The 114740-nt window shown below is 70.5% G+C and carries 90 protein-coding genes and 1 pseudogene (2 of these 91 only partly in view); 43 read left to right on the forward strand and 48 right to left on the reverse strand.

The window, feature by feature from the left end; all coding sequences use genetic code 11:
- From OV427_RS32375 to OV427_RS32385, 3 genes are all read right to left on the reverse strand, one after another.
- Positions 1-4269, reverse strand: partial view of an RHS repeat-associated core domain-containing protein gene (locus tag OV427_RS32375; protein WP_267860070.1) — the 5' portion only. It extends 2205 nt beyond the left edge of the window; 4269 of the gene's 6474 nt are visible here — the first part of the coding sequence; the start codon lies at positions 4267-4269; its stop codon lies beyond the left edge, outside the window.
- 86 nt (positions 4270-4355) lie between these two features.
- Entirely contained in the window at positions 4356-5429 is a 1074-nt protein-coding gene (locus OV427_RS32380) for a hypothetical protein (RefSeq protein WP_267860071.1), read from the reverse strand.
- A gap of 228 nt (positions 5430-5657) precedes the next feature.
- Positions 5658-7124 carry a pentapeptide repeat-containing protein gene (locus OV427_RS32385; RefSeq protein ID WP_267860072.1) on the reverse strand — a complete coding sequence of 489 codons (1467 nt, stop codon included), beginning with the start codon at positions 7122-7124 and terminating at the stop codon, positions 5658-5660.
- Positions 7125-7168: 44 nt separating this feature from the next.
- On the opposite strand from OV427_RS32385, the gene OV427_RS32390 reads away from it, so the two are divergent.
- Together OV427_RS32390 and OV427_RS32395 are read left to right on the forward strand one after the other, a co-directional pair.
- Positions 7169-8134 carry an RluA family pseudouridine synthase gene (locus OV427_RS32390; protein ID WP_267860073.1) on the forward strand — a complete coding sequence of 322 codons (966 nt, stop codon included), beginning with the start codon at positions 7169-7171 and terminating at the stop codon, positions 8132-8134.
- Between the two features lie 24 nt (positions 8135-8158).
- Positions 8159-10732 carry a penicillin-binding protein 1A gene (locus OV427_RS32395; protein ID WP_267860074.1) on the forward strand — a complete coding sequence of 858 codons (2574 nt, stop codon included), beginning with the start codon at positions 8159-8161 and terminating at the stop codon, positions 10730-10732.
- Between the two features lie 76 nt (positions 10733-10808).
- On the opposite strand, the gene pyrF is transcribed toward OV427_RS32395, so the two are convergent.
- Both pyrF and OV427_RS32405 read right to left on the reverse strand, forming a co-directional pair.
- Entirely contained in the window at positions 10809-11675 is an 867-nt protein-coding gene (gene pyrF, locus OV427_RS32400) for an orotidine-5'-phosphate decarboxylase (protein ID WP_267860075.1), read from the reverse strand.
- Positions 11676-11708: 33 nt separating this feature from the next.
- Complete coding sequence (locus tag OV427_RS32405) at positions 11709-12470, reverse strand: SDR family oxidoreductase (RefSeq protein ID WP_267860076.1); 762 nt, start codon at positions 12468-12470, stop codon at positions 11709-11711.
- Positions 12471-12718: 248 nt separating this feature from the next.
- Between OV427_RS32405 and OV427_RS32410 the strand changes: the two genes are divergently transcribed.
- On the forward strand, positions 12719-13114 hold the full coding sequence (locus OV427_RS32410) for a response regulator (RefSeq protein WP_267860077.1): 396 nt from the start codon (positions 12719-12721) through the stop codon (positions 13112-13114).
- An 18-nt stretch (positions 13115-13132) separates the two neighbouring features.
- Here OV427_RS32410 and OV427_RS32415 read toward each other — a convergent pair whose 3' ends face one another.
- The gene (locus tag OV427_RS32415; protein ID WP_267860078.1) at positions 13133-14158 is read right to left on the reverse strand and encodes a histone deacetylase; all 1026 of its coding nucleotides are present in this window, start codon (positions 14156-14158) and stop codon (positions 13133-13135) included.
- 117 nt (positions 14159-14275) lie between these two features.
- On the opposite strand from OV427_RS32415, the gene OV427_RS32420 reads away from it, so the two are divergent.
- The 5 genes from OV427_RS32420 (at position 14276) to OV427_RS32440 (ending at position 20627) form a co-directional block, all read left to right on the forward strand.
- On the forward strand, positions 14276-16315 hold the full coding sequence (locus OV427_RS32420) for a methyl-accepting chemotaxis protein (protein WP_267860079.1): 2040 nt from the start codon (positions 14276-14278) through the stop codon (positions 16313-16315).
- A 40-nt stretch (positions 16316-16355) separates the two neighbouring features.
- On the forward strand, positions 16356-17636 hold the full coding sequence (locus OV427_RS32425) for an MFS transporter (protein WP_267860080.1): 1281 nt from the start codon (positions 16356-16358) through the stop codon (positions 17634-17636).
- Between the two features lie 134 nt (positions 17637-17770).
- On the forward strand, positions 17771-18268 hold the full coding sequence (locus OV427_RS32430) for a twin-arginine translocase TatA/TatE family subunit (protein WP_267860081.1): 498 nt from the start codon (positions 17771-17773) through the stop codon (positions 18266-18268).
- A 42-nt stretch (positions 18269-18310) separates the two neighbouring features.
- A complete protein-coding gene (gene tatC, locus OV427_RS32435; protein WP_267860082.1) occupies positions 18311-19519 on the forward strand; it encodes a twin-arginine translocase subunit TatC in 1209 nt (402 codons plus the stop codon).
- 19 nt (positions 19520-19538) lie between these two features.
- On the forward strand, positions 19539-20627 hold the full coding sequence (locus tag OV427_RS32440; RefSeq protein ID WP_267860083.1) for a potassium channel family protein: 1089 nt from the start codon (positions 19539-19541) through the stop codon (positions 20625-20627).
- A 44-nt stretch (positions 20628-20671) separates the two neighbouring features.
- Here the strand turns inward: OV427_RS32440 and OV427_RS32445 are convergent, their stop codons facing one another.
- Entirely contained in the window at positions 20672-21958 is a 1287-nt protein-coding gene (locus tag OV427_RS32445) for an alpha/beta fold hydrolase (protein WP_267860084.1), read from the reverse strand.
- Positions 21959-22301: 343 nt separating this feature from the next.
- Between OV427_RS32445 and OV427_RS32450 the strand changes: the two genes are divergently transcribed.
- Positions 22302-23543, forward strand: a complete 1242-nt coding sequence (locus OV427_RS32450; protein ID WP_267860085.1) for an FG-GAP repeat domain-containing protein — start codon at positions 22302-22304, stop codon at positions 23541-23543.
- Positions 23544-23710: 167 nt separating this feature from the next.
- On the opposite strand, the gene OV427_RS32455 is transcribed toward OV427_RS32450, so the two are convergent.
- Complete coding sequence (locus tag OV427_RS32455) at positions 23711-24844, reverse strand: IS30 family transposase (RefSeq protein ID WP_267857086.1); 1134 nt, start codon at positions 24842-24844, stop codon at positions 23711-23713.
- A gap of 212 nt (positions 24845-25056) precedes the next feature.
- On the reverse strand, positions 25057-25698 hold the full coding sequence (locus tag OV427_RS32460) for a glutathione S-transferase family protein (protein WP_267860086.1): 642 nt from the start codon (positions 25696-25698) through the stop codon (positions 25057-25059).
- Between the two features lie 162 nt (positions 25699-25860).
- Between OV427_RS32460 and OV427_RS32465 the strand changes: the two genes are divergently transcribed.
- On the forward strand, positions 25861-26736 hold the full coding sequence (locus tag OV427_RS32465; protein ID WP_267860087.1) for a bifunctional transcriptional activator/DNA repair enzyme AdaA: 876 nt from the start codon (positions 25861-25863) through the stop codon (positions 26734-26736).
- Between the two features lie 7 nt (positions 26737-26743).
- Here OV427_RS32465 and OV427_RS32470 read toward each other — a convergent pair whose 3' ends face one another.
- From OV427_RS32470 to OV427_RS32495, 6 genes are all read right to left on the reverse strand, one after another.
- A complete protein-coding gene (locus OV427_RS32470) occupies positions 26744-28033 on the reverse strand; it encodes an Nramp family divalent metal transporter (RefSeq protein WP_267860088.1) in 1290 nt (429 codons plus the stop codon).
- A 65-nt stretch (positions 28034-28098) separates the two neighbouring features.
- Positions 28099-28845 (reverse strand): SDR family oxidoreductase, encoded by a 747-nt coding sequence (locus tag OV427_RS32475; RefSeq protein WP_267860089.1) that lies wholly within the window; start codon positions 28843-28845, stop codon positions 28099-28101.
- Positions 28846-28858: 13 nt separating this feature from the next.
- Positions 28859-29551: a histidine phosphatase family protein gene (locus OV427_RS32480; RefSeq protein WP_267860090.1), complete on the reverse strand. Its 693-nt coding sequence runs from the start codon at positions 29549-29551 to the stop codon at positions 28859-28861.
- A complete protein-coding gene (locus tag OV427_RS32485) occupies positions 29551-30627 on the reverse strand; it encodes a phosphotransferase family protein (protein WP_267860091.1) in 1077 nt (358 codons plus the stop codon). The genes OV427_RS32480 and OV427_RS32485 overlap by 1 nt, the downstream gene beginning before the upstream one ends.
- 15 nt (positions 30628-30642) lie before the next feature.
- Complete coding sequence (locus OV427_RS32490; RefSeq protein WP_267860092.1) at positions 30643-31461, reverse strand: SDR family oxidoreductase; 819 nt, start codon at positions 31459-31461, stop codon at positions 30643-30645.
- 5 nt (positions 31462-31466) lie between these two features.
- Positions 31467-32702: an acyl-CoA dehydrogenase family protein gene (locus OV427_RS32495; RefSeq protein WP_267860093.1), complete on the reverse strand. Its 1236-nt coding sequence runs from the start codon at positions 32700-32702 to the stop codon at positions 31467-31469.
- 82 nt (positions 32703-32784) lie between these two features.
- Here OV427_RS32495 and OV427_RS32500 point away from each other — a divergent pair, with 82 nt between their 5' ends.
- The 3 genes and pseudogenes from OV427_RS32500 to OV427_RS50850 form a co-directional block, all read left to right on the forward strand.
- The gene (locus OV427_RS32500; RefSeq protein WP_267860094.1) at positions 32785-33711 is read left to right on the forward strand and encodes a LysR family transcriptional regulator; all 927 of its coding nucleotides are present in this window, start codon (positions 32785-32787) and stop codon (positions 33709-33711) included.
- A gap of 110 nt (positions 33712-33821) precedes the next feature.
- A complete protein-coding gene (locus OV427_RS32505; protein ID WP_267860095.1) occupies positions 33822-35018 on the forward strand; it encodes a cytochrome P450 in 1197 nt (398 codons plus the stop codon).
- A 220-nt stretch (positions 35019-35238) separates the two neighbouring features.
- Positions 35239-35310: pseudogene (locus OV427_RS50850) on the forward strand (hypothetical protein); the annotation flags it as partial.
- 32 nt (positions 35311-35342) lie between these two features.
- On the opposite strand, the gene OV427_RS32510 reads toward OV427_RS50850, so the two are convergent.
- The 4 genes from OV427_RS32510 to pruA form a co-directional block, all read right to left on the reverse strand.
- Positions 35343-35531: a hypothetical protein gene (locus OV427_RS32510; RefSeq protein WP_267860096.1), complete on the reverse strand. Its 189-nt coding sequence runs from the start codon at positions 35529-35531 to the stop codon at positions 35343-35345.
- 406 nt (positions 35532-35937) lie between these two features.
- The gene (locus OV427_RS32515) at positions 35938-37125 is read right to left on the reverse strand and encodes a polymer-forming cytoskeletal protein (protein WP_267860097.1); all 1188 of its coding nucleotides are present in this window, start codon (positions 37123-37125) and stop codon (positions 35938-35940) included.
- Positions 37126-37256: 131 nt separating this feature from the next.
- Complete coding sequence (locus tag OV427_RS32520) at positions 37257-38108, reverse strand: aldose epimerase (protein WP_267860098.1); 852 nt, start codon at positions 38106-38108, stop codon at positions 37257-37259.
- 7 nt (positions 38109-38115) lie between these two features.
- Positions 38116-39771, reverse strand: a complete 1656-nt coding sequence (pruA, locus tag OV427_RS32525; protein WP_267860099.1) for an L-glutamate gamma-semialdehyde dehydrogenase — start codon at positions 39769-39771, stop codon at positions 38116-38118.
- A gap of 171 nt (positions 39772-39942) precedes the next feature.
- Between pruA and OV427_RS32530 the strand changes: the two genes are divergently transcribed.
- The 5 genes from OV427_RS32530 to uraH are packed head-to-tail and all read left to right on the forward strand — an operon-like array spanning position 39943 to position 44656.
- Positions 39943-41388, forward strand: coding sequence for an FAD/NAD(P)-binding protein (locus tag OV427_RS32530; RefSeq protein WP_267860100.1), 1446 nt, complete (start codon positions 39943-39945; stop codon positions 41386-41388).
- Positions 41385-42755: an allantoinase AllB gene (allB, locus tag OV427_RS32535; protein ID WP_267860101.1), complete on the forward strand. Its 1371-nt coding sequence runs from the start codon at positions 41385-41387 to the stop codon at positions 42753-42755. Before OV427_RS32530 ends, allB begins: the two co-directional genes overlap by 4 nt.
- 31 nt (positions 42756-42786) lie before the next feature.
- Positions 42787-43809 (forward strand): allantoicase, encoded by a 1023-nt coding sequence (gene alc, locus OV427_RS32540; protein WP_267860102.1) that lies wholly within the window; start codon positions 42787-42789, stop codon positions 43807-43809.
- Positions 43806-44315, forward strand: a complete 510-nt coding sequence (gene uraD, locus OV427_RS32545; protein ID WP_267860103.1) for a 2-oxo-4-hydroxy-4-carboxy-5-ureidoimidazoline decarboxylase — start codon at positions 43806-43808, stop codon at positions 44313-44315. The genes alc and uraD overlap by 4 nt, the downstream gene beginning before the upstream one ends.
- Positions 44312-44656: a hydroxyisourate hydrolase gene (gene uraH, locus OV427_RS32550; RefSeq protein ID WP_267860104.1), complete on the forward strand. Its 345-nt coding sequence runs from the start codon at positions 44312-44314 to the stop codon at positions 44654-44656. The genes uraD and uraH overlap by 4 nt, the downstream gene beginning before the upstream one ends.
- 1 nt (position 44657) lies before the next feature.
- Here the strand turns inward: uraH and OV427_RS32555 are convergent, their stop codons facing one another.
- The 3 genes from OV427_RS32555 to OV427_RS32565 all read right to left on the reverse strand — a co-directional run bounded on the left by OV427_RS32555 (position 44658) and on the right by OV427_RS32565 (position 46286).
- Positions 44658-45065 (reverse strand): response regulator transcription factor, encoded by a 408-nt coding sequence (locus tag OV427_RS32555; protein ID WP_267860105.1) that lies wholly within the window; start codon positions 45063-45065, stop codon positions 44658-44660.
- Positions 45066-45248: 183 nt separating this feature from the next.
- On the reverse strand, positions 45249-45518 hold the full coding sequence (locus tag OV427_RS32560) for a hypothetical protein (RefSeq protein WP_267860106.1): 270 nt from the start codon (positions 45516-45518) through the stop codon (positions 45249-45251).
- 96 nt (positions 45519-45614) lie between these two features.
- Complete coding sequence (locus tag OV427_RS32565) at positions 45615-46286, reverse strand: S1 family peptidase (protein WP_267860107.1); 672 nt, start codon at positions 46284-46286, stop codon at positions 45615-45617.
- Positions 46287-46675: 389 nt separating this feature from the next.
- On the opposite strand from OV427_RS32565, the gene OV427_RS32570 reads away from it, so the two are divergent.
- The 8 genes from OV427_RS32570 (at position 46676) to OV427_RS32605 (ending at position 54450) form a co-directional block, all read left to right on the forward strand.
- Positions 46676-50254 carry a protein kinase domain-containing protein gene (locus OV427_RS32570; protein WP_267863516.1) on the forward strand — a complete coding sequence of 1193 codons (3579 nt, stop codon included), beginning with the start codon at positions 46676-46678 and terminating at the stop codon, positions 50252-50254.
- Between the two features lie 53 nt (positions 50255-50307).
- Positions 50308-50964, forward strand: a complete 657-nt coding sequence (locus OV427_RS32575; RefSeq protein WP_267860108.1) for a 2-hydroxychromene-2-carboxylate isomerase — start codon at positions 50308-50310, stop codon at positions 50962-50964.
- Positions 50965-51037: 73 nt separating this feature from the next.
- Positions 51038-51685 carry a hypothetical protein gene (locus OV427_RS32580; RefSeq protein WP_267860109.1) on the forward strand — a complete coding sequence of 216 codons (648 nt, stop codon included), beginning with the start codon at positions 51038-51040 and terminating at the stop codon, positions 51683-51685.
- 75 nt (positions 51686-51760) lie between these two features.
- Complete coding sequence (locus OV427_RS32585; protein ID WP_267860110.1) at positions 51761-52957, forward strand: acetyl-CoA C-acetyltransferase; 1197 nt, start codon at positions 51761-51763, stop codon at positions 52955-52957.
- Between the two features lie 26 nt (positions 52958-52983).
- Positions 52984-53199, forward strand: a complete 216-nt coding sequence (locus OV427_RS32590) for a hypothetical protein (protein WP_267863517.1) — start codon at positions 52984-52986, stop codon at positions 53197-53199.
- A gap of 172 nt (positions 53200-53371) precedes the next feature.
- Positions 53372-53569, forward strand: a complete 198-nt coding sequence (locus OV427_RS32595) for a hypothetical protein (RefSeq protein WP_163995518.1) — start codon at positions 53372-53374, stop codon at positions 53567-53569.
- A gap of 150 nt (positions 53570-53719) precedes the next feature.
- Positions 53720-54337, forward strand: a complete 618-nt coding sequence (locus tag OV427_RS32600; protein ID WP_267860111.1) for a DUF1751 domain-containing protein — start codon at positions 53720-53722, stop codon at positions 54335-54337.
- Positions 54295-54450 carry a hypothetical protein gene (locus OV427_RS32605; RefSeq protein ID WP_267860112.1) on the forward strand — a complete coding sequence of 52 codons (156 nt, stop codon included), beginning with the start codon at positions 54295-54297 and terminating at the stop codon, positions 54448-54450. Before OV427_RS32600 ends, OV427_RS32605 begins: the two co-directional genes overlap by 43 nt.
- 28 nt (positions 54451-54478) lie before the next feature.
- Here OV427_RS32605 and OV427_RS32610 read toward each other — a convergent pair whose 3' ends face one another.
- On the reverse strand, positions 54479-56116 hold the full coding sequence (locus OV427_RS32610; protein WP_267860113.1) for a sigma-54-dependent Fis family transcriptional regulator: 1638 nt from the start codon (positions 56114-56116) through the stop codon (positions 54479-54481).
- A 143-nt stretch (positions 56117-56259) separates the two neighbouring features.
- Here OV427_RS32610 and OV427_RS32615 point away from each other — a divergent pair, with 143 nt between their 5' ends.
- Positions 56260-57129 carry a DODA-type extradiol aromatic ring-opening family dioxygenase gene (locus tag OV427_RS32615; RefSeq protein WP_267860114.1) on the forward strand — a complete coding sequence of 290 codons (870 nt, stop codon included), beginning with the start codon at positions 56260-56262 and terminating at the stop codon, positions 57127-57129.
- Between the two features lie 30 nt (positions 57130-57159).
- Positions 57160-57807: a YceI family protein gene (locus tag OV427_RS32620; RefSeq protein ID WP_267860115.1), complete on the forward strand. Its 648-nt coding sequence runs from the start codon at positions 57160-57162 to the stop codon at positions 57805-57807.
- A gap of 130 nt (positions 57808-57937) precedes the next feature.
- On the opposite strand, the gene OV427_RS32625 is transcribed toward OV427_RS32620, so the two are convergent.
- The 4 genes from OV427_RS32625 to OV427_RS32640 form a co-directional block, all read right to left on the reverse strand.
- Positions 57938-63775 (reverse strand): DUF6982 domain-containing protein, encoded by a 5838-nt coding sequence (locus OV427_RS32625; protein WP_420718299.1) that lies wholly within the window; start codon positions 63773-63775, stop codon positions 57938-57940.
- A 125-nt stretch (positions 63776-63900) separates the two neighbouring features.
- Positions 63901-65295 (reverse strand): peptidase MA family metallohydrolase, encoded by a 1395-nt coding sequence (locus OV427_RS32630; RefSeq protein WP_267860117.1) that lies wholly within the window; start codon positions 65293-65295, stop codon positions 63901-63903.
- Positions 65296-65354: 59 nt separating this feature from the next.
- Complete coding sequence (gene ilvA, locus OV427_RS32635; protein ID WP_267860118.1) at positions 65355-66572, reverse strand: threonine ammonia-lyase; 1218 nt, start codon at positions 66570-66572, stop codon at positions 65355-65357.
- Between the two features lie 129 nt (positions 66573-66701).
- Positions 66702-67931, reverse strand: a complete 1230-nt coding sequence (locus OV427_RS32640; protein ID WP_267860119.1) for a Glu/Leu/Phe/Val family dehydrogenase — start codon at positions 67929-67931, stop codon at positions 66702-66704.
- Between the two features lie 61 nt (positions 67932-67992).
- On the opposite strand from OV427_RS32640, the gene OV427_RS32645 reads away from it, so the two are divergent.
- Positions 67993-68496, forward strand: coding sequence for a helix-turn-helix domain-containing protein (locus OV427_RS32645; protein WP_267860120.1), 504 nt, complete (start codon positions 67993-67995; stop codon positions 68494-68496).
- A gap of 11 nt (positions 68497-68507) precedes the next feature.
- Here the strand turns inward: OV427_RS32645 and OV427_RS32650 are convergent, their stop codons facing one another.
- On the reverse strand, positions 68508-70967 hold the full coding sequence (locus OV427_RS32650) for a DEAD/DEAH box helicase (RefSeq protein ID WP_267860121.1): 2460 nt from the start codon (positions 70965-70967) through the stop codon (positions 68508-68510).
- A 68-nt stretch (positions 70968-71035) separates the two neighbouring features.
- On the opposite strand from OV427_RS32650, the gene OV427_RS32655 reads away from it, so the two are divergent.
- The gene (locus tag OV427_RS32655) at positions 71036-72142 is read left to right on the forward strand and encodes an RNA polymerase factor sigma-32 (RefSeq protein ID WP_267860122.1); all 1107 of its coding nucleotides are present in this window, start codon (positions 71036-71038) and stop codon (positions 72140-72142) included.
- A 137-nt stretch (positions 72143-72279) separates the two neighbouring features.
- The gene (locus tag OV427_RS32660; RefSeq protein ID WP_267860123.1) at positions 72280-72828 is read left to right on the forward strand and encodes a hypothetical protein; all 549 of its coding nucleotides are present in this window, start codon (positions 72280-72282) and stop codon (positions 72826-72828) included.
- 4 nt (positions 72829-72832) lie between these two features.
- Here OV427_RS32660 and OV427_RS32665 read toward each other — a convergent pair whose 3' ends face one another.
- The 4 genes from OV427_RS32665 to OV427_RS32680 all read right to left on the reverse strand — a co-directional run bounded on the left by OV427_RS32665 (position 72833) and on the right by OV427_RS32680 (position 76990).
- Positions 72833-74398 (reverse strand): beta-ketoacyl synthase N-terminal-like domain-containing protein, encoded by a 1566-nt coding sequence (locus tag OV427_RS32665; RefSeq protein WP_267860124.1) that lies wholly within the window; start codon positions 74396-74398, stop codon positions 72833-72835.
- Between the two features lie 18 nt (positions 74399-74416).
- The gene (locus OV427_RS32670) at positions 74417-75865 is read right to left on the reverse strand and encodes a hypothetical protein (protein ID WP_324290016.1); all 1449 of its coding nucleotides are present in this window, start codon (positions 75863-75865) and stop codon (positions 74417-74419) included.
- An 85-nt stretch (positions 75866-75950) separates the two neighbouring features.
- Complete coding sequence (locus OV427_RS32675) at positions 75951-76658, reverse strand: hypothetical protein (RefSeq protein WP_267860126.1); 708 nt, start codon at positions 76656-76658, stop codon at positions 75951-75953.
- Positions 76659-76726: 68 nt separating this feature from the next.
- The gene (locus OV427_RS32680; RefSeq protein ID WP_267860127.1) at positions 76727-76990 is read right to left on the reverse strand and encodes a molecular chaperone DnaJ; all 264 of its coding nucleotides are present in this window, start codon (positions 76988-76990) and stop codon (positions 76727-76729) included.
- A 57-nt stretch (positions 76991-77047) separates the two neighbouring features.
- Between OV427_RS32680 and OV427_RS32685 the strand changes: the two genes are divergently transcribed.
- From OV427_RS32685 to OV427_RS32705, 5 genes are all read left to right on the forward strand, one after another.
- Entirely contained in the window at positions 77048-77806 is a 759-nt protein-coding gene (locus tag OV427_RS32685) for a DUF4159 domain-containing protein (RefSeq protein WP_267860128.1), read from the forward strand.
- A gap of 27 nt (positions 77807-77833) precedes the next feature.
- Entirely contained in the window at positions 77834-80113 is a 2280-nt protein-coding gene (locus tag OV427_RS32690; protein ID WP_267860129.1) for a glutamine amidotransferase, read from the forward strand.
- A gap of 68 nt (positions 80114-80181) precedes the next feature.
- Positions 80182-81777: a serine hydrolase gene (locus tag OV427_RS32695; protein WP_267860130.1), complete on the forward strand. Its 1596-nt coding sequence runs from the start codon at positions 80182-80184 to the stop codon at positions 81775-81777.
- Between the two features lie 78 nt (positions 81778-81855).
- Entirely contained in the window at positions 81856-82938 is a 1083-nt protein-coding gene (locus OV427_RS32700) for a DUF6193 family natural product biosynthesis protein (RefSeq protein WP_267860131.1), read from the forward strand.
- A gap of 209 nt (positions 82939-83147) precedes the next feature.
- Positions 83148-84281 (forward strand): IS30 family transposase, encoded by a 1134-nt coding sequence (locus OV427_RS32705; RefSeq protein WP_267857086.1) that lies wholly within the window; start codon positions 83148-83150, stop codon positions 84279-84281.
- Positions 84282-84375: 94 nt separating this feature from the next.
- On the opposite strand, the gene OV427_RS32710 is transcribed toward OV427_RS32705, so the two are convergent.
- The gene (locus tag OV427_RS32710; protein WP_267860132.1) at positions 84376-84999 is read right to left on the reverse strand and encodes a superoxide dismutase family protein; all 624 of its coding nucleotides are present in this window, start codon (positions 84997-84999) and stop codon (positions 84376-84378) included.
- A 113-nt stretch (positions 85000-85112) separates the two neighbouring features.
- Positions 85113-86690 carry an N-6 DNA methylase gene (locus OV427_RS32715; protein WP_267860133.1) on the reverse strand — a complete coding sequence of 526 codons (1578 nt, stop codon included), beginning with the start codon at positions 86688-86690 and terminating at the stop codon, positions 85113-85115.
- Positions 86691-86933: 243 nt separating this feature from the next.
- Between OV427_RS32715 and OV427_RS32720 the strand changes: the two genes are divergently transcribed.
- Positions 86934-89243: a polysaccharide deacetylase family protein gene (locus OV427_RS32720; RefSeq protein WP_267860134.1), complete on the forward strand. Its 2310-nt coding sequence runs from the start codon at positions 86934-86936 to the stop codon at positions 89241-89243.
- A gap of 3 nt (positions 89244-89246) precedes the next feature.
- Here the strand turns inward: OV427_RS32720 and OV427_RS32725 are convergent, their stop codons facing one another.
- The 3 genes from OV427_RS32725 to OV427_RS32735 all read right to left on the reverse strand — a co-directional run bounded on the left by OV427_RS32725 (position 89247) and on the right by OV427_RS32735 (position 91054).
- Positions 89247-89753, reverse strand: a complete 507-nt coding sequence (locus OV427_RS32725; protein ID WP_267860135.1) for a DUF6691 family protein — start codon at positions 89751-89753, stop codon at positions 89247-89249.
- Positions 89753-90175, reverse strand: coding sequence for a YeeE/YedE family protein (locus tag OV427_RS32730; protein WP_267860136.1), 423 nt, complete (start codon positions 90173-90175; stop codon positions 89753-89755). Before OV427_RS32730 ends, OV427_RS32725 begins: the two co-directional genes overlap by 1 nt.
- A gap of 174 nt (positions 90176-90349) precedes the next feature.
- Positions 90350-91054: an MBL fold metallo-hydrolase gene (locus tag OV427_RS32735; RefSeq protein WP_267860137.1), complete on the reverse strand. Its 705-nt coding sequence runs from the start codon at positions 91052-91054 to the stop codon at positions 90350-90352.
- A gap of 124 nt (positions 91055-91178) precedes the next feature.
- Here OV427_RS32735 and OV427_RS32740 point away from each other — a divergent pair, with 124 nt between their 5' ends.
- Complete coding sequence (locus OV427_RS32740; RefSeq protein ID WP_267860138.1) at positions 91179-91994, forward strand: sigma-70 family RNA polymerase sigma factor; 816 nt, start codon at positions 91179-91181, stop codon at positions 91992-91994.
- 94 nt (positions 91995-92088) lie between these two features.
- On the opposite strand, the gene OV427_RS32745 is transcribed toward OV427_RS32740, so the two are convergent.
- The 5 genes from OV427_RS32745 to OV427_RS32765 form a co-directional block, all read right to left on the reverse strand.
- Positions 92089-93717 carry a sodium:solute symporter family transporter gene (locus OV427_RS32745; protein WP_267860139.1) on the reverse strand — a complete coding sequence of 543 codons (1629 nt, stop codon included), beginning with the start codon at positions 93715-93717 and terminating at the stop codon, positions 92089-92091.
- A gap of 7 nt (positions 93718-93724) precedes the next feature.
- Positions 93725-94009, reverse strand: coding sequence for a DUF485 domain-containing protein (locus OV427_RS32750; protein ID WP_267860140.1), 285 nt, complete (start codon positions 94007-94009; stop codon positions 93725-93727).
- Positions 94010-94023: 14 nt separating this feature from the next.
- Positions 94024-95988, reverse strand: a complete 1965-nt coding sequence (gene acs, locus OV427_RS32755; protein ID WP_267860141.1) for an acetate--CoA ligase — start codon at positions 95986-95988, stop codon at positions 94024-94026.
- A gap of 25 nt (positions 95989-96013) precedes the next feature.
- Positions 96014-97117 carry a porin gene (locus OV427_RS32760; RefSeq protein ID WP_267860142.1) on the reverse strand — a complete coding sequence of 368 codons (1104 nt, stop codon included), beginning with the start codon at positions 97115-97117 and terminating at the stop codon, positions 96014-96016.
- Between the two features lie 171 nt (positions 97118-97288).
- A complete protein-coding gene (locus tag OV427_RS32765) occupies positions 97289-98677 on the reverse strand; it encodes an ArnT family glycosyltransferase (protein WP_267860143.1) in 1389 nt (462 codons plus the stop codon).
- Positions 98678-98783: 106 nt separating this feature from the next.
- Here OV427_RS32765 and OV427_RS32770 point away from each other — a divergent pair, with 106 nt between their 5' ends.
- Positions 98784-100424, forward strand: coding sequence for a hypothetical protein (locus OV427_RS32770; RefSeq protein ID WP_267860144.1), 1641 nt, complete (start codon positions 98784-98786; stop codon positions 100422-100424).
- A gap of 19 nt (positions 100425-100443) precedes the next feature.
- Here OV427_RS32770 and OV427_RS32775 read toward each other — a convergent pair whose 3' ends face one another.
- From OV427_RS32775 to OV427_RS32795, 5 genes are all read right to left on the reverse strand, one after another.
- A complete protein-coding gene (locus OV427_RS32775) occupies positions 100444-101283 on the reverse strand; it encodes a hypothetical protein (RefSeq protein ID WP_267860145.1) in 840 nt (279 codons plus the stop codon).
- 111 nt (positions 101284-101394) lie between these two features.
- The gene (locus OV427_RS32780) at positions 101395-102102 is read right to left on the reverse strand and encodes an immunity 52 family protein (protein ID WP_267860146.1); all 708 of its coding nucleotides are present in this window, start codon (positions 102100-102102) and stop codon (positions 101395-101397) included.
- Positions 102103-102159: 57 nt separating this feature from the next.
- Positions 102160-103524, reverse strand: coding sequence for a sigma-54-dependent transcriptional regulator (locus OV427_RS32785; RefSeq protein ID WP_267860147.1), 1365 nt, complete (start codon positions 103522-103524; stop codon positions 102160-102162).
- Complete coding sequence (locus tag OV427_RS32790; RefSeq protein ID WP_267860148.1) at positions 103521-106493, reverse strand: ATP-binding protein; 2973 nt, start codon at positions 106491-106493, stop codon at positions 103521-103523. The genes OV427_RS32785 and OV427_RS32790 overlap by 4 nt, the downstream gene beginning before the upstream one ends.
- Complete coding sequence (locus OV427_RS32795) at positions 106483-106758, reverse strand: hypothetical protein (RefSeq protein ID WP_267860149.1); 276 nt, start codon at positions 106756-106758, stop codon at positions 106483-106485. Before OV427_RS32795 ends, OV427_RS32790 begins: the two co-directional genes overlap by 11 nt.
- Here OV427_RS32795 and OV427_RS32800 point away from each other — a divergent pair.
- From OV427_RS32800 to OV427_RS32815, 4 genes are read left to right on the forward strand one after another with little or no spacing between them, the layout of a single operon-like run.
- The gene (locus tag OV427_RS32800) at positions 106757-108289 is read left to right on the forward strand and encodes a GspE/PulE family protein (protein ID WP_267860150.1); all 1533 of its coding nucleotides are present in this window, start codon (positions 106757-106759) and stop codon (positions 108287-108289) included. The genes OV427_RS32795 and OV427_RS32800 overlap by 2 nt on opposite strands.
- Positions 108290-108325: 36 nt before the next feature.
- Entirely contained in the window at positions 108326-108856 is a 531-nt protein-coding gene (locus tag OV427_RS32805; protein WP_267860151.1) for an FHA domain-containing protein, read from the forward strand.
- Positions 108857-108913: 57 nt separating this feature from the next.
- Positions 108914-109345, forward strand: coding sequence for a cereblon family protein (locus tag OV427_RS32810; protein ID WP_267860152.1), 432 nt, complete (start codon positions 108914-108916; stop codon positions 109343-109345).
- 44 nt (positions 109346-109389) lie between these two features.
- Positions 109390-110577 (forward strand): GNAT family N-acetyltransferase, encoded by a 1188-nt coding sequence (locus OV427_RS32815; protein ID WP_267860153.1) that lies wholly within the window; start codon positions 109390-109392, stop codon positions 110575-110577.
- Positions 110578-110632: 55 nt separating this feature from the next.
- Here the strand turns inward: OV427_RS32815 and OV427_RS32820 are convergent, their stop codons facing one another.
- Positions 110633-114740: the 3' portion of an IPT/TIG domain-containing protein gene (locus tag OV427_RS32820; protein WP_267860154.1), read on the reverse strand. Its footprint extends 5 nt past the window's final position; only the last 4108 of its 4113 coding nucleotides appear in the window; the start codon falls outside the window, past its right edge; it ends in the stop codon at positions 110633-110635.

Genomic DNA, 114740 nt, shown 5'->3' on the forward strand with positions numbered 1-114740 from the left:
GTCGTAGCTCTGCTCGAAGACATGGACCTGCGGCGCCGTGCCGCCCGGGCCGCCCACGCTCCAGGTCTCCGTGGAGGGCCGTCCCAGGGCGTCGAAGGTGTGGACCACGCTGATGTCGTCCAGCGTGGTGGTCGGGTCTCCCTTGCGCGTGCTGCCGGTCAGCCGCCCCAGCGAGTGGGCTCCCTGGTCCCACTGGAAGACGGACTCGCCATCCGGGCCGGTGAGGTGCACCACCCGGCCGAGCACGTCGGGCTCGTACACGGTGACATCGCCGTTGCCGTCCCGCGTCTCCACGACGTCGCCGAAGGCGTTGTAGCGCGTGATGTCCTCGCCCGAGTCGGGGTCCACCTGCCGCGTGCTGCGGCCCCACCGGTCGTACTCCATCACCACCGCGTTGCCGTCCTCGTCGAGGCTCCGGCGAAGCAGGCCGAAGGGCCCGTACTCATAGGTCGTCGCCACCACGACCCCCGGCTGCTTCTCGTCCTCGCTGCGCACCGTGCGGCCGTTCGCGTCCACCAGCAGCCGGCGGACGTTGCCCTTCTCGTCGACGGTGCGGGTCCAGATGCCCTCGGGCCTGCCCTCGTAGCTCGTGATGAGGGTGTTGCCGTCGGGCTTCGTCACCCGGACGGTGCGGCCCAGCAGGTCATACTGGTACGCCGTCGTCACCGGCCGCGTCCCGCCGCGCGGGTTGGGCGTGCGGACCTCCGCGAGCTGGCCCAGCCCGTTGTAGACCTGAGAGATGTCCACGAAGGCGTTCGTGTCGAAGCCGCGGCTGCGACTCGACACGGCCCGTCCCAGCCGGTCATACCCCGTCCACGTCTCCTGCCCGCCCGCCATCCTCGCGTGCACCTGGAAGACCTGCCCCGGAACGTCGTCGTGCGTGTAGCTCACCGTGGTGTCCGCGTCCGTGGGGCCGTCCTCTTTGCGCAGCCGGCCCCAGCCGTCGTACTTCCACTCCGTCCGCACGCCGTTCTCGTCCACGCTGGCGGCCAGCACGCCCAGGCCTGCGTGGTAGGCGTACTCCACGGTGTGGCCCGCGGCGTTCGTCATCCAGGCCGGGGTCGTCCGGTCCACCGGGTCATGTCCGTAGGTGGTGATGCGCGCCGGCAACCCGGGAGCCTCGCGCTTCACCTGGGACACCACCCCGTCCGCGTCCCGCACGAAGGTGGTGGTCAGCTCCGTCTGAGCCTCACCCGTCTCGATGATTTCCCTGTCGAGCAGCCCGGTGCCGGGGGCGTACTCGAGGCGCCGTGCGCGCGTGGTGGACACTCCGCCCACCGTGCTCTCTTCCTGGACGCGGGTGGGCAGGCCCACGAGCCACGTCGACGGGGTGTTGGAGTACGTGGCGCTCCAGCTCCCCTCGTCGCCGCCCAGGGTTTGCTGGGTCTTCGACAGCAGGTTCCCGTAGAGGTCGTCGTACTGCCAGGTCGTGTCCGTGGTGCGCGAGAAGCCGGAGGTGGTGGGGGCTCCCTGCGCATGGACGAGCTCCGTCTCCCGCGCAGTCGAGGGAAGGAGCGTCACCACCTTCGAGACTCCGTCCGTGCCCGGGCGCGTGGTGCTGCGGTACACCAGCGAGCGCTCGCGCACGGTGCGCCAGCCGTTGTCCACCAGTTCCATCGTCTCGTGGACCGGCTTCATGGCCCGGGGATAGTGGGTGCCCACCTTCGTCTGGTGGTCGTACTCGGTGCGCATGACAGCCCCCGTCTGCACGTCGGTGGTCACCACCGTCGCGAAGCCCAGCCACCCCCTGCCGGCGAGGTCCACCCGGCCGTCCTGGTAGAAGAACTGCTTCGCGCGCGCGGGCTGTCCCTCGCCCGCGTCCACCCGGTGCTCGGACACCACCCAGCGGCCCTTGCGGACGCACGCCCGCGACAGGCCGCACCCCGTGCCGGGCTGGTACACCGTGGCGTCGCTGAGCGTCTTGTAGAGGAACGTGGTGACGGCCCCCAGGCCGTCCTCGGCCCGCACCAGCAGCCCCGGCATGGGGCCCGTGCGCTTGTAGATGCGCAGCGTGCCGTTCACCACCTGGGCCATGTCCGTCATGCCGTCCCCATTCACGTCGAGCACCTGGGACAGGACGTAGCCCGCGGGGGTGGTCCTTCCCACCGGCATGGGGGGCACGTAGGGGCTCAAGCCGGTGTCCCGGGCGAGCAGCACCACGGGGCTCTGCAGCCCCGGCCGCGCGTCCATCAGCATCAGGTCCTCGCGTCCATCCAGGTCGTAGTCCAGGACGCGCACGCCATTGTCCTTCGACCAGTCGCTCGGCTTCGCGAAGTCCGGCAGGTTCTGCGCCACCGGCGCGGCGAAGCCGTTACCGGTGTTGAGCAGGATTTCGATGTCGCCACCGGCCAGGGGGGAGCGGAGGGCATCCGGCAGCCCGTCGCCGTTGACGTCCGCGAACACGTATACCTTCTCGTTGACGTCGGTGCGGACGAGCGTGGTCTCCTGCTTCGTGAAGACGCCGTTGCGCTTCTCCACGGCCCAGTAGCGCTGGCCCACCGGGGAGACGACCCCCGTCTTGTCGGTGATGAGCAGGCTCATCCGCCCGCTGGCATTCAGGTCCAGCGTGAAGCCGATGTTGTCGCTCCAGAGCGAGGCATTCACGGGCAGGAAGGACTGCAGGACTCCCCCCGCGTTGGGACGGTAGGAGAGTTGCGGCAGCCCCGTGGGCTGGTACAGCACCTGGAGGACCTCCACGGCTCCGTCTCCCTCCAGGTCCGCGAACCTCACGTCACCGGCTTCGCCTGTGCCCTGCTGCGCGAAGCCGCCGCTGCCGCCCAGGTAGTTGTTGAGCTGACGCGGAGGCGGTGGGCCGCAGCCGAACTTCTGCACGATGCTGACGTCGGTGCGGCCGTCCGCGTTGAGGTCGAACCAGCGGCCGTTCTCCCCCTCCATGGGGGAGGCGCACGTCACCGGAAGCGCCAGGTCCATGGGCGCGCCAACGCCCGTGCCCGACGGCAGGGTCTGCCGCACCACCCACTTGAAGAAGGCGGCGCCATTGGACGCGTCGTACGTGCCGGTCGCCTTGCGGTAGACTAGGTCGTCCCGCCCGTCGCCATCCACGTCCGCGGGTTGGAGAATCCAGATGTCGCGGTCGCTCGAGACGCCAGCATGGTCCGTCAGGTCGGTCGCACCGGTGTCGATTTCAGACAGGGTGAGGCCGGGCTGGGAATAGAGGAAGGCCAGAGGCCGCTTGCAGACCCCGCTCCCATCGCACTCGCTGACGGTCCTCAGCTCGCTGCTGCCATGGAAGGTGGCCTGGAAGTAGGTGAACACGTAGCTGCGCAGGAGGCCCGGTGCATCCGGCCGGGGCCCGTGCATCCTCAGCGCCTTGAGGCGCTTGCGGGTCCGGAGCTTGAAGCCGGAGACGAACTGCGTGCTCGCGTCCGGCCGGGCCTCGTACTCGAAGGAGACGAAGCGCTTCGGGGGCGCCCCGGCTCCCATCGACGAGCCCGTGTACTCCATACGCGTCAGCAGGTGCTCGTAGCCGGAATGGGCCGCGTCGTCCTCCACGGTGTAGTGCAGCGAGAGGAAGTTGCCGCTGCGGTCCTCCATCCGCGCGAGCGCCCACGCATAGCGGTGGGCCAGCCCGTCACGCGTCGTGCTGAAGTCCGTGTCGCCCGCGGGCGCGACGCGGATGCGCTCACCCGTGAAGGTGGAGCCGTTGAGCTGGCCGTAGGTGAGGACCTTGCCGTCCTTGAGGTAGACGCGGAAGAAGGCGGGTCCCATCGCGTCCGTGTCCAGGGAGACCACCTTGGCGAAGCTGTCCATCTCGGTGCGGTACTCGGTGCCGGCGGCGCCGTAGGCGCCCTGCACCGCCACCAGCCGCTGGCCGTCGAGGCAGAAGGCATCCGCCGCCGTGAAGGTGACGGGCTCCGCGGCGCCGTCCTGGACCACCGTCCTCCTGCACCGGGTGATGCGGGACGTGCCGGACAGGCTCCAGCCCATTCCCAGCGGTCCGTTGCCCCCATTGCCGACGTAGCGCAGTGACAGGTCCGGCTGGATGCTGGCGCGGCCCGCGGGCACCCACAGGGGAATCGTGTAGGTGGCCTGCCCGTCCGGACTCACGCCCGAGACGCTGTCGACGTTGCCCGCGGCGTATCCGCCCTCCGCGACCTCCGTCGGCAGGAGGACCTCCGCCGGGAGGGTGAGGGGCTGGCGCTGGACCCCGGGCGCCTGCTCCCGGGCCTTCTCCGGCGTGCCATCGCCCGGTCCACAGGCGCCGAAGACCCAGGCGGACACCACCGTCGCTACGAGCAGCTGCTTCATCGAACTTCCTCCAGATTTCCAAAAGGGCGCCCCGCGCCTTCGCGCGCGCCGGTGGGCACGAGTTCCAGCGAGACGGACGCGGCGCTTCAGTCCGCGGGGATGACGCAGGCAGGGCTGCTCTCGAGACGGCAGACGTCGCCCTCGTCGATGCCGTCGTCGCAGTCGTCGTCCTCGCCGTTGCAGGTCTCCGGCGGTCCCACACAGATGCCCCACCGGTTGTCGAGCCAGGCCCCTCCATTGCTGGCCCGCAGCTCACACACCTGGTGCACGCCAGGGCACGCTCCCACCGAGTTGCTGCAGGGCCGCGTCACACTGCCGAAGGCCCCGCCAGGGGCGTTGTCGACGATGCCATCCAGGTCGTCATCGCAGGAGTTGCAGACCTCCGGACCCGCCGTGGCGGGCTGGCAGGGACCGGAGCTGCCATCCGCGCGGCACTCCGCCGTCGAGCCGGGACAGTTGCTCGCCAGCTCCATGCAGGAGCGGCGCGTGCCCGCCTGGAACCGGCACACATATTGGCCACTGGCACAGGTCTCGATGCCGCCGCATCCCGCCTGACTGGTGCAGGCGTTGCGCGTCAGGCTCTCATCCACCAGCCCATCTCCGTCGTCATCGCAGTTGTTGCACGTCTCCGCGCCCACGTTGCACAGCGGCGCGGCGGAGCAGTTCGAGGCGCAGGCCCGGGTGCCGGACTTGTTGCCACAGCCCAGGCAGGCCGCGGTGCCCCCGCAGCCCGAGCAGGCCGTCCAGGCGCCGGAGATGCAGGTCCTCGTCCCCGCCTGGCTGCATGCGTTCGGGTTGCAGGACTCCGACAGGGGGACGATGTTGGAGCCGCTCCAGCTGTTGTCGATGGCGCCGTCCCCATTGTCGTCGCAGTTGTTGCAGAGCTCGGGGCCGACGTTGCAGCCGGTGACTTCACAGGACGCGGTGCAGGCCCCGACGCCCGCCCGGCCTCCGCACCCGGTGCAGGTCCCGGTGCCGGTGGCGTCGCAGCCTTCCGATTGATACCCGCCGCCGACGCAGACCTTCCTGGAGGTGCAGCCGTTGGCCATCGTGGTGGTGACGACTTCACCGTCCGTGCACCGGGCGGCCGCCTCGCGTGGCAGCAGCCCGAGGGCCAGGATGGAAAGGAGGACGACGGTCAGCGTCTGCGCTCGAGACATGGACGGGGCGCCTTCGTGAATGAGGCCATGGGCCGGATGGACGCCATCCGGAACCCGATGCGACTACCCGTACCAAGGCGGAGTGATGGGAGCGTGACGGCGCTCGACGCGTCCTTCCGCGGAGCCCTCGGCGTACCGGAGGCCGCCCTCCAGAAACACCACGGGGCCGCCAGGCCCGGGAAGCTCCCGAGCACAGCGGCCCCGCGGGGCACGTCCTTCACCGGTCCGTCAGACGTCCGGCGACTGGACGATGAGCTTCTCCTTGCCACACACGTCACAGCGCACGTGGACGAAGAGGTCGTCGTCGCTGTCCTCGGGCACCTCGCCCTCGGGCACGCCGAGCTCCGCCTTCGCCAGCGCCGGCACCTTCGCGGGGATGTCCTGGGCCTTCAGCGCCTGGACGAACGTCATCTCCCGGTCATGGCACTCGCGCGTCTCCGGGCCGTTCATCCAGGCCGGCTCCATGCCCTCCGGCAGCCGGCTCACCAGCTCCAGGTTGGACACGGACTCGGCCAGGTACGCCAGCCGCCGCAGTCGCGCCTCTTCCGGCAGCGCGGCGAAGACCTGGAAGCCCTCGAAGAGGGCGTTGCGGTCCTCGCCCGTGGCCGCCTGCGCCAGCTCCATCGCCGCGTCGCTCGACTCCAGCGCCTCGTCCCAGTTGTTCTCCGGGTTGAAGCCCGCCTCGAGCAGCGACGTGTAGAGCTGCGTGGCCGCCAGCCGGCGCCGCGCCTCCTGCAGGTGCTCCACCACCTCGTGCGTCAGCCGGAGCTCCAGGAGCGCGCCCGTGGTGCGCGGGTCGATGGAGCCGGTCAGGTCATCCACCTGGACCTCCTCCAGCAGCCCGCCCTTCAGCACCTGCGCCGCGGAGAAGCGGGCCAGCGGCACCACGCCCACCTCGCGCAGGTACATGGCCGCGACGGCCGCGTCCTTGGCGCCCATCCGCAGCGCCTTCTGCGCGCGCTCCACCACGCCCGGGTCCGCGGCGGGCTTCTTGTTCTCCAGCCGCGTCTTCACCGCCTCGCGGTAGAGCGTCTCCAGCGAGCTGCCCGGCGGCAGCCGCTGCGGCAGCAGCGGGCGCAGGCCCGGCACGTCCAGCACCCACAGCGGGGGCATGGCCATGCGCTTGAGCGCGCGGAAGAAGAGCGAGCCCGGCGGGTCCTGCGGGCGGAAGGGCGGCAGCTCGTCGCCGCTCGGCTCGCCCTGCATCATCGCGGCGGCCTGCTGGCCCAGCGCCTTCTCGCGCTGCTCGCGGGTGAACGCGGTGATGCCCTGGGCCGGGGGCGGCGGGGGAGGCGGGGCCTCCTCGCCGTCCAGACCGACGACGCGGTCCATGTCCACGTCGTCCATCTCCACGTCGTCCAGGCCTCGGGCGCCCGTGAAGTCGCAGCGCAGGAGCTTCAACTTCTCGAAGGTGGCCCCCTCCAGGTTGGCCCCCCGGAAGTCGCAGTCCTGGAGCCGCCCGCCGTGGAAGTAGGCATTGGACAGGTCCGCGTCCCGGAAGTTGACCTTGGAGAGGTCACACCGCTCCCATTCGGAGCCGATGAGGCCCAGGCCGGACAGGTCCGTGTTGGCGGAGAACAGTTGGGTAAAGGTTGCGCCGGTATGGTCGGTTGAGACTTGGCCGGACTTGCGCATCCGGTTCCATTCCGCCGAACCACTCTGAAGAAGCTTCTCGATACTCGGGGCTTTCGCCATGGACCCGGGATTATTCGTATGGTCTGGTCGCGGCGCCAGCACAAATGATCGAGTACCGAATCGAAGCCGACACCGCCGGGATGCGGCTGGACAAGCTCCTGCGCAAGCGGCTCCCCAATGTTCCGGTGAGCCACCTCTTCAAGATGATTCGCACCAAAAAGGTGCGGGTGAATGGAAAGCGCGCCCAGCCTGAGCAGTTGCTAGCCGAGGGAGACGTGCTCACCATCCGCGGCGACGAGCAGCAGCTCACGGCCGACGACCGTCCGAAATCGGACCGTCCAAAGCCCCCGCCCCCGCCGGTGGACCCCAGCCGGCTGGTCATCTTGAAGGAGGACGACTGGCTCATGGCCGTGGACAAGCCCAGTGGCATGGCCGTCCATACCGGCAGCGGCATCACCGGCGGAACGCTGGTGGACTACGTGCGCGCCTACCTGGGCCCCAAGGCCGTCCGCAACGACTTCACCGCCTCTCCGGCCCACCGGTTGGACCGGGAGACCTCCGGCGTCATCCTGGTGGCCAAGCGCCGCCCGGCGATGGTGCACTTCACCGAGGTCTTCACCCACGGCCTGTCCAAGAAGCGCTACCTCACCCTGGTGAAGGGAAAGATGCCCAAGGACTCGGGCGTCATCGACCTGCCCCTGTCGGAGCACCAGCAGACGGCCGAGTCCAAGGCCCGTCGTGGGGTGAACATGCAGGAGGCCCTCACCCGGTGGAAGGTCGTCAAGCAGTCGGGCGACGCAGCGCTCCTGTCCTGCTCCATCGAGACGGGGCGCACCCATCAGATAAGAAGGCATCTGGCCGCCATCGGACATCCGGTGGCGGGTGACAAGAAGTACGGAGACTTCGCCTTCAACCGCGACGTGCGGGCGCGCTGGGGGCTGAAACGTCTGTTCCTGCACGCCGAGCGCATTGAATTTCCGCACCCCGAAGGCGGTGTGAAGGTGGCCGTGGAGGCCCCCCTCCCACCGGAATTGAGGGACGTGCTCAAGCGGGCCGCACTGGTGCCCTGAAGCCCGCAAGGTTCCGAAACGCGTATGGCCGACCCCAAGACGACTGACCGCAGCCGCTCGAAGCTGGTGCTCGACGGCGTTCCCCCCGGGCGCTGGTGGAAGTTCCTCCTCAAGGCCGCCGGGTGGCTGGCACTGACGGGGGCCACCGCCGCCGTGTTGGCCGTGACGGCGGTGTACTACGTGTACTCGGACGGGCTGCCCGCCATCCCCAAGGTGGACGAGTACTGGCCGCCCATCGTCACCGAGGTCTACACCGACGACGCGGTGCTGGCCGGCGAGTTCTACAACGAGCGCCGCAAGGTGGTTCCGTACGAGCGCATTCCGAAGCGGCTCGTCCAGGCCTTCATCGCCAGCGAGGACTCCAGCTTCTTCGACCACTTCGGCGTGGACGTGCTGGGCACCGCGCGCGCCGGCTTCAAGACGGTGACCGCCAAGCTGGGGCTGCGCGCCGGCGGCGTGCAGGGCGGCTCCACCCTCACGCAGCAGACGGCGAAGGCCGTCCTCATCTCCGCGGAGGGCTACAAGTCCGCCACCGCGAAGACGCTCACCCGCAAGGTGCGCGAGGCCATCCTCGCCCTGCGGTTGGAGCAGTCGCTGACGAAGGAGGAGATTCTCTACCTCTACCTCAACAACGTCTTCCTCGGGCACCACAGCTACGGCGTGCAGAGCGCGGCGGAGAACTACTACCGCAAGGACGTGCGGGATTTGACGCTGGGGGAGATGACCCTCATCGCCGGCCTGCCGCAGGCGCCCAGCCGCTACTCGCCGTTCCTGCGTCCCGAGTCCGCCCGCAAGCGTCGCTCCTACGTGCTGCGCCGCATGCTGGACGAGGGCATGATTTCGCAGGCCGAGCACGACACGGCCAACGCCGAGCCGGTGAAGGTGTTCCCGGTGGAGGACGTCTTCCACGAGTTCGCGCCGTACTTCGTGGAGCAGGTCCGCAAGGACGTGGTGGACCGGTACGGCAACCCCGTGCTGCTCAAGGACGGCCTCAAGATCTTCACCACCATGGACAGCGAGCGCCAGCGCGCCGCGCAGGACGCGGTGCTGGACGGCCTGCTCTCCGTGGACAAGCGCCAGGGCTGGCGCGGGCCGGTGCAGCAGCTCGCGTCTCCCGCGGCCATCACCTCCTTCCTGGAGGGCGCGAAGAAGTCCATGGGCAAGCAGGAGCTGGTGGACAACCGGCTCTATGTCGCCGTCGTCACCTCGGTGGACGGGGACGGCAAGGGCGCGGACGTGCAGGTGGGCCCGCACACCGGCCGGCTGCCGCTGCTGGGCATGCGCTGGGCGCGCAAGGTGAACCCCGAGGGCTACTACCCGGCGATGATGATTACGTCGGTGAAGAAGGCCATCACCGTGGGCGACGTCATCGTGGTGCGCCACGTGACGAAGAAGGACCTCACCGACGACAAGGAGCAGTGGGACAAGAAGCTGGCCGAGGAGATTCCGGAGGAGGGCGTGAAGCTCTTCCGCCTGGAGCAGACGCCCGAGGCGCAGAGCGCGCTCGTCTCCATCGACCCCCACCGCCAGTACCTCACCGCCATGGTGGGCGGGTACGACTTCGACGACAACGAGTTCAACCGCGCGTTCCAGGCCTGCCGCCAGCCGGGCAGCTCCTTCAAGCCCTTCGTCTACTCGGCGGCGCTGGAGCAGCTCAACTGGACGGAAGCCACCGTCATCGTCGACTCGCCGATTGTGGAGCACGACCCGGACAACAAGGTGTCGTGGAAGCCGGAGAACTACAGCGAGGAATTCGTCGGTGACGTGCTGTTGCGCACCGCGCTCGTCAACTCGATGAACATCCCCGCGGTGAAGACGTTCGCCGCGGTGGGCGTGAAGAACATGGCCGCGTGGAGCCAGAAGCTCGGCCTCACCACGCCCATGAACATGGACTTCTCCGCCGCGCTCGGCTCGTCGTGCGTGTACCCGTTCGACCTGGCCAACGCGTACGCCACCTTCAACCGCTACGGCCGCAAGAAGCCCACGTACTTCATCCGCAAGGTGGAGGACCGCTGGGGCCGCACGCTGGAGGACCACACCGCCTTCGACGACCCGTGGGCGCCCTTGCAGGACCGCGTGGCCGCCGGCTACGCGCGCCTCTTCGAGCCCGGCGAGCAGGTGATGGCCCCCGAGACGGGCTTCATCCTCACGCACCTGTTGCGCGGCGTGGTGCTCCAGGGCACCGGCGGTCCGGCCACCCGGCTGGGCAAGCCCGCCGCGGGCAAGACGGGCACCACCAACGACTCCTTCGACGCGTGGTTCGCCGCCTATACGAGAGACCTCGTGACGGTGGCGTGGGTGGGCTACGACCTGAACCCGCACCCGCTGGGCCGCTACGAGACGGGCGGCCGCGCGGCGCTGCCCATCTGGCTCAACTACATGAAGCGCGCGCTGGAGGGCCGGCCCCAGTCCGAGTTCTTCCCGTGGCAGTCCATGGACCTGGTGCGGCTCTACATCGACAAGAAGACCGGCAAGATTGCCTCGCCGGGCGCCAAGGGCTCGGAGTTGATGTTCTTCAAGAAGGGCACCGAGCCCAAGGACGCCGTGCCCGACAAGAACCAGGTCGACGTGGACCAGTTCATGATGGGCGCGCAGTAACGCCGACTCGAAGCTGAATCACAGAGGCCCCGCGGCCCCTCACCTGGAGGGCGCGGGGCCTTCGTGTTTCACCGGCTCAGCGCTTCGCGCCGTCGCGGAAGCGGCGCGCGGGCTCCAGGTGGCGCTCCAGCGCGTCGCGCAGCGAAGCGGCGTCCGGGCCCGCCTCCAGCACGGAGCGCGTGGCGGTGGGCACCACCTGCAGCTCGCGCCCGGTGAACAGGCGCTTCAAGTCGTCGAAGCCCGCGCCCTGCGCGCCGATGCCGGGCGTGAGCATCAGCGTCCCGCCGAGCCGCTCCACGACGCCCCTGTCGCTGTCGGGGAGGGTGGCGCCCATGACGGCGCCCACCACCGGCGGCGCGCCCGGGCCGGGCTGCTCGTTCACCTCGCGGATGCCGTCGGCCAGGGCCTCCGCCACGGTGCGGCCGTCGGCGCCGGTGGCCGTCTGGAGCGACGTGCCCTCCGGGTTGGACGAGCGCACCACGATGAAGGCGAAGGCGCTGGCCGCGCGTGCCAGCTCAAGCGTCTTCACCAGGGCGCCGAAGCCCAGGTACGCGGAGAACGTGGCGGCGTCCGCCTGATACGCGCTGTTCGGGCCGAAGAGGCTCTGCGCATATGCGTCCATGGTGGAGCCGATGTCCCCGCGCTTCACGTCCAGCAACGTGAGCGCGCCCTGCTGCTTGAAGCGCTTCATCACGTGCTGGAGCACCTTCAGGCCGTCCGGGCCGTGCCGCTCGAAGAAGGCGCTCTGCGGCTTCACCAGCGCCACCCTGTCACCGGCGGCGTCGGCCAGGCGGTCGCAGAAGTCGCGCAGGCCCTGGGCGGTGTCGGGCAGCCCCCAGCGGGTGAGCAAGTCCTTCGACGGGTCGATGCCGAGGCAGAACGGCGAGCGCTGGTCGGCGAGGGCGTGGAAGTTGTGGGAGAAGGACGGGGGGAGCGTGGTCACCGGTCTGCCTCCGGGAAAGCGGGTGGGGGACGTTCAGCGCAGCCGGCGCGCGGCGGCGTCGAAGAGGGGGTTGGGCAGCACCTTCACGAGGCGCGTGGGCAGCGCGAGCTGCCAGGGGAAGGTCAGCTCCGTGTCGCCGCGGAGGATGCCCTTGCCCATCAGCTCCACGGCGGCGTCCGTCTCCATGAGGAAGGGCATGGGGAAGTCGTTCTTCGCCGTCATCTCGCTCTTCACGAAGCCGGGGTAGACGCAGGTGACGCGCACGCCGGTGCCGCCCAGGTCCACGCGCAGGCTCTCCATGAAGGTGGCGAGGTACGCCTTGGACGCGGAGTAGGCCGCATGGCCCGCGAGCCCCCGGTACGCCGCGAGGCTGGAGATGCCCACCACGTGCCCGCGCCGCCGCTCCACCATCTGTGGCAGCACGGCCGTCAGCGTGGCGGTGGCGCCGGTGACGTTGGTGTCGATGATGGCGCGGACCTTCTCCCACTGCAGGCGCTTGCCGTGGGTGACGCCGCCCACGCCCGCGTTGGCCACCACCAGGTCCAGCCCGCCGCACTCGCCGTCGAGCTCGCGGATGCGCTCCAGCGTCGCGTCCGCCTGGGTGACGTCCAGCTCCAGGGGCTCCACGGTGGCGCCGGCCGCCTGGGCCTCGGCGGACAGGGCCTTCAGCTGGGCCATCCTCCGTCCGGCGGCGAACACGCGCAGGCCCCGCTTGGCCAGCCACAGCGCCAGCCCGCGTCCCAGGCCGCTCGAGGCGCCCGTCACCAGCGCCGTCCGGTAGCTCATCTCCGCCATGCTGTGCTCCTCCGTGCGTCTGGCTTCTCGCACGGTTGGACGCGGGGTGGGACACAAATCCGTGTCAGGGCTGGCGCCCCGTCGTCCCCTCGGTGGGGAGTGCCTCCCCGGGGGGGCAGGGTGTGTGGACTGGCGTGCGCGCGTCAGGCCCGGCAGGGCCCTCGGACGTGGCCGGGGGCTGCGCCGCCAGGTCGATGGCATGCGGACTGCCCGTGCCGCACCTTATGGGCTCCGGGGAGGGCATGAGCATGGCGCCATGGAACTGCGTGATGGCGGTCGATGACGATGCCGACATCCTGCTCGCCTTCAAGGACGTGCTGGAGATGGAGGGCTATTGCGTGCTGCTCGCGCGCAGTGGCCGCGAGGCGCTGGACCTCCTGCGGCGGGGCGCGCGGCCGGCCGTCATTCTGCTGGATTTGATGATGCCGGACATCAGCGGCTGGGAGTTCCGCGAGCTGCAGCTCGCCGATGCCGCGCTCGCCTCCCTGCCCGTCGTCGTCGTCTCCGGGCAGGGCGTGAGCGCGCGTGACGTGGGCGCGCTCGGCGTGGCGGGCTACCTCAAGAAGCCGGTGGACCTGGACCAGTTGCTGGGCACCGTGGCGCGCTATGTGCGCCGCCCGCAGGCCCAGCCGCAGCATGCGTGAGGAGGCGGTCCGCCCGACCTACAGCATGGGCCAGTAGGGCCGCAGCGCCTCGCGGCTGGCGCTCAACGCCTGCTTCGCATCCGCGTGCGTGGGCCCGGTGGGGAAGGTGTCCTTGCGGCCGGCGAGCACCTCCACGCAGGCGTGCACGGACTGGGACAGCCCCTCCAGCGAGTAGCCCCCCTCCAGCAGCAGCACGAGCCGGCCGTCGCAGACCCGCTCGGCCAGCGACTTCACCGCCGAGCACATGGCCGCGAAGCCGCGCTCGGTGAGGTCCATGCCGCCAATCGGGTCGTGCTGGTGCGGGTCGAAGCCGGCGGATACCAGCACCAGCTGCGGCCGGTACGCCTCCGCCACCGGGAGGAACAGCTCCTCGAAGAGCATGCCGTAGTCGGCGTCCGAGTTGCCGCCGGGCAGGCCGATGTTGACGGTGTAGCCCTCGCCTTCACCCACGCCCACCTCGGGGGCCGCGCCGGTGCCAGGGTAGTAGGGGTACTGGTGCACGGACTGGTACAGCACGTCGCGCCGGCCCCAGAAGGCCGCCTGGGTGCCGTTGCCGTGGTGGACGTCCCAGTCGAGGACGAGGACGCGCTCGGCGCCCAGCCTGCGCCCGGCCTCCGCCGCGACGGCCACGTTGTTGAAGAGGCAGAAGCCCATGGCCCGGTCCGGCTCGGCGTGGTGCCCCGGCGGCCGCACCAGCGCGAAGGCGTTGCGCGCGCGGCCCTTCATCACCTCCTCCACCGCCTGCACCGACGCTCCCGCCGCCAAGCGCGCCGCGTCCACGCTGTCCGGCGACACCCGCGTGTCCGGGTCGATTTGCGCCTCGTGCCCGCTCAGGCGCTCCAGCCGGGCGAGCAGCTCCGGGGTGTGCACCGAGGCCAGCTCCGCGTCCGTGGCCGAGCGGGGCGACGCCATCACCGTGCCAGGCACCGGCGCGCTGGCCAGCACGCCCAGGATTCGCTGGAGCCGCGCGGGAGACTCCGGGTGGCCGTGGCCCGGTTCGTGCCTCTGGAAGAGCGGGTCGGTCAGCAGCAGGGTAGCGGTCATCACGTAGAACCTTACGCATCCAGGCGCGGGGAAGTCAGGTCCCCGGCGAGCGGAGGAGCGACGGCGGGGGCCCCGGTTCTTGCCCTGCCGGTGATTCAGTCCCTACAGTGCCCGGGCTTGACTGCCCGCTTCAAGAAACCCGGCCTGCGAAGCCTGTTGCTCGGCTCCTTCGCCCTGGTGCTCGCCCTCATCCTCGGGACGCTCTTCTTCGTCGTCCCGTCGCAGGTGGAGGTCTACCTCGAGGGCCGCCTGGTGAAGCACGGCGAGGACAAGGCGGAGCAGATTGCCAGCGTGCTGGGCACCCAGCCCGACACGAGCCTGGAGCGCCTGCACGGCGGGGATGACGACTTCGCGGTCCTCGGCATCGTCGCCGCGGATGGACGGGTGGTGACCACCCATCCCGTGAGCCCCCCGCACTGGTTCGAGCAGGAGCTGCGGGAACGCCCGGAGGGTGCGTCGCTCAACGGCTTCCGCTTCTCCAACGGCAACCGGGTGGTGACGCGCCCGGTGTCGCTGCGCGAGAGCGGCATGGGGCAGGTGTTGGTGGTGGTGGACTTCTCCGGGCTGGACGCGGTCGTCACCTCGCTGCGCCACGTCGTCCTGCTCGCGTTCGGCATCGGCCTGGCGCTGTTCCTGGTGGTGGCCTTCTTCATCTCCCGGGCGTTCATCCTCGTGCCGCTGGACGCGATGATGACCATGGCGCGCAGGCTCGCGGAGGCGGACCTCACCGGCCGCGTGGACGTGGGCACCGAGGACGAGCTGGGGAAGCTCGCCGAGGCGCTCAACCGCATTGCCCAGAGCTGGCGCGACACGCTGGGCCGCGTGCGCGGCGTGTCGGACGTGGTGGCTGGCGTCATCGAGCAGATCCACCGCACCGGCACCACCGTGTCGTCCGGCGCGGGCACCGTGCAGGCGCGCGTGGAGGAGACGTCCTCCTCCATGGTGGAGATGATGGCCTCGCTGCGCGGCATCGCCGAGAACGTGGAGGTCCTCTACCAGAGCGCCGAGGAGAGCAGCTCCTCCATCATGGAGATGGCCGCCACCAACGACGAGGTGGCGGAGAACGTCCAGGCCATGGCCGCCAGCGTGGAGGAGACCACCAGCGCCATCGAAGAGATGACGTTCTCCATCAAGGAGGTGGCCAAGAACATCCAGGAGCTGTCCGCCTCCACGGAGGAGACGTCCTCGGCCATCAGCCAGATGGATGCCGCGATTGGCCAGGTGGAGGCCAACGCCAAGGAGACGGCCCGCCTGTCCGAGCAGGTCTTCGAGGACGCGCAGACGGGCGTGGAGTCCTTGCGCAAGACGCTCACCGGCATCGACCGCATCAAGGAGACCAGCCGCAGCGCGGCCGGCGTCATCGACAGCCTGGGACGGCGCATCTCCGAGATTGGCAACATCCTCAACGTCATCGACGACGTGGCGGAGCAGACCAACCTCCTGGCGCTCAACGCCGCCATCATCGCCGCGCAGGCCGGTGAGCATGGCAAGGGCTTCGCCGTCGTCGCGGAGGAAATCAAGGACCTGGCCGAGCGCACCGGCGCGTCCACGAAGGAAATCGCCGAGCTCATCCGCAGCATCCAGGAGGAGAGCCGCAACGCCGTCGTGGTGATGAACCAGGGCGTGCGCAACGTGGAGGAGGGCGTGCAGCTGGGCCGCGAGGCGGAAGGGGCGCTGCGCAAAATCAACGACAGCACCCAGAAGTCCACGCAGATGGTGAAGGCCATTGCCCGCGCCACCGTGGAGCAGGCGAGAGGCAGCAAGCAGGTGACGGCCTCCATCCACCGCATCAGCGAGACGGTGTCCCAGATTTCCAAGGCCTCCAACGAGCAGGCCAAGGGCGGCGAGCAGATCATGAAGAGCGCGGAGAAGATGAAGGCGCTCACCGCCCACGTGCAGCGCAGCAGCCAGGAGCAGGCGCACGGCAGCAAGCAGATTACGCGCTCCATCGAGAGCATCAACGAGATGGTGACGCACCTCAACCGCGCCCAGAAGGAGCAGACCAAGGGCAGCGAGCAGGTGCTCAAGGCGGTGGAGACCATCAAGGGCGTGTCCGAGCACCAGACACGCTCGGTGCGTCAATTGGAGGAGGCCATCGACAACCTCCAGCGGCAGGCGGAAATCCTCCGTGCCGAGGTGCGTCGTTTCCGTGTGTAGGCGTGCGCAGCGGGTGGGAATGGCTTAGGAAGGGGGCCGCATGGCCACACAACGGCAGGTCTCCGAGCGCGCGGTGGTGTTCCTCATCGGCGCGGTCCAGTTCGTCAACATCCTGGACTTCGTGATGGTGATGCCGCTGGGCCCGGACTTCGCGAAGGGGCTGGGAATCGCCGCCTCGCACATCGGCACCATTGGCGGCGCGTACACGGCGGCGGCGAGCGTGGCGGGGCTGGTGGGCGGCTACTTCCTGGACCGGTTCGACCGGCGCAAGGCGCTGGCGGTGTCCATGATGGGGCTGGTGCTGGCCACCGCGGCGGGCGGGCTCGCCACGGGGCTCACCACGCTGCTGCTGGCGCGCGTGGCGGCCGGCATCTTCGGCGGGCCAGCCACGTCGCTGTCCCTGTCCATCATCGCGGACCTGGTGCCGGTGGAGCGGCGCGGGCGGGCGCTCGGCGCGGTGATGGGGGCCTTCTCCATCGCCTCCATCGCCGGGGTGCCGCTGGCGCTGTGGCTGGCGGAGTGGGGCAACTGGCGCACGCCCTTCCTCGTGGTCGCGGGGCTGGGACTGCTCGTGGCCGCGGGCGCCATCTTCTACCTGCCCCCGGTGCGTGGACACCTGGACTCGGGGAGGCCGGTGAACACGGTGGGCGTGTGGGAACTGCTCTCGCGCGGGGACGTGCAGCTGTCCTACCTCATGACGGCGGTGGTGATGATGGCCAGCTTCGTCATGGTCCCCAACATCTCCTCCTTCGTGCAGCAGAACCTGGGCTACCCGCGAGAGAGCCTGGGCTTCGCGTACTTCGTGGGCGGCCTGGTGAGCTTCGTCACCCTGCGCGTGGCGGGCCCGCTGGTGGACAAGCACGGCGCCTTCGTCGTGGGCTCGGTGGGCTCGGTGCTGGCGGTGGTGTCCACGTACGTGGGCTTCGTGAACTACCCGCGGTGGCTGCCGGTGCCGGTGCTCTTCATGGCCTTCATGCTGTCCATGGGCATGCGCAACGTGGCCTACAACACCCTCACCTCGCGGGTGCCCGAGAATCCGGTGCGCGCGCGCTTCATGTCCCTGCAGTCCGCCATCCAGCACATGGCGGCGGCCGTGGGCGCCTTCGTCAGCGTGCAGATGTTGACGGACCTGCCGGACGGCACCCTGGGAGGCATGTCGCAGGTGGCCGGGCTGTCCATCGTGATGACGCTGGCGGTACCGCCCATCCTGCGGGTGGTGGAGCGTCGGGTCCGCGCCCGGGAGCAGGCCCGGGCCCTGGCCGTCCCTCCGTCCAGGGGCGGCGCCGTCCCCCTGTCCCCCGAGGCCTCCCCGCACTCGTGATGGGGCGTTTTGCCCCGCCTGCCCGCCTGCCGCCCACCCGCGGTGACGGGCGGACGCATGGATGTGACGAGCGGTTGCGCCAGCCCGTCCGGGGCGCGATAACCCGGGCTGCTTTCCCGGGAGTGCCTCAGGACATGTTCAACATCGGCGCAGGCGAGATGGTGCTCATCGCGGTGGCCGCGCTGCTCATTCTCGGGCCGAAGCGGCTGCCCGAGCTGGCGCGCGGTCTCGGCAAGTTCATGCGGGAGTTCCGGCGCCAGACGGACGAGGTCCGCAACGTCGTGGAGCGTGAGTTCTACTCCATGGACCAGGACATCGCCGCGCCCACGCCGCCCGTGCGCCCCGGGACGCCCTTCGCCAACACGCCCCCTCCTTCGGTGGCCCTTCCCGAGGCGCCCGTCTTCCCGCCGGATGCCGCCCTCGCGGGCACGGAGTCCCCGGCCCCGGAGGCCGCCATCCCCGTTCCTTCCACCGGGACGCAGGTGCTGGAGATGGATGCCACCGGGCCCCGGCCGCTGGAGCCCTCGTTGCTGCATGAGCCCACGGTCCCCGCCGAGCCGGTGGCGCTCACCCCTGATACGCCGGTCCCCGTCCCCGGCACGGTGGCGCGCAACGCGCCGAAACGGAGCTGAGTCCTGAGTCCCCCGCCCGTCGCCCCCGAGCCCGACCTGCGCATGAGCCTGATGGAGCACCTCGCGGAGCTCCGCTCGCGCCTGTTCAAGTGCACCATCGCGGTGCTCGTGCTGGGCACCGTCTCGCTGGTGTTCGCCCGGCCCATCTTCGGCCTGCTGATGCGGCCGGTGCTGGACGCGCTGCCCGAGGGCAACCGCGCCCTCATCTACACGTCCGGCATCGAGGAGATAAACGTCCTCATGAAGGTGGGCGTGTACTGCGGCATCTTCCTCACCACGCCCGTCATCCTGCTTCAAATCTGGGGCTTCGTGTCGCCGGGGCTGTACCCGGAGGAGCGCCGCTTCGCCGCGCCCTTCGTGGCGTTCGGCTCCATGGCCTTCATCCTGGGCGCGTGCTTCTGCTACTTCGCGGTGCTGCCCTCCATGTTCAAGTTCCTCCTCAACGAGGAGGAGACGCTGGCGCTGGAGCAGCGGCTGGACCTGGCCCGGCTGCGCGCGGATGACGCCCTGCGCTTCCTGCGCGTGGGCGACGTCGAGCGGGCGGGCTCGCTCGCCAAGGAGACGAGCGACATGTTGCGCGCCGACGGTGAGGGCCAGGTGCCCGAGCCGGAGCAGGCGCCCGCGGTCAGCGTGGAGCTGAAGTCGCGCATGGAGGCGCTGGGCGTGCTGGTGGACGCGGCGGCGGATGGCCTCGACACCCAGCAGGCGCGGGGCGTGCTGCGGCAGGTGGTGGAGAAGCGGGTGGAGGCGGTGACGGCGTACGGCCGCCAGGACTATGCGACGACGGCGAGCGCCCTGGACGGCGCGGCCGGTCTGCTGGCGGGTGTGGCGTCCACGCGCTCGCAGGAGTTGGCGGACCTGTGGAAGCTGGAGAAGGAGCTGTCCACCGGGTACGCGCGCCACGAGGCCGCGCGGTGGACGCGGCCCATGCTGTCCATGCACGAGCAGCTCTCCCTGGTGCTGCTGCTCATCCTCGCCTTCGGCATCATCTTCGAGCTGCCGCTGGTGATGGCGCTGCTGGGCGTGGTGGGCGTCGTCCAGTCGAAGTGGCTCTTCAAGTACCAGCGCCATGCCTTCGTGGTGTGCCTCATCGCCGCGGCGGTGATTACCCCCACCGGTGACGTGGTGAATCTGTCGCTGATGGCGGGCCCCATGCTGGCCTGCTACGAGCTGGGCGTGCTGCTCGTGTGGCTGGTGGAGCGGCGCCGGGCGCGCAACGCGGCGGAAACCAGCATCACCCCGGCGTCCTAGTCCCGCCGAGGAGGCGTCGATGGTGTCCCGCCGGCAGCTCCAGGCCAACCTGCGCTACCTGCGGGCACTCTCGCGGCGCTTCCGCACCACGCTGGTGCTGTCGGCGGCCCTGTTCCTCCTGGTGCCGCTGCTGTTCTGCTGGCGCTACGTGCCGACGGACGGTACGCCCCTGACTTTTGGCGAGGCGCTCCACCACGTCTATTTCCTGCTCTACGGCCAGCCCTCGCTGCCGTACGTGCACGACTGGCTCATCGAGCTGGTCAACCTGGTGATTCCGCCAGTGGGCATTGCCCTGGTGGTGGATGGCGTGGTGCGCTTCGCCTACCTCTTCTTCGCCCGGCACAAGAACGACAAGGAGTGGATTGAAGTGGTCACCGAGACGATGAAGGGCCACGTCGTGGTGTGCGGGGCGGGACGCGTGGGCTACCGCGTCGTCGCGCAATTGAAGGAGATGGGCCGCGACGTCGTGGTGGTGGAGAAGCGCGAGGACGCCGCCTTCGTCTCCGCGCTGCGCGACGAGCAGGTGCCGTTGCTCATCGACGACACGCGCAGCCCGCTGTGCCTGCCGCGCACCAACGTGAAGCACGCCTCCGCCATCGTCTGCGCCACGGACGACGACCTGGCCAACCTCAACATCGCGCTCGACGCGCGCCGGCTCAACCCGGACATCCGCGTGGTCATCCGCCTGTTCGACGATGACTTGAGCGGCAAGGTGCGCGACACCTTCAAGGCGGAGGCGCTCTCCAGCTCGTCGCTGGCCGCGCCCGCCATGGCGCTGGCGGCCATGGACCCGCGCATCATCCACTCGTTCCACCTGGGCAAGCACCTGATGGTGGTGTCCCAGTTCGCCGCGCGCGAGGGACTGCCCGGGCTGAACATCGCCAGCGTGCGCGACAGGTTCGGCGCGCTGACGTTGTCGCTGGTGCGAGGAGAGCATGAGCGGCTCAACCCGAGCGGTGACGAGGTCGTCCAGGCCGGGGACGTGCTGACGCTCCAGGCGTCGTACCCGGACTACCGCCGGCTGCGCGCCTTCACCTGCGAGGCCGAGCCGCCGACGTGGTCCAACCACGCGCCGCCAGAGGTGCCGGGGCAGCGCAGGGTGGGGTGAGCGGGCCCGGCAGCCTGTCCACGACGCAGGCCACCGACGCGGTGCTACGCCACCTGGGCACGCGCCGCTGAGCCCTGGCCCGCGGGGAGCGCGAGCGCGCGGGTGAGGAGCGCGGCCATGGGCTCCCACTCCACGAGGAAGCCGTCGTGCCCGTACGGGCTGGACAGCTCGGCGTACTCGGCATGGCGGCCGTGCTCGCGCAGGCGGCGGGCCAGCGCCTCCATGTGGTGCGGGAGGAAGAGCTGGTCCTGGTTGATTCCCACGCACAGCGCGCTCGCCCGGATGCGCGGCAGCCCCCGGTCGATGCAGCGCGAGAGGTCGTGGTGGTCCATGGCCCCGAGTTGCGCCAGGTATGCACGCGCGTCGAAGCGCGCCTCCAGCTTGCGGCCCTGGTGCTCCAGGTAGCTCTGCACCGGGTACAGCGCGCGCGAGGACCACGCCGCGGGCCGGGCCTGGCCCCGCTCCAGTCCTGGCTCCGCGCGGTAGGTGAGCATGGCGAGCTGCCGCGCCAGCTCCAGCCCCCGGTGCGGCGCCTCCGGGAAGCCCGGGTCCAATAGCAGCGCCTGCCGCGCCACGTGGTTGAAGCCCACCACCCAGGACGTGGCGGACTCGGCGGTGGCGATGGGGGCGATGCGCGCGAAGCGCTCCGGTGCGAGCGCCGCGAGGCAGAGGACAATCATCCCTCCCAGCGAGCCGCCGGTGACGAGCGCCACCTCGTCCACGTCCAGCGCGTCCAGCGCCAGGAGGATGCTGCGCGCCTGGTCCCACGGCGTAATCGTCGCGGGCAGCCTTGCCTCGTCCTGGCGCAGGTCTCCCTTGGCGACGGGCGGTGGCGGGCCGAAGCGCACGTCGTCGAGCCGCCCCGGGAAGCCCTCGTCGGCGGGGCCGGTGGTGCCGTAGCAGGAGCCCAGGTTGTTGAAGCACAGCAGCCGCGCGCGCGACGGGTCCAGCGCGCGGCCCGGTCCGATGAGGGGCTCCCACCAGCCGTCCTCTCCACCCGCGCGCATGTCGCCGGTGAGCGCGTGCACCACCAGCACCGTGGGGACGCGGGCGGGCGCGCGGGCCGGGCCCCGGGGACGGGCGCGCTCGGCGGCCTGGCGCTGCTCGGCCACGGTGCGGCGCACGACGCGCAGGGTGCTCGCGCGGACCTCCTCCTCGGGGAGGACTCGGGCGTGGGAGTGGAGCCAGGGGAGGTCCTCCTCGGGCCCCCACCACCAGCCGCGGACGAGGTGATTCGAGACACGAGCGCCGGCCTCGAGCCGCAGGTCGGGCAGGGCGACGTCGAAGAGGCGCGGAGTGGGCGCGGGAAGGGGCGAAATGGGCGTGGGCATGGGACGCGGGTTCCTCGGGTGGAAGAGGCGAGGGGAGAGCGCGCGTCCAGGAACGACGAAGCCCACCAACCCTCGCGGGTGGGTGGGCTCCGGTGGCTCGTCAGTGTCGGTCCGACGGACGTCAGCCGACGCTGGCGGGCTGGAGCCCACCCGGCATCGACATTCGACACATGGACGAGAAGTGCGTCATCGCGGGTACGGATAGTCCCGTGCACGCCGTGAGTCAAGCCGCGCCTCCGTGGCGAGCGTTGCGTGGAGTTCACTCGATTCCGGGGATGTCAGGGCCTTCTGGAAGGCTCCGTCCACCCTGCCGCTGTACCCACACCCCTGGAGGTCGCTCTCGATGAAGCAACTGCTACTGCTCGCGGCGCTCGCCGTCGCGCCGACGGTGTCCGCGAAGCCCAACTCCCCGCTGTACGCCACCGGTGCCGGCCCGGGCGGAGGCCCGGCGGTGAAGACGTTCGACCCGAACACCAACGGCAACTGGGTCTCCTTCTATGCCTACGAGTCCACCATGGGCACGGGCGTGGAGATGGCCACCGGCCGCGTCACCACGAACTGGCGCCCGGACATCGTCACCGGCACCGGCGAGGGTGGCGGCCCGCTGGTGAAGGTGATGGACCCCAACACCGGCGCGGTCCTCAGCCAGTTCTTCGCGTACGACTCGAACTTCCGCGGCGGCGTCTTCGTGGCCACGGGCGACGTGGACGGCGACGGCTACGACGAGGTCATCACCGCGCCCGGCCGTGGCGGCGGCCCGCTGGTGCGCGTGTGGAAGATCAACGGCGGCCCGTACCTCATGCACGAGTTCTGGGCCTATGACCCGTCCTTCACGGGCGGCGTGCGCCTGGGTGCGGGTGATGTCACGCGGGACGGCATCGCGGAAATCGTCACCGTCCCTGGCCCTGGAGGCGGCCCGCATGTGCGGGTGTTCAACCGCTCGGGCGGCGAGCTGTACGGCTACCTCGCGCAGGTGCCTCGCAAGCCGTGGGACAACAGCTACTACACGAACGGTTACCGCGTGGCGGTGGGCAGCGACCCGTGGGGCACGCCGGAGCTCTACGTGTCCGGCAGCCAGTGGCGGTTCTTCACGCACTTCCAGCGGAGCGATGACTGCCAGATTCCTCCCATCTTCGTGTCGCCCAACTACGTGCGGAAGGCGTACTGGGTGCTGACGCCGTACGTCCACGTGCTGCGCATCCCGGACGGCGCGAAGCTGGCCGAGTTCTCCACCGAGGCCCTCAACACGGGCTTCCTGGGGCAGGAGGTCTCCTACGCGGACTACAAGAACCTCTGCGAGCCCGGCTACATCTCCTGCAACGTGTTCACCTACCCGCTGGCGAACAACGGCGAGCCGGACTACTCCGCTCCGGTGGCCACGCTGCAACAGGCGGGCGTAGGGCCGCGCGTGCTCGCCGGCAGCCCGCAGCTGAAGCTGGGGATGGGCGTCGCCGGCTGCTACTACGACACGATGTTCGCCCCCGGCACGCTCAAGCTCTACGAGCGGTGGGGCGCGGCGCTCTGGTCCTTCCAGCCGTATGGTGCCTTCTACGGCGGCGTGCGGCCGGGGACGAACAACGACTGAGGTGCTTCGCGTAGCGGTATCGAGGTCAGGGGGATGCCGGCGACGATGTGCATTCCCTCTGCTTCACGTGCCTTCCGCGCATCCATCCGGTAGCCGCTCGAGCCGGTCAGGGGCGAGGTCGGAGGCTCCCTGTTCGGAAATGTCGGGACATTTCGCCGCGGGCGGTCTCAACCGGTCATCGCAACGGCTCGGGCGAATACCTCGGCGGGGGTGTGCCAGTCGAGTGTCTGGCGCGGGCGGCTGTTGAGTTGGGCGGCGATAGCATCGAGTTGCTGCGCGCAGAGGTGGCTCAAGTCCATGCCCTTGGGCATGTACTGGCGCAGCAGGCCGTTGGTGTTCTCGTTGCTGCCGCGCTGCCAGGGGCTGTGCGGGTCGCAGAAGTAGACTTGCACGGCGGTGTCGAGGGTGAAGCGCACGTGCTCGGACATCTCCTTGCCCTGGTCCCAGGTGAGGCTGCGGCGCAGGGCGTCAGGCAGCTGGCCAATCTTGTGGGTGAGGGCCTGGCGCACGTGGCCCGCGGTGCGGCCCTCGGGCAGGTGCAGCAGCATGACGTAGCGGCTGTGGCGCTCCACCAGCGTGCCCACCGCGGACTTGCCTTGCTTACCGAGGATGAGGTCACCCTCCCAATGGCCTGGCACGGCCCTGTCTTCGACTTCGGGTGGACGCGCGCTCAGCATCAGCTTGTCCGGCAACTGGCCGCGTAGGTCCGTGCGCCCCTGGGGCCGGCGCTGGGTGCGGCCCGTGCGCAGACACGCGGTGAGCTCCTTGCGCAGGGCGCCGCGCGTCTGGACGTAGAGGCTGCGGTAAAGGGTTTCGTGGGACACGTGCAGCTCGGGGCAGTGCGGGAAGTCTCGCTTGAGACTGGCGGCAACCTGCTGAGGACTCCAGCACTCCTCCAGCCGCCGCTCCACCTCCTGGCGCAGCCGTGGGTACTCCTGCAGCTTCGTGTGCTTGGGACGCCGTGCCCGGTGCGTTGCGCCCCGCTCGCCGCGCCACGCCCGGTAGCGCTTGCGCCCACCGGTACGGGCCACTTCACGGCTGAGCGTGGAGGCCGCCCGGCCCAGGCGCCTCGCGATGGCACGCAGCGAGTCGCCCGCCCGCAGCCCCCGCGAGATTTCCTCGCGCTCCTGCACCGACAGCCGCAAAGCGGAACGCACGTGGGCCCTCTGCATCATGCTGCCCGCCCCAGGGCGCAGCCGCTGCAGCGTGCGCTCACTCACCCCTGCCGCCCGCGCTGCCGCCTCCAGCGTCTGCCCGGCCGCTACCGAGCGCCGCACCGCCAGCCAGTCCTCTGCACTCATCCTGCCGAGCTTGCCTCGCCTCTGCACCGGACACCTCCCCGGATGCACGCCGCTATGCCGTGCATCCCGACTGGTGCGTTCACCGGTTGAGACCGCCGCGCAAGACCCCCGACATTTCCGAACAGGACGCTCCCTCCCCGCTCCCGGGACAGGCCGCGTGCGTACACGCTGGCAGTCAGCGCACGTCCGCGCGCCAGGTCGTGCTGGGGTCGTCAGGCCGCCGACGTGGTGACGACGTGCGCGTTGGCGGTGTAGGGCGCCAGCGCGCCGATGTGGCCGGGGCGCGACTTCACACGCTCCAGCCACGCGCACACAGCGGGGTAGCGCCCGAGGTCGAAGCCGCCCTCGGGCGCCACGTGCGTGTACGCATAGAGCGCGAGGTCCGCGACGGTGGGGCGCTCGCCCACGAGGAAGGTGCGCCCGTGAAGGTGGCGCTCCATCGCGGTGAGCGCCTCATGGCCGCGCTCCGTGCGCAGGCGCAAGGTCTCCGGGTGGCGGGAGGCGCGCCCCGTCAGTTGCCAGAAGCGCACGGTGCCCACGTTGGGCTCCACGCTGTTCTGCTCGAAGAAGAGCCACTGGTCCACCTGCGCCCGCTCGAAGGCGTCCTCGGGTAGCAGCGCCGTTCCGCGCGCGAGATACAGGAGGATGGCGTTGGACTCGGCGAGGAAGCGGCCCGGCTCGGGCTCGAGCACGGGGATGCGGCCGTCGGGGTTCTTGTTCCGGAGGAAGTCCTCGGTGTGGCTTTCGCCCGCGAAGATGTCCACGGGCACCAGCTCGTAGGGCCTGTCGAGCCAGGAGAGCAGGAGGCGGACCTTGTAGCCGTTGGCGGAAGGGGCATAGTCGTAGAGGCGCATGGTGAGGGCTCCGGGACGGGTGGGACGCGAGGCAGGGTAGGGAGCACGCCCCGGGCGGACGACCCGCTCCTTGCGGCCTTCGGCGGCGGCGGGCGGGCGCAAGAACCGGGTTGTTCGTGAGCGCCCCGGGGGCCATACCCAAGTCCAGGAGCGACCTTTCCCATGGCGACCAGCGACTACGCACGAATCGAGCAGGCCATCCTCTACCTCGACGCCCATGCGCGCGAGCAGCCGTCCCTGGACGACGTCGCCGCGCACGTGGGGCTGAGTCCCTTCCACTTCCAGCGGCTCTTCACGCGCTGGGCGGGCATCAGCCCCAAGCGCTTCCTCCAGGTGCACACGCTGAGCTCGGCCCGACGCCTGCTGGCCGAGCGGCGCAGCGTGCTGGACACGTCCTATTCCGTGGGCCTGTCCGGCGGCGGCCGCCTGCACGAGCTCTTCATCACCCTCACCGCGATGACGCCGGGCGAGTTCAAGCTGGGCGGCGAGGGGCTCACCGTGCGGTACGGCATCCACCCGTCGCCCTTCGGGGACTGCCTCATCGCCGCCTGCGAGCGCGGCATCTGCGGCCTGCACTTCCTCACCGGCGAGTCCGCGGAGGAGGCCCTGACGTCGCTGCGCGAGCAGTGGCCCCGCGCCGCCTTCGTGGAGTCACGCGAAGGCACCGCGTCCTGGGCGGAGCGCATCTTCCCCACCGAGCCCCCGCGCGAGCCCACGCCGCTGTCGGTGCTGGTGAAGGGCACGCCCTTCCAGGTCCAGGTGTGGCAGGCCCTGCTGCGCATCTCCCCGGGGCAGGTGTCCACGTACGAGGACATCGCGCGCGCCATCGGCAACCCGAAGGCGGTGCGCGCGGTGGGCTCGGCGGTGGGGGGCAACCCGGTGGCGCTGCTCATCCCCTGCCACCGCGTGCTGCGCAAGACGGGCGTCTTCGGGGACTACCGCTGGGGCCCGGCGCGCAAGCAGGTGATGCTCGCGTGGGAGTCGCTGCGCTATGGCGCGGAGAACGACGACGGAGCGGCGCGGGCGGCGGAAGCCTGAGTCCGGCTCACGGCCGTTGGAGCTTGCGGAGCGCTTCCAGGGCCTCGTCGAGCCCGACGAGGAGGAACAGGAGCAGCGTGGCGGCGAGCGCGGCGTTGATGAGCCAGTTGTTGCGCAGCGGCCCCACCCAGGACCGCCGGTTGTTCATCCACAGCAGCGTGGAGGCCAGCAGCGGCATGAACAGCGAGCCCACCACCGCGTAGGCCAGTTGTGCGCGCTGCAAGGGCGCCCACAGCATGGGCAGGGGCACCAGGGCCAGCGCCACCAGGTACAGGCGCCAGGCCCGGGTGCTTCGCAAATCCGTCTGCTGCACGGGCTGCTTGCGGTGGATGCGGAGGAAGTCCGCGAAGAGGTAGGGAATGCCCTCCCAGACGCCGAGCAGGCTGGTGAAGACGGCGCCCCAGAACCCGAGGAGGAAGAGCCAGTAGCCCGCGGGGCCGATGACCTCGCCGAGCCGCTGCGCGAGCAGGTTGGCCACCTTGAGGCCGCTGCCCTCCAGCCGCAGCGTGGAGCCGATGAGCACCATGCCGATGCCGAACATCCCCGTCAGCGAGTAGCCCACGGCGAGGTCGGCCTGACACGTCTTCAGCCACTGCGAGCCCTCGCGGCCCTTCTCTCGAATCCAGTAGCCGTACGAGAGCAGCGTCACGGTGCCGCCCACGCCGCCCAGCAGTCCCAGAATCCAGCCCGCGCCGCCCTTTGGAATGGAGGGGACGACGAGGCCACGCGCGGCGGCGCCCCAGTCCGGGCCCGTGCCCACGGCGGCGAAGAGGACGGCGACGAACATCAGGCCGGTGCACGCGGCCATGAGCTTCTCGAAGAGGCGGAAGCCGCCGAACCAGACGAGCCCCAGGCCGATGAGGGAATGCACCACGCCCCAGATGCGCCGGGACGTCTCCGCGTCACTGCTCAGCGGCCACAGCGCGTCCCCCGCGGCGCCGCACGCGGAGATGAGGGCGCCACCGGTGAAGAAGCTCCAGCCGAGCAGGTAGATGAAGAAGAGGTAGCGAAGGCCCGCGCCGAACCGCGCCCAGCCCTCCAGCACGGTGGTGCCGGTGGCGAGCTGCCAGCGGGCGATGCCTTCGTTGAGGAAGGCCTTCAGCACCGAGCCGAGGAGGGCGGCCCAGAGGATGGACACGCCCACCGTGGAGCCACCGAGGCTGGCGGTGAGCAGGTCTCCCGCGCCGACGCCCGTGGCGGCCACGAGGATGCCAGGGCCGAAGCGCGCCATCAGCCCGAGCCGGGCCGGAGGCGCCGTGGCGGTGGACTGCGCGGGAGGAGGGACGTTGGCCGTCATGAGGGGCGGGGAACGCTAGCCGCCCCTCCGGCGTGAGGCCAGGGGCGGCACCGGCTCCCGCCGCCTCAAGACATCCGTGCCACGAGCCTGAGCGGCAGGTTGCGCAGGAGGAAGCCCACCGCCGCCCATGGCCAGCCCGGCACGTAGGCCTTCGCCGGCTCGCGCTCGATGGCCTTCACCAGGGCGCGTGAGCCCTTCTCGGAGTCCACGGCGAACGGGAGGTTCTTCGCCCCCGCGTTCAGCTCCGTGTGGATGTACCCCGGGTAGATGGTGGTGACCTTGATGCGCGTGCCGAGCAATTCGGCGCGGATGCCTTCGGTCAGCGTGGCGAGGCCGGCCTTCGTCGCGGCATACGCCGTCAGGTGCTTGGGCAGTCCGCGCATGGCGCTCATGGAGGAAATCGTCACCAGGTGTCCCTGGCCCTGCTTGCGAAGGATTCCCACCGCCGCCTCGCACTGCGCGAGCGCGGCGACGAAGTTCGTCTGCGCCGTCTGCACGTTGGTGGCGAAGTGGCCGGTGCCAATGCGCTTCCCCTGGCCGACGCCCGCGTTGACGATGATGCGGTCCAGGCCGCCGAGCTCCTGCGCGAAGGCGTCGAACACGCTGAACACCTGCGCGTGGTCATTCACGTCGAGCGCCCGCACGGAAATGGTGAGGCCCGGGTGCTTCTGGAGCAGCTCCGCCTTGAGCGCGTCCAGCCGCTCGGTGCGGCGCGCGCAGAGGGCCAGGTTGCGCCCGAGGGCGGCGAACTCGCGCGCCATGCCCTCACCCAGGCCGGAGCTGGCGCCGGTAATCAGGATGTTCTTTCGCATGGGAGGCGGGCCCTCAGCGGTAGGTGAGGAGGGCACGCTGCGCGCCCTCGAAGTGGCCGTGCTCGTTGAGCGTGGACAGGAACCGGGTGCGCTCGCTGTAGACGACCTTGGTGACGCCGCAGTTCGCCAGGGCCGTGTTGAGGCGGAAGGCGTGCTCGTCGGGAATGCGCAGCAGGTCCTGGCAGATGGCCGTAATCGGGCCGCCGGAGGTGAACACCAGCGCCGTCTTGGAGGCGCCCAGTTCCTGGATGAGCGCGTCCAGTGCCCGGATGCAGCGCTCGCGGAAGCCAGGCCAGGGCTCGGCGTATTCGTCATCGTGCCGGCCGCTCACCCAGCGGGCCACGGCCTCCGTGAACAACTCCTGGAACGCGCGGCGAGGCTCCGGCGCCGCGGCGATGTCCTGCATCAGCAGCGTGCGGTCCGCGTAGCGCGGCGCGTGGCGGACGATGAGCTCGTCGAGGTCGAACTCGTCGAAGGCCGCCAGGCGCTTCGGGCTGGCCTCCACCTTGAGTGCGGCGAGGCACGCGTCGGCCGTCTGCCGGTGGCGCGTCAGGGTGCCCGTGACGACGGCGTCCACGCGCGGCAGCCGGGCCCGTAGCGTCTCCCCGAGCACCCGCGACTGCGCCACGCCCGTCTCCGAGAGCTGGTCATAGTCCGCGGCCCCGAAAGAGGCCTGTCCGTGGCGGACGAGGTACACGACGCCCATCAGCGCGCTCCCTTCGTGCGGATGAGCCGCTCACAGCGCAGGCCGAGGTAGTTGGCCAGCACCCAGAAGTTCTTGAACGCCGGGTTGCGCGTCTGCTTGTGGTGATAGCGGTAGTAGATCTGCTGGATGATGACCACGAGCCGGAACAGGCCGTAGACCTCGTAGAAGGTCCAGTTGCCCGGCTTCAGCTTCATCTTGTCGAGGTAGTACTCCACCACCTCTTCACGCCGGAGCATCCCAGGCAGGTGCGTGGGCTGGCGCCGCGTCATGCGCAGCATGAAGTTGTCATCCGCGTGGACCCAGTAGGCCAGGGCATTGCCCAGGTCCATCAGCGGGTCGCCCAGCGTGGCCATCTCCCAGTCGAGCACGCCGATGACGCGCGTGGGCTCGGACGCGTCGAGCACCACGTTGTCGAAGCGCCAGTCATTGTGGATGACGCAGGTGGCGACGTCGTCCGGCGTGTGGGCCTTGAGCCAGTCGCGCACGTACTTGAAGCTCAGGACGTTCCAGGTGCGGGCCTTCTCGTACCGGTCGGACCAGCCTTCAATCTGCCGCTTCGGATAGCCCGGCCCCTTGCCCAGCGAGGACAGCCCCACGGCCGCCGCGTCCACCTGGTGCAACTCCACCAGCTTGTCGATGACGTTGAGGCACAGCTGCCGCGTCGTGGCAGTGTCGAGCTGCAGGCCGCGCGGCATGTGCTTGCGTGGGATGATGCCCTCGATGCGCTCCATGACGTAGAAGTCAGAGCCGATGACGGACGCGTCCTGGCACAGCCCCACCATGGTGGGTACGGCCGGGTAGGCCGGCTTCAGCGCCTGCTGGACGTTGTACTCGCGGGCCATGTCGTGCGCGGACTTCGCCTTCGTCCCCGAAGGAGGCCGGCGCAGGATGAGGTCCCGGTTCGGGTACTTCAGCCGGTACGTCCAGTTGGAGGCGCCGCCCGAGTACTGGGTGATTTCCGGCGTGCCCTCCAGCGAAGGGACGCGGGCCTTGAGCCAGGCATCCACGGCGGGGACGTTCAGCTCCTCGCCGGGGCGGACGGCGCCGGACGGGTCGATGGGGGTGGTGGAAGGCATGGCGCGTTCTCTCCCTCAGGTCGTCGGTGCGGGGCCGGGGCGCGGGCGCATCCGGGCGGTGCTCTTGCGCATGACCCTGGCGTAGATGGCGCGCGGAAGGAAGCGCTTCATCAACCAGGCCCTGCGGCCCTCCGCATGGGACAGGACGTAGAACCGCCGCTTCTCCACCGCCTGGAAGACGTCGTTGGCCACGTCATCCGCGGTGATGGCCGAGCGCTCCAGCAGCCGCGCCATGGTGGCGCCCAGCCGCGGGTCCGTGGTGCGCAGCGAGTCGCCCAGGTTCGTCTTGAAGAACGACGGGCACACGACGCTGACGTCGATGTTCGCCTCCGCCAGCTCGTTGTGCAGCGTCTCCGACAGCGAGACGACGGCCGCCTTGGTGGCGTTGTAGCTGCTCATCATCGGCACATCGAGCAGGCCTGCCATGGAGGCCACGTTGACGAAGTGCCCGTGGCCCTGCCGCCGGAACACGGGCGTGAAGACCTTGCAGCCCCGCACCACGCCCAGCAGGTTGATGTCGATGATCCACCGCCAGTCGTCGATGGATACGTCCTCGATGGCGCCGGCCTGGGCGACACCCGCGTTGTTCACCACCACGTCCACGCCGCCCCAGCGGGCCTGGAGCGTCTCCGCGGCGGCGCGCAGGTCCTCCTCGCGCGTCACGTCGCAGCGCAGGAAGTGCCCGTCCGCGCCGAGGGCGGCCAGTGTCTCGGCGCCCCGGGCTTCGTGGAGGTCGGCGATGCAGACCTTCCACCCCGCGCGCGCGAAGCGCAGGGCAATGGACTTGCCGAGCCCGCTGGCGCCGCCGGTGATGAAGATGCGCTGGTCGGCCATGGCGTTCAGCTCCGGGAGTGGCCGCGCTTCGCCAGCTCGATGCGGGCGATGAGGCCCTTGTGGACCTCGTCCGGGCCGTCCGCGAGCCGCAGGGTGCGCGCCTGCGCGAAGAAGCCGGACAGCAGGGTGTCCTGGGACACGCCCGCGCCGCCGTGAATCTGGATGGCGTCGTCCACCACCTTCTGGAGCACGTTGGGCGCGGCCACCTTGATGGCGGAAATCTCCGTCATCGCCCCGAGTGCGCCGACCTGGTCCATCTTCCACGCGGCGTAGAGCGTCAGCAGCCGAGCCTGGTCGATGGCGACGCGGGCCTCGGCGACGCGCTCGCGGTTGCCGCCCAGGTTGAGCAGCTGCTTGCCGAAGGCAGTGCGCTTCATGCCCCGGTCAATCATCAACTCCAGCGCCTTCTCCGCCGCGCCGAGGCAGCGCATGCAGTGGTGGATGCGTCCGGGCCCGAGCCGTCCCTGGGCAATCTCGAAGCCCATGCCGGGGCCGGAGATGATGTCGGAGGCGGGCACGCGCACGTTGTCGAAGTGGACTTCGCCGTGGCCGTGCGGGGCGTCGAAGTCGCCGAACACGGGCAGCATGCGCTTGATGTTGACGCCCCTGGCGTCCATGGGCACCAGCACCATGGAGTGCTGGTGGTGGCGGTCGCCTCCGGTGTCGGGCGTGCGGGCCATGAAGATGATGACCTTCGCGTTCGGGTGGCCCAGGCCGGAAGACCACCACTTGCCGCCGTTGAGGACGACGTCATTGCCGTCCACGACGGCGGTGGCCTGCATGTTGGTGGCGTCCGACGAGGCCACCTCGGGCTCCGTCATGCAGAACACCGAGCGGATTTCGCCCGCCAGCAGAGGGGTGAGCCAGCGCGCCTGCTGTTCCTCGGAGCCGTACTTCCAGAGCACCTCCATGTTGCCGGTGTCGGGGGCGCTGCAGTTGAAGACCTCGGGGGCGATGAAGCTGCGGCCCATCTCCTCGGCCAGCGGCGCGTACTCGAGGACGGTGAGGCCCGCGCCGAGCTTCGTGTCGGGAAGGAAGAGGTTCCACAACCCCTCCGCCTTCGCCCGGGCCTTCAGTTCCTCCATCACCGCCGGCACCTTCCACGTCTTCCAGTCGCCGCCGTGGCAGGTGGCGTTCACCTCCTCGCGGTAGCGGGACTCGACGGGGTCGACGTGCTCGCGCATGAACCGCTTGATGCGCTCCAGGTAGTCCTTGGTTCGGGCGCTCGGCTCGAAGTCCATCGCGGGTCCTCCTCCAGCTTGAGTGCCCCCATCCTCCGTATCCGGGCTTGATGCATCCAGTGAATGTTGGTCATGTGTTCCCATGAACCCAGTTCAGGATTCCGCCCGGCTCGCACGGCTGGACCTCAACCTCTTCCGGGTGTTCGACGTCGTCCTCCGGGAGCGGAGCCTCACCCGGGCCGCGGAGGTCCTCTTCCTCAGTCAGTCGGCGGTGAGCCATGCGCTCGCCCGCCTGCGGGACCAGTTGAGGGAGCCGCTCTTCGTGCGCGAGGGCCGGGGTGTGGCCCCCACGCCCTTCGCGGAGCGACTGGCGCCGGAGATTCGCGAGGCGCTCGCGCTGCTCGACGGCGCCGTCCACCACACGCGCGGCTTCGAGCCCCGGCGGGACGTGGGCCACTTCACGCTCGCGATGAACGACCTGCTGGAGCCGTCCATCCTTCCGCACCTCGTGACACGCCTGCGCGAGCGGGCCCCCGAGGCGCGCGTCGCCAGCGTCCGGTTGGACAGGGCGCGGCTGGAGCGAGACCTCGCGTCGGGGCGGTTGGATTTGTCCGTCGACGTGGAGCAGCCGACGGGCGCGGACCTGCGGCATGCCCCGCTGCTGCGCGACACCTTCTGCGTGGTGAGCCGGCGGCGGCGCAGGCTGGACGTGGCGGCCTACATGGCCGCACGGCACGTCACCCGGTCCTCGCGCCGCACGGGCCTGGCCGTGGAGGACCTGGTGCTCAGCCGCCTGGGCTACCAGCGCGAAGTCACGGTGCGCTGCCAGCACTACGAGGCCGCCTTCCACATCGTCTCCGGCTCCGACCTGCTCCTCACCATGCCCCGGCGCCGCGCGGAGGCGCTGCACGCGCTGTTGGGCAATCACATCCTGCCCATGCCGCTGGCCCTCCCTCCGCTGGAGCTGCATCTCTACTGGCATCGGCAGTCGGACTCGGAGCCGCGCAACAAGTGGTTGCGCTCGGAGTTGCTGGCTCTCGCGGGTGAGCTGGAGAAACGGGCGCGGTAGCGGGGGCTCACACTGGCGGCGGTGCCCGCAGCGACAGTCAGTTGAAGCCGGCCGTGTCGGCGAATACCCCGGTTCCCTGCGGGCCCGCACCCGGGCGAGGATTCGCGCCCATGAGTGGACGTGTGAACCTGCTGGTGCCCGAGGTCCGGGCCAATCCCTATCCGACGTATGCGGAGCTGCGCCGTTCGTCCGTGTGTCAGGTGGACCCGGGCGGCTACTGGGTGCTCACCCGGCATGACGACGTGGTGGCGGCCTTCAAGAACCCGCAGGTGTTCTCCAGCATCGGCATGCGCGTGGTGACGAAGCCGGCGTGGCTGGGGCACAACCCGTTCGCGGACTCGATGATTGGCATGGACCCGCCGAACCACACGCGGCTGCGGACGCTGGTCAACCGCGCCTTCGGCCCGCCCGTGCTGGCCCGCCTGGAGCCGCGCATCCGCGCCTTCGCGGGCGCGATCGTGGACCGCATCCCCGAGGGCACGCCGGTGGACTTCGTGGATGCCTTCTGTCTGCCGCTGCCCGCGAGCGTCATCGGCGAGCTCATCGGACTGGACCCCACGCAGCACCACCTGTTCAAGCGCTGGGCGGATGACCTCACCAGCATCACCTCCATCGGTCCCAGCCCCGGGCAGGAGACGGCCCGCATGGCGGAGATTCGCGCCACGGTGAAGGAGACGGAGCAGTACATGGGCCGCGTGCTGGCCAGCCGCCGCGCCGAGCCCCGCGATGACGTGGTGACGGACCTCATCAACGCGCGCGTGGACGGTGAGTCGCTCAGCGACGCGGAGTTGATGAACTTCATGTTCCTGCTGCTGGTGGCCGGGCTGGAGACGACCATCCACCTGATGAGCCACTCGCTGCGGCTGCTGATGGAGCACCCGGACGTGCTGGAGCGGCTGCGCAAGGACACCTCGCGCATTCCGCGCTTCCTGGAGGAGGTGCTGCGCTACGAGCCGCCGGTGCAGGCCATCATGCGCGTCACAACCACGGACACGGAGATTCGCGGCGTGACGATTCCGAAGGGCTCGCCGGTGGCGCTGATGATGGGCGCGGCCAACCGTGACGAGTCGCACTTCCCCGGCGCGGAGACCTTCGACATGGACCGCGAGGGGACGAACAACCTGCCTTTCGGGCACGGCGTTCACTTCTGCCTGGGCGCGCCGCTGGCGCGGCTGGAGACGCGGCTCGGGCTGGAGGCGCTGCTGACGCGCTTTGCCCGCTTCACGCCGGCCGGGCCGATGGAGTGGAACCGCTCGATGACGGTGCGCGGCCCGGTGAAGATGCCCGTGGTGGCCCACGCGAGGTGAGGTGCGTGGGTCCCACGCGCTGACTCGATGAAATCGAGAGGATGAGCTGGCCGCGAGGGCCTACCTCACGGGAGGCGCGCCCCCTTCCAACCTGCCATGTCAGCCCCCTCCGGTAGAAGGGAATGGTGGAAGGAACATTCCTTCCACGGGACGGCCGCCCCGGAAGGGGGGCAGGAGGGGGTAGGGGATGGGGTTCGCGGAGCATTACCTCTCGGGGATGATGCAGAGCTCGGCGGAGGTGCTGGGCCGGCATGGCTACGAGCACGTGAAGGCCGAGGAGCTGGCCCGGTCCGTGGGGATGTCGGTGGGCAGCTTGTACCGGCGCTACGGCAGCAAGCAGCACTTCGCCCAGACGGTGCGGAGCTTCCACGAGGACACCTTCTGCCGGGAGGTGGACTGGGCCTTCTTCTGCAAGCACGGGGCGGACGGCGTCAGCTTCCGCGAGGCCTTCTTCACCTTCTGGAATGCGCTGACGCACTGGGCTCTGGGGCTGCCCGGCCCCTTCGCCTTCACCTTCCTGCACCGGCACCCGGAAGTCGAAGGACATCCGGCGCCTGGCAGTGCGGCGCGGGCCATGGTGCGCGAGGTGCTCCAGAAGGGAGAGCAGGAGGGGGCGCTGGTGCCTGGCTGCGCCAGGGTGGGCGAAGCGCTGGTGTGGGGCACGCTGGCGGAGTGGGTGCGCGTGCTGACGGAGAGGAACAAGGAGGTGTACCGGGAGGACGTCCTCGAATCGGCGGAGGCCCTCTGGCGCGCGCTGGCGAAGGCGGACGACTCCGGCGGCTCGCGCCGAGGCGGCACTCCTCCCGACCACGCGCAGCCGGGGCCGGACGACGCACCGGGCGAGGGCTCTGACGTCCCTCATGGGGACGGCCCTCTGCTTTCTGGTGCAGTCCGGCCCGAGTTCTCGGCTCCACCTGACTCAGGCGGGCGCGCTGACCGGGGTGCCGGGGCCGCGCTGGCGCCGGAGGGCGAGCAGCAGTGCGCCCAGGCCGAAGAACATGGTGACCAGGGCGACCACGCCGCCAAGGTACGGCACCCGCCGCAGGAGCGTCAGCAGGACGAGGCCCGTCAGCAGGGCCAGCACCAGCGAAGGGCCGTGCTTGCCGAAGCGCTCCAGCAATTGCCTGCCGATGAGCATCCCCACCACGGGGAAGCTCGCCAGGAGCGCCAGCGCGTAGAGGCCCAGCACGAACACGCCGAGCCACCAGCCCCCCACTATCAGCCCCACCCCGAAGAGGAGGGAGGCGACGATGGGGGCGGCCACGAAGGCCATCAGTCCCAGGCCCAGGCTCTGCCACGGCTTCTCCCTCAGCACCGCCGGTGCGCTCCGCGCGAGCCTTGGCGCCAGCAGCGCCAGCAACAGCCCCAGCGCGAACAGTCCGATGATGGAGCGCACCCAGAGATAGAGCACGCCGAGCGCGGTGCTCCCCGCGCTCTCCTCGTGGGCCGGTATGCGCTCCACCTTGCCCGCCACCGCCCCGGGAGGCACCTGCACCGAATGCTCGGAGGTGACGCTCAGGTCTCCGCCGATACTGGCCCCCTCGGCCAAGTCCAGCGTGTTCACCTCGGCATTCACGGTGCCCCGCACCGGCGCGGCCAGGGTGACCTTCTGCGCGGCGACCCGCATGTCCCTCCCCACGGGCGTGCGGATGTCCACCGAGTTCCCGGCGATGAGGAGGTCACCCGGGATGTTCCCCTGGGGCAGCAGGCGCAGTTGGTTGCCGGCGAGCAGCGCGTCCTTGCCCACCGTGGCCCCCAGCACGAGGTCACTCGTGGCGCTCCGGAGGCTGCCGCCCACCTGGCCCTTCGCCACCGTCTTCGCCGCGGCCGCGAACACGTCGCCTTCCACGTTGCCCTGAAGCGTGACCCTCCGCGCCGCCGTCACCACGTCGCCGCGCACCGTGCCCTGGATGTCCACCTCCTGGGCGAAGACATACAGGTCATCGTCGATGACCTCCTGCGCGCCCACCACCACCTTGTCCCCGGTGCGCACGTCAGCGGCCCGCGCGATGCCGGGGAACGCCACGCCCAGCACGAGCATGGCGAGCACCCAGGCGACCGGCACCCGTCCCCCTCCGCGTGACTGCATGGACCTGACCGTGGACATGGCGCGCTCCCGTGCTGGTGGCCTTCAAGGCAACCGCTGGGGACGCCCACTCCCAGGAGCAAGCCGAGACGGGCGGCTGGAGGCTCCAGCGCCCGGCTCGCCCCCCGGTCGACATCCCGGGAGGCCAGCGCTCACGCCTCGATATCGAACGCGAGCGACGCCCGCTCTCCCGGCTGCACGTGCAGCAGCCCTTCACCCGTGGCGAGCGCGCCCGCCGCCGCCGTCCAGGGCTCCACGCAGACGAAATCCCTGCCCTTCAGCGTCCACACCACGAGCAGGCGGAACTCCGGGCTCCAGGACAGGTGCACCGGCCGGCTCCCCGGCCCGCGCTCCAGCTTCGTCCCCGGGCCCGAGTGGTCCCTCAGGTGCAAATCCACCTCGTCCCGCGTGAGGTCCAGCCCGGTGAAGGGCACCTCGCGCTTGAGGCGGTTGTCCCAGGCGTGCGTGGCGTCCGTCTCCACGGTCGCGCGCGCCTTCATCGCCTCCGGCACCCGGAAGTAGGGGTGATAGCCCAGGTGCAGTGGCAGGGGCCGGCGGTCGTCCTTGTTCTCCAGGTCGAAGTCCAGCGTCAGCCGCGTGCCCACCAGCGAGAAGGTGAGCTGCGCGTCGAACTCCCAGGGGAACTGGCGCAGCGTCTCTTCACTGGAAGAGAGGCCCACCACCAGGAGGGACTCCTCTGCCTGCCGCACCTTCCATGGCAGCCGCCGCGCGAAGCCGTGCTGCGGCAGCGAGTACGTCTGGCGGTCCGCGGGGTACGTATCCCCGGGCAGCGGCCCGGCGATGGGGAAGAGGACGGGAATGCCGCCGCGCACGTTCTTCGCCGGGTCGGCGACGGTGGCCTCGTCGAGGTAGAGCACCTCGTCGCCGTCCACCGTCATCCGCGTGACGAGGGCGCCGCGCGAGGGAATCACCTCCACGCGGCACCCGCCGTCCACCAGCGCGTACGTGTCCAGGCCGCCGATGCCGGGGAATGGACCGCTCATACGCTCCTCAGATGGCGCCCTCGTGCGGGTCGCTGTCCATGAAGGGATAGGACACCTTCGTGGGCGGCACGAAGTTCTCCTTGATGGTGCGGGGGCTCGTCCAGCGCAGCAGGTTGAGCGCCGAGCCTGCCTTGTCGTTGGTGCCGGACGCGCGCGAGCCGCCGAAGGGCTGCTGGCCCACCACCGCGCCCGTGGGCTTGTCGTTGATGTAGAAGTTGCCCGCCGCCTGGCGCAGCTCGCTCAGCGCCGTGTCGATGGCCTTCCTGTCCCGGGCGAAGACCGCGCCGGTGAGGGCGTAGGATGCGGCCTGGTCGACCTCGCGCAGCGTCTCCACGTACTTCGCATCCGGGTAGACGTGCAGGCCGACGACGGGCGCGAAGATTTCCTCCCGCATGATGCGGTGCTTCGGGTCCGCGAGCTGCACCAGCGTGGGCTTCACGAACCAGCCGTCCTTGCGGTCCACCTCGCCGCCGGCGACGACGGTGGCGTCCTTGTCGCCCTTCGCCAGGTCGATGTAGCCCGAGGTCTTCTTGAAGGAGCGCTCGTCGATGACGGCGCCCATGAAGTTGCGGAAGTCCGTCACGTCGCCCATGCGAATCTCGCTGATGAGCGCCTGGAGGCGGGGCTTGAGCTTCGGCCACATGGACTCGGGGACGAAGATGCGGCTGGGTGCGGAGCACTTCTGGCCCTGGTACTCGAAGCCGCCGCGGACGATGGCCACCGCGAGCGCCTCCACGTCGTCCGCCGCGGACGGGTGGGCGACGATGAAGTCCTTGCCGCCCGTCTCACCCACCAGCCGGGGGTACTGCTTGTACTTGGAGATGTTCTCTCCCACCGTCTTCCACATCGCGTTGAACGTGGGCGTGGAGCCGGTGAAGTGGATGCCGCCCAGGTGGGGGCTGGCCAGCACGGGGTTGCCCACCGTGGGGCCGTCACCCGGCAGCATGTTGATGACGCCGTCGGGCAGGCCCGCCTCGCGCAGCAGCTCCATGACGTACCAGGCGCTGTAGGCGGCGGTGTTGGACGGCTTGAAGAGCACCACGTTGCCCATCAGCGCCGGGGCCACGGCCAGGTTCATGGCGATGGACGTGAAGTTGAACGGCGCGACGGAGAAGACGAACCCGTCCAGTGGGCGGTAGTCCGTCATGTTCCACGTCTGCGGCGAGTTCTCCGGCTGCATGGCCAGAATCTGCTCGGCGAAGTGGACGTTGTAGCGGAGGAAGTCCACCGCCTCGCACGTGGCGTCGATTTCCGCCTGGTGGGCCGTCTTGGACTGACCCAGCATGGTGGCCGCGTTGATGATGGGGCGGTAGCGCGTGGCCAGGAGCTCCGCGGCGCGCAGGAAGATGGCGGCGCGCGACTGGAACGGCATGCGCGCCCAGTCCTCCTTCACGGAGAGCGAGTTCTGGATGGCCTTCTCCACGGTGCCGGCGTCGGCCTCGTGCAGCGTGGCCAGCACGTGCGAGTGCTTGTGCGGCATGCGCACCGAGTCCGTCTTCCCGGTGCGCACGTGCTTGCCACCGATGAGGACGGGAATCTCGATCTGCTCGGCGCTCATGCGCTTGAGCGTGGCCTGCAGCTCACGACGCTCGGGCGAGCCGGGCGCGTAGGAAAGGACGGGCTCGTTCTTCGGAGCCGGGACGCGGGTGGTGGCGTTGATCACGCGGGCTGACCTCGGGACGGAAATGAAGGGCAGGGGAGCATAACCAACCCACTCCTCCAAGACAGCGAGGAAGCAGGCGGGGTCTGTCGACAACCCCTGGATTTTCCAGGAGCTCCCTGTCCTACGGGTGACATTGGCTGATGGACTCCATGCACGGGTACGATGTGCGTCATGCGCATCCTGCCTCGCAGCCCCGAGCTTCCGTCGGCCCCCGGCCTGTCCGCGCTGGAAGACGCGATTCGGAAGGACCTGGAGCGACTGGAGTACCCCCGCCGGCCGTGGGTGCTGCCCCGCTGCACGCGGGCCGGGCAGCCGGTGCTGGACGTGCTCGTCATCGGAGGCGGGCAGAGCGGGCTCACCGCCGCCTTCGGCCTGATGCGCGAGCGCGTCACCAATCTGCTCGTGGTGGATGACAGCGAGCCGGACCTCGCGGGGCCGTGGAAGACGTTCGCGCGCATGCACACGCTGCGCACGCCCAAGCACCTCACCGGGCCGGACCACAACCTCCCCAACCTCTGCTTCCAGTCCTGGTACGAAGCCCAGCACGGCGAGGCCGCGTGGCAGGAGGTGGAGCGCGTCCCCAAGGAGATGTGGGCGGACTACCTCAACTGGTACCGCCGCACGCTGGAGATTCCGGTGCGCTGTCGCACCCGGGTGGGCGCGCTGGCCTGGAGCGCGGAGGAGGAGTGCTTCGTCGCTCCCCTCCACCACACGCGAGAGGGCGACGCGGGCGTGCTGCATGCACGCAAAGTCGTTCTGGCCACCGGCATCGACGGCTCGGGCCGCTGGGAGGTGCCGTCCGTGGTGGCCGGCCTGCCCCGTGAGTTGTACGCCCACACGCGCGACGACATCGACTTCGAGGCCCTGCGCGGTAGGAGCGTGGGCGTGCTGGGCGCGGGTGCGTCCGCCTTCGACAACGCGGCGGTGGCGCTGGAGCATGGCGCCGCCGAGGTGCGCCTGTTCTACCGCCGCAAGTCGCTGCCCAACGTGAATCCGTACCGCTGGGCGGAGTTCGTGGGCTTCCTCAAGCACCACGCGGACCTGCCGGACGCGGACCGCTGGCGCTTCATCCACCGCATCATGGAGATGGGGCAATTGCCGCCCGCGGACACCTTCCGCCGCGCCCGCACCTTCCCCCAGTTCCACCTGCACGGCGGCAGCCCGTGGCTCTCCGCCGAAGAAGTCGGTGGCCGGGCCCGCGTCCGCACGCCCCAAGAGGAATTCACCTTCGACAAGCTCATCGTCGGCAGCGGTACTGTGACGGACCTGTCGCTGCGCCCGGAGCTGGCGCTGCTGCACGAGGACATCGCGCTGTGGAAGGACCGCTTCACCCCGCCGAAGGGACAGGAGCACGCGGACCTGCTGCGCCACCCGTACCTGGGCGAGCACTTCGAGTTGCAGGAGAAGCAGCCGGGCCGTGCGCCGCACCTGTCGTCCATCTTCAACTTCACCTTCGGCTGCCTGCTGTCGCTGGGCTTCGGCGGGGCCAGCATCTCCGGGATGAAGTACGGCCTGCCCCGGTTGGTGAGCGGGGTGACGCGGCAGCTCTACCTGGATGACCGGGACGCGTTCTTCGAGTCCCTGGAACGTTACGACGAGAAGGAATTCGAGCCATGAGTGGAGAGCAGTTCGTGCTGCGCAGCCGGCGGGTGCTGGCACCGGGAGGCCTGCGCGAGGCGGCGGTGGTGGTGAAGGACGGGAAGGTGGCCGCGGTGGTACCGCCCTCGGAGATTCCGGCGGGCCTGCCGGTGACGGACGTGGGCGACAAGGTGGTGATGCCCGGCGTGGTGGACAGCCATGCGCACATCAACGAGCCCGGCCGCACCGAGTGGGAGGGCTTCGAGACGGCCACGCGCGCGGCGGCGGCCGGCGGCATCACCACCGTGGTGGACATGCCCCTCAACTCGCTGCCGCCCACCACCACGTTGGACGCGCTGCTGCTCAAGGCGCGCACCGCGGAGGGGCGCTGCCAGGTGGACCACGCCTTCTGGGCCGGGGTGATTCCGGGCAACGCGGACCAGTTGGAGGCGCTCATCGACGCGGGCGTCGCCGGCTTCAAGTGCTTCCTGTGTCCCTCGGGCGTGGATGAGTTTCCGCACGCGGACCGCGCGGTGCTCGACGTGGCCATGCCGGTGCTGGCGCGGCGGGGCGTGCCGCTCATCGTCCACGCGGAGCTGGAGTCGCCGGTGCGCCGCGCCCCGCCGGACGCGAGCCCGCGCACGTACCGCGGCTACCTGGACTCCCGGCCGAAGCGCTGGGAGAACGACGCCATCCGGATGATGGTGGAGCTGGCGCGCAAGCACGGCGCCCGCGTGCACATCGTCCACTTGTCCTCGGCGGACGCGGTGCCCATTCTTCGCGACGCCCGTCGCGAGGGGCTGGCCATGTCGGTGGAGACGTGCCCGCACTACCTCTCCTTCTCGTCAGAGGAGATTGAGGACGGCGCCACCCACTTCAAGTGCGCGCCACCCATCCGCGAGGCGGAGAACCGCGAGAAGCTGTGGGCCGGGCTGGCGCAGGGGGACATCGAGCTGGTGGTGTCGGACCACTCGCCCTGCACGCCGGCACTGAAGCACCTGGAGAAGGGAGACTTCGGCGCGGCGTGGGGCGGCATCGCCTCCCTGCAGCTCAGCCTTCCGGCGGTGTGGACGGAGGCGCGCAAGCGCGGCCTGGGGCTGGAGCACCTGGCGCGGTGGATGTGCGAGGCCCCCGCGAAGCTGGTGGGGCTGGCCGGCGTGAAGGGCACGCTGACCCCCGGGGCGGACGCGGACCTCGTGGTGTTCGACCCGGAGGCTTCCTTCACCGTGGAGCCCTCGCGCCTGCTACACCGTCATCCGATAACACCCTACGCGGGCCGGTCGTTGACGGGCGTGGTGGAGATGACGTTCCTGCGGGGGATGAAGATTCACGAGCGTGGCCATCCGTTGCCGCGCCCGGTTGGACGCTGGGTGCGCCGCCCCGTCGCGGCGCGTGTCACTGCCTGAAACACTCAGGACACCTGGAGACAGACACACCATGCACGCACCCGAAGAGGGCAAACTGCGCGTTGGCTTCACCGAGCTCATCGACCTCGCGGCCGAGCACGTCGGCGGCCGGGCCCTGCTGGCCAGTGATGAGTTCTTCGCGGGCAAGGAGAACCTCCTGAAGCCCGGCCGGGGCGTCTTCATCCCCGGCAAGTACACCGAGCAGGGCAAGTGGATGGACGGCTGGGAGTCGCGCCGCAAGCGCGTGCCGGGCCATGACTGGTGCATCCTCCAGCTCGGCCTGCCGGGCGTGGTGCGCGGCGTGGACATCGACACCAACCACTTCCTCGGCAACTTCCCCGAGTTCGCCTCGGTGGACGCGCTGGAGGTGGAGGGCACGCCTTCGCCCGAGTCGCTGGTGGACGCGAAGTGGACGCGCATCCTCCCGCAGCTCCGGCTGCAGGGCGGCTCGCGCAACCTGTTCCCGATTGCCAGCGAGCAGCGGTGGACGCACCTGCGCCTCAACATCTACCCGGACGGCGGCGTGGCGCGCCTGCGCGTGCACGGCGAGGTGCGGCCGGACTTCGAGCGCCTCACGCGTGCGAGTGGCACGGTGGACCTGGCGGCGGCGGAGCACGGCGGCACGGTGGTGGCCTTCAACGACGCCTTCTTCGGCGGCAAGGACAACCTCATCCTCCCGGGCCGCGCGGCCAACATGGGCGAGGGCTGGGAGACGCGCCGCAAGCGGACGCTGCCCGGCTTCGACTGGATTGTGGTGAAGCTCGCCGTGCCGGGCACCGTGCAGAAGGTGGAGGTGGACACCGCGCACTACAAGGGCAACTTCCCGGAGTCCGCGTCGCTGGAGGGCTGCTACCTGCGCGAGCCGGTGGTGGACTTCGCCAACGCGCACGACATCGCATGGACGGAGCTCTTGCCGCGCACGAAGCTGCAGGCGGACCACCGGCACTTCTACGAGTCCGAGCTGCGCGCGCAGGGCCCCTTCACCCACGTGCGCTTGAAAATCTTCCCCGACGGCGGCGTCAGCCGGCTGCGGGTGCACGGGCGGCCGGCATGAGCGCGCTCGAGCGGCTCAACAAGCTGCTGGCGTCGGAGGCCCGCGCGGAGCTGATGCGCTGCTGCGGCTCCTCGCGCTGGGCGGACGGCATGGTGCGGGCGCGGCCCTTCCAGGACGCGGAGCACCTGTTCGCGGAGGCCGCGTGGCTCTGGAAGCAGACGGGGCCGGAGGACTGGCGCGAGGCCTTCACGCACCACCCGCGCATCGGCGACGTGTCCCAGCTCCGGGCGAAGTTCGCCGCCACCGCCAACTGGTCCTCGCAGGAGCAGGGCGGGGTGAGTGGCGCGGACGAGGCGGTGCTGCAGGGGCTGGCCGAGGGCAACGCCGAGTACGAGAAGCGCTTCGGCTTCATCTTCCTGGTGTGCGCCACCGGGAAGAGCGCGGCGGAGATGCTGGGCCTGCTGCGCGCACGCCTGGACAACGCTCCGGACGAGGAGCTGCGCATCGCCGCGGAAGAGCAGGCGAAAATCACCCGCATCCGACTGGAGAAGCTGCTGGCGTCATGAGCACTCTTTCCACCCACGTCCTCGACACGCACCGGGGCCGCCCGGCCTCCGGAGTCCCCATCTCACTGGAGCTCCAGGGCCCCGGTGGCACCTGGAAGGAGCTGGCTCGCGGAGTCACCAACGATGACGGCCGCGTGCGCGACTTCCTGCCGCAGGGCGCCCGCGTGGAGCCGGGCGTCTACCGCATGGCCTTCGACACCGGCGTGTACTTCCGCGCGCAGGGCGTGAAGGGCTTCTACCCGTCGGTGACGGTGGTGTTCGAGCTCACCGCGCCGGAGGAGCACTACCACGTGCCGCTTCTGCTGAGCCCCTTCGGCTACTCCACCTACCGGGGGAGCTGAGTCAGACCTTGCGGCCCACGGCCTGGGCGGGAGGAGGGAAACCCCCGTCCCTGCGCAGCAGGGCGTGGATCTGGGCGATGAGGACCGGCGGCTTCACCGGCTTGACGAGGTACACGTCCGGCCGGGGCTGGTCCGGAGGGCCCAGGTCGCGGGGCGGGTAGCCGCTGACGAAGACGACGGGGATGTCCTTCAGCGACGGCTCGGCGCGGAAGCGGCGGCACAGCTCGTAGCCGTCCATCCCGTCCATGTTCACATCGGACAGCAGCACGTCCGGAGGGTGGGCGAGCGCCTGCGCGAGCCCCGACTCACCGTCGGCTGCCGTGGTGCAGTCGAACTCGCCGGACAGCAGGAGGCGCAGCGTCTCCCGCATCGTCCACGAGTTCTCGACGATGAGAACCTTTGGCTTCACGGCACACCGACTCCCAGGGTGGGGAGGTGGCGGGTGTCTCCCGGCGCTCCCGCGTTCAATCAGCGACACCTCCAGCATCACCGCACCGCGCACGGCGAGCAAGGGGTCCGCAACGCCCCCGGTCGGGGCGGAAGGGCCCCGGGGCTCCCATGCCACATGGGTGCGCGGGTGGAGCCCGGTGGACTACTCCTCGGGTGGGGGATTCACGAGGCCCCGGCGGGACACCTCGGAGTCGGGCTCCTCGTCGCCGCGCGCCTCGCGCTCGGGGACCTTCTCCGTGGTCCACTCCTCGCCGCGCTCCACGCGGGCCTCCCAGTCGGTTTCCTCGGTGGGGCCCGGGTTGACATCGCGCTCCTGGCCCAGCCGCCGGGCCGTCTCGGCCGCGCCCCGGTCCTGCGCGTCCTCGACCTGGCCCCGGTTGCGCGGCTGGAAGTCCCTGGTGTTGCCCGCCATGGTGTCGCCTCCGTGCGTGCCTTTGCTGCCCGACTCAAGTTCGGAAGCGGCGGCGCACCGGGCAAGCACGGCCCGTCCGGCCGTCCGGGTGGTGGGCTAGCGGGACGGCGCCGTGCCCTGGTGCGCCAGCGTCGGGCCGCCCCGGGACAGTTCCTCCACGAGCGTGCCCAGCCCGGCGGTGGGCGTGGCGATGCGGCACGCCGCGCCCCCGTGGACGAGCCCCACCACCTGCATCCGCGAGTCCACCAGCGGGGCGCCCGAGTCCCCCGGCTGGCCCCGCATCGTGGTGAAGAGGGCGGCCGGCACCTCCGGCAGCGAGGGGCAGCGTCCCAGCCGCTCCAGCAGGGCCTCCTGGGCGTCGCCGGGCCTGTCGTTCCGGCCCGTGAAGACCAGTGGCTCACCCGGCGTGGGCAGCGCGTCCGCCACCTCCAGCGCCCGCACCGGTGCCCGGGAATCCAGCCGGATGACGGCCACGTCCCGGCCCCGGTCCACGTGGACGTAGGTGCCACCGAGCCGCTGTCCGTCGATGAAGGACAGGTCCACCCGCGTCTCCCGTGGCTGGACGCAGTGTGCCGCGGTGAGGGCATGGTGCCCGTCCTCCACCACCACGCCCGCGCAGTGGCCCGGCTCCAGCGTCACCGTGGCGGCCGCCACGTCCTCCACGTCCAGAGGGGTGTCGTCCTCCGGGGCGCCTCCGTCGCAGGCCGCCAGCGCCAGGACGCCCAGCGCTCCCGCGCATGCCAGCCATCGCCTCGAGCCCGCGCGCATCATCCACCTCCGTCGCGGGGGCGCCACCCAGCGCTGGCGCCCCTGCCGGAGAGGATGCGCACCCACCGTGCGGGCCTGTCAGGAAGGGCCGTCCGGCAGGCACGCGACCAGGGCGCGCGCCGGTTGTCGCTTGCCTGGGCACGACACGGTGGAGGTCCGTTGTTACCCGCATCAGCCCCATCGAACGTGCTCGTACCGTAGAAACGTGATATTCCATTGACCTCTGGATTCCGCTAACCCCCGGGTCCCACCGCACCTCCGTGAGCGACGAGGAGAAGACAACCGTCCTGGACGAGCGCAGCCGTCCTCCAAGCTCGTGGGGGGACCGCATCCGTACGCCCATCACCCTTCCGGGAGCCACGGGAGAGCGCCGCTCGCTGGATGTGGGCATGGTGGTGACGGGGCGCTACCAGGTGGAGGGGCTGCTCGGTGAGGGGGGCATGGGCCGCATCTGGCTCGCGTCGGACCTGCACGAGAAGCGCCGCGTGGCGCTCAAGGAGATGCAGGTCCCCGCGGGGCTGACGGCGGCGAAGACGGAGGAGCTGGTGCTGATGTTCCGGCACGAGTTCTTCGCGATGAAGAAGCTGCAGCACCCCGGCACCCTGAAGGTCTTCGACTGGGGGATGACGGAAGCCGGCAACCGCTTCATCACCATGGAGGTGGTGGACGGGAAGGATTTGAGCTCGCTGGTGGGCGACGAGCCGCTCGACACGCGCACGCTCTACCGGGTGCTCATCCAGATGGCGCAGGTGCTGGCCTTCCTGCACTCGCGGCTGTACGTGCACTGCGACATCAAGGCCAGCAACGTGCGCATCACCCGCTCCGGCGCGGTGAAGCTGATGGACTTCGGGGTGATGCACCAGCTGGGCACGCCCAGCCCCGGCCGGCTCAAGGGCACGCTGGAGTACCTGGCCCCGGAGTGGCAGCGCGGCGCGAGCATCGACGGGCGCGCGGACCTGTACTCGCTGGGGGTGATGGCCTACTACCTCGTCACCCGGCGGCTGCCCTTCAAGCGCAACACGCCCGCGGCGCTGCTCGCGGACCACCTGACGCGCCCGCCGCCGCGGCCGTCCACCCTCTGCCCCGTGGACTCGCAGCTGGAGGAGCTGATTCTCCTGCTGCTGGCCAAGGACCCGCGCGAGCGCTTCCAGGACGCCGGTGAGCTGCTGGAGGCGCTCTGCCACGCCAGCGGCGAGCCGCTGCCGGAGGAGCCGCTGTCCGCGCGCGCCAGCTACCTGCACGTGCCGGAGGTGGTGGGGCGCGGCGCGGAGCTGGAGGCGCTGATGAACGGGCTGGCCGAGGCGGACTGGGGCCAGTCGCGCGCGGTGCTCATCGGCGCGCCCGCGGGCGTGGGCAAGACGCGGCTGCTCCAGGAGTTCGAGCTGCAGGCGAAGCTGGCGGAGCTGCCCTTCGGACGCGGGCAGTGCCGCGCGGAAGGGCAGGCGCCGCTGGTGCCGATTTCCCAGGCGCTGCGCAGCCTCGTGCCGCACACGCCGGTGGAGATGATGGAGCGGCTGTCGCCGAAGCTCTCGCGGCTGCTGCCCGGGCTGGGGGGGACGGAGGGCGGGCCGGCGCCGCAGGCGGTGGGCGAGGAGAAGCTGGCCTTCTTCGGCGCGCTGGCCGAGTGGGTGCAGGCGCTGGGGCGCCAGATGACGCTGGTGCTGTGCTTCGAGGACCTGCACTGGGCGGACAGCGCCACGCTGGAGGTGCTCAACGTCCTCATCCGCACGCTGCACGGCACGCGCGGCATGGTGGTGGGCACGTTCCGCTCCGGCGAGCTGAGCCGGCTGAGCCTGGCCTTCCAGACGGTGGACGAGAAGCTCACCACGCGCATGGACCTGGAGCCGCTGGCCGCCGAGCACGTGGGCACGCTGGTGGAATTGGTGCTGCCGGGGCTGTCGGTGCCGGCGGGCTTCGTGGCGCGGCTGCACGCCACCACGGGCGGCAACGCCTTCTTCGCCACCGAGTGCCTGCGCGCGCTGGTGGAGGCGGACGCGCTCAAGCGCGTGGGTGGGCGGTGGAGCGCGGCGGAGGGGCTCGACACGCGGCCATTGCCGCCCAGCATCCAGGACGCGGTGCTGGCCAGGCTGGCCACCGCGCCGCCGGAGCAGGTGGCGCTGCTGCGGCGGCTGGCACCCGCGGGGCGCAGCCTGGATCTGCCCATGGTGCGCGCGCTGGCGGAGCTGCCCGAGGTGGAGCTGTTCGCGGTGCTGGACGGAATCGTCGAGCGGCAGTTCCTCCAGGAGGTGGAGGGGCGCTACGTCTTCACGCACGACACCGTGCACCAGGCCGTCTACGACAGCACGCCGGAGTCCGAGCGGCGGGTGGCGCACGGCCAGGTGGCGCTGGCGCTGCAGACGCTGCACTCGCAGCGGCCCGATTTGTCACGCACGGTGGGCTGGCACTACCTGCGCTCGTCGGAGCCGGAGCTGGCCATTGGCCCGCTGCTGGACGCGGGCCGGGCGGCGATTGAAGCGCAGGCGCTGCTGGAGGCCACGCTGCTGCTGAAGGAGGCGGCGGCCCTGCTGGAGGCCGCGCCGGACTTCCCGGGGCGCGACAGGCTGCTGCTGCGCATCTGGGTGACGATGGTGGAGGTGGGCTACGCGAGCGACCCGCCCACCTCGCTGGCCTTCGCGGAGAAGCTCTTCGCGCACTGGGCGTCCACGGTGGACGTGGAGGAGGGACGGCGGCAGGCGGTGGAGGCGCTGGAGGCGGCATGTGCCGCGCCCGAGGCGGAGCGCCCCGCGCGGCTGCGGGAGCTGTTCCGCGAGCGCGAGGCGGATGCGTACGCGTCGCCCGCGGACGTCTTCTGGAAGCAGGCGGAGCTCCAGATTCTGCAGGGCATGGCGCTGGCCATCGTCGGGCGCACGGCGGACCTGTCGGCGCTGCTGACGCGCGTGCAGGCCGAGCAGCCGGAGGTGTCGCCCTACCGGGCCGGGGTGCTGCTGTCGCCGGCGGTGCTGTGCGCGTACACGGGCCGCTTCGCGGGCGTGCTGGAGACGCAGTACGAGCAGCTGGCGCGCCTGCGCGGGCTGCGCGAGGCGATGGGCCGCCTCCCCCGGCGCCTGGCCTGGGCGCTGGGCATGGGCGGCTACATGATGAACATGAACCTGGCGCTGCGCGGCGAGCCGCTGGACGCGCAGGCCACGCGCGACGGGTACGCGGTGGCGGAGGCCCACGGATTCACCGACGTGCGGGCGTTCCACCTGTTCTCGTTGGTGACGCGCGCGGCCTTCACGGGAGACGCCGCGGCCTTCGTCCCGGCCTTCACGGAGAAGACGGACCTGGTGCGGCGGCTGGGCAACCCCCGGCTGATGGAGCGCAACCTGGCCATCTTCACGCCGCCCTACTACCTGGAGCGCGGCGAGCACGAGCACGTGGCCGCGGTGGTGGCGCGCGCGGAGACGCTGGCCGGGGTGCTGCCCGGCGACAGGTGGCTGCAGTGCCACGTGCAGGTGTACCAGGCGTGCCGGGACGTGCTCTTCGAGGACGCGGCGTCGGCGCGCAGGTCGCTCCCGAAGGCGCTGGAGGCGGCCCGCGAGGGTGGCCTGCGCATGGAGACGCTGCTGCGCGTGTACCAGTCGCGGTTCGAGCGGGAGCAGGGGAATCTGCTGGCGGCCTCGGAGGCGGCGGAGGCCGCGCTCACGCGGGCGTTGGACCCGGTGCTCGCCAACCCGTGGGACGAAATCGTGGCCCGCCGCGCGGTGGCGGTGCTGCTGCCCGGCGAGGAGGGCGCCGTGCACCTGCGGCGCGCGCTGGCGCTGGCGGAGCTGACGGGCAACGTCCTGCAGATGGGGCTCGTGCGCCTGGCGCTGGCGGAGCGCGAGCCCGCGAGCGAGGCCTCGGTGGTGGAGTTGGAGGCCGCGGAGGCGCTCTTCACCGAGGCGCGCGCCACCAGCCTGCTGTCGCTGACGAGCTCCGTGCGAGGCGCCCTGCAGCGGCGCGCGGGTGTCCGACAGAGCGCGTAGCTCCCGCTCGCGGTGGTCCGCTCCCCGGCGGGCGGGAGCGGTAGAGTGTCCGCATGGCCCAAGCCCCCCTGCGCTTCTGTCTGGACTACCTGTCCCCCTACGCCTACCTCGCGTGGACGCGCATGCCCGCCCTCGCCGCGCGCCATGGCCGTGTCGTGGAGCCCGTGCCCGTGCTGCTGGCGGGGTTCCTCAATGCGCTCGGCAGCACGGGGCCCGCGGAGATTCCGCCCAAGCGCGTCTACGTCTTCAAGCACACGTCCCGCATCGCCCATGAGTTCGGCGTGCCGCTGGTGCCGCCGCCGTCGCATCCGTTCAACCCGCTGCTCGCGCTGCGGGTGACCGCGGCCGTGGAGGACCTGGAGGCCCGGGGCCGGCTGGTGTCCGCCCTCTTCGACTCCACCTGGGGAGGAGGGAAGGGCTCCGAGACACCCGAGGCCGTGGCCGCCGCCATCCAGGTCGCCGGGTTGGATGCGCCCGCGCTGCTCGCCGCCGCGCAGACGCCGGCGGTCAAGGACCGCGTGCGCCGCAACACGGAGGAGGCGCTCGCCGCGGGCGCGTTCGGCGTGCCTTCCGTCCTCGCGGATGGGGAGCTGTTCTTCGGCGTGGACTCGCTCGGCCACCTGGAGCGGTTCCTGCGTGGCGAGGACCCCCTCTCCAAGGTGGACCTGGAGCGCTGGCGCGACCTGCCCTCCAGCGCGTCCCGGCGTTGAAGAGCTGGCGCACGGAGCCGCCGCTTTCCGCTAGGGTGGCCGGACCGCCGCCACTTCGAGGTCTCCTCCCCGCATGAACGTCCTCGTCGAGCTGGGCATCGCCGTCGCCGGCCTCGTGCTCGCCATCGTCCTGCTGTCGCTCAACCTCTGGCGCGCCATCCTCTTCCTCTTCCCCGCCAGCGTCCGCGTGGAGCCCGAGGCCCCCGCCGACCAGATGGACCTCCCCGTGGAACTGGAGCCCCTGGCCACCCAGCTCCAGGCGCTCGGCTTCGTGCCGCTCGGCAGCCACGACGAGAAGCCGCGCCTCCAGAAGGCCTCGCGCTCCTACGACTGGGCCCACCCGGGCGAGCGCGTCTTCGCCACGCTCCACGAGGGACAGGATGACTCGCCCCGGCTCTACCTCCTCACGCCGGTGGCGCCCCACGGCTTCGTCATCACCGCCGGCTACCGCCGCCCCGCGCTGGAAATCCCAGGCGTCTACCGCTCCGGTTCACTGGATGACGCTTCCCCCGAGCGCCTGCTGCGCGCCCACCTCCGGCGCCTGGAGGGCTTCACCCTCACGGGCGACTTCACGTGGGAAGGCCGGGTGGAGGCCGGGCGTTCCTGGTACCAGGGGCTCGGCCGCAAGGAGATTCGGCGGCAGAACCTGCAGGGTTTGTTGTGGACGGTCATGGCCCTGGCCATCGTCGCCAGCGCCTTCCTGGGCAGCCGGGTGCCCTGACGACCCTCCCCCACACCTCACGACGTCACGGCGTGCGTGCACCGCGCACGCGTTGAGAGTAGGTAGACCACCACCATGAAGAGCGTGTCCAAGACCGAGGAGATCTACTTCCTGTCCGGCAAGCGCACCCCATTCGGAACCTATGGGGGCAGCCTGAAGGACCTCAGCGCCACCGACCTCGCCGTGGAGTCCGCGAAGGCCGCCTTCGCCCAGGCGAAGGTGTCTCCCGGGGACGTCCAGCACGTCGTGTACGGGAACGTGGTGCAGACCAGCTCGGATGCCATCTACCTGCCGCGCCACGTGGGCCTGCGCACCGGCGTGCCCGTCCCCGTGCCCGCCCTCGGCGTCAACCGGCTGTGCGGCTCCGGCTTCCAGGCCTTCGTCACCGCGGCCGAGCTGATGCTCACCGAGCAGGCGAGCTGTGTGCTGGCCGGCGGCACCGAGTCCATGAGCCAGGCCCCCCACGTCATCCGAGGTGCCCGCTGGGGCCTGCCGTTGGGCAAGGGGGGGCTCGAGGACATGCTCTGGACGGCCCTCACCGACAGCTACACCGGTCAGCCCATGGCGCTCACCGCCGAGCAGCTCGCGGTGGACTACTCGCTCACGCAGGACCAGGTGGACGAGTACGCCGTCCTCACCCAGAAGCGCTTCGCCGCCGCGCAGGAGGCGGGCCGCTTCAACGACGAGATTGCCCCCATCACCCTCAAGGGGAAGAAGGGCGACACCGTCGTCTCGCGCGACGAGCACAACCGCCCGGACACCACGGTGGAGGGCCTGCGCAAGCTGCCCAAGGTCTTCAAGAAGGACGGCGTGGTGCATGCGGGCGCGGCCAGCGGCATCTGCGACGGCGCGGGCTCCATGGTGATGGCGACCCGGAGCTTCGTGGAGAAGCACGGCGTGAAGCCCATTGCCCGGCTGGTCAATTGGGGCATCTCCGGGTGCGACCCGAAAATCATGGGCATTGGCCCCGCGCCGGCCATCCGCCAGCTGCTGGAGCGCGCGCAGTGCAAGCTGTCCGACGTGGACCTCTTCGAGGTCAACGAGGCCTTCGCGCCGCAGTTCCTCGCGGTGGAGAAGGAGCTGGGCCTGCCGCGGGACAGGACGAACGTCAATGGCGGTGCCATCGCCGTGGGCCACCCGCTGGGGGCGTCCGGGGCTCGCATCACCACCACGCTGGTGTACGAGCTGAAGCGCCGCGGTGCTCGCTATGGTATCGGGTCGGCCTGCATCGGTGGCGGCCAGGGCATCGCGGTACTGGTCGAGGCGCTCTGATGGCCGCACAAGACACGGGACGCGAGATGAGCAACGAGGTGGACGCGAAGACGGCCCGTGAGCGGGCCAAGGCCATCGCCGAGCAGCGCCGCGCGGAGCGCCGCAACCGCAAGCGCAAGTGCGTGGTGTGTGGGGTGGAGGAGAGCGACAAGACGCCGTTCCACGCCCACCCCGAGGGCATCGGCCCCGCCTGCAAGGACGAAGTCGCCTGCCTGTCGCGCAAGGACGCCAGCCGGCGGTGAAGTCCCGGGCCAGCCCGGGCCGACTGTCCGGCGAAGGACGGCGGGCCCTCTGTTCAGGGGAAGGCAGGGCCCCGGCCCGGGCGCGCCGGGGCCGGTTTGTCGGCCCCGTTTCTTGATGGCGGAATCGTCTCGGGGTAAACGTCCAGAATCTCTGGTTTAGACGAGGGTCGGAATGGGCGTTATCAGCTTCACGGGAGTCAAGGTGTTCTCCACCACTCTCGCGAGAGATCGCGAGAACATGGGTGAGAACATCACCAAGTGGCTCAAGGAAAACCCCAACGTCGAAGTGGTGGACAGAGTGGTGACGCAGTCCTCCGACAAGGAGTTCCACTGTCTGACCATCACGCTCTTCTACAAGCCGAAGGCCTGAGCGGCCCCACGGCAGTCGAGTGAAGAGTCGGTGCGAGGGCGCTCTCCCTGGTGACGGGGATGGGCGCTCTTCGTCGTTTGGGGTTGCGAAGCGGGCGGGGTTCCACCACCTTTGGTCGGCTCTTTGAGCGGCGAGTGGGAGGAGTACTGAATGCGACCGATGCGCAGCTTCGGCGGTAGGGGTGGAGGCGGGCTGCCCGGCCTGGAAACGACGGCGTCCAAGCTGGCCGCCGCGCTGGTGGCTGGCTCCATCCTGTACCACCTCACCAAGGGCGGGCAGGGAGGCCTGCTGCTGCTGCTGCCGGACTTCGTCTTCAGCCGGCTCTTCCTCTGGCAGCCGCTCACCTACGGGTTCATCGAGGCGAGCCCCTTCGGCATCATCTTCGGCGCCATCATCACCTGGTCCATTGGCGGCTACCTGGAGTCAATCTGGGGAGGCAAACGCCTGCTGCTGGTGGCGGTGGGCGTCACCGTGCTGGCGGGCGTGCTCACGTCGCTGCTGGCCATGGTGGTGCCCGGGGCGACGGTGCAGGCGTACACCGGTGGCAACGTCATGACGACGGTGCTGTGGGTGGCGTATGGCCTGAGCATCGGCCGGGGTGAGACGAACTTCTGGGGCATCCCCCTGTCGGGCAACGCGCTGGCGGGCGTGGGCGCGGGCTTCGTGGTGCTGATGGCCATCATCGGGCCGTGGCAGGCCAGGTGCCGGACCTGCTCGCGCTGGGCATGGTGTTCGCCTACGTGCGCGGCGCCAACCCGCGCCGGCTGATGCTGCACTTCCAGCACTGGCGCCTGCAGCGGCAGCTGAGAGACCGCTCCAAGCACCTGCGCGTGGTGCCGAAGAACCAGAGCCGCCCGGACCGGGACCAGTTCCTCAACTAGGCCCGGGCCCGCTCCGGAAGGCCGCCCTTCAGTGGGCGGCCTCGGGGTGCCCGTACTGCTTGAGCTTGCGGTAGAGCGTGGCCACGCCGATGTCGAGCTGCTCGGCGGTGCGCGCGCGGTTGCCGCCGTTCTGCGACAGCACCGCGAGGATGTACTCCTTCTCCATGTCCTCCAGCCGGCGGGGGTTGCCGGTGGGTACGAGGCTGGGAGGCGCGGCCCGGACCTCCTCGGGCAAATCCTCGCGCTCCACGCGCTGGCCCTCGCACAGGGCCACCGCGCGCTCCACGGCGTTGCCCAGTTCACGCACGTTGCCGGGCCAGCCGTAGCGCAGGAGCTGATCCGCGGCCTCGGGGGCGAGGCCCGCCACCTTGCGGCCCAGCCGCTCCGACGCCTCGGCGAGCAGCAGCCGCGCCAGGGGGAGGATGTCCTCGCGCCGCTCGCGCAGCGGGGGAATCTTCAGCTCGATGACGCGCAGGCGGTAGTAGAGGTCCTGGCGGAAGCGGCCCAGGCGCACCTCCTCGGCGAGCTCCCGGTTGGTGGCGGCCACCACGCGCACGTCCACCTTGCGGCTGGTGTTCTCCCCCACGCGCCGCACCTCCTTCTCCTGCAGCGCGCGCAGGAGCTTGGCCTGCATGGACGCGGGCACCTCGCCCACCTCGTCCAGGAAGAGGGTGCCACCGTGGGCCGCCTCGAAGAGGCCGGCGCGGTCATGCGTGGCGCCGGTGAAGGCGCCGCGCGCGTGGCCGAACAGCTCGCTCTCCAGCAGGCTCTCCGTGACGGCCGCGCAGTTGACGGCGACGAAGGCCTTGTGCGCGCGGGTGGACTCGTCGTGGATGAGGCGGGCGATGCGCTCCTTGCCCACGCCGCTTTCGCCGGTGACGAGCACCGTGGAGTCCACCTTCGCCGCGCGGCGCGCCAGGTTGATGACCCGCAGCATGGCCTCCGAGCGCGCCACCATGCCCGCCGGGTCCTCCGTCACGCCCGCGCGCGCGAGCGACTGGCGCTTCGCGCGCAGCTTGCGCTCGGCCTGCTTCAGCGCGTCCGTCACCTGCGCCAGCACGCCCTCCATGCACTGCGTCTCGTAGAAGCGCAGCACCTCGGTGCACTCGGTGCTCCACTCCTCGGCGGGGCGGCCGACGAAGTGGCAGGCCGCGTCGCCCTGGCCCACGCAGCGCAATTCCGTACCGTAGATGGGCTTGCCGTTGACGAAGCTCATGTAGCCGGACGCGAAGCCGGTGAGGCTCCAGCACACCGGCTGGTCCGCCCGGCCCAGGTGCAGCAGGTGCTGCTCGGCCTCGTAGGAGTCGCGCCACTGCGCCTCGGCGAAGGGCTCGGGGCCCTCGTCGGGCCGGCGCTCCACGCGCTCCACGCGGACCTGCCCCTGGAGGGTGTGCAGGCGGCCACCGGCCCGGCGCCACACCGACTCGTCCGGCCAGGGCACCGCCGTCTTGAGCGCCTCCGCCGTCCGCCAGCCGTGCGCGTAGCCCAGCCGCGTGAAGATGCCTCGCGCCGCCGTCATCCCCACCAGGTCGATGAGCTCCTTGCGCAACAGCCCCAACGCCACCGGGTCCATCAGCACCGCACGCTGCCCCGCGAAGTGGATGAGTCCGCCTCCCGGCTCGAAGGACAACAGCTCGTTCAAGCCCAGCTCGAATCCGCCAGCCACGGTGTACGACTCCCTTCCAGAGTGAGTTGTCTCTCTATCGTTATGAGAGGCCCGTTGCACGCGCCGCCAGAGGACTGGAGTAATTCCAGGGGGTTGTCATGTCACGTGCCCTGGTCCTGGGGTTGCAGTAGAAGGCGCCCATCATGGGCGACGGACTGGACAGGCGCGAGGTACTGCAAGGAGCGGCAGCCATGGGAGTGTCGGGCGTGCTGGGCGCCGGCCAGGCGGGCAGCCGGGCGCCGGCGGTGTTCGTGTCGCACGGCTCGCCCATGGTGGCGCTGGACTCGGACGACTACCCGAAGGCGCTGAAGACCTTCGGCGATGGCGCGGCGGCGGCGCGGGCGCTGGTGGTGGTGTCTGCGCACTGGGAGACAGAAGGCGAGGTGCGCGTCACGACGAGCGCCACGCCTCCGCTCATCTATGACTTCTATGGCTTTCCGGAGCCGCTCTACCGGCTGAAGTACGCGGCGCCGGGAGCGCCCGCGCTGGCCGGGGACGTGGTGGCGCGGCTGAAGGAGGCCGGCCTGCCGGCGGTGGCGGACGCGGAGCGCGGGCTGGACCACGGCGCCTGGGTGCCGCTGCTGCACGCCTTCCCGGACGCGAAGTTGCCGGTGGTGCAGGTGTCGATGCCGCTCGGCGCGAGCCCCGCACAGGTGGCGCGGATGGGCGAGGTGATGCGGCCGCTGCGCGCGCAGGGCGTGCTGCTCATGGGCAGCGGCGGCATCGTCCACAACTTGCGCCGGCTGAATTTCCAAGAGAAGAACGCGTCCGTGGAGCCGTGGGCCCAGGCTTTCGACGGTTGGGTCGCGCAGAAGCTGATGGCGCGGGATTTCTCCGGCCTCCAGCAGTGGTTGGATGCACCGAATGCGCGGCTCGCGCATCCGAGAGCCGAGCACCTGATGCCGCTGTATTTCGCCCTCGGCGCCGCCCTCCCCGAGGACCGTCTCACCCCCGTATTCGAGGGCTTCCATCACGGAACCTTGTCGATGCGCAGCTTCGCGCTGCGCGCCTGAAACCGCAGAACCCCAAGGAGCACGCACCCCATGAAGACGTCTCTGAAGAGCGCTGTTGCCCTGATGTTCGCCCTCCCGTCGCTGGCCCTGGCCTCCACCTGGGATGTGGACAGCGCGCACTCCGCCGCCGGCTTTTCCGTGCGGCACATGATGGTGTCCAACGTGAAGGGCTCGTTCGGCGACGTGAAGGGCGCCGTGAACCTGGACGACAAGGACATCACCAAGTCCACCGTCGAGGCGACCATCGACGTGTCCACCATCAACACCGGCAACGCCAAGCGCGATGAGCACCTGAAGGCCCCGGACTTCTTCGACGTGGCCAAGTTCCCGACCATCACCTTCAAGTCGACGAAGGTTGCCAAGGCCGGCCAGGGCAAGCTGAAGGTCACCGGCGACCTGACCATGCACGGCGTCACCAAGGCCGTCGTCCTGGACGTCGAGGGCCCCTCCAAGGAGGCCAAGGACCCCTGGGGCAACACCCGCACCGGCGTGGCGGCGACCACCAAGCTGAACCGCAAGGACTTCGGCCTGACCTACAACCAGGCGCTCGAGACGGGCGGCGTGGCGGTGGGTGAGGAAGTCACCGTGAACCTGGAGCTCGAGCTGGTGAAGAAGGCCCCCGAGGCCGCTGCCAAGCCGGCCCCGGCCCCGGCCCCGGCGGCGACGGACAAGAAGTAGTCCGAAGCACAGCCCACGCTGAATGACGGAGGGGCCTCCCACGCTGGTGGGGGCCCCTCTTTCATTTGCGGGCTGTCTCGTGGAGGAGGGCGCGCCCGGAGTGGAGCGCGCCCCTTCCGAGGTGTGGGCCTCAGCCCTCCGCCACCGCCTGCACGCTGGAGCGGTAGATGAAGATGCGGGCGGTGTTGGTGCGCTGGTCCGCGGGGATGACGAAGAAGCCCGGGGTGGCGCCCTTGAAGTCCTGCGAGAAGCCCGCGACCTGGCGGCCGTCGTTGAAGGTGACGCGAATCTTCTGCCCCTCGGCCTGCGGCTGGCGCGAGCCGGCGGTGAGCATGAAGAAGATGGCCTTCACGCGCTTGCCTGGAATCTGCTCGGGCGCGTAGCCGCTCTGCTGCTCCAGGGAGATGACCTCGTCGAGCAGGTCCGCGTCGCGGATGGTGCCGCGCTTCACCTGGCCCTCGACGGTGTGGATGATGACGCGGTGCTCGCCCTCCACGAAGGAGGTGATGGGCGCCGAGTCCACCACGGCCGGCTGGGCGAAGAACGGCTCGCGCGCGGCGCGGAGCTGGTTGGCGGGCGGCGTGGGCTCGGCGACGGCGGGGGCCACGGCCGGCACGGCGACGGAAGCCCGGGTGTTCGGGGCGGCCGTCACGACGGGCGAGGGCGGGATGACGACCGGGGTGCTCGCGGAGGCCCTGGGCGCCGGGGCGGCGCTGGCGGGAGTCCGGAGGACGGACGACACGGCGGAGGAAGCCACGGCGGCGGCGGCCATGACGGCGGCGACAGGCGCGGGCGGAGGCGGCGCGTAGGCCGCGGGCGGCGGCTCCACGGACTCCTCCACGAGGTCGATTTCAGCGAGCTCCTGCTCGGACTCGAGTTCCACCGGGACTTCTTCCTCGGCGGGCGAGGGCGGCGGGGCGTCGAGGCTGACGTCCACGGCGTCATGCTCCGCCGAGGCGAAGTCCTGGGCCTGGGTGCCGAAGGGGCTGCTGCCGGACTGCCAGGCCGGAGCCGCCGGGGGCTCCTCGGCCCACGGCTGCTCGGGAGTGGCGGGCTCCTGCTCCCAGGGCACCGCCTGGGCGGGCGCGCCGAAGGGCGAGTCCGTCTGCGCGGGCGTGGAGTTCCATTCCGGCTCGACTTCGACCGGTGCGTCGCTCCACTCGGACTGGGCGGCCTCGGTGGGCGCGTCGGTGACGGAGATTTCCTCGGCGGGCGTCTCGCTCCACTGCGAGGAGGCGGCGGACTGCTGCGCGCTCCACTCGGGAGCGGGCTCGGCCTCCGGCGTCACCCACTCGGGCTGGAGCTCCTCGGGAGCGGCCTCGGCCGCGGGCGTGGCCCACTCGGCCTGGACGGCGTCGGCGGGGAGCTCCTCCATGGGGGAGGCCCACTCGGCCTGGGCGCTCTCGGGAGCGGCTTCGGCGGTGGGGGCGCTCCACTCGGGCTGCGCGGGCGTGGCGGCGGCCCACGCGGGCTGGGCACCGTCGGCCGCGGGCTCGGACCACTCGGCCTGGACGTCCTCGGGCGCGAGCTCCTCGACGGGCGTGGCCCACTCGGGCTGGGCGGCCTGCGGAGCGGCGTCGGGGGTCCACTCGGCCTGGACGGCCTCGGGAGCCAGCTCTTCGACAGGCGTGGCCCACTCGGGCTGTGCCTCGGCGGGAGCGGCTTCAGCGGTGGGGGAGGCCCACTCGGCCTGCACATCCTCGGCGGCGACTTCTTCGGACGCGCTCCACTCGGCCTGGGGGGCGGCTTCGGTGGCAGGCGTGGCCCACTCGGACTGAACGGCCTCGGGAGCGAGCTCCTCGGCGGGCGTGGCCCATTCGGCCTGAACCGCTTCGGCCGGAACTTCCTCGGCGGGCGTGGCCCACTCGGCCTGGGCAGTCTCGGGGGCGAGCTCCTCGGCGGGCGTGGCCCACTCGGACTGCACGGCGTCGGCGGAGATCTCTTCCGCGGGAGTGGCCCACTCGGGCTGGGCGGCCTCGGGCGCGGCTTCGGCAGGCGTGGCCCACTCGGGTTGCACGGCGTCGGCGGCGACTTCTTCCGCGGGAGTGGCCCACTCGGGCTGGGCGGCCTCGGGCGCGGCTTCGGCAGGCGTGGCCCACTCGGACTGCACCGCGTCCGCGGCGACCTCTTCAACAGGCGTGGCCCACTCGGGCTGGGCGGCCTCGGGTGCCGCCTCCTCGACAGGGGGCGCCCACTCGGCCTGGAGCTCGACGGGTGCGGATTCTTCGGCGGGGGCGGCGGTCCACTCGGACGGCGCGGCCTCGGTGGCGGGAGTCGCCCACTCGGCCTGCTGGGCGTTGGCGGACGCGTCGTCCGTCTCCGCGCTGGCCCACTTCGACGCCGTGGCGGCGCCCGGGTCGGTCGCGGGCGTCTCGGCCGACACCCATTCGGGCTGCAGCTCGATGGCCGCTGACTCCTCGGAGGTGCTGGACGTCGCGGTGTCCGGCGTCCACTCGGACTGGAGCTCCACCGCCGAGGTGTCGGCCGTGTTGTTCCAGGCCTCGCCGGTCGTACCCATTTCCGACACGAAGTCGGCATTGCTCGCGAGCGGCACGGCGTCCGCCGAGTCCCCGCTCCAGCCGGCAACAGTGGACTGTCCGTCGCTCCGGAGCTCCATGCCCCGGTCATCGGCGGACGTGAAGCTGCGGTACTCGACGAACTCGCCCGCGGCTGCGAGCGGCACCGCCTCCTCGGGGTTGCCGCTCAGGTCGAACATCTCCTGGGAGGAAGGCGGGCCCACGTACTCGCTCGCGGCGGGAGCGGCAGACCCACCGGCAATCTCGAGCGTGTCGGCCTGGAGGTCCGGGCCCACCTGCACCGAGCGAATCTCGAGCGACGGCACGTCAGACGTCGCGAACGGAGACCCGGCCTGTGCCTCGGGCTCCACCTCGGTGCCGAGGTCGGCCGCGTCGAACGTGGGCGGCTCCGAGCTCTCGGGGGCCGACTCGATGTCCATGACATCGAGCGACGGTTCCTCCGCGCCGGGGGCAGAAGCCTCCATCGAGGCGAAGTCCGTCGCGTCGGCGGCACCCAGCTCCATCGTGGGCACGCTCTCCTCGGAGCCAACAGACGAGGCGGGAGCGGACTCCTCGCTCACGTCGGAAGCGTCGAGCGCAATCTCCTCGGCCGTTGCCGACGCGCCCTGCTCCCAGGTCGCGCCCGCTGCGTCCGGAGACTCCACCGCGGCAGACACTTGCGCGTCCTCGTAGCCGGAGTCCGCGTAGGGCTCGGCCTCGCTCACGTCGGAAGCGTCGAGCGCAATCTCGGCCGGGGCGGCCTCGCTCACGTCGGACGCATCGAGCGCAATCTCGGAGGAAGACGCCTGCGACTCGCTGACGTCGGAAGCGTCGAGTGCAATCTCCGCCGGGGCGGCCTCGCTCACGTCGGAAGCGTCGAGCGCAATCTCGGCCGGGGCGGCCTCGCTGACATCGGAAGCATCGAGTGCAATCTCCGCTGGAGCGGCCTCGCTCACGTCGGACGCATCGAGTGCGATTTCCGCCGCACCCGTCAGGTCCTCGGGAGCGCTCTCGCTCTCGGCGGACTGGGTGAGCTGCACCGAAGAGGCCTCGGCCTCCGTGCTCGCCAAGTGCGCAGTGCTCTCGGTGGACGCATCGAACTCCGCGGACGTCTGGGCCTCGGCAGGAGTGCCCGAGTCCCAGGCGCCTGCCGCGTTCTCTTCGAACGAGTTCGGTTCACCCGAAGCGCCCGCGTTCCACTCGGTCGCCGTGTTCTCCTCGAACGAGGTCGCCTCGCCAGGCGTTACCCACTCACTTGCCGCGTTCTCGGCGACCGGAGCCGTCTCGCCCGATGCGCTCGCGTCCCACCCACCGGTTGCGTTCTCAGTGCCCGGAGCCGCCTCGCCCGAAGCGCCCGCGTCCCAGTTGTTCTCCTCGAACGACGACGTCTCGGCAGGCGTGCCCGAGTCCCATGCACTCGCGGCGACTTCCGCAACGGGAGTCGCCTCGGCCGGAGTGCCGGAGTCCCAGGTGCTCTCCGCGTTCTCGGCGAAGGTGCCCGTCTCGGGCGGGGTGCCGGAGTCCCAGGTGCTCGCGGCAGCCTCGGCAACCGGAGTCGCCTCGGCCGCAGTGCTCCACTCACCCGCCGCGCCCTCTTCGAGAGAGGCCGTCTCGCCCGGCGTGCTCCACTCGCCCGCCGCGTTCTCCACGGCCGGAGTCGCCTCGGCCGCGGCGCTCCACTCACCCGCCGCGCCCTCCTCGAACGAGGCCGGCTCCGCCCCGACCGAGCTCCAATCGTTCGACGCAGCCTCCGCAGCCGGCTCCGCCTCGACCGAGCTCCAATCGTCCGACGCAGTCTCCGCGACCGGAGCGGCCTCGTCCGCAGACGCGGCCTCGATCATGTCGGAGGCATCGAGCGCAATCTCCGCGCCCGCCTGCGCTGCATCCGTGGCGACCGCCCCGGTCTCCTCGGAAGCCCCCGAAGTCGTCGCGCCCATGTCCTGGGCCATGAACTCGACGTCGGCATCCTCGGCCGGAGTGGCATCCTCCATCGCCGCGACCTCGATGAGGTCACCCGCGTCCGCGACCTCACCCTGCGCGGCCTCCACGGCGAGCGGGGCGGATGCCCACGCTTCGTCCATGGGCGTGTGCTCCTCGGCCAGCAGGGGCTCGCTCTCGGCCGTTGCGTCGACCAGCTCGACCTCGGAGGACGCCACCTCCAGCTCGGCGGACGCCGACTCCACGTTCTCGGGCGCGGCGGGAGCCTCCGGCTCCGACTCGACCTCCATCGACAGGTCGGCGAACGACGCCTCCAGCGACGCCTCGGGCTCGGTGGCGGAAACGGACTGGGCCTGCTCCGGCTCGCCGATCGAGGAGAAGTCATCCTCCGCAACCGTCGCGCTCGAAGCCTGGGGCAGCGGCTCCGCGCTCTCGGCCGCCGCGTCCGACTCCATCAGGTCCACGCTGACGTCCGCGAACGAGGCGGACGGGTCCGGGGTGGTGTCGACCGAAACGTCCCCTTCCGACACCTCGAGCACGTCCTCGGCGGGGGCCGCGGCCTCGACGGCCGGCTGCTCCTCGGAGCCCTGCGTCTCCTGCTCCGGAGCGGCCGGGGTCTCCGCGGCGCCAGGGGTCATCCACGGCGCGGGCTCGCTCAGCGCGGGGATGTCGATGTCGTCCGCACTGAGGGCCAGCGCATCCTGCTCGGCGGGAGCCTGCGGCGCGTAGCCGTTCGGGTCCTGCTGCCCATAGCCGGAGTAGGGCTGCTGCTGCGCATGGCCCGCATAGGCCTGCTGCTGCGCGGGGTCCGCGGCGTAGCCCTGCTGCGCGTTCGGATCAGTCTCCCAACCGGCATGGCCCTGCGGCGCGTTCGGGTCATAGCCCGGCTGCGCATAGCCCTGGTTCGGGTCGTACCCGCCCTGCGCGTTCGGGTCATACGCCTGCTGATTCGGGTCGTACCCGCCCTGCTGCGGGTAGCCCGCGTAGGCCTGCGCGTTCGGGTCATAACCCGGCTGCGCATAGCCCTGGTTCGGGTCATAACCCGGCTGGGCGTAGGCCTGCGCGTTCGGGTCATAACCCGGCTGCGCATAGCCCTGGTTCGGGTCATAACCCGGCTGGGCGTAGGCCTGCGCGTTCGGGTCGTAACCCGGCTGCGCGTAGCCCTGGGCGGGGTAGGCGTACCACTGGCCGTCCGCGCCGTAGTAGCCCTGGGGCTGCTGCTCGGCGTAGCCAGCGGGGTAGGCGTACCACTGGCCATCCGCGCCGTAGTAGCCCTGGGGCTGCTGCTCGGCGTAGCCGGCGGGGTAGGCGTACCACTGGCCATCGGCGCCGTAGTAGCCCTGGGGCGCCGCCTGCTGCTGCCAGGCGGCCTCGGACACGGGGGCCGCATCCTGGATGCCCAGGAGCCCGCGCAGCTCATTCCAACGAGCCTCCTCCACCGGAGACAGGCTTCCCAGCTTCCGCTTCTCGTCCAAGAAGCGAAATTCTCTCATCGCCGCGCGCGTGTCCGACATCCGTCACCTTGCTGCGGACAGCGTACTTCGCAGGGTACTGCCGCAGCGTGAATGGGGGGCTGCGAGTGTAGGGGACTCCCGGGGAGGGGTAAACCAATTGGACCGGGCTCGGTTGGCAGCCTCCCCTACTGGAGAGCAGCCCGCACGTCCTCGTCGAGGGAGGCCAGGGTCTCCCCGTAGTGGTCCCGCAGGGCCTCCTCGATGGGTCTTCCCCCTCCCACCTCTCGGATGAAGGTGATGAGCCGCTCGGCCCCCCCCCGCCGCACCAGCTCCCTCACGGCGATGGCGGACGTCGCATAGGCAACGCTCGGGTTCCTGGAGAAGATGAGGGACTGATCCGCCATTTCCGCCAGTCGGGGCAGCTTTCCGGCCTTGGCCGCGCTGGTCATCGCGTTGCGGACGATGCGGTTCGGCGGGGACTCCTCCCCCAGGTAGCGCCACTCCACGTACTCGGCCAGCCCCTCGTTGAGCCAGACGGGCAGGGTGTCCCGAGCCCCCTGGGTGTAGCTGTCGAGCACGGCGTGGACGTACTCGTGCACCAGCGTGGCCCGGGTCTCCTGGCTCATCTCCGCCGCGTCGTTGATGCGGATGGCGTCGTCCGAGTAGAGCCCGGCGATCATCTGGGCCCGCTGCTTGCCGAAGTGGAGGCTGAACTCCTCGCGGGTGTAGAGGATGACGTCCACCGGTCTTTCACGCGTCTCGCCAATCTCGCGCAGGGTGAAGTCGTAGGCCTCGTCCAGGGCGGCGACGACGCGGCCCTCGTAGTCGGCGCGCTGGCCGAAGTCGCGCTGGTTGTTGAAGTAGCGGATGACGAAGCGGCTGTTGGAGCGTGTTCGCATGCCCCCCGTGTCCGTGCCGGACTCGTAGGTGAGGCTGGCCGAGCGCGTCTCGCCCTTGTCCCCACGCCCCGTCGCCGGGGCGACCTCCAGCTCCGTCCCCGCCGGCCGCCGTCCTCCCCCCTTGCCATTCATGAGCTGCTCCAGCCGCTCCGCCTCCTTGCGCGCCGCGCCCTCCTCGTTCGTCTTCGCGCGGGCCTGCTGCACCAGTCGCTTCGCCTCGGCGGCCTCGCGCGAGCGGGGCGGCACCTTCTCCAGCACCGCCAGGGCCCCCGCGGCGTCCTGCTCCTCCAGCAGCAGCCGGCCCAGCTCCAGGGGGAAGGCGCCGTCCTTGGGGTGCTTCTCCATGCCCTTTCGCAGGGCGGCCTCGGCGGAGGCCCGCTGGTCCGTCTTGCGCGCCGAGCGGGCCAGGCACCGCAGCGCACCGGCGGACTCGTCGTACACGGCGGCGCGCTCGCCCAGCGAGTACGCCATCACCGGGTCCTCGCCCAACAGGGCCTCGCACCCCTTGAGGAGCGCGCCGGAGATGGTGCGGCGCTGCGCGTCCGGCACGTCCTTCACCTCACCGGAGGCGAAGGCGAGGTACAGGTCCTCCCAGGCGCGGCTCGCGGCCAGCTCCTTCGCCTTCTGGGCGGACGGCGGCGGGGCGGCGGCGAGGACCAGGGCGACGAGCAGGGCACGCATGCCCGCCAGTATGGCCGAGCCCCCGCGCAGTCATGCAAGACCCCCTTGCCGTCCCGGTGTTACTTGCGTGCCACCTGCCAGCCGAGCTGGTGCAGGGCCTGCATCAGCTCCTCGATGTGGCCGGGGCCGGTGGTCTCCAGCGTCACCTCCACCATGGCCTCGCCCAGGCCCGCCTTGGAGAAGGCGCGCTCGTGATGGATTTCCACCACGTTGGCGCGCAAATCCGCCACCTGGCTGGTGAGCTTCGCGAGCATGCCGGGCCTGTCGGGCAGCCGCACCTCCAGCTGCACCAGGCGCCCCGTCTTCACCAGGCCGCGCTCGATGATGCGGCTGATGACGTTCATGTCGATGTTGCCGCCGCTGAGGATGATGGCGGTGCGCTTGCCCTTCGCCTGCGGCACGTCGCCGCTGAGCAGCGCGGCCAGGCCCACCGCGCCCGCGCCCTCCACCACGCTCTTCTCCTGCTCCAGCAGCGTGAGGATGGCGGCCGCGATTTCCTCCTCGTCCACCGCCACCACGTCATCCACGTACCTCTGCACCATGGGGAAGGTCAGCTCGCCCACGCGCTTCACGGCGATGCCGTCCGCAATCGTGGTGCCCGCGGCGGTGAGGTCCATCAGGCGGCCGGCTTCGATGGACGCCTTCATGCTGGCGATGGTGGCCGTCTGCACGCCCACCACGCGGATGCCGGGCTTCTTCTCCTTCAGCGCGCAGGCGATGCCGGAGATGAGCCCGCCGCCGCCGATGGGCACGAGCACCACTTCCAAGTCCGGGCACTGCTCCAGGAGCTCCAGGCCGATGGTGCCCTGGCCGGCGATGACGTGCGGGTCGTTGAAGGGGTGGACGAAGACGGAGTCCTCCTCCTTCTGGATGCGCAGCGCCTCCGCGTAGGCCTCGTCGAAGTTGGAGCCCTTGAGCACCACGCGCGCCTTGTACTCGTCACGCGTGCGCGACACCTTGATGAGCGGCGTGCGCTCCGGCATCACGATGGTGGCTTTGATGCCGAGCCTCAGCGCGTTGTACGCCACGCCCTGCGCGTGGTTGCCCGCCGACGCGGCGATGACGCCCCGGCGCCGCTCGTCCGGCGACAGCGTCAGCAGCTTGTTGAGCGCGCCGCGCTCCTTGAAGGCTCCCGTGCGCTGGAGGTTCTCCATCTTGAAGAACACCGCCGCGCACTCCGTCTTCTCCGTGAAGTAGTCGGACTGCGGGCACGGGGTGGGGCGGATGACCTGACGCAGGCGCTCCCGCGCGGCAAGGATGTCCTGGAGGGTGACCATGTGGGGCGCGTGTACCGGATGCGGGCCCCGGGCGGAAGAGACACGCGCCGGGCAGCCGTCCTGTCGAGCGTCCCGCTGCAATGCGGCACGTCCACCGGAGGACACCCGGTGGCACCGTGCCGGGCCGCGTCAGATGCCGCGCAGCACCGTGGCCTTGCCCACCCGGCCGATGGCCAGGATGTAGGCGGCCGTCCGCATGGAGACCTTCCGCGAGCGGGCAATCTGCGCCACGCGCTCGTAGGCCTCCTTCATCGTCTTCTCCAGCTCCGCGTTGACGCGCTCTTCTTCCCACGACAGGTGCTGGAGGTTCTGCACCCACTCGAAGTAGCTCACCGTCACGCCGCCCGCGCTGGCGAGCACGTCCGGCACCACGAAGATGCCGCGCTTCTCGAAGATTTCGTCCGCCTCCGGCTGGGTGGGGCCGTTGGCGCCCTCGATGATGAGCTTCGCGCGCACCGCGTTGGCGTTGTCCCGCGTCAGCACGTGGCCCAGCGCGGCGGGGATGAGCACCTCGCAGTCCGCGGTGAGCACGTCCTCGTTGGTGCACGGCGTGCCGCCCGTGAAGCCCGTCACCGTGCCGGTGCGCTTCACGTGCTCGAAGAGGGAGGGGATGTCCAGGCCCTGCGGGTTGCGCACGCCGCCCAGCACGTCCGCCACCGCCACCACCACGCCGCCGTCCTCCCAGAGGAGCTGCGCGGTGTGGCTGCCCACGTTGCCAAAGCCCTGCAGCGCGAAGCGCGTGCCCTTCACGGGCAGGCCCAGGTCCCTCATGATTTCACGGCACACGTAGAGCAGGCCGCGCCCGGTGGCCGCCTCTCGGCCCTTGGAGCCATAGAGCTCCAGCGGCTTGCCCGTCACCACCGCCGGCGAGTGGCCGTGGTAGCGCGAGTACTGGTCCATGATCCACGCCATCACCTGGGGGTTGGTGTTGACGTCGGGGGCGGGGATGTCACGCGTGGGGCCGATGACGTCCTGTATCTGGTCCACGAACTTGCGGGTGAGCCGCTCCAGTTCCTTGATGGACAGCTGCGACGGGTCGCACGCGATTCCGCCCTTGGCGCCGCCATAGGGCACATTCACCACCGCCGTCTTCCACGTCATCAGCGACGCGAGCGAGGCGCACTCGTCCTGGTCCAGCAGCGGGTGGTAGCGCAGGCCGCCCTTCATGGGGCCGCGGCTGTTGTCGTGCTGAATCCGGTAGCCGAGGAACGTGCGAATCTCCCCCGAGTCCATCTCGATGGAGACCTGCACCTTCACCTCGCGCAGGGGCGTGGCGAGCAGCGTCTCGATGGGGGTGCCGACGTCCATGATCCGCGCGGCCTTGCGGAAGAAATAGTTGGTGCCGTCGACGGCGCTCATGGCTCGAATGCTCCTCGCGCGAGACCTTAACAGAAGGGGTGCGCTACCATAGGAAACTGCCATGCCGGCCGGCCCGCCAGACCTCGCCTCCGCGAGCGGATACCTGAAGGAACTGGCCCGGCGCATCCGCGCGCTGCGCGAGCGACGCGGACTCACTCAAGAGGACTTCGCCGCCCGGTGCGGCATCTCCGTCTCCTTCGCGTCCCTGCTGGAGCGCGGCGAGCGCAGCCCCAGCTACGAGACGCTCCTCCAGGTGGCCTCCGCGCTGGAGATGCCCCTGTGGGAATTGCTCCGGCTGGACGACACGCAGGACGTGGGCCTGCACCGGCTGGAGGCCTTCGCCCGGGCCCGCCGCCTGTCGCGGATGGACCTGGACCGGCTGCTGGCGGTGGCGGAGGTGCTGTTCAGCGAGGACGGCGCCCCTGGAGTGGCGGCGTCCCGCCCCGAGCCCGCCCGCTGCGGCGAGCCCGGGTGTGGCAAGCCGGTGCTCGCCCGGAGCCTGTGCACCGCCCACTACCATCGTGAGCGGCGCAGGAAGGCGGCCGGAGCGGGCACCGCGGGCTGACGGCCCGCGCGCTACTTCTTCTTCGCGCGCTCCACCTTCAGCGTCCGGTCGCCGTGCGGCTTGCCGTGCGTGGTCTCGAAGCCCGCCACGTCCTCGTCGGCGACGAAGACGTACGCGTACGTGGGGCGCAGGTCCATGCGCACCACCTTGCCGGCGGGAGCCCCCGCGGCCTCGAGCGCGGCGGTGACGGCCGCCTCGTCCAGCCCGTCCTGGCGGCCCAGGCCCACCCACAGGCGCGTCTGGCCCGGCACGTCCGGCAGGGCGTCGCTCCTCGGACGGCGCTCCTCGCGGGCGCCGCGAGGGCGGTGGCGCTCCACCTTCAGCGGCTTCTCGCCGTGCGGCTTGCCGTTGAGGGCCTCGAAGGCCGGGGCGTCCGCCTCGGCCACGTAGGCGTAGCCGTAGGTGGGGCGCATCACGACCTTCAGCACCTTGCCCGCGGGCGCGCCCAGGGCCTCCAGCGCGGCGGGCAGCTTCGCCTCGTCCATGCCGTCATCGGTGCCCAGGTTCGTCCACAGCTTCGCCTCGCCGGGGGCCGCGTCCGGAGACGGGGGCGGGCGGGGCGCGGAGTCGCGCTCGGTGCGCGGCTTGCTGCGCTCCACGCGCAGCACCTTGGAGCCGTGCTGCTTGCCGTTGAGGGCCTCGAAGCCGGGCACGTCCTCTTCCGCGACGAAGACGTACGCGAAGGTGGGGCGCAATTCGGCGCGCACCATCTTCCCCAGCGGAGCGCCCGCGTCCTCCATCGCCGTGGCGATGCTGCCCGGCCCGAGGCCATCCGCGGTGCCCAGGTTGACCCACAGCTTCACCTCGCCGGGGCCGGCCTCCAGCGCCGCCGCGCCACGGGCACCCTCGCCGCGCTCACGGCGGGGCTCGTCCCGTCGGGGGCGCCGCTCGCGCTCCGGGGCCGCTTCCGCGCGCTCCGGCCGCTCGGTGCGCTCCGGCCGCTCGGCGCGGGGCGGACGCTCCCGGCGCTCCTCGCGGTCTCCACGCTCGCGCCGCTCTCCGCCGCGCTTGTCGCCGCGCCCGCCGCGACCGCTGTCGCGGCTCTCGAACTTGCGCTCCTGGGGAGGCTCGCGCCCCTCGGCCGCGAATTGCGCCGCCGCCTTCTCCATGCGCAGGTGGCTGAAGAAGTACTTCAGCAGGAAGGCGATGAGGTCTTCGGCGTCCGTGCGCGTCTTGAGCTGCGAGGCCAGCGGCAGGAAGCCCTCGAAGATGGAGGAGCCCGCCGCCTCGTGGATTTCGCGCACGTGGCGCTCGGTCCACAGCCGCATCGCCTCCTCGGGCGCCGGCATCTCGCGCATCTCGAACTTGATGCCGTACTTCTTCTCCAGCGTGGTGAACGTCGCCAGCTCACGCCCGGAGAAGAGGTTGATGGCGGTGCCCTTGTTGCCGATGCGGCCGGTGCGGCCCACGCGGTGCAGGTACACCGCCGCGTCCTCCGGCAGCGAGTAGTTGATGACGTACTCCAGGCCGGAGATGTCGATGCCGCGCGCCGCGATGTCCGTGGCGACCATGAAGGCCACCTCGCCGCGCTTCACCTTGCCCATCACCCGCTCGCGCTCCTTCTGCGGCAGGTCTCCGTTGAGCAACTCCGCGTCGAAGCCGTTGCGGTTGAGCACCGCCGTCACCAGCGCCGTGTCGTCGCGGGTGTTGCAGAAGATGATGGCGTTCTGCGGCTCTTCCTTCTCCAGCACGTAGATGAGGTTGCGCGGCTTGGGGAAGGCGTCCGACACGTCGTAGCGGATGTGGTGGATGTGCTCCACCGTGAAGACGTCGCCGGACAGCAGCAGCGTCTCCGCGTTCGTCGTGTAGCGGGCGATGAGGTTCTGGATGTCGGTGGGGACGGTGGCGCTGAAGAGCAGCACCTGCCGGTTCTTCGGAAGGCGGTCGAGGATGCGGGTGACTTCCTCGTAGAAGCCCTGGTTGAGCATCTCGTCCGCTTCGTCCAGGACGGCGTGGTCACACCCGTCCAGCTTCAGGTTGCCGCGGTTGATGTGGTCGAAGACGCGGCCCGGGGTGCCGACGATGATGGGGGTGCCTTCCTCGAGCGCGTCCTCCTGCTGCTTCATGGAGGCGCCGCCGTAGATGGCCGCCACCTTCACGCCCTTGTACTTGGACAGCGTCCGCAACTCTTCCGCCACCTGGATGGCCAGCTCGCGGGTGGGACAGAGGATGAGGGCGCGCACGCGCTTCTCGTCCGCGGGAATCTTCTCCAGCAGGGGCAGGCCGAAGGCGGCCGTCTTGCCGGTTCCCGTCTTGCTGCGGACGATGAGGTCTCGTCCTTCCATGGCCGGCTTGAAGGCGCGGGCCTGGACAGGGGTGGGGTTGGTATAGCCGACATCCGCCAGCGCGCGGCGGAGGGGCTCGGAGAGGTTCATCTCGTCGAAGCCGATGTCCGCGACGTACTCGGCGGGACGGGTCGGGGCTTCGTCAGGTGCCGGGCTTCCCGGCATGGGCTCTTGGTTGTCGCTCATCAAGCATGGGCATAGCCCCTGCATTACCCTCTGGCAACAATCGCAGCACTTTGCTGTATGGAGCGCCCATGGCGAATGGGAGGAAGAGAACCAAAGAAGCGACCCCCCGCTCTCGCGCGAAGCGCCCGGTCACCCCGGCCGTGGTCGACGCGGAAGGGGGCGACGCCCAGCCCGAGGAGGCCGAGGCGCAGGTCGACCCGGACGCCGTGGAGCCGGACCCGGCCGAACTGGCCGAGGTGGAGCCCGAGGTGGACGTGAGCGCCCCCCTCGTCCCCACCCGGGCCCTGGCCCGGGCGGAGTCGTCCAGCCTCACCACGAAGGACCCCCTCCAGGCCTACATGGCGGAGGTGCAGCGCCACCCCCTGCTGACGCGGGAGGAGGAGATGGCCCTCGCCCGGAAATACCGGGACACGGCGGACGTGGGGGCGGCCTACCGGCTGGTGGCCTCCAACCTGCGCCTGGTGGTCAAGCTGGCGCACGAGTACCACCGCAACCCGCTGTCCCTGCTGGACCTGGTCCAGGAGGGCAACATCGGGCTGATGCAGGCGGTGAAGAAGTACGACCCGGAGCGGGGCGTGAAGCTCAGCAGCTACGCCGCGTGGTGGATTCGGGCCTACATCCTCCGCTACATCATGGACAACTGGAAGATGGTGAAGCTGGGGACCACCGAGGCCCAGCGCAAGCTCTTCTTCAAGCTGCGCCAGGAGCAGGAGAAGCTCATCTCCCAGGGCTTCGAGGCCAGCCCCAAGCTGCTGGCGGAGCGGCTCAACGTCTCCGAGCAGGACGTGGTGGAGATGGACCAGCGGCTGGGGCACGACGAGATGTCCATCGACGCGCCGCTGCGCGGGGACGAGGACTCCGGCGCGACGCGCGCGGACCGCTACCTGCCCTCGGGCGCCATGGCCGTCGACGAGCGGCTCGGCGCCGAGCAGCTCAAGGCCCTCTTCCGCGACAAGCTGGCCGAGTTCGCCCGCACGCTGGAGGGCAAGGAGCGCTACATCTTCGAGAACCGGCTCACCTCCGACGAGCCCCTCACCCTCCAGGACATCGGCGACAAGTACGGCGTCAGCCGCGAGCGCGCCCGGCAGATCGAGGCCGCCCTCATCAACCGGATGCGCGAGTTCATGCGCGAGCACATCCCCGACTTCGACCTGGTGGCGACCCCCAAGGCCTGACGGGCCCGCCGGGAGGCAGGGGCTCGGAGGCCAGGCGGGCATTCCCCGAAAGCCGGGAGCCCCTGGGATACATGGCCGGACGGCGGCGATATGCTGTCCGTCCGGCACCGTTCATCTCCGACCCCAGGGGGCCCCTCATGCACCGCTTCACCCGCACCGCGGGACTGTGTCTCGCCATCGCCACGCTGGCGCTCGCCGGCTGCTCCAACACGTTCCGGCACAACTACATGCGCGACCAGGCGTCGCACCACGTCTACCGGAAGGAGCTGGTGGAAATCTGGCCGGCGGTGCACCAGGAGCTGAAGGAGCGGGGCCTCTCGTGGCGGGAGAACCCGGGCGTCTTCGTGCTGGAGACGGAGTGGCGGGAGTCGGGGGGCGGCACGCTGGGCCCCACCACCTCCTCGCGCTTCCTCGTGGAGGGCCTCCGGCTGGCCAATGGCGGCGTCAGCCTGCGGGTGACGCGGCTGGACCGCACCTCGCAGTCCATTGGCGTGGGCTACACGGATGGCGTGGTGCGAAACAGCCGGGAGCGCGCCGCGGCCGCCAACGGCAGCACCGCCAGCGGCTCGCTGCCCACGGAGAATCGCTCCTCGCGGGACACGGAGCTGGAGCTGGCGCTGCTCCAACGCATCGACCCGGAGGGGGCGGCGAAGCTGGAGGCGGACGCGAAGTCCGCCCACCCCTGAGCGGCTACTTCCAGGGCCGCGAAATCACGCAGGCGTTGATGCCACCCACGCCCATGGACAGCTTGCCCGCGCAGCCCGCGGGCGTGGCCACCGCCTCGTCGAAGACGAAGCGGCCATGGACGCGGGAAATCTGCTTGTTGAGCTCCGCCTGCTTCAGCGGCGTGGGGAACACCTTGCCGCTGCCGTAGCCCAGGTACTGGGCCGTCAGCTCCCAGCCGCCGCCCGCGGACATGCCGTGGCCGAAAGTCCCCTTGCGCGCGGTAATCAGCACCGTCTCCGGCAGCACGTCCCGCAGGTTCTGCACCTCCAGGAAGTCACCCGGGGTGGCGGTGGCGTGCAAATCCCAGCTGCCCACGTCCTGGGGCGTGAGGCCGGCGCCGGCCAGCGCCTCGCGGATGGCCAGCGTGGGGCCTTCCTTGGACGGGGTGATGATGTGGTCCGCGTCGGCGGTGACGCCCACGGCCACGGGCTCCATGCCCAGCGGCTTGAAGCCCTTGGACAGGAAGTGCTCCAAATCCCCCAGCACCCAGACGACGGAGCCGCCGGCGATGTGCGTGCCGCGCAGCGCGGTGAGGGGCTTGGAGACGGCGGCGTCCGCGGAGATGACGCGGGCGTTGTAGAAGCCGCCCACGACGAGCGGGGTGGGCGGCGGGTCCGTCATCCCCATGACAACGGCCTTGGCCTGGCCCAGCTGGATGGCGTTGATGGCCAGCCGCAGGCCGTAGCCGAAGGACGAGCACGCGGCCACCGGGGCGAACGTCATGCCGGTGATGCGCCCCATCATCGAAATCTGCGAGGCCGGCGTGTTGTGGATGTTCCACAGCACGTTGGAGGAGACGGCGTTCCATGGCGGCTCCGGCGACATCCACTTCTTCTGCAGCCGGGCGTTGCGGGTGCGCTTCTCCTTGATGACGGCCAGCTTGGCGGACTCGACGTCGCCCTCGTCCGGCACGCCAATGGCTTCGATGTCGCGCAGCTCCGTCAGGTACTCGCGCAGCTCGGGGGAGCGGCCGGCCCAGAAGTGCCACCACGCGTCCTCGGCCTCGTCGCGCGTGGCCTCTTCGACGGTGGAGGGCTCCGGGGGCAGGCCGGGCAGCGGCTCGCGCGTCTCCAGCCACTGGCGCAAAGCGGCGTTGCGCTCCGGGGCGGACCAGAAGCGGTCCCACCGGCGCTGCGCGCGGTACAAGTCGAGGGAGATGGACTGGATGGTGGGTAGGTCACCCAGGCCGGTGCCCACATAGACGTGGGCGCGGGGCCCCAGCGCCTGCAGCTCCTGCTCCAGCCCCGGGTTCTGCTGGAGCGACTGGATGAACGCGCCGATGGCGAACTGCGTCGGCTGGCCCATCTTCCGCTCGAGCTGGGAGAAGCGGCTGCCGGGGAAGCGCGCGTCAATCCACGGCTTGTAGTCGGCCAGCTCGAACTCCGGCATGCCGACGAGGAAGTTGTCCGGCCCGAAGCCGTTGAAGGGGGACAGCCAGCTTTCCGAGGACGTGAGGTTACGCTCGAAAGCTTCGATGTTCCTGGACTTGGGGGCGACGACGCCCCAGCCGAAGATGCCAACTCTGCGCACGTGAGGCTTTCCTTGCCGCTAGGGGGAGAGCGGCTCGATTTTCAGATTGTCGAAGTGCACGCGGGTCTTCCAACCCGAGAACCCGAAGAACTGGTTGCGCGCGCCCTCCAGCGGGGCGGAGTCCTGGAGGGTGAGGAAGGGCTGGCCATCCAGCTCCCACGCGATGTGGCCGCCGCGGCGGGTAATCTTGAAGTGGTGATGCTTGCCCGGCACCACCACCTGGCCGTCGCGCAGCGCGCGGTCGGGGGTGTGCTCGGTCTGCCGGGCGATGGCGGACTGGGTGTTGCGCCAGCCGCCGAGGATGAAGACGTAGCCGGTGGCGGTGTACTGCAGGCGCAGGTCGCCCGCGTAGAAGGAGCGGCCGTCGCCCCAGGCCTCCACCTTGATGTCGCCCTCGGGGCTGTCCGACCAGGCGTCGAACTCAATCGTCGCGTTGGCGGGGATGGGCTGCTTCAGCCACACGGGGCGGTTGTGGATGAGCTCCACCACCAGCGCGCCGTCCTCCAGCTTCGTCGCGGAGGGGTTGGTGACGTTCCACGCGTCGCCCAGCGTGGCGCGGTTGAAGTCGTCCGCGTAGGGGCCGGGCGGCGGCAGGGGCGCGGCGGCCACGGGGGCGGCGGCGGCCAGCCGGTCCGGCGTGTCCACGCGCAGGTTGTCGAAGAAGATTTGAGACTCGTTGCCGGAAAGGCCCAGCCTGTCGTTGCCGGGGCCCTTGAGGGGCAGCGGGTCATCCAGCTCGAGCATGAGCTGGCCGTCGATGCTCCACTTGAGCTTCTGGCCGCGCCGCTCGACGCGCCAGTGGTACGTGCGGCCCGCCTGCACCGGCGTGCCGCGCGCTTCCACGCGCACCCGGGTGTCTTCGTCGTAGACGCCGGAGGCCACCAGGTCGGCCGTCCCGTCGCCGCGGCTGGCGCGGCGCTTGAGGGCGTCCATGCTGGGGGCGCCCACGTCCTTGCGGGCGATGACGGACAGGGAGTTGTTCCACCCGCCGTGCACCAGCACGTAGCCCGAGGCCGGGTCCATGCCGTCGCCGAAAATCTCCAGCCGCACGTCACCCTCCGGGAACTCGGAGCGGACGTCGAACTCGACGGCCACGTCGTCCGGCAGCGGGGCCTGGAGCCAGAGCGGGTTGTTCTTCACGCCCGGGGCGAGCAACGCCCCGTCCACGGTGCGCCAGAAGCCGCCGGTGGAGAAGAAGTCGCGCTTCACCACGGCCGGGTCCGAGAAGTCCTGGGAGTAGGGCACCGCGGCCGTCACGTCGGCGCGGCCCCGGATGAGGGCGTGGTGGATGAGGGGGAACTGGATGAGGAGGATGATGCCGGCGAGCAGGAACCAGCCACGACGGGACATCCCCTGCGGCTTCACCCACACATCAGAAGACACGGGAGCTTCCTGTCCGGGCGCGGGCTCCGGGGGGGGCTCCTGCGGCTTCTCCTTGTCCTTGTCCTTGCGCCTGACCTGGCCCATCAGTCCTTTACGGGGGGATTCCGGGGGGAAAGGCGGCGGAATGTACGCGCCAGGGAGGTGGACGTAAAGCGCGCCGCGGTCGGGGCTACTTGACCCCCCAGCGCTTCTCGAGCGCCCGCTGCTCCGCCTGGCGCTGCTTCAGCCGCTCGCGCTCGGCGCTCTGCTTGTCCGCATCCTCGGGCGAGGGACGGACGGCCAGTTGGTACACCGCGCCGGCGATGGCGAAGAGGCCCGCCGCGACGATGACGCCCCACGGGCGGCTGGCCACGGCGGCCACCAGTCCGCCGAACTGGTGCAGCGCCGCGAGCGCGCCGATGACGAGCACCCATGCGCCCACCGACGACGCGACGAGCGTGGCCACCACGCGATGCAGCAGCGCGCCCACCAGTCCGCCGATGATGAAGCCCGGCGCGAAGCCCAGCAGGAAGTCCTGGGGCCCGGCAATCTGCCCGGCGACCAGGCCCAGCGGCACGCCCAGGCCCACGAAGGTGATGGCCGGGGGGAAGAGGAAGCCCAGCGCCAGCAGCACCGCCGCGACGATGGTGGGCAGCCTCGGCACCACCTCCGGCATGCCGAGCTTCGTGGTGACGATGCCGGTGCACCACACGCCCAAGAGCGCGCCGAGGGGCCCCGCGAGCACGCGAAATATCCGCCCGCCACCCGCCAGCAGCAACGTCACCCCGACGACACAGCAGATGATGCCGGCCCACATGGGCAGCAGCCGGTAGATGCCCACCCAGCCCGAGGGGTTGAACGTCTCGTACGCCCTGAGGGCCTGGAGAAGGCCTTCCATGACTTGGGTCTCCTTGCTTCTGCGATGCGAAGCGGTGCGCGTCCGGAACGGGACGCGCGCTGATGAGCTTACGCGTAACGGGACAGCGCGAGCACCACCAGCACGACGAGGATGGCGGCGCCCAGCAGGGCGAAGCCGAACAGGTGGCGGGGCGTGGAGGTGCGCCGGAGCAGTTCCTCGGCCTCGGCCCGGTCCTCGGGGGAGGGGTTCTGGGCCAGGATGCGCTCGGCGTCCCGCCGGGCCCCGGCCACGTCGCCGGCCTCCTTGCGGGCCCAGGCGGCCCTCACGTCCGCCGAGCCGGGGTCCGGGGGCGTCTGTCCGCCTTTTGCCATGGGGGCCTTCTATACCGGGGAATGCGAGTACCCGTCGACGGTATATAGGAACGCTCCATGTCCTCACGGCGACTGACGCGTCGAAACCTCCTGCTCGGCACCGCCGCGCTCGCCCCGCTGCTGGCCCGGCGAGCGGACGCCTTCGGCGAGAAGAGCCGCTTCATCCCCGCGGTGGCCCGGCACGGAGGCCGCTGGGACCTGCGCATGTCCGGGCTGCGCCGCATCGCCTGGGAGCTGCAGCGCCGCACCTCGGTGGAGGTGGTTCCGGACGCGCGCGGCTTCCCGCTCAGCTCGCCGGACCTCTTCGAGTACCCCTTCCTCTACATGGGCGGCGAGGGCTCCTTCCCCGCGCTCACCGACGCCGAGGTGTCCAACCTGCGGCGCTACCTGACGTACGGCGGCTTCATGCTGGCGGACGCCAACGACGGCAGCGACGGGGACGGCTTCGACGCGTCCTTCCGCCGGGAGATGGCGCGGGTACTGCCGCAGAGCCCGCTGGCCGAGGTGCCCTCCGGGCACGTGGTGTTCAAGTCCTTCTTCCTGCTGGACGCGGCGCCCGGGCGGCTGCTCAACAAGCCCCAGATGGCGGCGTGCATGCTGGGCAAGCGCGCTGCTGTGCTGTACTCGCAGAACGACCTGGCCGGGGCGTGGAACCGCAGCGAGTCCGGCGACTACGAGTTCGACGTGTCTCCCGGAGGGGAACCCCAGCGTGAGCTGGCCGTGCGCCTGGGCATCAACATCTGCATGTATGCCCTCTGCCTCGACTACAAGGACGACGCCGTCCACCTGCCGCTCATCCTCAACAAGCGGCGCTGAAGCACCGGCCTGACGCTGAAAGCCTGGATGAACTCCCCCACCTTCAACGCCTGGAAGCTCGTCAGCCTCTCTCCGCTCCCGCAGTGGGCGCTGGTGCTGCTCGCCCTCGGACTGGTGCTGGGTGTGGCGCTGGCCGCCTGGGGCGTGCGCCGCGAGCCGTCGCGCATGCGCCGGGTGCTCCTGTGGACCCTGCGCGTGGGCGCGGGCGTGGCCGCGCTCTTCTTCCTTTTGGAGCCCGGCATCCGCCACCTGCAGGTGGCACGGATGAAGAACCGCATCGCCGTGCTGGTGGACCGCTCCGCCTCCATGAGCTTCCCCTCGGAGCCCGGCGGCCCCACGCGCACCGCGCAGGTGGCCTCCTTCCTGGAGAAGGCCGCGCCGCAGCTGGCCGCCCTGCAGGACCGCTTCACGGTGGAGATGTACGGCTTCGACCCGGAGCTGGCGCCGGTGACGCCCGCGTCGCTGGCGAAGGAGCCGGCGCGCGCGGGCACCACGGACCTGCTCGCCGCGGTGCGCGCGGCGGCGGGGGCGGGGCAGGGCGCTCGCAAGCTGTCGGGGATGCTGCTGTTCAGCGACGGCGCGGACAACCAGGACCTGAAGGCGGGCGTGGTGGGCCGGGCGCGCGCGGCGCTGGCGGATTTGAATGTCCCCGTGTCCACCTTCACCGTGGGCCAGGAGGCGCTGAAGGACCTCGCGGTGGAGGGGCTGAAGGTGGATGACTTCGCCTTCGTGCGCAACTCGCTCACCGTGGAGGTGGAGATTCACGGCCGCGGCTTCAGCGGGCGCGAGATTCCGGTGGTGCTCAGCCAGGAAGGCAAGACGGTGGCGAGCAAGACGGTGCGCCTGGAGTCCTCGGACGACATGAAGCCGGTGTCCTTCACCTTCACGCCGGACCAGACGGGGCGCTTCGTCTACACGGTGACGGTGCCCACCTTCCCGGACGAGGCGGTGGCGGACAACAACACGCGCTCCTTCACGCTGAAGGTGATTCGAGACCGCGTGCGCGTGCTGCTCGTGGTGGGCCGTCCCTCGTGGGACGAGCGCTACCTGCGGGGCCTCTTGCGCCAGGACGCCAACGTGGACCTGGTGTCCTTCTACATCCTGCGCACGCTGTCGGACGACCCGGGCGTGTCGAGCGAGCGCGAGCTGTCCCTGATTCCCTTCCCCATGGAGGAGATTTTCGACACGAAGCTGGACACCTTCGACGTCGTCATCTTCCAGAACTTCGGGCACGCGGACCCGTCGCTCTCCATCGCCGAGTACGAGCGCAACCTGGAGCGCTACATCCACAACGGCGGCGCCTTCGTGATGATTGGCGGCGACAGCGTGCTGGGCGAGGGCCGCGCGATGATGCCCACGCTGATGGAGGCGCTGCCCGTCGCCGCCGCCGGCCCCGCCAACCCGGAGCCCTTCAAGGCCCGCCTGACGCCGGAGGGCCTGCGCCACCCGATTACGGCCATTGGCACGGGGGCGGCGAGCACCGAGGCCGCGTGGGGCGAGCTGCCGCCCATTCCGGGGGCGAATCTCACGACGGCGCGTCCCGGGGCCACGGTGCTGCTGGACGTGCCGCACATGACTGCGAACGGGAAGAACGTGCCGCTGGTCGCGGTGTGGGACTACGGCCGGGGCCGGGCGCTGGTGATGGCGACGGATGCGTCCTGGTACTGGGCCTTCGCGGCGCACCGGGATGGCTCGCCGAGCCGCGCATATGACCGCTTCTGGGGCAATGCGCTGCGCTGGCTGGTGAGAGACCCGGACCTGACGACGCTGAAGGTGACGGCGGACCCTCCGTCCGTGGAGCCGGGGCGGCCCGTGGGCGTGGTGGTGCAGGCGCGCATGGCGGACTACCAGCCCGCGCAGGACGCGCAGGTGCGCGTGGAATTGTTCTCCGTGGCTTCGCAGAAGCCCGTGGCGGTGCAGACGGGGGCGACGGGCTCGGATGGCGTGGTGCGGCTGGAGTTCGCGCCGCCCGCGCCGGGGCCGTACAAGCTTCTGGCCTCGGCGAAGAAGGGTGAGACGGATCTGGGCTCGGGCGAGGACGCGGTGGCCGTGCGCGCCGTGGGGCCGGAGCTGTCGGATGCCTCGGTGCGGCCGGAGTTGATGGAGGCCATCGCGAAGACGACGGGTGGCAAGGCATACAAGCTGCCCCAGGACGGGCTGCCGGATGTGCCGCTGCTGGACCCGCCGGTGGTGGAGGTGGGCCGCGCCAAGGACCAGCCGCTGTGGGACCGCTGGTACTACCTGGTGGCGCTGATTGCGCTGCTCGGCGCGGAGTGGTTCGCGCGGCGCCGGTTCGGCTACGTCTGAGCGGGGCGTGGCTGTAGCGGAGTGTCCGGGTGCGGTAGACAGTCGCCTGTCCCCCACCCGGAGCTCCCGTGCGATACGCCCTCGCGCTTCTCCTCTTCGTCCTCCCGCTCACGCCCTTCGCGCAGCAGCAGGTTTCCCAGCCGGACATCGACGCCGCGCTTCAGCGGACGATGGAGGCCTTCGAGGTGCCCGGCATCGCCATCGCCGTCGTGAAGGACGGGAAGGTGGTGCTGGCGAAGGGCTATGGGGTGCGGAAGCTCGGTGAGCGCGCGCCGGTGACGCCGGACTCGCTGTTCGGCATCGCCTCCAACACCAAGGCCTTCACCGCGGCGGCGCTGGCCATGCTCGTGGACGAGGGCAAGCTCGCGTGGGACGACCGCGTCATCGACCACCTGCCGTCGTTCCAGATGTTCGACCCGTACGTCACGCGCGAGCTGACGGTGCGTGACTTGCTGGTGCACCGCAGCGGACTGGGGCTGGGCGCGGGCGACTTGCTCTACTTCCCGCAGACCACGTTCACCGAGGAGGAGATTGTCTCGCGGCTGCGGCGCATCCCCCCGGCGAGCAGCTTCCGCAGCCGGTACGCGTACGACAACATCCTGTATCTCGTCGCGGGGAAGGTCATCGAGAGGGCGACCGGGAAGACCTGGAGCGCGTTCATTCGTGAGCGCATCTTCATGCCGCTCGGGATGCGCACGAGCAACACCAGCGTGACGGCCTTCCGCCCCGGCGCCAACGTGGCGATGCCGCATGCGAAGGCGGATGGCGTGCTGAAGGCCATTGCCCCGGTGCCCTTCGACAACAACGCGCCGGCGGGTGGCATCAACACCAGTGTGAATGAGCTGTCCCGGTGGATGCTCGCGCAGTTGGAGCGCGGCGTGGTTCCGGGCACGGAGGGGAAGAAGCGGCTCTTCAGCGAGGAGCAGTCGCGCGAGATGTGGTCCGCGCAGACGGTGCTGCCCATCAAGGAGCCGTCGCAGGCGCTGGCCGGGACGCGCGCGAACTTCGCGGCGTACGGGCTGGGCTGGACGCTGCGCGACTACCGGGGACTCAAGCTGGTGGGGCACACGGGCGGACTGGCGGGTTACGTGTCGCGCGTGGTGCTCGTCCCGGAGCAGCGGCTGGGCATCGCCGTGCTGACGAACCAGGAGGCTCGCGGCGGGTACGAGGCGCCCACGTGGACGCTGCTGGACGCGTACCTGGGCGCGCCCGCCACGGACTGGGTCGCCGCGTTCAAGGCGGACGAGGTGGAGAAGGAGGCCAAGGCGTATGCGGCGATAGGTCTGGCGAGCGCGGGACGGAATGCGCAGTCGCGGCCGTCGCTTCCCATTGATGCCTATGTGGGGCGGTACCGCGATGCCTGGTACGGGGACGTGGCCATCGCGAAGGAAGGGGAGAAGCTGGTCCTCCGCTTCAGCCGCACGCCCGCGTTCACCGGTACGCTGGAGCATTGGCAGTACGACACCTTCGTGGCGAAGTGGAAGGACCGGGCGCTGAACGCGGATGCGTACGTGACGTTCTCGCTGAAGCCCGACGGCTCCATCGGCGAGATGCGGATGCAGCCCGTGTCACCGCTGACGGACTTCAGCTACGACTTCCAGGACCTGCTCTTCACGCCCGTGAAGGACGACGCGCCCGGAGCCGTCGCTCGTCCCGTGCACTGACTCAGACCTCCTGCGCGCACCGCCCAGCCATGTCGCATGCGGGAGCTACTCAAGGGCTGGAGGGGCAGGACGCGTTCCATGCCGAGGTACGAGGAAGAAGCGCACGCGCGTGAGCTGCTGGCCCTGCTGGAGTTGCGGTTCGCGCGCCCTTCGGCTCCCGTGGCACTCGCGATGGAAGGGGCGGGCGTTCACTGGCACGTCGACGCGAGGGCAGGGGCGCGGTCCTGCCGGGTGCACACGTTCCATTACAACCGCGAGGGAGCGGAGTACTACCTCGTGCTCTCCGAAGGAGAAGGCGCGCCAGCGCTGGCGAAGGGGCGGACGCGCTCGCTCGACGTGGTGCCTCACGTCCTCCAGGCCTGGCTCCTGGATGAGACGCCGCTCCATGAATTGTACTCACGCTTCCCCTTCATCGACCGGCAGAAGCGGGCACTCGAGGCGCTGCGCGGGAAGGTGGATGTCGTGCTGGAGCGCCTGGGGTCATCCCGCCGGTGCTCCTTCAAGAGAGAGATTGGGGACTTCTACACGTTGACCGTGGAGGGGGATGGCCGCTCCTGTGAACTCGAAGCGCCCCAGCCGGGCTCCGAAGCACGCTGCACGTTCAGCCACCTGGGCACGAACCTGGCCGTGGGAGCAACCTCGGATGTAGACGCGCTCGCCACCGCCGTCGGGCAATGGCTGGACTCCGGGGCTCGCGTCGACCCGCTCACGCGCGAGTTCTCCTTCGTCCAGGGCGAACCGCACGCTTCGTCCTACGAGCAGGGCCGCTACGCGGAGTGGCTCTGGGATTTCCACATTGCACACGCGCGGCGGAGTCAGGCCTCGGGAAGCTGGGACCCGATGGTGGCGCATCTTCCTCTGCTGGAGCGAATGGCGCGGCACCCCACCATCCGGCGCTTCTTCGTGTTCACGAGCCACGAGGTGCTTTGCTTCTCCCGCTGCCCCGTTTACCCGTTCTCGACGGCAGGGCTCCCGGCCGTCATTCCCGACCAGCGCTCCCGTGCCCCCGGGGCTGGCTCGGGACTGGCGCGATACACGGTGCGCGCGAGTGACCGGAAGCTGGAGGGAAGCGCGGAGGAGGTCCTCCAGTTCGTCGAGGAGATTCTGACGGCCGAAGGTGACACCACCTTCTACGGAAGCGTCGAACGCCGGGAGTCCTGACCCGGGAATGCGGGCGGGCTTGCGTGGCGGAAGCTCCTGCCGGACCTCGCGGGAGCTCCCCGGGGAGGCGAAGGGAGCGTCCTGTTCGGAAATGTCGGGGGGTTTGTGGCGCGGCGGTCTCAACCGGTGAACGCACCAGTCGGGATGCACGGCATAGCGGCGTGCATCCGGGGAGGTGTCCGGTGCAGAGGCGAGGCAAGCTCGGCAGGATGAGTGCAGAGGACTGGCTGGCGGTGCGGCGCTCGGTAGCGGCCGGGCAGACGCTGGAGGCGGCAGCGCGGGCGGCTGGGGTGAGTGAGCGCACGCTGCAGCGGCTGCGCCCTGGGGCTGGCAGCATGATGCAGAGGGCCCACGTGCGTTCCGCTTTGCGGCTGTCGGTGCAGGAGCGCGAGGAAATCTCGCGGGGGCTGCGGGCGGGCGACTCGCTGCGTGCCATCGCGAGGCGCCTGGGCCGGGCGGCCTCCACGCTCAGCCGTGAAGTGGCCCGTACCGGTGGGCGCAAGCGCTACCGGGCGTGGCGCGGCGAGCGGGGCGCAACGCACCGGGCACGGCGTCCCAAGCACACGAAGCTGCAGGAGTACCCACGGCTGCGCCAGGAGGTGGAGCGGCGGCTGGAGGAGTGCTGGAGTCCTCAGCAGGTTGCCGCCAGTCTCAAGCGAGACTTCCCGCACTGCCCCGAGCTGCACGTGTCCCACGAAACCCTTTACCGCAGCCTCTACGTCCAGACGCGCGGCGCCCTGCGCAAGGAGCTCACCGCGTGTCTGCGCACGGGCCGCACCCAGCGCCGGCCCCAGGGGCGCACGGACCTACGCGGCCAGTTGCCGGACAAGCTGATGCTGAGCGCGCGTCCACCCGAAGTCGAAGACAGGGCCGTGCCGGGCCATTGGGAGGGTGACCTCATCCTCGGTAAGCAAGGCAAGTCCGCGGTGGGCACGCTGGTGGAGCGCCACAGCCGCTACGTCATGCTGCTGCACCTGCCCGAGGGCCGCACCGCGGGCCACGTGCGCCAGGCCCTCACCCACAAGATTGGCCAGCTGCCTGACGCCCTGCGCCGCAGCCTCACCTGGGACCAGGGCAAGGAGATGTCCGAGCACGTGCGCTTCACCCTCGACACCGCCGTGCAAGTCTACTTCTGCGACCCGCACAGCCCCTGGCAGCGCGGCAGCAACGAGAACACCAACGGCCTGCTGCGCCAGTACATGCCCAAGGGCATGGACTTGAGCCACCTCTGCGCGCAGCAACTCGATGCTATCGCCGCCCAACTCAACAGCCGCCCGCGCCAGACACTCGACTGGCACACCCCCGCCGAGGTATTCGCCCGAGCCGTTGCGATGACCGGTTGAGACCGCCCGCGAAATGTCCCGACATTTCCGAACAGGACGCTGCCAGGCAGGGTGCCCCTCCCCGGCATGGGAGAGGCACTCGCCGCGCTGCCTGCTACTGCGCCTTCTCCACCACGCCGCAGGCGATGCGGCCACCGGCGTCGCCAGTCGGGTCGGTGAAGTAGTCGTCCTCCTTGGTGTGCACCATCACCGCCGAGCCGTCCTTGTCGAACAGCTGCTTCAGCTTGAGGCCGTTCTGCGCGAAGGTGTCGAACTTCACGCTCCCGTCCTGGCCCACGTAGAGGTTGGGCAGGTCACCCTCGTGCTTGCCCTTGGGCGACATGATGCCGTGGGCCTTCTTCGTCGGGTTGAAGTGGCCCCCCGCCGTCTTGAAGTCCGGGGCGTCGCACTTGCCCGTCTCGTGGATGTGGAACGCGTGCTGGCCCGGCGGCAGGTTGCTCAGCGTGCCCTTCACCACCACGCCCTTCGCCGTCTGCTCGAACGTGATTTCCCCCACGTCCTTGCCCTGGGCGTCCTTCACCATCGCCTTCGCCATCTCACCCTTCGGCGGCGCCTTCTTCTCCGGAGCCGCGGCCGGAGCCGGAGCGGCCGGCGCACCCGTGGCCGGCTTGTCCTGACCCGGGGCCTGAGCGGCGGGCGGCGCGGCCTGCGGGGCCTGGGCCATCGCGGGCATGGCGGCGGTGAGGGCGGCGGCGGTCAGCAGGGCTCGAATCTTCATAGGTCGGTCCTTCCTCCTGGGGGGTACTAGGGAGAAGAGGCGACACTAGCCACAGCCCGCACACGTTGTCGGAGAAACCGTGCGGGCCTTCGAGCAGGACGCGCTGGAAGCGTTCACTGCTTCGCGGGAGCCCCGAGCGGCACCGGCACCACGCGCGAAGCGCCGAAGGCCGGCGCCCAGACGTCCTGCACCTCGGGCCCGTTGAGGAACGTCACCAGCGCCCGGAAGGCGGACAGCGGGCCTCCCAGGCTTTCCGCCCACGCCTGTCCCCGAGGCGAGAGGTTGGGCACCAGCGGCCCCAGTTCCTCCAGCGTTGACGCGGAGCGGGTGACGGCGAGCCCCTCATCTCGCAGCCGCTGGGGCACGTACAGCGGCGCGAAGCGCGCGTGCCGGTGGTCGTGCACGCAGCCCTCCTCTTCCAGCAACGCGGCCGACAGTGGCAGCTCGCGCACGTTGAAGAGGAGCTTCACCGAGCCCAGGTGCGGGTCATACGGCCCGCGCAGCCGGTGGTCGCCCCGGGGGATGAGGCGCCGGTCCAGGTAGCAGTACGCCAGCGCCTCGTGCGGCACCGTGCCCCGGTGGCGCGCGCCTCCGTAGCGGAAGAAGGGACGCACGTGGCTCGGGTCCACCTCCAGCGGCGGGCCCGCCTTCAGCTCGCGCAGCTTGGGGAGCAGCGTCTCCGGCAGTCCATGCGCCCGCGCGAAGTCGGGCAGCTCTTCCTTTCGGGCCGCGGCGAAGGCTCGCAGGCGCGCCAGCAGTCGCTCCGCGTCCGCATCCACCAGCAGCTCGTCGAAGCGTGTCTTCACGCCGGGCAGGCTCACCGGAACCAGCGTGCTCAGCGGTTCGCCCTCCGCCCGCCAGCGCGCGTCCAGGTCCGCGGCCTCCGGGGCCGTGGGCGCGAGGCGCCACTCCGGGGATGCGGGCGTGAAGCCCTGCCAGACGCCCCGGCGCTCGTAGCGCGGTGCCCCCCGAGGGCCCGGCAGCGAGGACCACACGGTGATGCACGTGCGCACCTGCGTGCCGGAGAAGGCGCCGGGGCCCAGGTCCACGACCTCGCGCAGGGACAGCGTGGCCAGCAGGGACTGGCGCAGCGGAGCGTAGAGGAACGCGTCCAGAAGCGTCGCCGGGGTGATGAAGGCGAGCACTCCGGGACGCGAGACGAGCCGGTGCGCGGCCACCAGCAGGAAGAAGGCGAAGTCGTCGCGCAGGCTGGTGCCCGGCGGCAGGGCCAGCGGGAGCAGGGCGCGCAGGCGCGCGTAGGTGCTCGCGTCCTTCAGCACCGGCGACGTGCCGTTGTAGGGCGGGTTTCCCACCCACAGCTCCCGGTGCTCCGGCGGCGTGGCGGCGAGCAGCGGCTCCAGCCCGCCGCGCAGCGAATCTCCCACGCGGATGTCCGCGCCGGGCACGCGGGACTGGCAGACGCGCGCCACCTCCGGGTCCAGCTCCAGGCCGCACAGTCGCGCATCGGGCCGCCGCTTCGCCGCCGCCGCGAGGAAGGCTCCCGCGCCGCACGCCGGGTCCACCACGGTGAGCGGGCCTCCACCCAGGTGCTCCAGCGCGAGCGCCAGCGTGCGCTCCACCAGCGGCGCGGGCGTGAAGAACGCACCCACCGCCTTGCGGTTCAGCCCGGGGAACTGACGGACGAGCTTCTCCTCGTCCACCTCCAACGGGCTGTTGGCAGCGCGTCGCATCCGTCCCCCCATCCTAGCCACCGACATACCGCGCCCGGGCCGGGCCCACCCCGAGGTCCTCCACTCAGACGCGCTGGTGTGTCCTTCGCGTCAACTCACCTGCCCTGGAGGGCGATACGCGTCGCGGCGTGCCTTCGCGGCCGACCCACGGCGCAAGGGCCGTCGCGCGTTGGGCGGTGGCAGCAGGGCCCGCGCTGGCGGGTCATGGCGGGAATGGCCGGGGGGCTCGACCCTGCGGCCACCATGAAGACCCCCACCCGCCGCAGGGCCCTGTCGAGAGCCCTCGCCGCATGCTGCCTGCTGGTCGTCGTCCTCGCTGCTTCACCCGCCCAGGGACTGCCGCGCCTTCCTCCCGTGGCCGCCGTGACGCTGTCGCAGGCGACGCCGCCCCTGGACCTCGAGCCTGGACAGGTGGTGGTCACCTTCACCTTCGCGGACACGCTGAAGACCCAGGTGCTCGTAGGGCCGCTGTTCGCGAAGTACGGGATGCACGCCACGTTCTACATCAGCGCCGGGCGCATCGGCCGGTCGGGCTATCTCACGCTGGCGGACCTGCGCGCGCTCGCGGCCGCAGGGCACGAGATTGGCGGACACACGCTGGACCACGAGGACCTGGACCCGCTACCCCTGGCGGAGCAGCGGCATCAGGTCTGCGACTGCCGCGTGGCCCTCATGGGCTACGGATTTCCCGTCACCTCGTTCGCCTACCCCTTCGGCTCGGAGGGCGCCACGGCGAAGCAGACGGTCATCTTCTGCAACTACAACAACGCGCGCCACACGGGCCGCATCCGCTCGCCCACGGGGTGCAACTCCTGTCCGTTGGCGGAGAGCGTCCCTCCCGCGGACGCGTTCAGCATCCGCTCGCCCACCTCCATCAAGTCGGACTGGACGCTCGCCAATCTGCAGAGCCTCGTGCTCCAGGCGGAGAACGGCGGTGGAGGGTGGATCATGATTTCCCTCCACGACATCTGCTCGGGCTGTGGCACCTATGCCATCACCGAGTCCCTGCTGGACTCGTTCCTCGCCTGGCTCGCGCCGCGCGTGTCCCGAGGCACCTTCGTCCGCACCGCGCATGAGGTGGTGGGCGGGGCCGTGAAGCCGCCCATCCGCGCCGATGGTGGTGTGGTCGACGGGGGCGTTCCCGATGCGGGCGTGCTGGACGCCGGGTCACCGGATGCGGGCACTCCGGATGCGGGCACTCCGGATGCCGGGACTCCCGACGCGGGCATCCCCGACGCGGGCGTACCGGATGGAGGCTCGCCGGACGGTGGTGGGCCCCAGTTGCTCCCGAACCCCTCGCTGGAGGTGGACGCCGATGGCGACAACGTCCCGGACTGCTGGAAGCGCACCAATGCCGGCACGCAGTCCGGAAGCTGGAGCCGGACGACGGACGCGCACAGCGGGAGCTGGGCGCAACGGGTGACCCTCACCAGCCTCTCCACCGGCGGCGAGCGGCGGCTGGAGATTCGTCAGGACTTCGGCACGTGCCCGCCCTCCGTCGTGGTGGGGCGCCGCTATCGCGTCTCCGCCTGGTACAAGACGACGGCTCGCGCGGGCTTCAGGGCCTTCTACCGGACGGCCTCGGGCTGGGTGGCCTGGAGCGCGGGGCCGGACCTGCCCACGAGCACCAGCTACAGACAGGGAGAGTGGCTCACCCCACCGGTGCCCTCGGGCGCGGTGGCCATCAGCGTGGCGCTGGCATTGCGCTCCACGGGCACGCTCACCATGGATGATTTCAGCCTCGTGGACGCGGGCACTTCACCCACCTCGACGCTCACCGTCCTGTCGCCTCGTGGCGGTGAGAGCCTGTCCGAGGGTGCTCCGATGGGCCTGCGCTGGAGCGACACCGGCTCGGAAGCCACGGTGGACCTCGCCTGGTCTCCCGACCTGGGGAGCACGTGGACGCCCATTGCCTCGGGTGTGCCGAACACGGGTCGCTACACCTGGAGGGTGCCAGGGATGCTCACCACGCGCGGGTTGCTGCGCGTGTCCCATCCTGCGGCGTCCGGCATGTCGGCCCAGAGCCAGGGGCCGTTCTCCATCTTCCTGCCCGCCCTGGGCCGCGTGGTCCGGTTCGGCGACGTGTGGCGCTATGACGCGAGCGGCGTGGACCCCGGGCCGGACTGGTTCCTGCCTGCCTTCGACGACTCCGCGTGGGCCACGGGGCCCGGCGAGCTGGGCTACGGAGACGGCGACGAGGGCACGGTGCTGCTGCGCACGTTCTCCGCGCAGCCCAGCATCTACTTCCGCAAGAAGGTGATGCTCGCCCGTCCCATCTCCTCCGCCACCCTGCGCGTCCGCTTCGATGACGGAGTGGCCGTGTGGGTGAATGGCACGCTCGTCTTCAGCCGCGAGGTGGATGGAGGGCTGGCGCACACGGCCTATGCGAGCGCCTCCCTGGACAACGCCGTGGTGGACGTGGCGCTCCCCGCTTCGGTGTTCGTCGCCGGGGAGAACACGGCGGCGGTGATGGTGAAGCAGGTCGGGCCCAACTCGCCAGATGTCTCGTTCGACCTGCAGCTCGACACGGTGGCCGCGCCTGCCGCTGAGTGACGCTCAGGGCGAGGAGCCCACGTGCTGGCGTCCGCCTTCGCCAGCACTCGGTCCGCCGGTGGGAAGCCCATCGGGCCCGACGGACTTGCGCCGCATCACGGCTGCCTCCCATCCGCGGAAGAGCCCCATGCCCGCCAGCATGGCCGCGACGAAGAGCAGCACTGTGGGCGCGCCCTTCGCGAGCGAGACGAGCGCCGGCCCCGGGCAGTAGCCCGCCAGCCCCCAGCCGATGCCGAACAAGGCTGCTCCGCCAACGAGCCGCCGGTCCACTGGCGTCTGTGCCGGCTTGGGGAAGGCCGGCGCGAGCACCGGCTGCGGCCGCTTCAGGATGAACCGTCGCAGAACGGCGTGTGTCCCCACGGCCCCGGCCATGAGGAAGAGGAGGCTCGGGTCCCAGTCGCCAGCGACGTCGAGGAAGCCCATGACCCGGGCCGGGTCCGTCATTCCTCCGATGCCCAGGCCCAGCGCGAAGAGCAGGCCGGTCAACCCGGCCATCAGCACCGCCTTCATCACGCACCTCCCATCAGGTGACGCATCACGAAGGCAGTGCCTATGCCGGTGGCCACGAAGACGCAGGTGGCCACGAGCGAGCGCGTGGCGCCGCGTGCCACGCCACAGACGCCGTGCCCGCTGGTGCAGCCTCCGCCCAGCCGTGAGCCGAAGCCGACGAGCAGGCCCGCGAGGACGGTGACTCCCACACCCGAGACGACCGGGGCTCCCAACGCCCGGGGCAGGAAGACCGCCAGCAGCGCGCCCCCGAGGACGAGGCCGCCGATGAAGGCCGCGCGCCAGGCGATGTCACCGCTCGCGGGCGTGACGATGCCCGCGGTGATGCCGCTGACGCCCGCGATGCGGCCGTTGAAGAGGAGCAGCAGGGAGGCGCTGATGCCAATGAGGACGCCGCCCAGGAGCGAAAGGAGGAATGGATTCATCGTCGGATCACCTGAGAGCATGAAGGCCCGCCCAGGGCTTCGGGGCGAGGAAGGAGAAGGCGCGCGTCGCGCACGTTGATGCGACACCCGGTGGTGTGTCGGCGCCGGGGGGCACGCGGCTCGCCGCGCCGCGGGAGGAGGGGCTGTTGTCGGGAGTGGGCATGGTGCGGGGCCTCACTGCATCGCGTGCTGGGAAGACGGCGGGAGCCCGCAGGCGCGGTTCGCGGGCACGGCCACGTCGATCTGCTTGGGCTTCGGCAGGTCGAGGTGGTCCATGATGCGGATGAACTCCTCACGGCTCCTGCCGGCGACGCGCGGGTTGTGGTGCTTCTCCTCGCCAATCGTCGTCACCGTCAGGCCCTTGTAGTCATGCGCGGGGTAGACGAGCGTCTCGTCGGGAAGGGCGAACAGCACCCGGGTGATGGAATCATAGAGCACGCTCGCGCTCCCGTTCTGGAAGTCGGTGCGCCCATTGCCCCGGATGAGCAGCGCGTCCCCGGTGAAGACGCGGTCGCCCAGGAGGTAGCTCACGCTGTCATCGGTGTGGCCCGGCGTGGCGAGCACCCGGAGTTCCACCGCTCCCACGCGCACCACGTCACCGTGATTCACGTGGACGTCGGCGCAGCCCGCGCCCGCCGCGCCTCCCACCACCGTGGCGCCCGTGCGCTGACGCAGGAGCCCCGACGCCGTGACGTGGTCCGCGTGCACGTGCGTGTCGAAGACATGGCTGAGCGTGAGGCCGAGCTGGCGCACCAGGGTGAGGTCGCGCTCCGCCTGCTCGGCCACCGGGTCGATGAGGAGCGCCTTGCGGCTGGCCAGGTCGGCGATGAGATAGGTATAGGTCGACGACGTGGCATCGAAGAGTTGTCGGAAGAGCATCGGCATGGCCTCCTCACGGTGAGAGTCAGGCCGATGGAAAAAGGATTCAGCGGGGCGTCCGGAAGAGGGCGTCTGCTCCCCAGCCGGGCGGCCCCCGGGCCGGGCGGCCGAGAGAAGGACTCCCATGGCGGCGAGAAGTGAGGCGGAGCTGTTGGCGGCGGCCCGGGAGGGAGATGGCGAGGCGCTGGAAGCGCTGCTCGTCCGGCATGAGCGTCAGGTGTACCGGTTCGGGCTGCGCATGTGCGGCTCGGAGGAGGACGCGAAGGATGTGCTCCAGGAGACGCTGCTGACGGCCTTCCGGGGCCTGCACGCCTTCCGTGGGGACGCGGAGCTGTCCACGTGGCTCTACCAGGTGGCCAGGACGCATTGCTTCCGCGCGCGGCGCAGGAGGGCCGGCGTGCCCGAGGAGCACCTGCCCCTCGACTCACCCGCCGCGGCCGATGTGCCCGTCGAAGGCCCGCCGCCCGACGAGAAGGCGCACGCCCGGCAGATGGGTGAGGTCCTCCAGGCCGCCATCCTCGCGCTGCCAGACGCGTACCGCGAGACGCTCATCCTCCGGGACGTGGAGGGGCTCTCCGCAGAGGAGGCCGCGCGCGTGGTGGGCATCGAGGTGCGGGCGCTCAAGAGTCGGCTGCACCGCGCGCGGATGCAGCTCCGTGAGCACCTCTCCACGCTGCTCGGCGAGGACGCGGCGGCGGGAGGCCAGGGCTGCCCGGAGCTGGCCCAGGAGCTCTCCGATTACGCCGGCCAGGACATCGACCAGGCCACCTGTGTCCGTATCGAGGACCACCTGGGACGCTGCCCGCGCTGCGCCGAGGAGTGCGAGTCTCTCAAGCGCACCGTCTCCCTGTGCCGCCGTATTCCCGGCGACGAGGTGCCCGCGCCCGTGCGCGCGGCGGTGCGGCAGGCGCTCCACGGCACCGTGGCGCCGCGGGCCTGAGCTTCACGTCGAAGACGGGCGCGGGACCCGGGCCCCTTGGTGGCCCGGGCCCCGTCCCTGCCCTCCCATCGAGGAGGAGTGGGAGGGCGAACCTTCAGGCCTTGCTCGGCTGGACTCCCGACGGCGGCGTGGCGACGGCCGCGGAGGCCGGCACCTCCGGCGCGGGCAGGCCCTCCGTGGGCGCGCCCACGTGCATCCGGTGCCGCACCTCGGCGAAGCGCTCGGAGGCCTCGCGCTCCGGGAAGAGCAGCGACACCACCACGCCCACCACGAAGGCCAGGGGGATGGTGATGACGCCCGGGTTCTTCAGCGGGAAGAACGCCTCGGTGTTCTTCAGCAGGTCCACCTGCACCGTGGGCGACAGGAAGATGAGCACCACCGCGCTGAACGTGCCCACCAGCATGCTGGCCACCGCGCCATTCGTGGTGAACTTCTTCCACGACATGGACAGCAGCAGCGCGGGGAAGTTGCCGCTCGCGGCGATGGCGAAGGCCAGTCCCACCATGAAGGCCACGTTCTGCCCCTTGAAGATGACCCCGAGCACCACCGCGAGCACTCCCAGCAGGAGGCTGGCGAGCCGCGCCACCTTCAGTTGCTCGTGCTCGGGTGCCTTGCCCTTGCGCACCACGGTGGACCACAAGTCATGGGACAGCGCCGCCGCGCCGGACAGCGTCAGGCCCGCCACCACCGCGAGAATCGTGGCGAAGGCCACCGCGGAGATGAAGCCCAGGAAGCCCGTGCCGCCCACCACCTCCGCCAGCATGGGCGCCGCCATGTTGCCGCCCTTGTCCACGCCGGTAATCGCCGTGCGGCCCACCAGCACCGACGCGCCGAAGCCGAGGATGAACGTCACCAGGTAGAAGTAGCCGATGAGCCCCGTGGCGTAGAACACGCTGCTGCGCGCCGCCTTCGCGTCCGGCACCGTGTAGAAGCGCATCAGGATGTGCGGCAGGCCCGCGGTGCCGAACATCAGCGCCAGGCCCAGGGAGATGGCCTCCAGGGGGCTCGCCACCAGCTTGCCGGGCGCCAGTGTCTCCGCGCCGTACTGCGTGGCCGCCTCGTTGAAGAGGTTCACCGGATTGAAGCCGAACTTGTAGAGCACCGCCACCGCCAGCGCCGTCGCGCCCGCCAGCAGCAGCACCGCCTTCACGATTTGCACCCACGTGGTGGCAATCATCCCGCCGAAGAGCACGTACAGAATCATCACCGCGCCCACGATGATGACGGCCATCTCGTACGACAGGCCGAAGAGCAGGTGGATGAGGTTGCCGGCGCCCACCATCTGCGCAATCAGGTAGAAGCTCACCACCGCGAGCGTGCCCAGCGCCGCGGACAGGCGCACCGGCGTCTGCTTCAGTCGGTACGCCACCACGTCCGCGAAGGTGTACTTGCCCAGGTTGCGCAGGGGCTCGGCGATGAGGAACGTCACCACCGGCCAGCCCACCAGCCAGCCCACCGAGTAGATGAGCCCGTCGAAGCCGGACATGGCCACCAGCCCCGCGATGCCGAGGAAGCTGGCGGCGCTCATGAAGTCGCCCGCCAGCGCGAAGCCGTTCTGTACGGCGCTCACACCGCCGCCCGCGGCGAAGAACTCGGACGTCGTCTTCGTCTTGCGCGCCGCCCAGTACGTAATCGCCAGGGTGATGCCGACGAAGAGGAGGAAGAAGACGATGGCCGTGGTGTTGGGCTGGCCGAGCTGCGTGCCCGTCGTGGTCGGGTTCATTCCGTCCTCACTTCCTGTCCCGGTACTGGTGGAGGGCCCGGTCGTACTTCCCGTTCGCCCAGACGATGTAGATGCCCGTCAGCAGCCAGGCGGCGAGGATGACCAGCACCCCCAGCACGATGCCAATGGACAGGCCGGGGATGATTTGCTGCCCCATCAGCGGCTTGTTGAAGGCCACCAGCAGGATGAAGCCGAGGTACGCCACCAGCATGGCCACGGTGAGCGCCGCGGCCACGCGCCAGCGCAATCCGGCCAGCGCTTCCAGGGCTTCCTCTCGGGAATTCGCTTGCATCGAAGTTCCTCCACTCATCGCTTGGCCTGCGGGGGGACGCCCTTGGTGAGCAACTCATCGAGCACGGCCGGGTCGGCCAGGGTGCTGGCGTCGCCCAGGTTATCCGTCTCTCCGGACGCAATCTTCCGCAGCATGCGCCGCAGAATCTTTCCGGAGCGCGTCTTGGGCAGGCCATTGACCAGCACCACACGGTCCGGCGTGGCGATGGGGCCGATGACGTGGCGCACCTGCTCCTTCAGCGCGCCCACCATCTGCTCGGCCGACGCCTCCGCCCAGTCCGGCTTCATGGTGACGAAGGCGCACACGCCGGTGCCCTTGAGGTCATGCGGGAAGCCCACCACGGCGGCCTCGGCGACGGACTCGTGGGCCACCAGCGCGCTCTCCACCTCGGCGGTGCCCAGGCGGTGGCCGGACACGTTGAGCACGTCGTCCACGCGGCCCGTAATCCAGTAGTAGCCGTCCTCGTCGCGCCGGCAGCCGTCACCCGTGAAGTACAGCGTGGGGAAGCGCGAGTAGTACGTCTCCACGAAGCGCTGGTGGTGGCCGTACAGCGTGCGCGCCTGCCCGGGCCAGGAGCGCGCCAGGCACAGGTTGCCGCTGACGCCGTTGCCCTCAATCACCCGGCCCTCGTCGTCCACCAGCACCGGCTCCACTCCGAAGAAGGGCAGGGTGGCCGAGCCGGGCTTGCACGGGGTGGCGCCCGGCAGCGGGGCGATGAGGATGCCGCCTGTCTCCGTCTGCCACCAGGTGTCCACCACGGGGCAGCGGCCCTCGCCCACCACGTCGTGGTACCAGCGCCACACCTCGGGGTTGATGGGCTCGCCCACCGAGCCGAGCAGGCGCAGCGTCTTGCGCGAGGACTTCTTCACGAAGCCGTCGCCCTCCTTGATGAGGGCGCGCAGCGCGGTGGGCGCGGTGTAGAGGATGGTGGCCTTGAGGTCGTCCACCACCTGCCAGAGCCGGCCCGCGTTGGGGTACGTGGGCGTGGACTCGAACATGACGGTGGTGGTGCCCGTCGCCAGCGGCCCGTAGAGGATGTAGCTGTGGCCCGTCACCCAGCCGAGGTCCGCGGCGCAGAAGTGCACGTCGTCCGGCTGGATGTCGAAGACGTAGCGGAACGTGGTGGCCGCGTAGGTGAGGTAGCCGCCGGTGGTGTGCAGCACGCCCTTCGGCTTCCCGGTGGAGCCGGAGGTGTAGAGGATGAAGAGCGGGTCCTCGGCGTCCATCCACTCGGCGGGACAGGTGCCGCGGTGCCTGGACATCTCCACGTCCAGCCAGGCGTCGCGGCCGGCGCGCATGGGCACCTCCTTGGCGGTGCGGCGCACGACGAGGATGGACTCCACCTGGGTGAGGCCCTCCACCGCCTCGTCGGCGATGGCCTTGGTGGGCACGAACTTGGGGCCGCGCGGGCCCTCGTTGGCGGTGACGAGCACCTTCGCGCCCGAGTCGAGGATGCGCTCGCGCAAGGACTCCGACGAGAAGCCGGCGAACACCACCGAGTGCACCGCGCCGATGCGCGCGCAGGCGAGCATGGTGTAGGCCAGTTCCGGCACCATGGGCAGGTAGATGCAGACGCGGTCGCCCTTGCGCACGCCATGGGCCTTGAGCACGTTGGCGACGCGGCCCACGTGGTGCTGCAAGTCACGGAAGCTGATGACCTGGTACTCGCCGGGCTCGTTCTTCGCCCAGATGATGGCCGGCTTGCCGGGGCGTGTCTTGGCGTGGCGGTCCACGCAGTTGAAGGCGACGTTGAGCTTGCCGCCGCCGAACCAGGAGAAGTCCACCTGCTCCGCATCCACGTCGAGCACGGTGTCGGGCTTGTGGAACCAGGTGAGCTGCTGGGCCATCTCGCCCCAGAAGGCCTCGGGTTCCTCCAGGCTCTTTTTGTAGAGGCGCTGGTAGTCCTCCAGGCTCTTCACGTGCGAGGTGCGGCTGAACTGCTCCTTCGGGGGGATGAAGTCGTCCTTCGTCGGGGCCATGCGCGTCATCCTTGAGGGCGGGAGGTCAGTAGAAGAGCTGGAGTTGGGCCGTGCCGGTGATGCCGGTGACGGCCTCGGAGAGGTCGCCCACCTTGGCGATGGCGACCTCCGACTTGAGGTTGAGGGTGTGCTTCTGGAACCAGAGGTTGAAGCCCGGCTTCAGGGCGAGCAGGTCCTGGTCCGGCACGCGCGAGTTGAAGTACTCGGCGGAGAGCACGGGCTCGAGCTGGCCGAAGCGCCAGCCGACCTCCGAGAAGAAGCCGGTGCCGCTCTGGGGCGAGTCGAGGCCCTGGCGGTAGGTGTAGACGCCCGTGTTGAAGATGACGGCCTGGTCTCCGGCGAGGGGGAGGTCGAGGAAGATGTCCGTGGACGCGGCGAACGAGTCATGGACGCCGCTGGCGGTGGCGACGGCGGAGGGCTGGTAGTCGACGCCCACGCCCACGGAGAGGCGCGGCTTGTCGTCGAAGTAGATGCCCTGGAAGAAGAGGTCCTCCTCGCGGGTGAGGAAGTTCCACCGGACGGACGCGACGCCGCGCGGGATGTCGTCCGGGTTGACGACGGTGCCGTCGGGCTTCCGGACGCCCTCGGCGCCGTTGAGGATGGCGGCGCGGAAGCCGAGCGGCCCCGCGAAGCCGCGGAGCTGGATGCCCACGTCCCGCCACACCTTGCCGACGCCCGGCGTGAAGCGGATGAGGTTGGAGTGGTAGTCCACCGTGTTGAGGGCGATGGCGCCCTGGAGGTTGTGGCGCGACAGCGGGGCGATGAGGAAGCCGGCGTCCACGAAGAGCTTGTCCGCGAACTCGTACGAGACGAACGCGTCCTGGATGAAGAAGGCGACGTCGTAGTTGCCGTCCTTGCCGAAGTTGGGCTGGTCCGTCTCGAAGAAGAAGGACAGGTGCTTGGTGACGTTGCCGTAGACGAGCAGGCGGGCGCGCCGCAGGAACAGGTCGGTGCCCACGTCACCTACGGGCGCGCCGTCCTTGATGAGCTGCAATTGCGGCTGGAGCAGGAGGCTGACGTTGAGGACGGCTTCGTCGCCAATGGGAATCTTGGCTGCGACCGCGGGGCCGGCGGGCAGCAGGGCCACGAGGGCCAGGAGCGACAGCAGGCGGATGGGGGCAGGGCGCATGCCCACCGCCCTGAGCAACGCCTCTGCCAACGGCCCTTGCTCAGAGATTCAGGACCTTACAGGTTGGCCCGGTGCGTCAGGATGTTACGGAAGGTGACGTGCGCGTTACCGCGGTAACGATTCATGCAATGCGTCGTAACGGTGTGTGCGGGAGGCCGTGTCTGCGCCTGGCTAGGGGCTGCCCTTGCTGGCTTCGGGCTTCAGCCCTCGCAGCCACCACACCACGAAGGTGTGCAGCCGCTGCCCGCGGAAGTCCCCACCCAGCAGCACCGCGTCGCTCATGGAGGTGAAGCGGTCGGTCAGCGTTTCCGGTGGCCCGGGGCCGCCCTCTGTCACCCAGAGCACCTCCTGTCCGGGCGCGAGGGTGGGGTCCGGCCACAAGTCGTACTGGCTGAACCTCGCGGGGAACGCGGTGTCCGTGATGCCGCCCGCGTAGTACGCCACCTGCGAGGCGAGCTGGTATTCGGACGCGTAGATGGCCGCGATGTTGTGCGCGTCCAGGCCGGGGAACAGCTTCTGGGGCGTGGCCAGCTCGCGCAGCACGCTCCAGCCGTGGGTGCGCCACAGCACGGTGTCCCGCCGCTCGGTGCGCACCAGCGGGAAGAGGACATGGGTGCCCACCGCAAGCACCAGCACCAGGCTGGAGGCCGCGACGGCCCGCTGCCAGGCTGGGCGCAGGCCCGCCACGCCCACGCACGCGGCCACATAGGCCGCCGCGGGCCAGTTGGCCTCGCCCTGCGCGCGCACCGACGCGTAGCCGAAGAAGAGCAGCGGCACCACCGCCGCCATGCGCAGGAGGAACTGCTCACGCGGGCCGCGCACCGCGTACACCAGGGCGAGGGGGAACAGCACCGGGCCGCCGAGCGCGAGCTGCCCCGCGAGGAACTGGCCGAAGGTGTTCCACCCGCCGCGTCCCTCGAAGCCGTGGTGGAGCTGGAAGAGGAACCCCACCCACTCATGCCGCGCGTTCCACAGCACCACCGGGACGAAGCACAACAGCGCCAGCGCGCCCGTGCCCCAGGCCCCCCACGGCAGCCGCCGCGCGCGCGCCGCCGCCAGCAGGAAGGCCAGGCCCAGCAGCACCGCCGGGTACTTGGACAGCAGCGCCAGGCCGCAGGCCAGCCCCGCCCACCCCCAGCGCTCCTTCCAGAGGGCCCACAGCCCCAGCGTCCAGAAGAGGAGCAGCGGCGAGTCGGGCGTGGCCCACACCCCGGCCACCATGCCCGCGGGCACCACGCTCCACAGCGCCGCCGCGCGCCACGCCGCCTCCCGGCTGCCGTACACATCCCGCGCCAGGCCCCACACCGCGGCCACCGTGCCCGCGCCACACACCAGCGCCGTGGCATGGATGCCGAGCACCGCGATGAGCCACGCCGCCATGGGCGGATGGTCGTAGTAGCCCCACGCCAGGTGCCGGGCCCACTGCCAGTAGTACGCGGTGTCGAAGTAGACGTCCGTGCCCACCGCCAACGCGAGCCGCAGTCCCGCGGACACCGCGAGCAGGGTGAGGCAGGCCTTCACGGAAGGGGAAGGCGTGGCTGGGGGAGACGGCGGGCTCACGCCTCTGGACTAAGCGCACCGGGCGCCCGTTGGCCAGAGGCGTGTTGTGCCTTCCGTGTCTTCCGCTTCCGGGCACCACCCGGGTGGGGATAGACATCCGTTCCCCATGAGCCCGCCTCCTGCTCCTCCGCCCCTTCCGCCTGCCAGCTCGCTGAGCGGCCCCGCGTTCCGGTGGCTCCATGCGGGCGCGTGGGTGCTGCTGGGTGTGGCGCTGGCGCACGTCTTCTTCCGCTTCAGCGATGGGACGCTGGACCCGATGGAGCTCTTCAACTCGGACGAGCTCTATCTGCCGGCCCTGTACCGCGACCTCTTCGAGCTGGGCGGCAGGTGGGCCGGGTGGCGGCTGACGCCCGCGCCGTACTTCTTCCCGGACATGCCGCTGTACTTCGCGCTCCAGGCGCTGTCCGGCTCCCTCGTGTACGCCACCCTGCTGTACGCGGCGGTGCAGGTGGCGCTGCTGGTGCTGTCCACGCAGTTCCTCGTGCGCACGGCGGCGCCTCCTGGCGCGGCGGCGCTGGGGCAGGTGGTGGCCGTCTGCGTGGTGGCAGGGCTGCTGGTGGCCTACGGCACGGGGACCTTCCGCGTGATGCAGACCTCGGTGCTCAGCGCCATCCACTTCAGCACGGTGCCCATGGCGCTGGCGGGGCTGGCGCTGGCATTGCGGACGTTCCGGGGGGACTCGCGTCTCGCACCCTGGCTGCTCGGCGTGCTGTGCTTCCTGGCGAGCGCCTCGGACAGCCTCTTCGCCGTCGTCTTCACCGTGCCCGCGGGGCTGTGCCTCGTGCTCCTCGCGGTGGCACGGCGTCCGGTTCCATGGCGGCGGCTGGGTGCCATCCTCGGCATCCTGGGTGGGGCCACGCTGCTGGGCTTCCGCGCGGTGCGGTGGTCGACGCTCAAGCGCTCGGGTTCCGGGTATACGAAGCTGCGGGCGGACGCGGCGTGGGAGAGCCTCCGGCAGCTCGGGTCCCTGGTGGTGGAGCAGGTGCAGCGCTCTCCGGGGCTGACGGTGCTGTGGGTCGTCATGACGCTGGCCGCGGTGGCGGTGCTGGTGGCGCGGCGCCGTCAGTGGACGGCGTCCGGCTCTCCGAGGGGGGGCGTGTACGCGGTGTGCCTCTTCGGAGTGCTCGCGCTGGGAACGAACGTGGGCGCGGTGGTGCTGACGGGCCTCTTCCGAGACGACACGTGCTTCCGCTACCTCCCGATGTCCCTCCTGCTTCCATTCCTCGGCCTGGCGTTCGCGGCCGGGCTCGTGCCGCGCGAGACGTGGCAACGGGCGCTCGGCGCGGTGGCCCTGGGCGTGGTGGCGGTGGCCTGGGGGGGGACGTTCGCTCGCAATCCGTGGCGCACCGAGGGGCCGCTCGTCTCCGGGTACTACCCGCGCCTCGTCGCGTGCCTGGATGAGAACCGCGAGCGCCATGGGCTGGCGTGGGGCGTGGGGGACTACTGGAACGCGAAGTTCGTCTCGCTCTTCTCACGCACCGGGCTGTGGGTGAACCAGGTGGAGGGGGAGGGCCGCGTCCAACCCTGGATTACCAACGTCGACTGGTACCTGGCCCGGCACGGCGAGCGCCCGGACCACACCTTCGTCATCACGGAGCGGCTCGACATGGCGGGCTTCAAGCGCAGGTTCGGCGAGCCGCGCGCGAGCTTCCAGTGTGAGGGCGTCGAAGTCTTCGTGTACGGCGACGGCTTCGACACCGCGCTGCGCGACGCCTTCGCCGACGAGCTGAAGGTGCCGCGTCGGTGACGCGGCACCTTCACGGGGTTCAGGCGGCGGGCTTCGAGTTGGAGTGGTCGTTCGCCTTGCCCAGCAGGTAGCCGCCGTGGCTGAGGGCGAGGAGCGCGACAAAGCCCTGCGAGAGCGCCGGCAGGCCGTCCGTCTTGCCCGTCATGACGGACGAGGCGACGTCCATGAAGTAGCTCACCGAGGCGATGAGCGTGAAGTAGAACATCTGCACCTTGGCGAGGTCGATGTGGGCGGTGTTGCCGACCTCGTCACCCTGGAACATGTCGGAGACGCGGGCGTCTTGAATGCTCTTGTTGGCGTAGAGCGTGCCGACGCTGTTCTGCTCGATGTCCTTCATGTCCTCGGCGAGCTGGGTGGACGTGTTCCGCATCATCTTTTCGTCCGGCTTGCGGGTGCGCTTGGCGCCGAGGATGAGCGGCGTGCCCAGCAGGGACGTGGTGGAGATGCCCATCGCCAACCAGAGCTCCTGGGGGATGCCGACGGCCACCGCGTCGGGCGTGCCCGCCTTCACGCGGGAGAGGGCCATGGTCAGGTAGCCGCCGACGACAATCACCGTCCACACGACGGCCTGCATGCGCGAGAGGCTCATCATGTTGCGCTCGTTGACGAGCACGCCGAAGGGGGTGCCTGAAATCGCCTGTCCCAGCACGAGGAGGAACAGTGCCAGTGCGCCGGTGGTCGCGACGTAGCTCCAGCCGGGAGCCACGAACCAGGAAGTGGCGAGCGCCACCAACGGCAGCGCGCCCGTGAGGAGGACGAGGCGGCTGTTCTCCTGCTGTGGAATGGGAATGACCGCGGTGTCTCCAGGCTTGGGCTCACCGACGGCGACTGTGGTTGCGACAGGTGGATTCTGCGCCATGACTTCCCCCCGGGTGGTGGAGGCCATGCTAACGAGCTGTCGTTGATTCCGGTCTATGCGGGCTGGCAGTCTCGACTGATGGACACTCGTTCGGGACTTGGGGGCGGTGGACTATTCATGGAGGGGGCGCAGCAGCCCGGCCTCGCCCAGAATCGCTTGTACGTGTGCGGCGAGAGCAACGTGCTCGGGGTTGCTCGCCGTGAAGCACTCCGGGGTGAGGATGACGAGAGTACCCTTGTCCTCCACAGGTTCGATGCGTGCCGGAGCGGGGAGGGGAGGTACCGCGCCGCGACTCCGCGAGAAGTACATGACCCAACCCGCGAAGGTGCCGGGCTCCGCTGCCTTGAGCACTTCGGCTCTATGGAGTTCGGAGGTCGCGATGCCCCAATCCGGTTCCCAGGCCAGCGCCATGGCGCGAAGAGCGCGGGTCATCACGGTCCCATTCATGACCCGCTGTGCGATGAGCCCCTGACGGGGAGGATTCAGCGTGCACGAGTTGCATACGGACGCTGACGTCAGCCCGCACTTCAGAATCACGCCGGTAGCGCTTCCCTGGGACTCTCCACTCCATGCTGTCAGGGTGAAACCACCCAGCAGGTGATGCTTCTTCGTCGTGAATAGCTGCTCGAAGGTCGCTGGTTGAGGCGCCAGAGGCCGTTCGAGTGCCTCTTCACGAGTCCTGCCTGTCGCAAACCAATGCTCCCAGGTTGGCTCCAGGGGTCCCAGGTCCTGGAAGAGACGCGTTGTGCGTCGAGCGCAGGCTTCGGCCGACTCCTTGCGGCCGGGCCAGTAGACACCGGCGTAGTAGCCCTCGGACATGAGGCCCTCCTATCAGGGCTGCGCGGGAACGTGGACGACCTCGATGTTCGTACCGCCTCACGCCCGGGTGCGCGGGATGCCGAGCTTCTGGCGCTTCTCCCACAGCGCCTTGCGGCTGATGCCCAGCCGCTTCGCCAATTCCGTCTCGCCCATGTGCTCCTGGTGCTCCAGCACGAAGCGGCGGAAGTACTCCTCCATTGAGTCCGTCGACTCACCCGCTTCCTCGACACCACTCTCACCGACGTCCGGCGCCACGGCCTCTCCGCCGCCCGGCAGCTCCAGCGCCAGCAGGTCCGGCGTCACCACCGGCCCGTCCGCGAGGATGACCGCGCGCTCAATCGCGTTCTCCAGCTCGCGCACGTTGCCCGGCCACGGGTGTGACGTCATCGCCATCATCGCTTCCGTCGAGAACGTCGCCACGGGTCGCCCGAGCTGCCGGCACGCCTTCTCCAGCAGGTGCTTCGCCAGCGCGGGGAGGTCCTCTCCACGCTCCCTCAGCGGCGGAAGCCGTATCTCCACCACGCGCAGCCGGAAGTAGAGGTCCTGGCGGAACGTCCCCTCCTGCACGCGACGCGGAAGGTCCCGATGCGTCGCCGCGACGATGCGCACGTCCACCCGGCGCGGCCGCGTCGAGCCCACCCGTCGCACCTCACCGTCCTGCAACATGCGGAGCAGTCGTGCCTGCGCGGGCGCGGGCAGCTCGCCAATCTCGTCCAGGAACAGCGTCCCGCCGTGCGCCGCCTCCACCAGGCCCGCGTGCGCCGCCTGAGCTCCCGTGAAGGCGCCCTTCTCGTGGCCGAAGAGCTCGCTTTCCAGCAACCCCTCTGGAATCGCCGCGCAGTTCACCGCCACCAGCGGCCCGTCCGTCCTCGGGCTCTGTGCGTGAATCGCCCGGGCCACCAGTTCCTTGCCCGTGCCGGACTCGCCCAGCACCAGCACCGTGGCCGGGGAGGGGGCCACCTTGCGCACGCGCTCGAAGACCTCGCGCATCGCCGTGCAGCTCCCCACCATGCCGCTCACCGGGTGCGCCTGCTCCACCTCGCGCTTCAGCGCCGCGTTCTGCCGCGCCAGCTTCCCCTCGCGCAGCACCCGTTCCACCTGCATCAGCAATTCGTCGTGGTCGAACGGCTTGGCGATGTAGTCCACCGCGCCCAGCTTCATCGCGTCCACCGCGGACTTCACCGTGGCGTAGCTCGTCATGATGAGCACCGGCACGCCCGGGCACAGCGCAATCACATCCGTCCCCGGCGCTCCCGGCAGGCGCAGGTCCGACAGCACCAGGTCGAACGAGTCCAGCGCGTAGTCGGCCGACGCCTCCTGCACGCTGCCCGCCTCGGACACGTCGTGCCCCGCGCGCACCAGCAGGCGGCGCAGCTCCGTGCGGATGATGGGCTCGTCCTCGATGACCAGGATGCGACTCATGCCAGGGCTCCCCGTCCGGTCTGGACTCCCAGCGGCTCCGGCAGGCTCACCGTCACGCTAGTGCCTCCCCCGGGGCGGCTGTCCACCTGCATGGCCCCTCCATGCTCCCGCACGATTCCCGCCACCAGCGCCAGCCCCAGCCCCGTGCCCTCGCCCGGCTGCTTCGTCGTGAAGAAGGGCTCGAAGATGCGCTGGGTCAGCTCTCGCGGAACGCCAGCGCCCCGGTCCAGCACCCGCAGGTGGACGCCCCTGCCGTCAACCTCCGCCACCAGTTCCACCAACGCGCCGTCGGGCGAGGCGTCGATGGCATTGGTCAGCAGATTCACCAGCACCTGCTCCAGCCGCTGCGCGTCGCCCAGCACCTCCAGCCCCTCCGGACAGCGGTGCTCGAAGCGCAGCCCCCGGTCCTTCCGCGTGCCGCGTGCGAGCCTCGCCAGCTCCACGGATTCCGTCAGCAAGGGGCCCACCGCGACTCGCGTGAAGGGGCGCGCCTCGCCGCCCGCCGTGCCCGCGTGGCTGAAGCCCACCAGCGCCCGGACAATCGCGTCGATGCGCCGGCACTGCTGGAGGATGAGTCCCACGCGCTCGCGCACCGCCTCCGCGTCGTCCAATTCGTACTTGAGGTTCTGAGCGAGGCTGGCAATCGCCGTCAGCGGGTTGCCAATCTCGTGCGCCACGCCCGCCGCCACCCGGCCCAGCGAGGCCAGCCGGTCCTGGTGTGCCAACCGCGCGTCCACCGCCTTGCGCTCCGTCAGGTCCTCTACCAGCAGTGCCATGCCCTCGGACGCGCTGCCCCGCTCCTCCGCCGCCGACAGCCGCGAGCGGTGCAGGCGCAGCACGCGCTCGCCTCCCGCCACGGTGACGCGCGCTTCCGTGTCCTCCTCGGCGCCGGCCGCGAAGCCGGACAAGAGCGGGCCCCAGGGCCCCGGCAGCGCCGCGAGCAGGTGGCCCCGCACCGCGCCCGCCTCCACGCCGGCCAACCGCTCCAGCGCCGCGTTCCAGATGACCACCTCGCCGTCCGGCCCCACCGCGCACACGCCCAGCGGCAGGTCCTCGAGGATGCGCCGCAGGTAGCGCCGCACCGCCTCCAGCGCATGGACGGGTCCGCCCTGCATGCTTCGCGCGTCCCGCAGCAGCTCCTCCACGAAGCGCAGTTGCTCCGCCAGCGCGGTGCGCGCTTCCGGCTCCAGCCGCAGCGCCTCCTCCACCGTCAGCCGCGCCAGCACCGGGCCGAGGAGCCCCGACAGGTTGCGCTCCACGCCGTCGCGCAGCCGGCGCAGCTCCGCGGGCCGCCGCTCGTCCGGGGGCAGGCCCAGCGAGGCCAGCGCCCGGTCCACCTCCGCCGCCGCGGCCTCCTTGCCCAGCAGCGGCGCCAGGCTCCGACGGAACTCCTCCGGCGAGCCCGCCACCACGCCACCCGAGGCCAGCGCGGGCGCCTCGCGCGTGCAGGCCCGCGCGGCCTCCGCCTCCCGCGCCGACTGCCGCGTGGCCAGCGACACCGCCACGAAGGCCAGCACGTTGAGCGTCAGCGACGCGAAGGTGGAGAAGCCCCACGGTTCATCCGAGGGGAAGCCGAGCAACCCCGCCACCCGCCGCGTCCACGCCACCACACCCGGCGAGGCCCACAGCGGCACCACCAGCGTCACCGCCCACGTGGCTGCGCCGACGCTCAACCCCGCGAGCAACCCCGCCCGCGTGCCGCGCTTCCAGAAGAGCAGCCCCAGCACGCCCGGGGCGAACTGCGCCACCGCGACGAAGGACACCAGCCCCAGGTCCACCAGCCCCGTGCCGCGCGTGTCCAGCAGCCGGTAGAAGCCGTAGCCCGCCAGGATGATGATGGCGATGAGCAGCCGCCGCGCCCACAAGAGCCAGCCGTACAGGTGCGGCTGGCCGCGCGCGTAGCCCAGGGGCAGCACCAGGTGCGTGAGGCACATGGGCGCCAGCGCGAGCGTGGTGACGATGACCATGGCGCTCGCCGCGGACACGCCGCCCAGGAAGGCCACCAGCGCCAGACCCGTGGCCCCGCGCGACGCCGGCACGCCCAGCACGTGGAAGTCCGCGGGCCAGGGCAGCCCCACCGCGTCCCCGCTCCACAGCAGCACCGGCACGAACAGGTTCATCACCAGCAGCAGCAGGGGGAGCGCCCAGGTGGCGGTGGCCCACCCGTCCTTCTCCGGCGCCTCGGTGAAGGCCACGTGGTAGCTGCGCGGCGTCAGGAAGGCCGCCGCGCAGGACAGCACCAGCAGCGGCGCCCAGGACGCGTCCCGGGCCGGCCGCTGGAGCCCGTCCACCGCCTCCGGGTGGGCATCCAGCCACGCCATCAGCCCGTCCACGCCGCCGAACACGGAGGACACCGCCCACAGGCCCACGGCCGTGAGCGCCACCACCTTCACCGCGGACTCGAAGGCGATGGCCAGCATCAGCCCCTCGTGCCGCTCGCGCGGGGTGAGGTGCCGCGCGCCGAAGAGGACGGAGAAGCCGGTCAGCACCGCGCAGAAGCCCAGGCCCACGAGCGTGGGCGACGCGGAGGGGCTGAGCACCTTCGCGGACTCCACGACGGCGCGCACCTGGAGCGCGAGGTACGGGAGGCTTCCGGCCAGCATGAACAGCGTCACCGCCGTGCCGGTGGACTGGCCCGGGTAGCGGAAGGCCAGCACGTCCGCCAGCGACGTGAGCTGCAACTCACGCGTCAGCCGCAGCAGCGGGCGCCACAGCACGGGGCTCAGCAGGCAGGCCAGCGTGACGCCCAGGTAGATGCCCAGGTAGCGGAAGCCGTGCCGCGCCGCGTACCCCACGCTGCCGAAGTAGGACCACGAGGTGGCGTACACGCCCAGCGCCAGCGAGTAGACGAGCGGGTGCTGGGTGATGCGCGCGGGGATGACGCCCCGCTCGGCGGCGTACGCCACCAGGAAGAGCACGAGCAGGTACGCGACGGACGCCGCGACGAGCGGGCCCAGCTCAAGTGTCATGGCCACCGCTCCGGTGTGCCACCCAGCCGCCCAGGGCGATGACGCCCAGCCAGACGAGGAAGGGCAGGTAGCCGGGCGCTCCCTCCGCCAGCCACAGCCGGCGCAGCGGAGAGCCGAAGACGAGCACCGCGATGGCGAAGACGAGCAGCGACGGCATGGCCGGCGCGTCGGGCTCGGAGGGGCGCTTCATGACCTCCGAGGATAGCAGCGGTGGAACGGCCCGGTAGCCCACCCCCGGCCCCGGCTGATAATCCAGGGGCCACATGGCGGACGTCCCTCCCTTCTCCGAGCTCTCCCAGTTCACCCTGGACCGTCCCTCGCTCCGGCTGCTCCCGGAGTCCTTCTGCCGGCGCAACAAGGTGGCGGTGCTGGGTCGCGTGGACCCGGCCGCGCATGCCTCGCCGGTGACGGTGGGCATGGTCCAGCCGGACAACCGCGTCATCATCGAGCTCATCAGCGACTTCCTCCGGCGCCCGCTCCAGCCCGTCCACCTCAACCACTACGAAGTCGAGTCCGCGCTGGAGGTGGGCTTCGGCGCGGGGCCCCGCATCACCGCGGACCTCACGCTCAAGGCCCGCGTGCCGCTGTCCGAAGCGCCGTCCGCGGTGGAGCTGGTGGACCACGTGCTCGCCACCGCGGTGGAGCTCAAGGCGTCCGACATCCACGTGGAGGGCTACTTCGACGACGTGGACCTGCGCTATCGCATCGACGGCATCCTCCACCAGTCGTACACGGACATCGACCCGCGCTCGCTGCCGGAGGTGGTCAGCCGCATCAAGCTGCTCGCCGGGCTGGACATCACGGAGCGCCGCCGCCCGCAGGACGGCCGCTTCCGCGCACTCCTGGAGGGCTCCGAGGGACGCAAGCTGGTGGACTACCGCGTCAGCGTGGTGCCCAGCCCCGTGGGCGAGGACGTGGTCATCCGCATCCTCGACGCCAGCGTGGGCCTGGTCCCCGTGGAGCAGCTGGGCATGTCCCCGGCCATGCAGACGCTCTTCCTCCAACTGCTGTGCAACCCGGAGGGGCTGGTGCTCGTCACCGGGCCCACGGGCAGCGGCAAGACGACGACGCTGTACTCGGCGCTGGCCCGGCTCAACGACGGCCGCAGGAAGATCATCACCGCCGAGGACCCCATCGAGTACTACGTCCCCAAGGTGAACCAGAAGCAGGTGACGCAGCAGATGCCGCACGCGACGCTGCTGCGCGCCATGCTCCGCCAGGACCCCAACGTCATGCTGGTGGGCGAGGTCCGTGATTTGGAGACGGGCAGCATGGCCCTCACCGCCGCGTCCACCGGTCACGTGGTGCTGGGCACGCTGCACACCGCGGACGCGGTGGGCGCGGTGGCGCGGCTGCGCGGGCTGAAGCTGGACGACGTGGACATCAGCGATTCGCTGCTGGCGGTGCTGGCCCAGCGACTGGTGCGCCGCATCTGCGAGCAGTGCGTGGAGCCCGTCCCGCCCACCCTGGAGCAGGAGGCGCTCCTCGGCCGGCTGCTGAAGGGCGTGCAGCCGCACGCGGGCAGGGGCTGCGAGGCGTGCCACCACACCGGCTACAAGGGACGTCTGGGCATCTTCGAGCTGCTGCTGGTGGACCCGGACCTCCAGGACCTCATCGCCCGGAGCGCGCCCACCGTGGAGCTGCGCCGCCATGCGCGGGCGCACGGGCTGCGCACGCTGGTGCAGGACGCGCTGGACAAGGTGTCCGCGCGCATGACGACGCTCGCGGAGCTGGTGCGCGTGGTGCCGTACCGGCACATCCTCACAATCCGCGACGAAGGGCAGGACGCCGGGTAGGATGCCGGCCTCGAAACGAGGGTGGGGGACCAGGCCATGCTGACCGTCCAGGAACTGCGAGCGCTGAGCAGGCGGCTGACGGAGCCGTTCTTCTGCCGGCAGGTGGGGCCCTTCGTGCTGGTGCAGAAGCCGCCCAGCCCGGTGATGGCGCAACTCGCGCTGAAGATGGGCGCGGCCCGCACGACGATGGCGCGCGACATTCCCAGCCTGGAGCGGCAGCAGGTGGCCCTCTGGCTGCACTTCGACGCGCTCACCGTGGCCACGCTGCCGCCGGTGGACGGGCAGGACGTGCTCACCGTGGGCCGCCAGCCCGACTGCGACCTGGTGGTCAACGAGCCGTCCGTCTCCAAGCGCCACGCGCAGCTGTGCTGGCACGGCCCCGCGGCGGGCTGCACCCTGGTGGACCTCAAGTCGAGCAACGGCACCTTCATCAACGCGAAGGAGCTGGCGTCGGGCGGCGAGCTGCACGTGCGCGACGGCGACCTGCTGGGCTTCGGCGACGCGACGTTCGCCTACCTGCTCGCGCCGTCCTTCTACGCGAAGCTGCAGCGCATGGCGCCGCTGTGAGCCCCTCCCGTTTCCCTCGCACCGGGGCTACCTGAGAGGCATGGACCGGAGGGGATGATGCAGGCGGCCGGACACGGGGACGCACGGCACCTCACAGCGTCATGGTGGCTCAAGGGCACGGCCTCCGGTGAGCCCGGGGCACCAGAAGCCAAGGTCGAGGAGTCCCTGGAGACGCGTGAGCCGGAGGCACCGCTGTGCTGCGCGCGCTGTGGCCATCCCGTGACACGCGAGCGCCACCGCATCCCCGTCAACAGTCGGCACGAGCACACGCGCGTCAACCCGTTCGGCATCGTCTTCCACTTCGGCTGCTTCGCCCAGGCGGAGGGGTGTGCCGTGGATGGCCCGCCCACGGCCGAGGCTACGTGGTTCCCCGGATTCGCCTGGCAGGTGGCGCACTGCGCCGCGTGTGGCGCGCACCTGGGCTGGGCATTTCGTGGCGACGGTGCCTTCTTCGGGTTGCTGCTGGACAGGCTGACCCTGCCGTCCTGAGCGTGCTACGCATTCCAGAGCATAACGGCACGCATCGGGAGGGGATGCACGTGGACACGACACCTGGAGACTACGGGTCTCCGCGAGACGAGCAGGAACTGGCGGCGGCCGCGGAAATCATGGTGCAGTCGTATGCGATGGCGCCGGCGGCGGCGACCACCTGGACACAGCGCGTGGGGGCGTCGAGCCTGCGGCTGATGCGCGAGGGCGGCCATGTCGCGGGGACACTCGTCTTCATTCCGATGGGCCAGTGGTACGGCGGGCGCAACGTGCCCATCGTGGGCATTGGCGGGGTGGGCGTGTCCCCCGTCCATCGCGGTCGCGGTACCGCCACGCGGATGATGCAGAACGTGCTGCGCGAGGCCCGCGCGACGGGAGCCCCGCTGTCCACGCTCTATCCCGCCACGCAGCCGCTCTACCGGCGCGTGGGCTACGAGCACTCCGGCGCGCGGTACGAGGTTCGCCTCCAGGTGCCCATGCTGGACGTGAGCGAGCGCACCTTGTCGCTGCGGCCCATCGAGGCGAAGGACGAGGCGGCCATCGCCGCGAACTACCAGCGCTCGGCCCAGGCGCGGCAGGGCTGGCTTGCCCGGGGCCCCTATGTGTGGAGCCGCGTGTACGCGCCGCGCGACGGAACGGCGAGCGGCTACCTCGTGGAGGGCGCCTCCGGCGTGGAGGGGCACCTGTTCGTCGTGCGCAAGTCGCTCGCGGGCTGGAAGCAGGAGCTGTCCCTGTCGGATGTCGTGGCCAACACGCCCGCGGCGGCGCGGCACATCCTGAGCTTCCTGGGCGACCACCGCTCCCTGGTGACGGAGGCCGTGTGGTACGGCGGGGCGGATGACCCGCTGCTCATGCACGTGCGCGAGCAGACGTACACGGTGAAGCTGGACATGCACTGGATGGTGCGCGTGCTGGACGTGGCGAAGGCGCTGGAGGCGCGCGGGTGGCCTTCGGGGCTGTCCGGGGCGCTGCACCTGGAGGTGGAGGACGACCTGTTCCCGGAGAACCGCGGGCGCTTCGTGCTGGAAGTCTCGGACGGCGCGGCGCGCGTGCGGAAGGGTGGGGAGGGGAGTCTGCGCCTGGACGTGCGCGGACTGTCCCCGCTCTACACGGGCTACCAGTCCGCGGAGACGCTGCGGATGGCGGGCCTGCTGGACGCGGATGACGCCACGGTGCGCGCGGCGGTGTCCCTGTTCTCCGGCCCGCAGCCGACCATTCGCGACATGTTCTGAGTCAGCGCTCGGACTTCAGGCCCTGGCTCGCGGGAAGCGAGCGGGCTCAGGGCCCTCAGAGCCACGTGTAGTTGGGCATGCTCGGATTCGCGAGGAACGTCCGCAGGTTCGTCAGGGTCGGCGACAGCGGCACGGCGCGGCTGAACGGCAGGGCCGGGTTGCCTCCGCCAAGCGCAACAGCCGGGTTGTAGTACTCGTACGGGTAGAGACGGATCTGGCCCAATGCTGGCATGGCCATGCTTGCGAGGGCTGCCTGCTCCACATTCATGGGAGTCACCACCCCTCCGATATTCGTATTGAAGTGCGCGAGGAGGGACAAGACCGTGGTGGTCGTGATGGGCACGGAATGGATGAAGGCGCTGATCTCTCCGTCGTACTGCATGCTGCGGAAGGACCAGTTCGCCGAGCCCACCACGAGCCATTGGTCGTCGAAAGCGGCGACCTTCGAATGGGTGTAGATGGAGTTGGGGGTCGGTGGCGCTCCAGGATGGATGTACTTGGGGCAGTAGAAATGGATTGCGGACTCCACCGCGATGATCTGGTGAAACCGGACCACGACCGCCCCCGCCCCGGAGTCGAAGGTCAGCGTGTCGTTCTCCAGCCAGCTCGTCGCAGTCGGTGCCCCCGGATTGTAGCAGTCGAACACCTGCCAGTTGGCCCCGCATGCCGCTCGCATGACGGTCACCGGGCCCGCGCCAATGTCGTAGACGACACGCGTACAGTAGGGCGCCGCCGGAGCCACGGTTCCGTCCTCGAAGGTGAGCGCGAAGTGCAGCCACGCCCGACGGGTCATGTAGCCTGACTTGCCGTCCATGGGGTCGGGCACGACGATGGCGACCCGGAGGTTGGCACCCACCGCCGAGCGGGCCCGGTGACGCGCGACGATGGCCTGCACCAGGTCCGGATCACAGAAGTGATAGTTCTCGAAGTAGATGTAGTTGTTCGCCGCGTTGATGCGCTCGATGACCGCGTCGCGGATGTGTGTGTATCGCGTCGTGCCCTCGGCCCGGGTGACGGCAATCTTCACCTCGGTGTTCTGCGCGTCGGCTGGCTGCAGCGTGGTGTTGTCGACGGTTTCGACCGTCCGGCGGCGGACCGTGGAGGACTCGAAGAACGTGAAGTCACGGGCGAGGAATTCACCGTTGTACCCATACACGTTCGCCAGGCCATACCACTCCGCCTCGAGCGCCCGGGTCCTGCGCCAGCGCCGCATCCACTCGCGTTCGATGTCATCGGTGGCCGGGCCACGGATGTAGACGGCTGCGTCGTGCCAGGGCTGGCAGTGAGCGGCCAGCGGCGGGAAGGTATGGTCCTGCGACCCGAAGTAGCTGTTCGAGAGGTTCAAGCCGCCAATGGCGGCGTGACGCACACCCGCAACGGAGAAGATGGCGATCTTCTGGTGGATGGAAGAGCCCGTCTCACCTTCCGAGTGCTCGAAATAGACGCGAACACGCCCGGCGCCCTCCACCGCGGCCATGGCGACGTCCATGTCGTAGAGCTTCTTCGCCATGTCCTGGTTGGACGAGAACACGCCCTTGCCCATGTCGAACCGGCTCTCGAGCGCGTTGGGGCGCCAGAGGATGAACTCGACGTGGTGTCCGGCCCGGACCACCCGCTCGATGTAGTTGATGAGCCGGTGATTGGGCTGCTCCAGATTGGCCCGGGGGCCGACGGTGACGTCGTCGTGCGCATTCCAGAACGCAAGACGGACGTACGTGAGCCCCTTCGGGTCCGGTGGAGCCTGCCGCACCGTCTCGAAGCCGAGACGGAGGAAGTCGAAGAAGTTCTCTCCGTCCTGGATGAACTGGACGAAGTTCTGTCCCGTGGGGGTGTGCGGGGCGGCGACGTAGGTGAAGGCGTTCAACCGCGCGGGGCCGGGCGTCGGGTCTCCCGGGTTCTGCACCGCGATGGAGACCTGTCCGGCCGCGCGCGGGGGCACGCGACAGCGCAGCGTGGTGGCATTGACGTACTCGACGTCCGTCGCCTGGTGCCCGTCGACGAGGACCGTGGCCTTCTGGAGGAAGTCGGCGCCGGTGACGATGATGGCGCGTCCGCCCGTGATGGGGCCCATCGCCGGGTCCGCGTCCGCGGTGACGGTGGGCGCGTTCCGATACGTGAAGAGGTTGTTGCCGACGCTCGGAGCAGGCGCGCCGGGATTGAGGACCGACACATGGACGGCGGCGTACGGAGGGCCTCCGGCCGCGGCCGGGGTCCTGGCCGTGAGGGTGGTCGGGGAGACGAAGACGACGTTCGTCGCCGCGACGTTGGCGATGAAGGCGCTGGCACCCTTCACGAAGCCCGTTCCGGTGATGGTGATGTCCGTACCGCCCGCGCTCGTCCCCGTCAGGGGTTGGATGCCGGTGACTGTCGCCGCGGGCTGGAACGTGTAGCCCTGGGTGTAGCTGCCGGCGCCCGAGTTCGTGACGACAACGTCCACCGGGCCGGCTGCATGCACCGGACTTGCGACGGTGAGCTGGGTTGCCGAGACGACCACCACGGGCGCGGCGGCGACCCCGTCGAAGCTCACCGCGGTGGTGCCATCGAAGCCCGAGCCATGGATGGTCACCGTGGTTCCCTGCGGACCGGCGTTCGGCTCTATCTTCGTGATGGCGGCATACTCGAAGCCGTTCACCCGCGTGACACCGTCGACGATGACGTCCACCTGGCCCGCCGCGTGCGCGGGCGTGGTGACCGTGAGGTCCGGGCCGGCAGCGGGCGCCGCCGCGTTACCACCGAATGTAATCGCCGCGCCGGGCAGGGGAGGGACCGGCAGGTGGATGCGCACGTTCTCGCCACCGGCCGGGAGCCCGCGTCGGGGCTCGATGCGAAAGTCGGCATAGGTGAAGCCATTGACGAGCGTGCCGGTGCCGCCGCCGTCGTTCTGGACCTCCACGTTCACCGCGCCGTTGGCGTGAGGGGGCACCGTGCAGCGTATCGCGGTGGCGGAGATGACGTTGACGTCGGTGGCGTCGACTCCCCCGATTCGGACCGCCGCACCCTTTTCGAAGTGGGTCCCCTGGATGGTGACCTCCGTATCCTCGGGACCGTCCGGGGGCTCCACGGCCGTCACCGTCGCGAGCGCGACGAAGGTGAAGCCATTGGCCAGGACCGCCACCGGGTCGCCGAGGCTGTTCTGGACCGTGATGTTGACCGGTCCAGGCGGTCCTGCCGGTGTCGTCGCGGTGACGGTCATCGCGTCCACGAGGTGCCCGTTGAGCGCGGCCGTGCCTCCGAGCTGCACGCCATTCACCGCGAGCGTGAGCAACCCGCGCCCCTTGATGGTCACCGCGGTCCCACCGGCCGCGGGGCCCTTCGCGGGCTCGATGCCGAGGACCTCCGAGCTGCCGTACTCGAAGCCGTCCAGGGTCCCGGTGGAGAGGACCACCGCCGGAGCCGGAGTCGCGCCCCCGACAGGCGGCAGCGCGGGGTTCGTCACCCGGACTGCGACGCGGCCCGCGAGGTGTGCAGGCGTCTGGGCCACGAGCTCGGTCGACGAGTTGAAGGCGACAGCGGCGGCTGCCACGCCCCCGAAGTCGACTGCCGAGTTGGGCACGAAGTGTCGCCCGGTGATGGTGACACTCGTGCCACCGCCGGGCCGGCCTTTCGCCGGTGAAAGCGCGCTGATCAGCGGCTCACAGAAGTGGAACCCGAAGGGGAAGGCGAGGTTGTCTCCCGGGTTCAACACGCACACCTGCGTTGGACCGAGCGCATGCTGCTGGAGGGTGCAGGTGATGACCTTGGCCGAGACGCGGTTCACCGCCAGCGCCGCGATGTCGGCAAGGCCAGCGGGGCGAACGACGACCTGCGCGCCCATGGGAAAGCCTTCGCCGTTGATTGTCACGGCGCCGCCAGCGGTCGGGAGCAGGTTCGGCTCGATGCTCTTGATGACGGCGTAGTACTGGAATTGAGTGGCCCATGTGGCGGTCGGCCCGCCGTCGTAGAGGTATCCAGGGTCGTTCGTCACCGAGACGGTGACCGGTCCAGCCACGGGCTGCGCCGGCACGGTGACCGTCAGGGTCGTCGAATTGACTCGCAGTACCTTCGGCGCTTTCTGGTTCCCGAACTTCACGCGCACGGACACGGCGAAGTCCGTTCCGGTGATGGTGACGACAGCGCCGCCGGTGACCCTGTCCAATGCCTGCGCTACGTTCGTGACAGAGAGT

It is taken from the genome of Pyxidicoccus sp. MSG2, assembly GCF_026626705.1.
In the GTDB taxonomy this organism is placed as follows: domain Bacteria; phylum Myxococcota; class Myxococcia; order Myxococcales; family Myxococcaceae; genus Myxococcus.

What these genes read in the sequence shown, in the direction of transcription:
- OV427_RS32380 (WP_267860071.1), bottom strand. Translation starts at nt 5,429, where the DNA reads ATGTCTCGAGCGCAGACGCTGACCGTCGTCCTCCTTTCCATCCTGGCC.
- OV427_RS32385 (WP_267860072.1), bottom strand. Translation starts at nt 7,124, where the DNA reads ATGGCGAAAGCCCCGAGTATCGAGAAGCTTCTTCAGAGTGGTTCGGCG.
- OV427_RS32390 (WP_267860073.1), top strand. Translation starts at nt 7,169, where the DNA reads ATGATCGAGTACCGAATCGAAGCCGACACCGCCGGGATGCGGCTGGAC.
- OV427_RS32395 (WP_267860074.1), top strand. Translation starts at nt 8,159, where the DNA reads ATGGCCGACCCCAAGACGACTGACCGCAGCCGCTCGAAGCTGGTGCTC.
- OV427_RS32405 (WP_267860076.1), bottom strand. Translation starts at nt 12,470, where the DNA reads ATGGCGGAGATGAGCTACCGGACGGCGCTGGTGACGGGCGCCTCGAGC.
- OV427_RS32410 (WP_267860077.1), top strand. Translation starts at nt 12,719, where the DNA reads ATGGCGCCATGGAACTGCGTGATGGCGGTCGATGACGATGCCGACATC.
- OV427_RS32415 (WP_267860078.1), bottom strand. Translation starts at nt 14,158, where the DNA reads ATGACCGCTACCCTGCTGCTGACCGACCCGCTCTTCCAGAGGCACGAA.
- OV427_RS32425 (WP_267860080.1), top strand. Translation starts at nt 16,356, where the DNA reads ATGGCCACACAACGGCAGGTCTCCGAGCGCGCGGTGGTGTTCCTCATC.
- OV427_RS32430 (WP_267860081.1), top strand. Translation starts at nt 17,771, where the DNA reads ATGTTCAACATCGGCGCAGGCGAGATGGTGCTCATCGCGGTGGCCGCG.
- tatC (WP_267860082.1), top strand. Translation starts at nt 18,311, where the DNA reads ATGAGCCTGATGGAGCACCTCGCGGAGCTCCGCTCGCGCCTGTTCAAG.
- OV427_RS32440 (WP_267860083.1), top strand. Translation starts at nt 19,539, where the DNA reads ATGGTGTCCCGCCGGCAGCTCCAGGCCAACCTGCGCTACCTGCGGGCA.
- OV427_RS32445 (WP_267860084.1), bottom strand. Translation starts at nt 21,958, where the DNA reads ATGCCCACGCCCATTTCGCCCCTTCCCGCGCCCACTCCGCGCCTCTTC.
- OV427_RS32450 (WP_267860085.1), top strand. Translation starts at nt 22,302, where the DNA reads ATGAAGCAACTGCTACTGCTCGCGGCGCTCGCCGTCGCGCCGACGGTG.
- OV427_RS32455 (WP_267857086.1), bottom strand. Translation starts at nt 24,844, where the DNA reads ATGAGTGCAGAGGACTGGCTGGCGGTGCGGCGCTCGGTAGCGGCCGGG.
- OV427_RS32460 (WP_267860086.1), bottom strand. Translation starts at nt 25,698, where the DNA reads ATGCGCCTCTACGACTATGCCCCTTCCGCCAACGGCTACAAGGTCCGC.
- OV427_RS32465 (WP_267860087.1), top strand. Translation starts at nt 25,861, where the DNA reads ATGGCGACCAGCGACTACGCACGAATCGAGCAGGCCATCCTCTACCTC.
- OV427_RS32470 (WP_267860088.1), bottom strand. Translation starts at nt 28,033, where the DNA reads ATGACGGCCAACGTCCCTCCTCCCGCGCAGTCCACCGCCACGGCGCCT.
- OV427_RS32475 (WP_267860089.1), bottom strand. Translation starts at nt 28,845, where the DNA reads ATGCGAAAGAACATCCTGATTACCGGCGCCAGCTCCGGCCTGGGTGAG.
- OV427_RS32480 (WP_267860090.1), bottom strand. Translation starts at nt 29,551, where the DNA reads ATGGGCGTCGTGTACCTCGTCCGCCACGGACAGGCCTCTTTCGGGGCC.
- OV427_RS32485 (WP_267860091.1), bottom strand. Translation starts at nt 30,627, where the DNA reads ATGCCTTCCACCACCCCCATCGACCCGTCCGGCGCCGTCCGCCCCGGC.
- OV427_RS32490 (WP_267860092.1), bottom strand. Translation starts at nt 31,461, where the DNA reads ATGGCCGACCAGCGCATCTTCATCACCGGCGGCGCCAGCGGGCTCGGC.
- OV427_RS32495 (WP_267860093.1), bottom strand. Translation starts at nt 32,702, where the DNA reads ATGGACTTCGAGCCGAGCGCCCGAACCAAGGACTACCTGGAGCGCATC.
- OV427_RS32500 (WP_267860094.1), top strand. Translation starts at nt 32,785, where the DNA reads ATGAACCCAGTTCAGGATTCCGCCCGGCTCGCACGGCTGGACCTCAAC.
- OV427_RS32505 (WP_267860095.1), top strand. Translation starts at nt 33,822, where the DNA reads ATGAGTGGACGTGTGAACCTGCTGGTGCCCGAGGTCCGGGCCAATCCC.
- OV427_RS32515 (WP_267860097.1), bottom strand. Translation starts at nt 37,125, where the DNA reads ATGTCCACGGTCAGGTCCATGCAGTCACGCGGAGGGGGACGGGTGCCG.
- OV427_RS32520 (WP_267860098.1), bottom strand. Translation starts at nt 38,108, where the DNA reads ATGAGCGGTCCATTCCCCGGCATCGGCGGCCTGGACACGTACGCGCTG.
- OV427_RS32530 (WP_267860100.1), top strand. Translation starts at nt 39,943, where the DNA reads ATGCGCATCCTGCCTCGCAGCCCCGAGCTTCCGTCGGCCCCCGGCCTG.
- allB (WP_267860101.1), top strand. Translation starts at nt 41,385, where the DNA reads ATGAGTGGAGAGCAGTTCGTGCTGCGCAGCCGGCGGGTGCTGGCACCG.
- alc (WP_267860102.1), top strand. Translation starts at nt 42,787, where the DNA reads ATGCACGCACCCGAAGAGGGCAAACTGCGCGTTGGCTTCACCGAGCTC.
- uraD (WP_267860103.1), top strand. Translation starts at nt 43,806, where the DNA reads ATGAGCGCGCTCGAGCGGCTCAACAAGCTGCTGGCGTCGGAGGCCCGC.
- uraH (WP_267860104.1), top strand. Translation starts at nt 44,312, where the DNA reads ATGAGCACTCTTTCCACCCACGTCCTCGACACGCACCGGGGCCGCCCG.
- OV427_RS32560 (WP_267860106.1), bottom strand. Translation starts at nt 45,518, where the DNA reads ATGGCGGGCAACACCAGGGACTTCCAGCCGCGCAACCGGGGCCAGGTC.
- OV427_RS32565 (WP_267860107.1), bottom strand. Translation starts at nt 46,286, where the DNA reads ATGCGCGCGGGCTCGAGGCGATGGCTGGCATGCGCGGGAGCGCTGGGC.
- OV427_RS32570 (WP_267863516.1), top strand. Translation starts at nt 46,676, where the DNA reads ATGGTGGTGACGGGGCGCTACCAGGTGGAGGGGCTGCTCGGTGAGGGG.
- OV427_RS32575 (WP_267860108.1), top strand. Translation starts at nt 50,308, where the DNA reads ATGGCCCAAGCCCCCCTGCGCTTCTGTCTGGACTACCTGTCCCCCTAC.
- OV427_RS32580 (WP_267860109.1), top strand. Translation starts at nt 51,038, where the DNA reads ATGAACGTCCTCGTCGAGCTGGGCATCGCCGTCGCCGGCCTCGTGCTC.
- OV427_RS32585 (WP_267860110.1), top strand. Translation starts at nt 51,761, where the DNA reads ATGAAGAGCGTGTCCAAGACCGAGGAGATCTACTTCCTGTCCGGCAAG.
- OV427_RS32590 (WP_267863517.1), top strand. Translation starts at nt 52,984, where the DNA reads ATGAGCAACGAGGTGGACGCGAAGACGGCCCGTGAGCGGGCCAAGGCC.
- OV427_RS32595 (WP_163995518.1), top strand. Translation starts at nt 53,372, where the DNA reads ATGGGCGTTATCAGCTTCACGGGAGTCAAGGTGTTCTCCACCACTCTC.
- OV427_RS32600 (WP_267860111.1), top strand. Translation starts at nt 53,720, where the DNA reads ATGCGACCGATGCGCAGCTTCGGCGGTAGGGGTGGAGGCGGGCTGCCC.
- OV427_RS32605 (WP_267860112.1), top strand. Translation starts at nt 54,295, where the DNA reads ATGGTGTTCGCCTACGTGCGCGGCGCCAACCCGCGCCGGCTGATGCTG.
- OV427_RS32615 (WP_267860114.1), top strand. Translation starts at nt 56,260, where the DNA reads ATGGGCGACGGACTGGACAGGCGCGAGGTACTGCAAGGAGCGGCAGCC.
- OV427_RS32620 (WP_267860115.1), top strand. Translation starts at nt 57,160, where the DNA reads ATGAAGACGTCTCTGAAGAGCGCTGTTGCCCTGATGTTCGCCCTCCCG.
- OV427_RS32625 (WP_420718299.1), bottom strand. Translation starts at nt 63,775, where the DNA reads ATGTCGGACACGCGCGCGGCGATGAGAGAATTTCGCTTCTTGGACGAG.
- OV427_RS32630 (WP_267860117.1), bottom strand. Translation starts at nt 65,295, where the DNA reads ATGCGTGCCCTGCTCGTCGCCCTGGTCCTCGCCGCCGCCCCGCCGCCG.
- ilvA (WP_267860118.1), bottom strand. Translation starts at nt 66,572, where the DNA reads ATGGTCACCCTCCAGGACATCCTTGCCGCGCGGGAGCGCCTGCGTCAG.
- OV427_RS32640 (WP_267860119.1), bottom strand. Translation starts at nt 67,931, where the DNA reads ATGAGCGCCGTCGACGGCACCAACTATTTCTTCCGCAAGGCCGCGCGG.
- OV427_RS32645 (WP_267860120.1), top strand. Translation starts at nt 67,993, where the DNA reads ATGCCGGCCGGCCCGCCAGACCTCGCCTCCGCGAGCGGATACCTGAAG.
- OV427_RS32650 (WP_267860121.1), bottom strand. Translation starts at nt 70,967, where the DNA reads ATGAGCGACAACCAAGAGCCCATGCCGGGAAGCCCGGCACCTGACGAA.
- OV427_RS32655 (WP_267860122.1), top strand. Translation starts at nt 71,036, where the DNA reads ATGGCGAATGGGAGGAAGAGAACCAAAGAAGCGACCCCCCGCTCTCGC.
- OV427_RS32660 (WP_267860123.1), top strand. Translation starts at nt 72,280, where the DNA reads ATGCACCGCTTCACCCGCACCGCGGGACTGTGTCTCGCCATCGCCACG.
- OV427_RS32670 (WP_324290016.1), bottom strand. Translation starts at nt 75,865, where the DNA reads ATGGGCCAGGTCAGGCGCAAGGACAAGGACAAGGAGAAGCCGCAGGAG.
- OV427_RS32675 (WP_267860126.1), bottom strand. Translation starts at nt 76,658, where the DNA reads ATGGAAGGCCTTCTCCAGGCCCTCAGGGCGTACGAGACGTTCAACCCC.
- OV427_RS32680 (WP_267860127.1), bottom strand. Translation starts at nt 76,990, where the DNA reads ATGGCAAAAGGCGGACAGACGCCCCCGGACCCCGGCTCGGCGGACGTG.
- OV427_RS32685 (WP_267860128.1), top strand. Translation starts at nt 77,048, where the DNA reads ATGTCCTCACGGCGACTGACGCGTCGAAACCTCCTGCTCGGCACCGCC.
- OV427_RS32690 (WP_267860129.1), top strand. Translation starts at nt 77,834, where the DNA reads ATGAACTCCCCCACCTTCAACGCCTGGAAGCTCGTCAGCCTCTCTCCG.
- OV427_RS32700 (WP_267860131.1), top strand. Translation starts at nt 81,856, where the DNA reads ATGCCGAGGTACGAGGAAGAAGCGCACGCGCGTGAGCTGCTGGCCCTG.
- OV427_RS32705 (WP_267857086.1), top strand. Translation starts at nt 83,148, where the DNA reads ATGAGTGCAGAGGACTGGCTGGCGGTGCGGCGCTCGGTAGCGGCCGGG.
- OV427_RS32710 (WP_267860132.1), bottom strand. Translation starts at nt 84,999, where the DNA reads ATGAAGATTCGAGCCCTGCTGACCGCCGCCGCCCTCACCGCCGCCATG.
- OV427_RS32715 (WP_267860133.1), bottom strand. Translation starts at nt 86,690, where the DNA reads ATGCGACGCGCTGCCAACAGCCCGTTGGAGGTGGACGAGGAGAAGCTC.
- OV427_RS32720 (WP_267860134.1), top strand. Translation starts at nt 86,934, where the DNA reads ATGAAGACCCCCACCCGCCGCAGGGCCCTGTCGAGAGCCCTCGCCGCA.
- OV427_RS32725 (WP_267860135.1), bottom strand. Translation starts at nt 89,753, where the DNA reads ATGAAGGCGGTGCTGATGGCCGGGTTGACCGGCCTGCTCTTCGCGCTG.
- OV427_RS32730 (WP_267860136.1), bottom strand. Translation starts at nt 90,175, where the DNA reads ATGAATCCATTCCTCCTTTCGCTCCTGGGCGGCGTCCTCATTGGCATC.
- OV427_RS32735 (WP_267860137.1), bottom strand. Translation starts at nt 91,054, where the DNA reads ATGCTCTTCCGACAACTCTTCGATGCCACGTCGTCGACCTATACCTAT.
- OV427_RS32740 (WP_267860138.1), top strand. Translation starts at nt 91,179, where the DNA reads ATGGCGGCGAGAAGTGAGGCGGAGCTGTTGGCGGCGGCCCGGGAGGGA.
- OV427_RS32745 (WP_267860139.1), bottom strand. Translation starts at nt 93,717, where the DNA reads ATGAACCCGACCACGACGGGCACGCAGCTCGGCCAGCCCAACACCACG.
- OV427_RS32750 (WP_267860140.1), bottom strand. Translation starts at nt 94,009, where the DNA reads ATGCAAGCGAATTCCCGAGAGGAAGCCCTGGAAGCGCTGGCCGGATTG.
- acs (WP_267860141.1), bottom strand. Translation starts at nt 95,988, where the DNA reads ATGGCCCCGACGAAGGACGACTTCATCCCCCCGAAGGAGCAGTTCAGC.
- OV427_RS32760 (WP_267860142.1), bottom strand. Translation starts at nt 97,117, where the DNA reads ATGCGCCCTGCCCCCATCCGCCTGCTGTCGCTCCTGGCCCTCGTGGCC.
- OV427_RS32770 (WP_267860144.1), top strand. Translation starts at nt 98,784, where the DNA reads ATGAGCCCGCCTCCTGCTCCTCCGCCCCTTCCGCCTGCCAGCTCGCTG.
- OV427_RS32775 (WP_267860145.1), bottom strand. Translation starts at nt 101,283, where the DNA reads ATGGCGCAGAATCCACCTGTCGCAACCACAGTCGCCGTCGGTGAGCCC.
- OV427_RS32780 (WP_267860146.1), bottom strand. Translation starts at nt 102,102, where the DNA reads ATGTCCGAGGGCTACTACGCCGGTGTCTACTGGCCCGGCCGCAAGGAG.
- OV427_RS32785 (WP_267860147.1), bottom strand. Translation starts at nt 103,524, where the DNA reads ATGAGTCGCATCCTGGTCATCGAGGACGAGCCCATCATCCGCACGGAG.
- OV427_RS32790 (WP_267860148.1), bottom strand. Translation starts at nt 106,493, where the DNA reads ATGACACTTGAGCTGGGCCCGCTCGTCGCGGCGTCCGTCGCGTACCTG.
- OV427_RS32800 (WP_267860150.1), top strand. Translation starts at nt 106,757, where the DNA reads ATGGCGGACGTCCCTCCCTTCTCCGAGCTCTCCCAGTTCACCCTGGAC.
- OV427_RS32795 (WP_267860149.1), bottom strand. Translation starts at nt 106,758, where the DNA reads ATGTGGCCCCTGGATTATCAGCCGGGGCCGGGGGTGGGCTACCGGGCC.
- OV427_RS32805 (WP_267860151.1), top strand. Translation starts at nt 108,326, where the DNA reads ATGCTGACCGTCCAGGAACTGCGAGCGCTGAGCAGGCGGCTGACGGAG.
- OV427_RS32810 (WP_267860152.1), top strand. Translation starts at nt 108,914, where the DNA reads ATGCAGGCGGCCGGACACGGGGACGCACGGCACCTCACAGCGTCATGG.
- OV427_RS32815 (WP_267860153.1), top strand. Translation starts at nt 109,390, where the DNA reads ATGCACGTGGACACGACACCTGGAGACTACGGGTCTCCGCGAGACGAG.